Consider the following 114291-nt stretch of genomic DNA (forward strand, 5'->3'; position numbering starts at 1 on the left):
AGGTGTCGACCTTGTTGCCGTCGACGTCGACCAGGCCGATCACCGAGCCGATCGCGTCGGTGAGGTAGTAGTAGCTCCTGCCCCCGGTCGTCATGGAGCTGAGCGTGCCCCCGGGCTCTCGGTTGAAGCCCTTGTCCACACCGGCAGTTGACGTGGCCGACAGACCGAGCGGGCCGTTGTGGAAGAGCGTGTCGCCGAGCTTGATGCGTTCGCTCTGGTCGGTGGAGCCGTACTGGCCCGCGTAGATCTTGTTGTTGACCGTGATCGACGACTCCATGGATCGTTAGCTCAGCGGGACGAGTGAGTGAGGTCCCGCACCAACGTTGGTGCGGGACCTCGGCAAATCATGCGCCGTTAATTCTTGCTGCAGCGACCCGGCTCATCACACCTGCGAGACCGAATAGGACGAAGGCGGTGATCAGGGGAGCGTAAAAGGCGGAGGCCGCAGCGAACAGGCCGGCCCCGATCAACAGAGCTCCTGCGGCGGTCCACCAGCGCACTCCGTTTCCACCGTATCGGCGAAGGAGAAGTAATCCCCCTCCGATGAATACGATGCCTACACAGATCCAGAGTATCTGCAGAGCCAGGTGCATGATGTCTCCTACCAAAGAGTGAATTCGTCGCCGGTGACAGCGCCGTAAGCGCCCCCTGCCAACGTGCCCACTATCAACCCGTGCCCGCCCATCGTTGTGCCGCCGGTAAGGCAACCAGCACCGGCACCTGCGTAACCACCAGCGACTCCGACGACCGCGCCAGCGAAACAACCAACCGCAGCGCCGCCACCGCCACCAGCAGCCCCTCCCTGAACCGCGTCATGGAGCATGGGTTTGAAGTGGCACACGGCGAGGCCAAGGAGGCAGGAAGCGAGCCCCGTGGGGTCGATGCGGTTGACGGGGTCGCCTTCGGCGTACAGGTACGGGTTCTGTTCCTGGCCGGAGGGGTCGGGCTGGGTGAAGCGGCCGATGTTGGCGTCGTAGTAGCGGGCCTGGAGGTGGTAGAGGCCGGTGGGGTCCTGGTAGTTGCCGGCGAAGCGGTAGGGCTGGGCCACCGGTTCGGACGACTGGGCCAGGAGGCGGACGCCGCGGGGGCTGTAGGTGTAGGTGTCGACCTTGTTGCCGTCGACGTCCACCAGGCCGATCACCGAGCCGATCGCGTCGGTGAGGTAGTAGTACGACTTGCCCCCGGTCGCCATGGAGTTGAGCGTGCCCCCGGGCTCCCGGTTGAATCCCATGTCCACGCCCGCCGTGGTCTTGGCCGACAGGCCCAGCGGCCCGTTGTGGAAGAGCATGTCGCCGAGCTTGATGCGTTCGCTCTGGTCGGTGGAGCCGTACTGCCCGTCGTACGTTTTGCCGTTGACGGTGATCGACGACAGCTGTGAGTGGTCGGTCCACTTCTCGCCGGTGCGGATGTAGTCGTCGGTGGAGGCGGCGGCGGTCTCGTTGCCGATGGCGTCGTAGGACCAGGCACCGGTGGTGGAGGACTTGCTGGTGAGCTGCTGGGCGTCGTTGTAGGTGTAGGTGGTGCCGCGCGGGCAGCCGGGGTCGGTGCCCTGGGAGGTGAGGTTGCCGGCGAGGTCGTAGCAGTACTGCCAGGAGTCGGCGATGCTGCCGTTCTTCTCCTCCTTGGCGTAGGAGAAGCGGCCCGCCCCGTCGTAGCTGTACGTCCGCTTCAGTCCGCTGACGTTGTCGGTGGAGGTGCGGATCTTGTTGCCGTCCGTCGTGCCACCGGTGCCGTAGCCGTAGCTGTAGGCGAGGTTGACCAGCGTGCCTTGAGCCGAGGTGGTCTTGATGGTTTCGGGGCGGCTGGACTTGTCGACGGTGACCGTCTGCACGGTGCCGCCTGGGTAAGTGGTGGTGGTGCGGACGTCGTTGTTGTTGTACTTGTACGTCGTCACCCTGCCCTGCGGGTCCTTCAGCTCCTTGAGCTTGTTGACCTCGTTCCAGGTGTAGTCGGTCGTCCCGGCGGGGTCGGAGTAGTAGTCGACGTTGCCTGCCGGGGTGTAGGCGAGCAGGGTCTGCGAGCCGTCCTGGAGGGTGCGGACCGTCTCGCGCTGCAATGGGTCGAAGGCGTACTTGATGGTGCCGGTGGCGTCCGAGCGCTGGGTGAGGTTGCCGTCGCCGTCGTAGGAGTACTCCACCCGAGCCTTGTTGGTGGAGTCGACGGTCTTGATGCGGTCGCGGTTGTCGTAGGTGTAGGTGACCGTGACACCGCGGGCGTCGGTCGCCGACGTGGTGCGGCCCAGCGCGTCGTAGGTGTAGGTGGTCTTGGCCAGGGGCGTCGGCGGGGTGACGGTGTCGAGGTTGCCCTTGGCGTCGTAATGGAAGTCGGTGGTGACCGTCTTCGTGGAGGTCATCTTCGTCTTCTCGGTGCAGCGCTGGCCCTCGAAGCCGCCACACGTCACCGAGGACGGGTTGTAGGTGTAGGAGACGCTGCCGCCGCCGGTACCGGTCTGCGCCACCGACGTCGTGTTGCCGGCCGTGTCGTAGGTGAACTGCGTCTTCTCACCGTCGGGGTTGGTGGAGTCGGAGGGCACGTCGTTGCCGCCGGCGGTGGTCTGCCAGTGGTTGACCGTCTTGCCGCCGGTGGGCAGGGTGACCGTCTCGAGGTTGTTGCGGGTGTTGAAGCCGTAGTCGGTGGCGTTGCCCGGGGTGGTGCCCGAGCCCATCGCGTCGGTGGCGGTGTCGATGTTGTGGTTGGCGTCGAACTTGGTGGACCGCTTGTGGCCGAGCGCGTCGGTCACGTCGGTGACCTGGCCGTCGCCGTCGTGCTCGTACTTCGTGGCGTGCGATTCGGGGTCGGTGGCGGTGGTGGTGCCGGCCGCCGTCGCGGAGTCACTGGTGTACGCATACGTCCAGGTGGGGCCCGTGCTGCCGGAGGCGTTGAACCCCGTGGCCCGCAACATCGAGGTGACGCGGTTGGCGTCGTCGTAGGAGAAGACCGTCACCCGGCCCTCGGCGGTGGTGATCTTGTTGATGCGGCCCCAGTCGTCATAGCCGAAGGTGATCGTCTTGCCTTCGGTGTCGGTGGTGGTGGCCAGGTTGCCGCTCGCGTCCACGCCGTAGGCGGCGGTGCGGCCGGAGTTGTCCTTGGCCTGCCACAGAGTGGCGCTGACCTTGTTCAGGTCGATGAAGCGGCCGGAACGGGATTCGGTGACCTTGAACCCGCCGCCGGTGTTCTGGGTGACCGTGATCGTGCCGTGGTTGCGGTCGGTGACCTTCGTCAGTGTGCCGGCCGCGTTGTAGGTCTCCTTCGCGCCCGACTTCCACTTCGTCAGGGTGTAGGTGCCGTCCGCGTTCTTCTTCAGATCCTCGGAGTAGCCCTTCGGGGTGGCGAAGGAGCCGTCGCTGTTCTTCTTGAAACGGACCGTCGCGCCGGAGGCGCCGTAGAAGACGACCTCGGTGCTGGAGACGGACAGGTAGCGCTCGTACTGCTGCCACCAGCGCTGCGAGACGCGGCCGAACGGGGCGTCCAGCGAGTTGTAGGTGCGGGCCAGTTGCAGGCTCTGGCCGACGCCGGCGATGTCGAAGTCGGTCGCCGTCAGCATCAGGTTGCCGGTCGAGTAGTCGATCTTCGCGGTGAGCGCGTCCGTGATGGCGAAGCTCGTGTAACGGTGCCAAGGCACGTTGCCCTGACCCTCCGGCACCACGTTCAGCACCGACGCGTCCGCGGTTACGCCGGCCGGCTTCGCCGCCTTGCCGGACGCGGCGTTCTTGGCGTGCGCCCGCTGCTCACGCAGCCACGGCACGTACACCTCGTCCGTCGGATTCGTCGACGGCTCGGACTTCACCGGCCGATTGGTGCCAACCTTCACCGCCGGCATCGCGAAGCGAGGGCTGTCCTGCCCCCACGCAGAGACGGGCTTGCCGTCGGCTGCGGTCGCAGTCGCGGCTGGCAGGACGGCCGCGGCCAGCGCGGCCGCGGTCACCGCCGCCATCGTCACGGCCGAGCTCGGTCGTTTCCGGGCACGTCGAAGCGACGTGCCGGAGGCACGCGTGTGCATGCTTCCCCCCGTAGGAAGTCAGATCACGGCAACCCCAGCGGTCACCGGGCCCGCACACGTTGTCACGCAATTCGCACAAAGATCCGTGACGTTCCCACCGAACCCGTTCGCATACGGGGCGGAATCCGCCCCTCCTCTTCGTAGTCGCAATCAGAGGTAAAACATGATCAACTGGTTCGGTTCGGCTCTTCCAGGGGCTATCGGCAGGCTGCAAGACCTGAAGCGAACGGCCGAAAACCTAAGAGCCCTTATCTGCCATCCGACCAGATCAGGAGGGCGGGTGCTCGCGCTGCGGGTCAGGCCGGCCGGTGTAGCCGAGCGCGGTGGCGGCCTGCGCAGCCGTGATGCCGCGCTGCTCCATGACGTCGGCCATCCGCTCCGCACGGCACTGCGTCAGTGCGGCGTTGCGGTGCACGTCCAGGAGTTGCGCGACGCACGCCGGGAGAAGGTCGCGCGGGACCTGGTCCCCGGCCCGCCGGGCGGCCGGTGCCGCCGCCGGGACGGGAACGCGGCGCGGGGATGTAGCCGCGCACGACGTGGCGGGGCCAGTGCTCGATTCCGCCGACGAGCACGATGTGCTCGCTGGGCCGGGGTCTTCTTGCGGCGGTCCCATGCGTGCAGGGGAATGTCGCTCAGTGCGGCAGCCTCCTGACGGTCCAGCAGGTCCTCGTCGTCGTCAACCGTGGGCAGCGCCGGGACGGGGCGTCCGGCGAGTAGGCGTCGACCTGTTCGCCGTCGTAGAGCCGGGTGCGGCCCGCGCTCAGCGGCGCGGGGAAACCTTCGGCCTGCAGGCGGCGTGAACTGAGCAGGGTCGGCACGGTGATGCCCTGCTGCGCGGCGATGTCGGCGAGGGTGCGCACCAGGTGCCAGCGTCCGGCGAGGATCATTGTGGTCCTCCCAATCCGGCGAACACCGGAGGTCGAGAAAGCGGCAGCGCTGCTCGCTGCCGTCAGGGCGTCAGCAGGTGCTAGCTACAGGTCGAATTCCAGCTGCTCGATGTCGGTGAACTCCACGTCCCTTGAGTGGGCTGACCTACGCTCGCACGGAGAGACCGGTCGGCCCTTGCGCAGGTCCTCCGGCTTGGCGGGTTCACTCCGCTCGCCCGGAGAGGACCACAGCATCCTCGTGGCCCTGGACGATGGCCGCGGTTCACCTCCGCTCGCGCGGAGACAAGGATCACGGGGAGCAACCTCCCCTACGCAACGCGATCAGACGGAAGAATCCAGCGTGGGTTGCGAGCACCTGTATTCACGGGGCGTTCCGCTGCTCACTCCCCGTTGCACGATCAAGCGCCTCCATGTGACAACTTCGACAAACATGCTCCTGTCATTGATGGGTACACGCAAAGGCTTGCCGTCGCGAGCAGTCGGTTCCGAGCGGGGCTTTCGGACATGGTTTCGAGACCGCTCTGCGGCGCCCGGGGCCTCCCACGTGCGGTGACGGCGCGGACGTGCCCTGCGTGGCGGGCGTGACGATGGCCCGATGTTGAACTTGCAAGCAACATCACGGCTCCCTAGCGTGGGTCATCCCTCGGTACAGCACGCCCCCCACCGGCCCGTCTCCTGTGACCGGCCGACCGTCCTCACCGAAGGAGCCCCCGCATGACCGGACGCCTCAACAGCGCCCAGCCCTATGTCGTCGGCCTGTTCCGCATCGTCGTCGGCCTGCTCTTCGCCTGCCACGGCGCCGCCTCGCTCTTCGGCGTCCTCGGCGGTGCCGTCGGCACGCACGGCGGCACGCTCGACGCCGGCACCTGGCCCGGCTGGTACGCGGCCCTCATCCAACTGGTCTGCGGCTCCCTCGTGCTGCTCGGCCTCGGCACCCGCCCGGCCGCGCTGCTGGCCTCGGGCTCCATGGCGTACGCCTACTTCGACGTGCACCAGCGCGGCGCCCTGTGGCCCATCGAGAACGGCGGCGAGCCGTCGGCGATGTTCTGCTGGGCCTTCCTGCTGCTGGTGTTCACCGGCTCCGGCGCGTTCGGCCTGGACCGGCTGGTCGCCCGGCGGGCGGTGCGCGAACCCGCGCCGGCGGCCCCGGAGACCACGGAGGCCGCGGTGCCCGCCTGACGACGCGGCGGCCCCACCCGGTGAGGATGCCGTGTCCGACACACGAGGCCCCCGTGAACCTCCTGTCACAGCGCGGGCGTACGCTGTATGGCTGTCACTGGCCGCCCCTGCCGCTCCCTCGCGACACCGCGGCATGTGAGGCCGTACGGGGGAGTCACGGGGAGTCGTCGTGTGGGAAAGTGTGGGGTCGCTGACCGGCAGCCCATGGATCTACGGGCTGATCGCCCTGTCCGTGCTCCTCGACGTCTTCCTGCCGCTGCTGCCCAGCGGAGTCCTGGTGATCACGGCGGCCACGGCCGCGGCGGCGGGGTCCGCCGCCGGGGCCGGAGCCGGGCACGTCGTGCCGAACGACGTGCCCGACGTGCTGGCGATCATCCTGTGCGCCACGACCGCGTCCGTGGCGGGCGACCTGGTCGCCTACCGGCTGGCGTGGCGGGGCGGTGAGCGCCTGGACCGGGCCATCGCCCGCTCCCGCCGGCTCACCACCGCGCAGGAACGTCTCGGCCAGGCGCTGGCGCGGGGCGGCGGGCCGCTGATGGTCCTGGCCCGGTTCGCCCCCGCCGGGCGCTCCGTCGTCTCCCTCATCGCGGGCGCGGCACACCGCCGGGCCCGCGACTTCGTTCCCTGGTCGGTCCTCGCGGGACTGTCCTGGGCGGCGTACAGCGTGGCGCTGGGCTACCTCGGCGCGCACTGGCTCGGGGCGACCTGGCTGGCGACGGGCGTCTCGGTGGTGGCCCTGTTCGCCGCGGGCGGCCTGGCCGCGTTCCTGGTGCGGCGCAGCCCGGCGGCCTGAACGCGCGGGCACCGCGCCCGCCGCCGGAGGTGAACGGTTCGGGCGTCAGGCACGCCGGGCCGGAACCCCCCGCACTTCCAGGTCCCCGAGCAGCTCGGCGGTCGCGTCGGCGACCGCCTGGACCGCGCGGTCGAACGCCTCGCGGTTGTGGGCGGCCGGGGCGCGGAAGCCGGAGACCTTGCGGACGTACTGGAGGGCGGCGGCGCGGATGTCCTCCTCCGTGGCCTCCTCGGGCAGGGCGGGCGGACGGAGCGTCTTGATGCTGCGGCACATGACCCCAGTCTGGCCCGGTCCGGGACGCGGCGACAGCCCGGCTGGCATGATCGTCGGCGGCGGCCACCCGGCAGAGGGGGCCGACCGACGAGAGGAAACCTCATGACGAACGACGAAGCGACCGTGGCCGTCCTCGGCCCCGGCGGCGTCGGCGGACTGCTCGCCGCGCTGCTGGCCCGGGCCGGACACCGGGTGATCTGCCTGGCCGGGCCGGAGACGGCCGGGACGCTGCGCACCGACGGCATCCGGGTGCGCAGCGCGCGGTTCGGCGCGTTCACGGCCCGCGTGGAGGCGGACACGGTGCTGCGGGCCGCACCCGACGCCGTACTGATCGCGGTCAAGCACACCGCGCTGGAGGCCTCCCTGGAGCGCATCCCCTCCCCCGCCCTGGGCGACGCCGTCCTCGTGCCGTTCCTCAACGGCGTCGAGCACCCCGCGCTGCTGCGCGCCCACCACCGCCCCGACCGGGTCGCCCCGGCCGTGATCCGGGTCGAGTCCACCCGCGTCGCCCCGGGCGTCGTCGAGCACACCAGCCCCTTCGCGGAGGTCGACCTGACCGGCGACCCGGTGCCGCGGCCCCGCCTCGACGCGCTCGCCTCCCTGCTCGCGGCGGCCGGCCCCACCACCCGGGTGCTGCCCGACGAGAAGGCCGCGCTGTGGGCGAAGATGGCCTTCCTCGCCCCCTTCGCCCTGCTCACCACGCGCTACGGCCTGCCCCTGGGCGAGGTCCGCGCCCGCCACCGCGACGAGCTGACCGCCCTGGTGACGGAGACGGCCGCCGTCAGCACCGCCGACGGCGCCCCGGCCGACCCGGCCGCGGCCCTCGCCCGCTACGACGGCTTCCCGGCCGCCATGAAGTCGTCCATGCAGCGCGACGCCGAGGCGGGCCGCGCCCTCGAACTGGACGCGATCGGCGGCGCGTTGCTGCGTGCGGCACGACGACACGGGGTCCCGGTACCGGTGGCCGAACGGGTGGTGGCGGAACTCGGGGAGCGCGCGGGGGCGTGACGCCGGGGCCGGCGGGCCTGCGCGGACACCCCTCAGGGTTCGTCCGGGCGCAGGTCCAGGCACCAGTCGTTGGACGTCAGCCAGTGGCCCTTCGGGTACTCGAAGTCGATCTGGCCGAGCAGGGTGAAGCCGGCCCGGCGGCACACGGAGTTGGACGCGGGGTGGTCCACGCTCGGGTAGGCGTGCAGGAAGCGGTGGCCGCCGGCCTCCCGGACCGCCTCCACCAGGGCGCGGGCCGCCACCGCGGCCAAACCGCGCCCCTGGAACTCGGGCAGTACGCCCCAGCCCGTCTCCCACACGGTGCCGTCCTGCCCCTCGTGCTCCCAGTAGCCGATCGAGCCGACCGTCTCGCCGGTGCCGTCGAGCACGACGCGGTACATCCGGCCCGCGTCGAGCGCCAGGTACCGCCGGTGCCGGTCGGCCAGCTTCTCCGGGGACTCCGGTCCGCCCAGGTGCGCCGTCATCTCCGGGGTGTTGGCCCGCTCCAGCAGCCAGAAGTCCCCCGGCGCCCAGGGCTCCAGCCGTACCCGTTCCCCACCGCTGTGCTCCATGGCACCCACCGTAGGCGAGAGGTCCGACAACCGGCCGCGGACGGGGGACGCTCCGCCCGCCACCCGATCGCATGAACCACCGCAAGGAACTCGCGACCCAAATTCGAACAGGCGTAGCATTAGCGCGTGGCTACGACCTATGACTTTCCGAGCGACCTGCGCGCCGGTCAGGAGGAGCTGCATCAGGTCAGGGCCGAGCTGTCGGCCCTGCTGAAGCGGCTGCCCTGGTCGGTGGAGCCCCTGGACGGGTTCAGCGACGACGGCGGCTGGCGGAAGGTGGAGCGCCCCGCCTCCCCGGGCTGGACGGCCGACGAACAGGCCGAGGTGGAGAAGCTCCGCCGCCGCGAGCACGAGCTGGCGGTGTTCGTGACCTGCCACCGCTTCTGGCAGGAGGTCGCGGCCGGGGACCGGGTGGACGCCCGTACGCAGCTCAAGCACGTCCATGAGCTCCATGAGGCCGATGAGGTCCCCGGAGGCGAGCCCGGCGGGGGCGCGTGACGGTCCTGCGCCCCCGCCTCCGGCCGTCCTGCCCCGCCCCGGGTCGGGTGCCGGCCCCGGTCCCGGCGCGGCGGCCGGCTGTCAGTCGAGCACGATCTCGGGCGCGTACATGTCCAGCCACATCGCCAGGTCGAGGGTGCGCTCCAGGCCGCGCCGCTCGGCCTGCGTGCTGACCGGTTCGGCCCGCTCGGCCAGCCCGCGCACCCGGTCGCGGTCGACCAGGTCGAAGACCCGGTGGGAGGGGCGGGCCAGCAGCTCCTTGACGTGGTCCTGGAGGGCGGCGGCGTACTTCGGGTCCTGCGTGGACGGGTACGGGCTCTTGACCCGGTCGTAGACGGACCGCGGCAGCAGGTCCGCGGTGGCCTCGCGCAACAGGCTCTTCTCGCGGCCGTCGAAGGACTTCAGCGCCCACGGCGCGTTGTAGACGTACTCGACGAGCCGGTGGTCGCAGAACGGCACCCGCACCTCCAGGCCGACGGCCATGCTGGCGCGGTCCTTGCGGTCGAGCAGGACCCGCACGAAGCGGGTCAGGTGCAGGTGGCTGATCCGCCGCATCCGGTACTCGAAGTCGCTCTCGCCGCTGAGGCGTTCGATGCCGGCCACCGCCGTGCGGTAGCCGTCGGCGACGTACCCGGTCAGGTCGAGGGAGGCCAGCAGGTCCGGGCGCAGGACCTCGGTGTCCTCCCCGAAGTGGCGGCCCATGCTGACCAGCCAGGGGAAGGCGTCGGCGCGGCGGGCCTCCTCGTCGAAGAACTGCAGGTACCCGCCGAACACCTCGTCGGCGGACTCGCCGGACAGGGCCACGGTGGAGTGCTCGCGGATGGCGCGGAAGAGCAGGTACAGCGAGGCGTCCATGTCGCCGAAGCCCGCGGGCAGGTCACGCGCCCGGATCACCTTGGCCCGCACCTCCGGGTCGGCGAGCGCCTGTGCGTCGAGCACGATGTCCTGGTGGTCGGTGCGCGCGCTGCGGGCCACGTCGTGCACGAAGGGCGTGTCCGGGGTGCCGCGCAGTTCGTCGGCGACGAAGTGGTCGGCCTGGCCGACGAAGTCGACGGCGAAGCTGCGCACCTTCTCGCCGTGCTCGGCGAGCTGCCGCGCGGCCAGCGCGGTCATGGCGGAGGAGTCGAGGCCGCCGGAGAGCAGGGTGCAGCGGGGCACGTCGGCGACGAGCTGGCGGCGCACGATGTCGTCGAGCAGGCCGCGCACGGTGGCGATGGTGGTGGCCCGGTCGTCGGTGTGCGGGCGGGTCTCCAGGCGCCAGTAGGCGTGCGTGCGCAGGCCGCCGCGGTCGACGGTGACGACGGTGCCCGGCTCGACCTCGCGCATGCCGTCCCAGACCGCGTGCCCCGGGGTCTTGATCATGGTGAACAGCTCGCGCAGCCCGTCCGGGCGCACCCGCGCCCGGGCGAGCGGGTTGGCGAGGATCGCCTTGGGCTCGGAGCCGAACAGCACACCGTCGGCGGTCGGCCGGAAGTAGAAGGGCTTGATGCCCATGCGGTCGCGGACCATCACGAGCTTGTCGTGCCGGGCGTCCCAGAGGGCGAACGCGTACATGCCGTTGAGGCGTCCGGCGAGCGCCTCGCCCCATTCGAGGTAGCCGCGCAGCACGACCTCGGTGTCGGAGTCGGTGGCGAACCGGTGCCCGCGGCCGGTGAGTTCGCGGCGCAGCTCGGTGAAGTTGTAGGTCTCGCCGGAGTAGACCAGCGCGACGGTCCCCTCGGGGGTCTCGGCGGTCATCGGCTGGCGTCCGCCGGGCAGGTCGATGATCGCGAGCCTGCGGTGGCCCAGTGCGGCCGGGCCCTGCGTCCAGGTGCCGGTGTCGTCGGGGCCCCGGCAGGCCATCGTGTCGGTCATGGCGTCCAACGAGGCGCGCTCCGCGCCGAGGTCACGGTCGAACGAGACCCAGCCGGTGATGCCGCACATGTCCTGCCCTCCTGTTTCCGGGTGGTGAACTCCCCGCGCGAGCGAGGTTGCTCGGGCGAACCAGTTGTATGAGCCACCTACATGTCGACAGTGCGCCACCGCACGGGGACCGGTCAACGCGGACGCACCCGGGGCCGGCTCGCCACCCCCGCGTTTTCGGCCGCTCTTTACATCCCCCAGACCCTGGCGGCGGCCCGGCCGCGGCGTGCGGTCGTATGCAATCGGCCATCGACAAAGTCTTCGGAAAAAGGGAACGGCCCCCCGGGAAGTTCCGGGGGGCCGTCGCCTGTGTCCTGAGGGTGGGCCTCGCGGGCCGGTGGGCGCGGACGGTTTCGAACCGCCGACATCCTGCTTGTAAGGCAGGCGCTCTACCCCTGAGCTACGCGCCCAGGACGAGTCGACAGCCTACATGGCCCGGGCCGGTGGACCGCAAACCCGTACCGGCGTCCGTGGGCGGCCGGTAGCGGCCCCTTCCGGGGGTTTCCCCCACCCCCGGTCCGGGAGGCCGCCGGATCGTCCCGCGGGCCCGGGATCCCTAGCGTCTGAGACAGACCGGCGGACCGGCGGACCGGCAGGCCGGCAGACACCCGCAGGACCCAGGGGGGACCCACCATGACCCGCACCCGTTTCACGCCCGGCCGCGCCGGCCGCGCCGTCCTCGCCCTCGGCGCCGCCGCGGTGCTGATGGCCACGGCCACCGCCTGCGGGGCCGACGCGGACGACGACCGGCAGCCCGAGCACCGCGCCTTCCCGCTGCACGGCCGCACCCTCACCGTCGACTCCGACGACTCCTCGCTGGAGATCGTGGCCGCCGACGCGCACCCGGCCGGGCGGGTGGAGGTCACCCGCTGGTTCCAGGGGTCCGTCCTGGTCGGCAGCGACCCGAAGGTGACCTGGTCGATGAAGGACGACCGGCTGACGCTGCGCCTGCACTGCTCGGGCGTGGTCGCCGACTGCGCGGCCCGGCACCGCGTGGAGGTGCCCCGCGGGGTGGCCGTACGGGTCGTGGACGGCGACGGCAGCGTACGGGCGCGGGGGTTCCGGGACGCGCTGAGCGTCCGCACCGGGGACGGCTCGGTGCGGGTCACGGACACCACCGGCCCGCTGGAGCTGCGCAGCGGCGACGGCTCGCTGCGTGCCGAGGTCGGCTCCCGCCGGGTCAGCGCCCGCAGCGGCGACGGCTCGGTCCACCTGGAGCTGAGCGCCGTACCGGACCGGGTCGAGTCCACGGCGGGCGACGGCTCGGTGACGCTGGTGCTGCCCCGCGCGACCTACAAGGTGACCGCGTCCAGCGCGGACGGCGGGGTCGACGTGTCCGTGCCGCGCGACGACGCCGCCCGCGCGCACGTGGTGTCCGCCCGTACCGGCGACGGACACATCACGGTGCGCAGCGCGAACTGACCGGCCCGTGTGTTCGTCCCTACCGGGTGGGAGAATGACACCGGGCAGGGCTGATCACGGTACGGGAGAGGGATGTGACGGCGACACCTTCACAGCAGGCCGCGTCGCCGGGGGCGTCCCGCGCCCGCCGTGGCGTGGGCGACACCCTCGCCCTCGCCGTCGCCCTCCCCGTGCTGGCCGCGCTCGCGCTGCCCGCCGCGTTCGCCGGCGGCGGCACCCGGCGCTGGTTCGGCGGCCGGGCCGAGAGCCAGCGGGCCGAGGCGCAGGCCGCGAAGGACGCCGCGGCCACCGCGTTCTACGAGCTGGACACCGCCCAGCGCGACCTGCGCATCTCCATCGAGACGATCAGGGCCGTGGACGACTCGCCGGCGGCCCGGCGCGCGGTGGCCGACTTCGAAGCGCTCGGCCGGCGGATCGACGAGGCCAGCGGGCGGTACATCGCCGCCGTCGACGCCCACGACCTCGACCGGGACGACCTGGAGGCCGGGGCGGCCGCGCAGGCCCGCACCGAGCTGACCCGCGCCAAGGACGAACTCCAGCGCGTCCGGGGCGAACTGGACCGGTACACGGAGGGGCTCGCGCCGCTGCTCGGCAAGGCCGAGACCCAGCTCGCCCGGCTGGCGCCCGCCGTGGAGCGGGCCCGGCAGGCGCTGCGGGCCGCCTCCGACGCGCTGGACGCCGTACGGGCCGCGGGGCTGCGGGCCGACGACCTGGCCGCCCGGCTGGCCGCGCTCGCACCGGAGCTGACCCGGCTGAACCAGGGCGCCGGGCAGCACGGCGTGCCGCAGACCCTGGAGCGGGCCGAGCGGGTGGCGCGGGAGGCCGAGGCGGTCCGCGCGGAGGCGGAGCGGCTGCCGGAGCGGGCCGCCGAGATCGACCACCGGCTGGTGTCGCTGCGCACCCGCGCCCAGGCGCTGACGACCCGCGCCGGGCAGGTGGAGCCCGTGCTCAGCGAGTTGCGGCGGCGGTTCACGGTCGCCTGCTGGCAGGACCTGCAGCACGTGCCCGAGCAGGCCGCCCAGAACGTACGGCAGGCCGAGGCGAAGCTGGCCGAGGCGCGCGCCGCCCGGGACGCCCAGCGCTGGCCGGACGCCACTGCGCTGCTGTCGACGGTACGGGCGCTGCTGAACGCCACCGACGAGTCCGTGTCGGCCGCCGGGGACCGGCTGAGCCGGCTCAACGCCGTGCAGAAGGACCCGCGGGCGGAGATCGAGCGGACCCGGTTCGCGATCCGGGACGCCCAGCGCCTGGCGATGACGGGGCGCACGACGCCCGACCCGCGGCACGCGCGCCCGCTGGACGACGGCGTGGCCCGGCTGGAGCGGGCGATCGGCACGCTGGAGGGCCGCCACCCCGACTACTGGCACTTCCTGACCGAGACGGAGGCCGTCCGGGAGACGGTGGCGCGGGTCGTGGCGCTCATCCGGGAGGAGCGGGGCACCGCGCACTGACCGGTCCCGGGGGTGCGGCACGTGCCGAACGTGCGGCATCTGCGGCTTCTGCGGCGTTTGCCGGGGGCCGCGCGGGGGCGGATGCTGAAGGGGAGGCAGGGCCCGTCGCCGGTGCGCGGCGGGCGCTCGGCTCCCCTGAACGCAAGGAGGCGGAGATGGCCACCCACGCAGTGCGGTCCGGGCCGCGGCAACGCATCCGGTTCAACGACCACCTCCCGGTCGACCACCGGCTGAACCGGGTCTACCGGATCGGCGCCGGACTGATGGGCCTGTTCCTCGTGGCCTTCGGCATCCTCGGCATCCTCGACAAGATCGGCACCTTCGACACCGGCGGCGACCAGGTGCTGGGCCTGAACACCAACGGCGCGCTGAGCTGGCTGTCGGTCGCCGTCGGGCTGCTGCTCTTCGTCGGCATGGTGATCGGCGGGAACTTCGCATCCACGCTGAACATGACGCTCGGCGTGCTGTTCATCCTGAACGGCTTCCTGAACCTCAGCCTGCTGGACACCGACTACAACTTCCTGGCCTTCCAGATCCAGAACTGCCTGTTCAGCTTCGTGGTGGGGCTGCTGCTGATGACGTTCGGGATGTACGGCAGGGTCGGTTCGTCCCTGCCGCACGACAACCCGTACTTCCGGGCCCGCCACCCCGAGCTCGCGACCGACGAGGACCCCGGACGGGAGCGGCGGGAGGAGTACCCGAACCTGAACAGGCCCGAACAGGCCCCCTGATCAGGTGCGGTAGGCGTAGTAGTACGCGGTCGGGTACGACGCGATGAGGCTCGCCACCGACCGGCGGAAGGTGTTGTTCGAGTGGTAGGTCACGTACGGCACGCCGCCGCTCTTGGCCGTGACGATCATCGTGTGGTCCTTGGACCCGTCGCGGTCGAAGTCCATCTGCAGGACGTCGCCGACCTCGAGCTGGTAGACGTTCGCCAGCGGCTTGGTCCGCTTGGAGTTCTGGGCGAACCAGGACCACTCGTTGACGCCGACGAAGGAGTCGGACTGGATGTCGGCCGTGCCGAACCACTTGGTGTAGTCGTACACGTAGCCCGGCACGTGCTTCCAGCCGCCCGCCTTCAGGGACTGGCTGACGAAGTTGGTGCAGTCGCCGCCGGCGCCGTGGCCGTTGAAGTCCGGGTAGTCCTTGTTGTAGACGTTCCAGTACTTCTCGGCGTAGGCCGCCATCGCCTTGTAGTCGTAGGTGGTGCCGGTCTTCGGCACCGCGACCGGGTTGCGGGTGGTCGCCGCGCGCGGGGCGTTCGGCATCGTGTCGCCGTCGTCCGCGGTGGTGGGCGCCTTCACGGCCGGCTTGGACAGCGTGTTGACCGCCAGGCCCGAGTCGGTGTCCTTGACGTCGGTGAGCTGCCAGTTCCCGTGCCGGTCGGCCTTGAAGGTCAGCTCGTGACCGGCCTGGAACCCGGTGGTCCGGGGCTCGTTGCCGCGGGCCTGGGCGTACGTCAGCGTCGTGGTCTCGGTGACGGCGACGGTGGCCCTGCGGCCCTCCACGCGCGTGGCGTTCAGGGTGACGGCGGTGTTCGCCTTGCTGTACTCCTCGCCGAGCGAGGCCAGCTTGTCCTTGCGTCCCTCGAGCGTGTCCCGGGCGCTGTCCTCGGTGCGGGACAGGCCGGACGACAGCTTCACATGACCGGAGAAGCCGGCGGTCAGCGGCTTGTCGCGCTTGCTCTGCGCGCCGTCGACCAGGGCGTCCGTGCGGTCGGTGAAGAACGCGTCGGCCAGCTTCTGGAAGGTGGCCTTGGTCTTCGCGTCCACCGTGGGGTCGTCGACGACCGCGGCGCCCGCGCTCCAGTTGGGCAGCAGCGCCACACCCGCGACGACCGAGGCAGCGGCTGCCGTCAGTATGGTCGCGCGGCGCCGCGTACGGCTCAATTTCCTTGACTTCACTAGAGATTCCCCTCTTACCCCGGCGGAGGGATGCCGGGACCGGAATCCTCGCATGCCCTGTGCGGCCTTTGTGAAGGGGGATGCCGAAGTGGAACCGAGCCCGTTATGGGACCGTCACTGCACCACGCTCGACCAGTCGGGCGACTGGGCCGGGTCGAGGGTGCGCAGCCGCTCCAGGGTGGCCGGCTTCTGCACGTCCATCCAGTCGGCGAGTTCCTTGAAGGACACGCACTTGACGTCCTTCTTGGTGCACACGTTCTTGATGACGTCGTCGACGGCCTTCATGTAGATGCCGCCGTTCCACTCCTCGAAGTGGTTGCCGATGAACAGCGGGGCGCGGCTGCCGTAGTAGACGCGGTTGAAGCCGGCCATGTAGGAGTCGGTGGTCATCTGCTGCCACTGGGCGTACTTGGCCGGGTCGCCGTCGGTCTCGCCCTCGGACTGGTTGTAGAGGAAGTTGAAGTCCATCGACAGGGCCTGGATCTTGCCGTTGTCGTACGGCAGGAGCTGCAGCGGGAAGTCCCACAGGCCGTTCTTCTTGGCCGGCCAGATCTGGAAGTCGCCGGTGGAGGAGGCGTCGTAGCGCCAGCCGTAGCCCTTGGCCGCCTTCAGCAGGTTGGGCTGGCCCTCCAGGCAGGGCGCGCGGCCGCCGGTGACCTCCTTCTTGAAGTCGAAGGGCAGCGGGCCGATGTCGGTGTAGCCGGTGTTGGTCTTCCAGTGCTCCACGAAGTCGTAGAACTGGTCGATCTCGCTCTTCCACTCCTCGACGCTCCAGTCGCCGCCGCCCTTGGCGCCGCAGAAGTGGCCGTTGAAGTGGGTGCCGATCTCGTTGCCCTCCTTCCACGCCTCGCCGAGCTGCTCCAGGGTGGTGCGGATGTGCTCGTCGGTGGGGAAGCTGATCGCCGACGAGCCCTTGGGGTGCTGCGGCGGGGAGTACAGGTCCTTCTTGCTCTTGGGCAGCAGGTAGATGCCCGTGAGGAAGAAGGTCATGTGGGCGTCGTACTCCTCGGCCATCTTCCGGTAGTGGGAGAAGAGCTGGTCGTCGCCCTGCAGGGCGCCGTCCCAGGAGAAGACGACGAACTGGGGCGGCTTCTCGCCCGGCTTGAGCGGCACGGGCTTCAACTGTCCCGTCTGGGGGCCGGTGTACGAGGTGGAGCCGTCACCGAGCACGTGCGTGCGGCCGTCCCACTCGGGCTCCTTGGTCTGCTTCGCGGACGCCTTGTCGTCCTTGGCCGACGCCGTGGGGGCGGTGTTGTCGGAGCGGGTGAGCACCAGGTAGCCGGTGAGCAGGGAGGCCACCACGAGGAAGGCGGCCAGCGACACGAAGCCCGGGCGGGTCGCGGGATGGCGCGCTGCGCGGGCCTTGCGGCGGCGGCCCGACGGGTGTTTCATGTGCGGCTCATTCTCTTGGGGACAGGGGCGGGAGCGGTGCCGTCGGGGTCAGCCGAGCGGACTCATGGCACCTGACCAGATGCCGTAGGGGACGTCACCGGACTTTCCGGCCACGCCCTTCAGCGGCAGGGGTTCGAGGCTCTTGGCGAGGTCGATGCGGTAGACGACGACCGCCGTGGAGACGGCCTTGGCCGTGCCGACGTACCAGGCCGCGGTGTCGTCCGCGGTGGTGCCGGCCTTGCCCGCGACCTGGGCCGTGGCGGAGGCGGCGCCGGGGTGGGCCGTGCGGAAGGCGTCCCGCAGCGCGGAGGAGACCTCCTGGGCCGTTCCGGCGCCGATCGCGCGCCGGGCGGTGGGGAGTTCCAGGGGCACCTTGGTGCCGTTGTGGGTGATCTTGCGGACCGAGTACGGCTCGGTGTGCTTGCCGTCGGCGGCGAACGTGGCGTAGCCGCTGGCCATGCGGATGGCGCTGGGCGTGGAACTGCCCAGGGACAGCGCGGGCACCTGCGCGCCGAGGCTGGAGGACAGCAGCCCGGCGGCCTGGGCGGTGGCCCGCACGTTGGCCAGCCCGGTGTCCATGCCGAGCTGCATGAACGGCGTGTTCACCGACTTGGCGAGCGCCTGGTGCAGGGAGATCTGCCCGTAGGAGGTGCCGCCGTCGTTGTGGGCGGCCACCTTGCGGCCGCTGCGGTCCCAGTACGGGCCCTCGGGCGTGGTCACCGGCACGCCGTCGTCGCCGTCGTACAGCGACTCGCCGGTCACCGGGGTCGCCGGTCCCTCACGGGTCTTGTGCACGCCGTGCTCGAGCCCGGCCGCGTACACGAACGGCAGGAACGCCGAACCCGCGGGGACGGTGGTGGCGTTGGACTCGTTGTAGCCCTGCTTGCGGTGGTCGGGGCCGCCGTAGACGGCGAGGATCCGGCCGTCGGTGGCGACGGACGCGGCGCCGTAGTGGGCGTCGGCGGCGGTCTTCGGGTCGTCGCGCTGCGCCTTCTTGCGGGCCTGGGTGACGGCGTCGGTGAGCTGCGCCTCACGGTTGCGGTCGAAGGTCGTGTAGATCTGGTAGCCGCCGAGGTCGAAGTCCTTGTCGGAGATGTGCCCGGTCTTCTTGGCGTACTGGGTGGCGAGTTCGACCAGGTAGTCGCTCTGCTGGCCGGTGTCGTACAGCGGGTTCTGCTTCAGCGGCTCGGGGAACGTCCTGTACTTCGCCCGCTCGGCCGGGGACAGCTTGCCGATCTTGACCATGCGGTCGAGGATCCAGGACCAGCGCTCCACGGCCCGGTCGTGGTTGGCCTTGCCCAGGGTCGGGTCGAACAGGCCGGCGCCCTTGAGCAGGGAGGCGAGCATGGCGGCCTCGGAGACGTTCAGCTTGCTGACGTCCTTGCCGTAGTACGCCTGGGAGGCGCGCTGGATGCCGTAGGTGCCGCGGCCGAACCAGCTCGTGTTGAGGTAGCCCTCGAGGATCTTGTCCTTGCTCATCTTGTTGTCGAGTTTGAGCGAGATCATCGCCTCGGTGAACTTGCGGCTGACCGTCTGGTCCTGGTTCAGGTAGACGTTCTTGACGTACTGCTGGGTGATGGTCGAGCCGCCCTGGGTGTCGCCCTGGCCGACGGTGCGGAACAGGGCGCGGGTCAGGCCCTTGAAGGAGATGCCGGGGTCGGAGTAGAAGCTCTCGTTCTCGGCGGCGAGGACGGCCCAGCGCACCCCCTCGGGGATGTCCTTCAGCGGCATGGCCTGGCGCTGCACCCAGCCGGTGCGGGCCATGGGCGTGCCGTCGGCCCAGAAGAACACGTTGTCCTGCTGGGTGGCGTAGGAGTTGAGGTTGTCGGGGATGTCGGTGGCCGCGTAGGCGACGACGAGGAAGAAGGTGCTCAGGCCCAGGGAGCCGAGGATCCCGCCGAGCCACTGCCGCCAGGAGGGTATCCAGCGGCGCCAGTCGTCCCGGCCGGGACGGGGGTACTGGGGGCGCAGGCGGCGCAGGTGGGGAGCGAGGAAGGCGACGGCCGGGGCGAGGGCGGCGGAGGCCCGGGCGAGGTGGGGACCGAGGGCGGCGGTGAGGCGTTCGCGGGGGGAGGGCTGGGCGGCCTTGCGGCGGCCGCGCACGGAGCGGGCCGCGTCGGATATCTCGGACTTGTCGGGCTTGTCCGGAGTTCCGGATATGTCCGGCAGGGGGACGCGCAGTTGCATGGTCTCGTCCGGTCGCGGCAGCGACGGGACCTTCAACTGCATGGTGGCGTCCGGTTCCAGGGGAACCTCGTCGTCGCCGCCCCCGTCGTTCTTCCCTCGCCCTGCCTGGGTCACGACTGCGCGCCTCCCTCCGCACTCGTTGTTGCTCGCGCAGGCAGACGTACAGACGTACAAGGGTTTGATGTCAGTTGCCGCAGCGCGGCCGCAAACCCTGAATCCCCTCGACCTCGTGGTCCTCGCGGCTCAATCAAATTACCAGCGCCCTTCGCAAACTCTCCACACAGGAACAGGGCAGAACGCGTCACACCCGCGGTGACGGGCGCCCCACCCGTCTCCCAGTGGCTAGCCTGGGGGCATGCCTCGCTACGAGTACCGCTGCCGTACCTGCGGCGACACGTTCGAACTGTCCCGTCCCATGGCGGAGTCCTCCGCCCCGGCCAACTGCCCGGCCGGCCACGACGACACCGTCAAGCTCCTCTCGACGGTCGCCGTCGGCGGCACGGCGTCCACCCCCCGCCCGAGCGGGGGCGGCGGCGGAGGCGGCTGCTGCGGGGGCGGCTGCTGCGGCTGACGGGGGCAGGGGCCGCAGGCCCCGTGCCCCCCAGGGGCGCGGGGAACTGCGCGACCGGCCACGACGCACGGACAGCCGCCGGACGACCTGACACCCCACCCCGGACCGCGCCCCGTCGCCGTCAGGCAGACGGCCCCCCGCGCACGCTCCGCAGGAACTCCCGGAGGATCCGCTCCCCCGCCGCCACCCCCCGCTCCGGCAGCGCCGTCACCCCCGGCGCCGTCCACTCCGTCTCGGCGAGCTCCCCGTGGCCGGGGCGCCAGCCCCGGTCCACCGCCAGCAGCAGGTCCGCGTCCAGCAGCGAGTCACCCGCGCCCAGCGTCAGCTCCGCCCCGGTGCGCCGCGCGACCTCCCGCACCGCCGCGCTCTTGGTCAGCGGCTTGGGCACGGCGTACACCTTGCGGCCCTGCAACGACACCGTCCAGCCCCGGTTCTCCGCCCAGGCGCCCAGCTCCTTGACCCACTCCTCGGGCAGCAGCTCCCGCTCCACGACCAGGTAGGCGAACAGGTCCTCGGCGACGCGGTGCTTGCGCACCCACAGCGGATCGGCGGTCGCCTCCAGGTGCGCCCGCACCTCGGCGAGCGGCGCGCACTCGTCCGCCAGCCGCGCGAGCACGCCCGCGTGCCAGTCGGCGTCGGTCACGCCGTCGACCAGCAGGTGCCCGCCGTTCGCGCAGATCGCGTACGCCGGGGCCGGCCCGGGGAGGTTGATGCGCAGGTACTGCTTGCGCGTGCGGGTGGTCGTCGGCACGAACACCGCCGCGTCCCCGAGGTCGGTCAGCAGCTGCGCGGCCGTCTCCGTCAGGTAGGACAGCGGACGGCTCTCGTGCACCTCGACGCACAGCAGCCGCGGTGCCCGGGCGTCCGGCATGGTCAGCGCCAGGGCCGCCGCGGAGTAGATGAGCGTACGGTCCAGGTCGCTCGCCACCAGCACCGGCATCAGAGGGCCACCGCCTTGCCGTCGGCGCCGGTCGCCCCGCGCGTGAACCGGGGGTGGATCAGCCCCACACAGGTGTACGGCAGCCCCTCGACCTCCTCGACGGGCACCCCGCGCTGCTCGGCCAGGAGCCGCACGTGCTCCAGGTCGGCGCCCGCCCCGGCCCGGGCCAGGATCTTCCAGGGCACCCGGCGCAGCAGCACCCGAGTGGTCTCGCCGACGCCGGGCTTGACCAGGTTCACGTCGTGGATGCCGTACTCCTCGCTGATCCGCTCGACGGCGGCCCAGCCCTCCCAGGTGGGCGTGCGGTCGCTCGCCAGCAGTTCCTTGACGGCGCCGTCCACCGCGTCGGCGACCTCGTCGAAGCGCGCGGAGACCGCGTCGAGGAAGAGCCCGGAGACGTCGGCGCCGGCCAGCTCCCGGTAGTACTTCGCACCGTGGAAGTCGTCGGGGCCGACCAGGTCGGCGCGCAGCACGGTCCGCGAGATCAGCCCGGACACCGTGGAGTTGAGGCAGGCGGAGGGGATCAGGAAGTCCTCGCGGGTGCCGTAGGTGCGCACGCACGAGCCGGGGTCGGCGAGCACCGCGATCTCCGGGTCGAACCCGCTCGCGCCGCCCGCCGCCTCGAACTCCTGGATCGCGGCGGCCAGTTCGCGGGTGATGGCGCCCTTGCCGGTCCAGCCGTCGACGAACACCACGTCGGCCGGGTCGTGGTGGGCGGCGAGCCAGCGCAGCGCGGTGGCGTCGATGCCGCGTCCGCGCACGATGGACACCGCGTAGTGCGGCACGTCCAGGCCGTGCCGGTACCGGGCCCAGCGGCGCATCAGCACGCCCACCGGGGTGCCGGCGCGGGCCAGGGACACGAGGACCGGGCGCGGCGACCGCTCGGCGATCACCGTCTCGGTGACGACGCCGACGGCGTGCGCGAGGCGGGCCGCGGAGGTCTCCAGGGCGGCGTGGAAGAGCTGCTGGTACTGCTCGGTGGGCTGGTACTCCACCGGCAGGGACTCCGCGTAGTGGGCGCCGCCGCTCTGGATGGCCTCCTCGCGCTCCTCGGTCGGCGCCTCCAGCGTCACGTCCGAGAGGTCCTGCAGCAGCCAGCCGACCTCCTCGGGCGCGTACGAGGAGAAGGCGGGACCGCGGAGGGGTTCGGGCAGCACGGCTGTCCTTTCGGGGAGGTACGGCGGCGCGGGGACGTACGACGGCACGACGGCCCGCAGCACGTGCGGCACGTGCGCGGCGAGGCGGGCGAGCAGTCCGTCGGGGGCGTGCAGGGCGGGGGTGTCGCCGGCCGAGTCGACGACGGCGACCACGGCGTCGAAGCCGCCGCCGGCGACGTTGTAGGCGTAGCGCTCGCCGGGCCCGTCGGCCGGGTCGTCGTGGGCGGGGAAGACCAGCCGGGTGCGGATGGCGTAGCCGGGGTCGTCGACGGCGAGGACGGGCGAGCGGGTCGTGGTGGAGTAGCGGACCTCGGCCGTCACGAGCTGCTCCAGCTCGCGGGCGAGCCGCAGCGGGGCGTACATCAGCTCCTCCGAGCCGAGGACGAGGACGCGCCGGGCGTCGCCGGGTATCGCCTCGGCGAGCTGGGCGGCGAGGGCGGGCAGGGCGCGCTCCAGCCGGGCGCGGTGGTGCGGGGTGAAGCCGTGCCGGCCTCCGTCGGGCAGCCCGCGCGGCCAGCGCAGGTCGACGGCGGTGACACGGGGGCGGCCCGCCTCCGGGCCCGCTGCGGCCGGGGGCTGCGGGGCCGCGGCCGTCTCGTGGCACGCCACGAGGTCCTGCCCCTTCTCCAGCACCCCTTCCGGCAGGCGCACCGTCCCCGAGGCCGCCGCCACGAGGTCCACCCGGGCGCCGATCTCCCGGGCGAGGTCCGCGAGCCGGCCGGCGTCGGCGGGCGAGCGCACGTCGACCAGGGCGACCACCACGTACCGGCGCCGCGGGTACCGGCCGTGCAGTTCGCGGACCGTGTTCAGCACCGTGTTGCCGGTGGAGAACTCGTCGTCGACCAGGACCAGGGGTCCGTCGCCGGCCAGCAGGGCCGGGTCCTCGGGGAGCAGCAGGTGGGACGTGGCGTGCGAGTGGGACTCCTCGAAGCCGCCCGCCCGCGCCACGCCCGGGACCGGACGGCGGGTGGAGTGCAGGTAGGGGGCGCTGCCGAGACCGTCGGCGACGCAGTGGCCGAGCCCGGTCGCGGTCTCCGCGTACCCCAGCACGACGGCGCGGGCCGCCTCCCGCGCGCCGAGCAGCTCGCGCACCCGGCGGCCCAGGGCGAACCCGGAGCCGTAGACCACGGACGGCGACTGCGGGACGTGCTTGCCGAGCACGTTCGACACCAGCAGGTGCGCCCGCTTGGGGTTGCGCCGCAGGGCGAGCCCCAGCAGCTCCGTCAGGCCGGGGTCGCCGACGAGCTCGACCCCGAGCCGCTCGGCGACCCAGGTGCCGGACCAGACCGCGTTGTTCACTGCGTTGTTCATGCGTCCCTAGGGGGTGAGGTGGGGGTTCAGCCGGGTATGCCGGCGGCGAGCAGGTCGACGAAGCTGACGTCCTCGTGCGCGACGCCGAAGACCTCCGCGCGCAGCATGGTCCGCTCCGCCCAGGCGCGGTGCGGCTTCACCTCGTTCATCTTGTTGGTGTACTGCGACCTGAGCACTCCCCCGCCGCCGCGCTCGGGGCGCAGGATGTCGGCCGCGTCGCTGTACTCCTCGTGGCTGACGACGGACAGCGCGTGCACGGCCGGCACGTGGGACGGGTGGATGCACGTCTTGCCCAGCAGTCCGTTGGCGTGGTCGAGCGTGATCTCGCGCAGCAGCCCGTCCATCGCGTGCTCGATCAGTCTCTCGCGCAGCTCCACCGCCTGCCCCTCGAGGAAGGGGCTGTGCCGCAGCATCGGCTTGAACATGCGTTCGGGCACCCGGAAGTACTCCCAGACCGGCCCGGTGACGGTGAACCCGGTGCCGTCGGCCCGCCCCAGCATGTTGACCACGTCGGCGATCACGGAGGCGACGATCTGGACGTCGTAGGCCGTCATGTCGGGCGCCCGGCGCAGGCCGTAGGAGGAGCAGAAGTCGGTGACGCCCAGGCGCAGCGCCAGGACCCGGTCCCGGTACTTGTCCACGGCCCGGAAGATGCCCTCCAGGGTCTCCACGCGCGACTCGCGGTACAGCAGCTCGGGCGACTCCAGCACCGGCATGGCGAACAGCCGGCGTCCGCAGGCGGCCTCGGCGACCGCCAGGGCCTCCAGGAAGGGGATGCCCCGCTCGCCGGTGAACTTGGGGATCACGAACCCGGACAGCAGCCGCGCGGCCGGGCCGAGCCGCCCGACCAGGTCGGGGATCTGCTCGGGGGTACGCACCCGGATGAACAGCAGCGGCAGCTCGACGGCCCCGTCGCCCTCGCCCGCGAACCGGCCGGCGAGGTCGGCGAACTGCCGGACGAGGTTCTCCTCGCCGGCCGGGACGTCCTCGTCGCCGATGGAGTCCTCCAGGCACAGCACCATCGACACCACGCCCTGGGCGCTCTGCTTGACGATGTCGTCGGCGAGCCGGGGCCGGGTGGCGGGGCTGTAGAGGGTGGCGCCCAGGGCCGCGGAGAGCAGCCGGGCCGGCGAGTCCGCGGTGAACGTGCACGGCTCGTGGTGGAAGAGGCGTTGCCGCACCTCAGGGGCGACGTGCCCGAAATGACGCATGGAGCTCCCCGTGGCGCAAGGTAAGCCTGTGGATGTGGTGGACGGGTGGCCGGTAATAGTACGTACCGCGTTGTGTCCGGGGTTCCCGCAGGGCGTGAATTCCCGGTGACGGGACGTCTGCCCCCGGGGAAATCCCCCGCACCCCGCGTTGTCGTGGCCAGGACCGAGAGGGCAGGATGACCGGTATGACGCACGCGATGCTCAAGGGGTCGAACGTCCCGCTCGAAGCCACCACCGTACGGGCGGTGCTGCGCTGGACACCCGGACAGGGCGTCCCGGACGTCGACGCCTCCGCGCTGCTCCTCGGCCCCGACGGCCGTGTGCGGTCCGACGAGGACTTCGTCTTCTACAACCAGCCCCGGCACCCGTCCGGGAAGGTCTGGCGCCTGGGCAAGAAGCGGGTCGCCGAGGGCCTCACCGACACGATCCAGACAGACCTGGCCGGTGTCGAGCCCGCCGTCGGCCAGATTCTCCTCGTCGCCTCGGCGGACGGCGTCACCTTCGACCGCGTACGCGACCTGCGCATCCTGCTGTACGACGCGTCGGCCACGGACGGCGAGCCGCTGGCCCGCTTCGACATCCGCCCGGAGACCGGCGAGGAGACGGCCCTGATCTGCGGGGAGCTGTACCGCCGGGGTGAGGGGTGGAAGTTCCGCGCGCTCGGCGAGGGCTACAGCAACGGCCTGAAGGGCCTGGCCACCGACTTCGGCATCTCGGTGGACGAGTCGGAGGAGGCGGACCGGGCGGCGGACCCGGTGGCGCCGGTGTCCCAGCCGCTGCCCCCGGAGCAGCCCACCCAGCCGGTCCCCGCCCCGCCGCAGCCGCCGTCCCAGCCGGCGTACGGCTACCCGTCGTCGCTGCCAACCCACGGTTACGCCTACCCGGACCACTTCGCGCTGCCGCCGATGGGGCCGCAGTTCGTGGGGCGGTGACGGGACACCGGCCAGAGGGTACGGACGGGGGCTACTTCTCGACCTTCGACTTGTAGCCCCGGCCCCACTGCAGGCCCCAGCCGTACAGCCGGTCCAGTTCCGCCTGGAAGCCGTAGACGAAGCGCACCTCGCGGCGGACGACGAGTTCGTCCTTGACGTTCTCGATCATCACCACGGCGCAGGAGCGGGCCTGCGGGTGCCGTTCGTCCAGCCCGATCTCGATGCGCGGCCCGTTGCTGGGGTACAACGTCACCACGGCGTGCGTGCGGTCGAACGCCGGCGTCTGGTCGTAGATGTACACGAAGACCAGCAGCCGCTTGATGTCCTCGCGGTGGTCGAGGTTGACGTACATCGTCTCGCCGGACGCCGAACCGAACCGGTCGTCGCCGCTGAGCTTCACGTACGGCGGGGCGTTGACGTCGCCGAGGAAGCCGCCGAGCGGCTGGACGACGCCCTTGGTGCCGTCGGCCAGTTCGTACAGGCAGCCCAGGTCCAGGTCGACGTTGACCATGCTCTGGCTGTGGCCCACCACCTCCGGGGGCCGGAGCGCCTTGAACGGGTGGCGCAGCAGGCTCTCGCGCTGCGGCCCGCCGAAGTCCGAGGTGCGCATCCGCCAGGTGAGGTTGACCCGCAGGTTGCCGGTGGCGGCCCCCTGCCGGGTCAGGGACACCTGGTGGTGCCGCTTGGTCAGCTCGATCGCGTTGCTCGCCGCGCTGCCCGAGTCGAAGTCGGCCGCCCGCCCGCTCCAGAACCCGTCGAACAACCCCATTCCCGCCCCCACAGTCATGACGAAGAAACCGGCGGGGCGGCCGGGAGGACTCCTCCTCGACGGCCGCCCCGCTCAGAGCGTTCCTCACCCGGAAGCTGATCACACCCGGGCGTGCTCGCGGTCTCACACCCCGGACGAGACCTCTGCCTTGTCGTCCGAGCCCTCAGCTTTTCCCTCGGCCGCCGCGATGGCCTTGTTGCGGCGTACGGAGGACCAGAAGGACCAGGCGATGAGGACGACGCCGACCAGGCCGGTGATGACCTCGTTGATCTGGTACTGGATGGTGATCATCAGGATCACGGCCAGGGCACCGATCGCGTAGTGGGCGCCGTGCTCCAGGTAGACGTAGTCGTCGAGGGTGCCCTGGCGGACCAGGTACACCGTCAGCGACCGCACGTACATCGCGCCGATGCCGAGGCCCAGCGCCATGAGCACGATGTCGTTGGTGATGGCGAAGGCGCCGATCACGCCGTCGAACGAGAAGGACGCGTCCAGCACTTCCAGGTAGAGGAACATGAAGAACGCGGCCTTGCCGGCGAGGGTGACGGCCGACCCCTGCTTGCCGCTGCGCCGGGCCTCTTCCTCGGCCTCGTGCTCGCGTTCCTCCTCGTCCTCCAGCCGGTCCTCGAAGTAGCCGGACAGACCGCCGACCACCATGTACGTGATCAGGCCGGCGATGCCGGAGATCAGCACGGTCTGCGCCTTGTCGACGTGCGCGCCGCCGTGCTGGTGGGCGTGGGTGGCGAAGGTGAAGGCGGTGATGAGAAGCACGATCAGGGCGATGCAGACCGACAGCATGTCGACCTTGCCGAGCTTGGCCAGCGGCCGCTCGATCCAGCGCAGCCACTGGATGTCGCGGTCCTCGAAGATGAAGTCGAGGAAGATCATCAGCAGGAACATGCCACCGAACGCGGCGATCGCCGGGTGCGCGTCGGTGACGAGCTGCTGGTAGCGGTCCTTGTTGTTCAGTGCGAGGTCGACGGCTTCGATCGGCCCCATCTTGGCGCTGATCGCCACGATGACGACGGGGAAGACCAGCCGCATGCCGAAGACCGCGATGAGCACGCCCACCGTGAGGAAGATCTTCTGCCAGAAGGGGCTCATCTTCTTCAGGATCCCGGCGTTGACCACCGCGTTGTCGAACGACAGCGAGATCTCCAGGATGCAGAGGATGGCCACGATGCCGAAGGCCTCCCACCCCCCGTAGAAGACCGCCGCGACCAGGCCGAGCGCGGTGACCGCGAACGACCAGCCGAAGGTTTTCAGAAGCACTGGCTACCCAATCCGTACGTGTACGGGATTCCCCCGTGCCGCACTCGGCTTTACGAAACGTTGACCCCGAAGTCTAGAGCGATACCCCGAAGGCCTGACGCGTACCCCTGGCCCACGGCTCGGAACTTCCATTCGCCCTGGTAGCGATAGAGCTCGCCGAAGATCATGGCGGTCTCGGTGGACGCGTCCTCGCTCAGGTCGTAGCGCGCGAGCTCCTGGCCGTCGGCCTGGTTGACCACCCGGATGAAGGCGTTGGAGACCTGTCCGAAGGTCTGGCCGCGCTCGTCGGCCATGTGGATGGAGACCGGGAAGACGATCTTGTCGCAGTGGGCCGGCACCCGGGACAGGTCGACCAGGATCGACTCGTCGTCGCCCTCGCCCTCACCGGTGAGGTTGTCACCGGTGTGCTCCACCGAGCCGTCCGGGCTGGTGAGCTGGTTGTAGAACACGAACCACTCGTCGCCGAGCACCCGCCCGCCGTTGCACAGCAGCGCGCTGGCGTCGAGGTCGAACGGGGCCCCGGTGGTGGAGCGCGCGTCCCAGCCGAGCCCGATCATCACCTGTGTGAGGTTCGGCGCGGCCTTGGACAGGGAGACGTTGCCCCCCTTGGCGAGCGTGACGCCCATGATGCTGGTCCTCCCCTGGATGTGCTTCTTCGGTTGTGGTGCACGTCCGGCGCCGACCGTGTGCACGGTACGGCGCCGGACGGGTGAGGACATCGGCTTAGACGTTGACGCCGAAGTCCTGCGCGATGCCGCGCAGGCCCGAGGCGTAGCCCTGGCCGATGGCACGGAACTTCCACTCCGCGCCGTGCCGGTAGAGCTCACCGAAGACCATGGCGGTCTCGGTGGAGGCGTCCTCGCTGAGGTCGTAGCGGGCGATCTCGGCGCCGCCGGCCTGGTTCACCACGCGGATGTAGGCGTTGCGGACCTGGCCGAAGGACTGCTGGCGGTTCTCGGCCTCGTAGATGGAGACCGGGAAGACGATCTTCTCGACGTCCGCCGGGACGCCGGCCAGGTTGACCTTGATGACCTCGTCGTCGCCCTCGCCCTCACCGGTGAGGTTGTCACCGGTGTGCTCGACCGAGCCGTCGGGGCTCTTGAGGTTGTTGAAGAACACGAAGTTCTGGTCGCTGGCGACCTTGCCCGTGTTGTTCAGCAGCAGCGCGCTGGCGTCGAGGTCGAAGTCGGTGCCGGTCGTCGTGCGGGCGTCCCAGCCCAGGCCGACGAGGACCGCGGTCAGGCCCGGGGCCTCCTTGGTCAGCGAAACGTTGCCGCCCTTGCTGAGGCTGACTCCCACGGGGTCCTCCATTGGTGTTCGGGGGCGGGAGCCCCGTCGTGCGTCGGATATCGGATCAACGTGTCGATCCTAGTGACGGGTTCCCACCTGTCGCAGGCCCTGACGCCGAAGAATCACAGGGTGTCGAGCGCCGTGACGTACTCGTTCAGGTCCCGGGCGTCGGGCAGGGCGTTGACGACGGTCCAGCGGACGACGCCCTCCTTGTCGATGACGAAGGTGCCGCGCACCGCGCAGCCCTTGTCCTCGGCGAAGACGCCGTAGGCGCGGGAGACCTCGCCGTGCGGCCAGAAGTCGCTCAGCAGCGGGTACTCCAGGCCCTCCTGCTCGGCGAAGACGCGCAGGGTGTGGATGGAGTCGTTGGAGACGGCGAGCACCTGGGTCTCGCGGTCGGCGAAGCGCGGGAGGTTGTCGCGCACCTCGCACAGCTCGCCGGTGCACACGCCGGTGAAGGCGAAGGGGTAGAAGAGCAGGACGACGTTCTTGCTGCCGTGGAAGTCCGACAGCTTCACGGTCGCGCCGTGGTTGTCCTTGAGCTCGAAGTCGGGGGCCTTGTCGCCGACCTGGATGGCCATCGTCGTGGGATCCCTTTCGTGGGCTGTCCGGGTGAGAACACGCTGGGGGACAGCCTACGGAGCGATCACCCGGGCGCCGCGACCGGACCGCCGCCAAAGGGCCGGGCCGGACCCCGGAAGGTCCGGCCCGGTACGCGGGGAGGCGGGGTCACCGCTTCTTGGCGGCACCCTTCGGCGTCGCCAGCCGGCTGCCGCTCCAGTCCTTGCCGACGCTGACGCTCTTGGACGCCGTCAGGCCCGCGGTCGTCGCGGCCTCCGAGATGTCACTCGGCTCGACGTAGCCCGGACGGCCGGTCTTCGGCGTGAGGAGCAGGATCGCGCCGCCCTCCTCGATGTACGTGGTGGCATCCACCAGCGCATCCGTCAGGTCGCCGTCGTCGTCACGGAACCAGAGCACGACGGCGTCGGCCACGTCGTCGTAGTCCTCGTCCATCAGGTCGCCCTCGATGGCTTCCTCAATGGCCTCGCGGAGCTCCTGGTCGACGTCGTCGTCGTAGCCGATCTCCTGGACCACCTGCCCGGGCTGGAACCCCAGCCTGGCGGCAGGGTTCGTCCGCTCCTCCGCGTGGTCCGCGGTCGCGCTCACGGGTTGCCTCCTGATCATGTTTTGGGAATGTCTCAGCCACGCGCGTGCGCGAAGCATTGGCCGTAGTCCACACGGGCGGGGCGGATCGCGCAAGTACCCGGCGATCCGGACCGCCGAAACGGTGACGATACCGGCCGTCTCGCCCCAACTTCCGGCACCCGCCGCCCACCGAGCGTGACACACCCCACACCTTTCTGCCCTGTTTGCGTGTTTCGGAACCGCCTGCGGGTACCAGCTCCTGGTTACCCCACAGTAGAGATGCCGTTCGGCCGCCCGGAGGTACACGATGGGGGCGGTGCAGGCATACCGGAATGTGGCCCCCAGCGGTGCCCTCTGACAGGTAAGGAACAGCGTGGCTTCCGGATCCGATCGCAATCCGATCATCATTGGCGGCCTTCCGAGTCAGGTTCCTGACTTCGATCCCGAAGAGACCCAGGAGTGGCTCGACTCCCTCGACGCCGCCGTCGACGAACGCGGCCGGGAGCGGGCGCGCTACCTGATGCTCCGGCTGATCGAGCGGGCCCGCGAGAAGCGCGTGGCCGTGCCCGAGATGCGCAGCACGGACTACGTCAACACCATCCCCACCAAGAGCGAGCCGTTCTTCCCCGGCAACGAGGAGATCGAGCGCAAGATCCTCAACGCCACCCGGTGGAACGCGGCCGTGATGGTCTCGCGCGCCCAGCGCCCGGGCATCGGCGTCGGCGGTCACATCGCCACGTTCGCGTCCTCCGCCTCCCTCTACGACGTGGGCTTCAACCACTTCTTCCGGGGCAAGGACGACGGGCTCGGCGGCGACCAGGTCTTCTTCCAGGGCCACGCCTCCCCCGGCATCTACGCGCGCGCGTACCTGCTGGACCGGCTGAGCGAGCAGCACCTGGACGGGTTCCGCCAGGAGAAGTCCAAGGCGCCGTACGCGCTGTCGTCCTACCCGCACCCGCGCTCGATGCCGGACTTCTGGGAGTTCCCGACCGTCTCGATGGGTCTCGGCCCGATCGGCGCGATCTACCAGGCGCGGATGAACCGCTACCTGCACGCGCGCGAGATCGCCGACACCTCGAAGTCGCACGTGTGGGCCTTCCTCGGCGACGGCGAGATGGACGAGCCGGAGTCGCTCGGCCAGCTCTCCATCGCCGCGCGTGAGGGCCTGGACAACCTGACCTTCGTGGTCAACTGCAACCTCCAGCGCCTGGACGGCCCGGTGCGCGGCAACGGCAAGATCATCCAGGAGCTGGAGTCGGTCTTCCGGGGCGCCGGCTGGAACGTGATCAAGCTGATCTGGGACCGCACCTGGGACCCGCTGCTGGCGCAGGACCGGGACGGCATCCTGGTCAACAAGATGAACACCACGCCGGACGGCCAGTTCCAGACGTACGCCACCGAGTCCGGCGGGTACATCCGCGAGCACTTCTTCGGCGACGACCACCGGCTGCGCGCCATGGTCGAGAACATGACCGACGACCAGATCCTGCACCTCGGGCGCGGCGGCCACGACCACCGGAAGATCTTCGCGGCGTTCAAGGCGGCCGTGGAGCACAAGGGCCAGCCGACGGTCATCCTCGCCAAGACGATCAAGGGCTGGACGCTGGGCCCGAACTTCGAGGGCCGCAACGCCACGCACCAGATGAAGAAGCTGACGGTCGACGACCTGAAGCGCTTCCGCGACCGGCTGCACCTGCCGATCTCCGACAAGGAGCTGGAGTCCGGCGCCCCGCCGTACTACCACCCGGGGCGCGACTCCGAGGAGATCCAGTACATGCACGACCGGCGCAGCTCGCTCGGCGGCTACGTGCCGACCCGGGTGGTGCGGGCCAAGCCGCTCCCGCTGCCGGACGACAAGACGTACGCGACCGTGAAGAAGGGCTCGGGCCAGCAGTCCATCGCGACGACCATGGCCTTCGTGCGGCTCCTGAAGGACCTCATGCGGGACAAGGAACTCGGCCGGCGGTTCGTGCTGATCGCGCCGGACGAGTACCGCACGTTCGGCATGGACTCCTTCTTCCCGAGTGCGAAGATCTACAACCCGCTCGGCCAGCAGTACGAGTCGGTGGACCGTGAGCTGCTGCTCGCCTACAAGGAGTCGCCGACCGGCCAGATGCTGCACGACGGCATCTCCGAGGCGGGCTGCACGGCGTCCCTGATCGCGGCCGGCTCCTCGTACGCCACGCACGGCGAGCCGCTGATCCCGGTCTACGTCTTCTACTCGATGTTCGGCTTCCAGCGCACCGGCGACCAGTTCTGGCAGATGGCCGACCAGCTGTCGCGCGGTTTCGTGCTGGGCGCGACCGCGGGCCGCACGACGCTGACCGGCGAGGGCCTGCAGCACGCGGACGGCCACTCCCAGCTCCTGGCCTCCACGAACCCGGGCTGTGTCGCCTACGACCCGGCGTTCGGCTTCGAGATCGCGCACATCGTGCAGGACGGCCTGCGCCGGATGTACGGGGAGACCGCCGACGGCAAGCCGGGCGAGGACGTCTTCTACTACCTCACCGTCTACAACGAGCCCATCCAGCACCCGGCCGAGCCGGCGGACGTGGACGTCGAGGGCATCCTCAAGGGCATCTACCGCTTCAGCGAGGGCACCGCGGGCGAGATCCCGGCGCAGATCATGGCGTCGGGCGTGGCCGTGCCCTGGGCGGTCGAGGCGCAGCGCATCCTCGCCGAGGACTGGAACGTCCGGGCCGACGTGTGGTCGGCGACCTCCTGGAACGAGCTGCGGCGCGAGGCCGTCGAGGTCGAGCGGCACAACCTGCTGCACCCGGAGGAGGAGCAGCGGGTGCCGTACGTGACCCGCAAGCTCAGCATCGCGCAGGGTCCGTTCGTGGCGGTGTCCGACTGGATGCGCTCGGTCCCGGACCAGATCGCCCGCTGGGTGCCGGGCACCTACCAGTCGCTGGGCGCCGACGGCTTCGGCTTCGCCGACACCCGGGGGGCCGCGCGCCGGTTCTTCCACATCGACGCGCAGTCGATCGTGGTCGCGGTGCTCACGGAGCTGGCGCGGGAGGGCAGGCTGGACCGGTCCGTGCTCAAGCAGGCCATCGACCGGTACCAGCTCCTGGACGTCACCGCGGCCGACCCGGGCGCGGCGGGCGGGGACGCGTAGCCGCTCCCGGGCCGGCCGGCCCGACGCCGGTGGCGGGGGCCGGGTCCCCACCACCGGCGCGGCCCCGGCGCCCGTCCCCAGGTCCCTACGATGCCCGCATGGACCGACAGACCGCACAGGCCCGGTGGGAGCAGGCCACCCAGCGCCCGCTGTTCGTGCTGGCGGTGCTCTTCGCCGTCGCCTACGCCGTGCCGATCGTCGACACCTCGGCGGGACACGCGCTCACCCGGGTCTGCACGGTGGTCGAGTGGGTGGTGTGGGGGGCGTTCGCCGTCGACTACCTGACCCGGCTGGGCTTCGCGCCGCGCCGGTGGGACTTCGTCCGGTCGCACTGGGCGGACCTGTGCGCCGTGGTGCTGCCCATGCTGCAGCCGTTGCGGCTGCTGCGGCTGGTGTCGACGCTGATGCTGGTGGGGCGGCGCGCCCGGATGGCGTCGCAGATCCGGCTGACGACGTACGTCGCCGGGGCCGTGGTCGGGCTGCTGATGTTCGGCTCGCTGGCCGTGCTGTCGGTCGAGCGGGACGCGCCGAACGGGAACATCCGCACCCTGGGCGACGCGGTGTGGTGGTCCTTCACCACGATGACGACCGTCGGCTACGGCGACCACGCGCCGACCACCGGCCTGGGTCGCGTCCTCGCCGTGGGGCTGATGCTGTCCGGGATCGCCCTGCTCGGTGTGGTGACCGCGAACATCGCCGCCTGGTTCATCTCCCGCTTCGAGAAGGACGACGTGGAGGAGCGCCGGCAGACCGAGGCGATCGAGGCGCTGACCGAGGAGGTGCGGCGGCTGCGGGCGGAGGTCGCCGCGCTGTCCGCGCCGCTCCGGCCGACGGCCCCGACGGCCCTCGGCCGGGAGGTGCCGGTGTCACAGCAGGCCACCGCCCGGGCCGGCCGCGCCGGCCAGCCAGATGACGGCCAGCAGGGTGTCGATCGCGCCCAGGACCACGGCGACCAGGGCCGGTACGGGGCGGGAGCCCGCCCACGTGCGGCCCATGGCCAGCCAGCCGCAGACGATCGCGGCGAGACCGAGGACGATCCCGAGGGTGAAGAAGCCCGCGACCGCGCAGACGAGCCCGATGATGCCGAGCGTCGCGCGATCCGGCCCGGACCGTGACCCCATCCGGCCACGTGTGCGGGGGTACCCGCGCGTCCCGTGCTGCCCGAAGCCCGTCATCGTCAACTCCCAGAACCGTAGGACCAGTTCACAGAAGCGGGTAACCGCGCGGGCCCGGATCATGCGCCGCCGGGGCCGGGGCGGCGGCGCGCTGTCCCCCTCCGGCAGCGCGCCGCGGCCCGGTCGGGCCCTGCGTTGCGCAGGGCTTGACCCACTGTGACCTGCGGCGCGCGCCGGGAGCGGGCGGACCGGGGCGCTCTCACCCTGATGAGGGAAACGCGTCGACGTCCCGTCAGGTGTGCGGGGCGCCCCGGCCGCCGGCGTCAGAGGTGGCCGACGCCCGCGCCCGCGTCCGCGTTCGCGCCGCGCTTGGTCAGCAGCGCGACGAACACGGCGACGACCGCCACCCCGGCCGCGACGAGCGAGGCGAGGCTCATGCCGGAGATGAAGGTGTCGTGGGCGACGTCGGTGATCTTCGCGGCGACCGCCTCGGGCATGCTCGGCTGCACCGGCGCGACACCGACCTGGACCGCCTCGGACGCCTGGTCGAGCTGGCCCGGCGTCAGCGGGGGCAGGCCCGCGTCCTTCCAGTTGCCCGGCAGGTCGCTGTCCACCTTGGAGGCCATAACGGCGCCCAGCACGGCCGTGCCGAGGCTGCCGCCGATCTGCATGGCCGCCTGCTGCAGGCCGCCGGCCACGCCGGACAGCTCCATCGGCGCGTTGCCGACGATGACCTCGGTGGCGCCGACCATGACCGGGGCGAGGCCCAGGCCCAGCAGGGCGAACCAGAGGGACATCACGGCGCTGCCGGTGCCGGTGTCCAGGGTGGACATGCCGTACATGGCGACCGCGGTGCAGAGCATGCCGCCGGCCAGCGGGACGCGCGGGCCGAGCTTGGTGATCAGCACGCCGGCCAGCGGCGAGCCGACGATCATCATGCCGGTGAGCGGGAGCAGGTGCAGGCCCGCGTCGATGGGGCTCATCCCGTGGACGTTCTGGAGGTAGAACGTCACGAAGAACAGGCCGCCCATGAAGGCGATGGCCATGAGGACCATCAGCACCACGCCCGCCGACAGCGGGACGGAGCGGAACAGCCGCAGCGGGATCAGCGGCTCCTTGACCTTCGTCTCCCAGAAGGCGAAGGCGACGAAGCCGACCAGCGAGACCACGATGAACAGCCAGGTGGTGCCGTCGCCCCAGCCCCAGGTCGGCGCCTTGATCAGGGCCCACACCAGGCAGAACATCGCGCCGGACAGCAGGGCTATGCCCAGCAGGTCGAAGGAGCGCGGGGCGTTCTCGGCGCGGTGGTCGAGCAGGATCAGCACGCCGAGGACCAGCGCGAGAGCGCCGACCGGGACGTTGATGAAGAACACCGACTGCCAGCTCACGTGCTCGACGAGGACGCCGCCGAGGATCGGGCCGCCGGCGGTGGAGGCGCCGATGACCATGCCCCAGATGCCGATGGCCATGTTGAGCTTCTCGGCCGGGAAGGTGGCCCGCAGCAGGCCGAGGGCGGCCGGCATGAGCAGCGCGCCGAACAGGCCCTGGAACACCCGGAACGTGACGACGAGGGCGATGCTGTCGGACAGGCCGATCGCGCCCGAGGCGGCGGCGAAGCCGACCACGCCGATCAGGAAGGTCTGGCGGTGGCCGAAGCGGTCGCCGAGCTTGCCCGCGGTGATCAGGGAGACCGCGAGGGCCAGGAAGTAGGCGTTGGTGATCCACTGGACCTCGGCGAAAGTGGCGCCCAGGTCCTTCGCGATCGCCGGGTTGGCGATGGCCACGATGGTGCCGTCGAGGGCCACCATCATGACCCCTACGGCGACGGTGATCAGCGTGAACCAGGGGTGACCGCGCAGGCCCGCGGAGGGCCCATGGTCCGAACGGCCCGCGGGTGCCTCGTCCCCCGGCCCCTTCGCGTCGACGGTGGTCTGACTAGTCATACCGCGAGGCTAGTGACAGTCGCTGACAATTGACAAACCAATTCACAAGTCGGTTACTGACACATTATGGAAACCCTGCGTGAGCGCAAGAAGCAGCGCACCCGGGAGGCGTTGCTGCGCGCCGCGCTCGAACTGTTCACCACCCGCGGCTACGAGCGGACCACGGTCGACGACATCGCCGAGGCGGTCGGCGTCTCGCAGCGCACCTTCTTCCGCTACTTCGCCGGCAAGGAGGAGGCCGCCTTCGCCGTGCAGGACCTGGTCGAGGAACGGTTCGTGGCGGCCGTGCGGGCGCGCCCGGCCGGCGAGACGCCCCTGGAGGCGCTGCGGCACGCCCTGACGGAGGGCTGGGACACGCTCAGCGAGGCCGTCGAGGACGTCGTACCGGTGGAGCTGTACCTGCGGATGTACCGGCTGGTCGAGTCGACCCCCGCGCTGCTCGCCGCCCACCTGCGCCGCTCGGCCGGGACGGAGGACCGGATCGCGCGGGTGCTCGCCGCGCGGGAGGGGCTGGACGTGGACGCCGACCCGCGGCCGCGCATCGCGGTGGCCGTGTTCGGCGGGGTGATGCGGGTGACCGAGCGGCAGTGGAGCCTCGGCGAGGACTTCAGCCTGGACGCCATCCGGGCGCTGACGACGGCCTACCTCGATCAGGTGGGACCCGCGCTCACGGGTGACTGGCGCCCCGTCTGAGAGGGTGGTCCCCAAACACGTTTATCCAAACGTGATCCCTGTCACTCGGGTCTCCCGAGACCCTCCCGTTCTCCTAGTGTGTCCTCCCAGTGACTTCCTTCGACACCTCCCCGCAGCTCAACGTCTGGCGCGCCCTGCTCGCGCTGGCCGTGGTGTTCGTGATGCTGACGACGAGCGGCTGGACCGCCCTGCGCCACCACCCCACCGCCACCGCCCTGCAGACCTCGCTCGACTCCTGGGAGCACGGCCGGCTGGCGGGCCACGGCCTGCCGGACCCGGGTGCCTCCCCGGGCCGCCTGTCCCGCTTCTTCGCCTCGCTGAGCGACGCCCAGCGCGCCGCGCTCGCCCGGCGCTACCCCCTGGCCGTCGGCAACATGAACGGCGCCCCCGTCACCCTGCGCTACCGGGCCAACCGACTGGCGCTGGCCGAGGCGGTGCGCACCGAGCGGGCCCGGATGCACGACAGCCGCCTCACCCCGGCGGGCCAGCACGAGGCGGGCCGCCGGATGCACCGCTTCGAGGCGATGGGCAGACCCGAGCGGCAGATCCTCGCCTTCGACCCGGAGGGCTCCGGGCGGGTCGCCGAGGTGTTCGGCGACCTCGACCGCGCCCAGCGGATCTCCGTGATCGTCCCCGGCGTCGACACCGACCTGCTCACCTTCCAGCGCACCTCCCGCCGCTGGTCCGCGCCGGTCGGCATGGCCGAGGCGCTGTACGCGGCCGAGCGCGCGGAGAGCCCGGCCACCCGCACCGCCGTGATCGCCTGGGCCGACTACACCTCGCCCGACGGCCTCGGCATCGACTCCGCCACCGGACTGCGTGCCGAGAACGGGGCGGTGCGGCTCAACGCGCTGCTGCGGGCCCTGCCGGGCAGGTCGCCGGCGGCACCGGTTGCGTTGTTCTGCCACAGCTACGGCTCGGTGGTGTGCGGCGTGGCCGCGCACGCGATGCCGCGCCGGGTGGCCGACATCGCCGTGGCGGGCAGCCCGGGGATGCGCGTGGAGAGGGCCGCCCAGCTCCGCACCGGTGCCCGGGTGTGGGCGATGCGGGACCCGGACGACTGGGTGCGCGACGTTCCCTACCTGGAACTGGGCGGGCTCGGGCACGGCGAGGACCCGGTGTCCCGGGCGTTCGGCGCCCGGGTCCTTGCGGCGCAGCAGGCCCGGGGCCACGGCGGTTACTTCGAGCCCGGCACGGACAGCCTGCGCAACTTCGCCCACATCGGCGTTGGCGCGTACTCGTCGGTCGTGTGCGCGCGCGAAGGTGACGCCTGTCGTACGGGTTTGTCCGCCGCCACGCCGGTCGGACGCGCGTAGAAGAGGAGGAATCGCGGCATGCGCGGGGAGGGTGCGAACGGGCGGGTCCCGCTTACGATGAGCCGCATGGGTGACGTACTGGCCGGATTTCATGCCGCCTGGGAGTTCGATTCCGACTCCGTCCTCATCCGCTACGAGCGGGGCCTGCGCGCCCCGAAGCTGTTCTCGGCGCTGCGCGAGCGGCGGGTGCCCTTCGCGGCGCTGGAGCGCGTCACGCTGGAGCAGGGCAAGCGCGGGACCGTGGTGCTGCGGGCGGTGCCCCGGCCCGGTGCCGACCCGCTGACGGAGGCCGCCGACGGGCAGCTGAAGGAGGCGTGCGACCCGTACAAGCTGGTGCTGCCCGGCGACCGCGAGCTGCTCGCGGAGTACTACGCCGACGAGCTGAAGGGGCTGCTGACCGAGTCGGGGCCCACGGACCGGTTCCTGGTCGAGGCGCCCGAGGTGCCGCTGTCGTTCAAGGCGTACGACGGCAAGGCGTCCTTCGACGGGCGCACGGTGCGCTTCCGCTGGTTCTGGACGGGCGCGTCGTCGGCGAAGTGGAAGGCCGGCGACCAGAGCTTCCCGGTGTCCGAGCTGTGCGGGGTGGAGTGGCGGTCGCCGGAGCTGTTCGAGGGGTACCTGCGGCTGCGGCGCAAGGGCGCCGACGAGCGGCCGGGTCCCGCCGATCAGGACCCGGCCGCCGTGGTGTTCGGGCTGGGCTACGGGGTGGTGCACGAGTCGCTGCCGTTCGCCGCGGCCGTGCTCGCCGCCGTGCGCGGGGCGCGCTGAGCGCGCCCCGGTCACTCGCGCCCGGCCGAGGTGAACGACATGTCGGCGTAGCGGTCGCCCGCCACACGGCCGGCGATCGGCTCCAGCAGGGCGAGCTCCTCGTCGCTCAGGACGATCGCCGTGGCCGCCGTGTTCTCCTCCACCCGGCCGGGCCTGCGGGTGCCCGGGATCGGCACCAGCGGCAGGTCGTGGACGCGGGCCTGCTGGTGGACCCAGGCCAGGGCGATCTGGCCGGGCGTGGCGCCGTGGGCGTCGGCGACGGACCGCAGCGGCGCCAGGAGGGCCGCGTTGGCCTCGGCGTTCGCGCCGGTGAACCGGGGCTGCTGGCGGCGGAAGTCGTCGGCGGTGAGGTCCGTGTCGGCGTTGGCGAAGGAGCCGGTGAGGAAGCCCCGGCCGAGCGGCGAGTACGGCACCACGGTCACGCCCAGCTCGCGGGCCGCCGGCACCACCCGGCGCTCGATGTCCCGGCTGAACAGGGACCACTCCGACTGGAGCGCGGCGATCGGGTGGACCGCCTGGGCCGCGCGCAGCTCGTCGGCGGTGACCTCGCTGAGGCCGAGCTGCTTGACCTTGCCCTCGCGGACCAGCTCGGCCATCACGCCGACGGTCTCCTCGATCGGCACGTTCACGTCGCGCCGGTGCATGTAGTAGAGGTCGATGACGTCGACGTCCAGGCGCTTCAGGCTGGCCTCGACGGCTTCGCGGACGTACGGGGCGTCGTTGCGGATGACGCGCCGGGTCGGGTCGTCCGGCGGGATGCTCAGGGCGAACTTGGTGGCGATGACCACCTCGTCGCGGTGGGCCTTGAAGAACGGCGCCAGGAAGCGCTCGTTCTCGCCGGCGCCGTACGCGTCGGCCGTGTCGTACAGGGTGACGCCCAGCTCCAGGGCGCGTTCGAGGGTGGCCCGCGACCGGTCGGCGTCGGAGGGGCCGTACCCGAAGCTCATGCCCATGCAGCCCAGGCCCTGGACGCCGACCTCGGGGCCGCCGTCGCCGAGCCGGGTGGTCGGGATCCTGGAGTCGGTCATCGGGTGGGGGTCCTCTCGGCTTCGTACGGGCGGGTGGCGTCGGAGTAGAAGGTGATCTTGCGGTCGAGCACCGCCAGCGTGTCCTGCAGCTCCGCGATGCGGGCCTGGACGTCGCGCCGGGTGGCCTCCAGCAGGGCGCGCCGGGCGCCGTAGGTGCTGTCGCCCTCGCGCACCAGCTCGGCGTACCGCACCATGTCGGCGACCGGCATGCCGGTCAGCCGCAGCTTCCCGACGAGGTCGAGCCAGTCCAGGTCGCGGTTGGTGTACCGGCGCTGGCCGGTGTGGGAGCGGTCCACGTGGGCCATCAGGCCGATCCGCTCGTACCAGCGCAGGGTGTGCGCGGTGAGGCCGGTGAAGGCGACGACCTCGCTGATCGTGTAGCTGTCCTGCCCGTCGGGGCGGGGGTGCCGCGGGGGCGGGGCGGAGCAGACGTCTGCGGGGCGGGTGGTGTGCTCGAGGGGAACGGGCGTGGTCTGCATCACCGTCATGGCCCCCACGCTAGGGCCTTGGAGTGCACTCCAAGCAAGCGAGGAGGGTGACAATCCCGGAGGTAGGCTCGGCGGCATGTCGCTGACGAGCCTCGCACTGATCGAGAACTGGCCGGTCCCCTCCGCCGCGGCGGGCGTCGTCCGGGCCGACGGGACCGTCCTGGGCACCCACGGCCCGGTGGGACAGCGGTTCCCGCTGGCCTCGGTGACCAAGCCGCTCGCCGCCTACGCCGCCCTCGTCGCGTACGAGGAGGGGGCGGTCGAACTCGACGAGCCGGCCGGGCCCGCCGGGGCGACCGTACGCCACCTGCTCGCCCACACCTCCGGGCTGGCCTTCGACGAGCACCGGGTGACGGCGCCGCCCGGGGAGCGGCGGCTGTACTCCAACGCCGGGTTCGAACAGCTCGGCGACCACATCGCCAAGGCGACGGACATCCCGTTCGCCGAGTACCTGCGCCAGGCCGTGCTGGAGCCGCTGGGGATGACGGCCACCTCGCTGGAGGGCTCGCCCGCCAAGGACGGGGTGTCGACCGTCGAGGACCTGCTGCGCTTCGCCGCCGAGGTGCAGGCGCCGCGGCTGCTGGACCCGCGCACGGTGGCGCAGGCGATGACCGTGCAGTACCCGGGCACCAAGGGCGTGCTGCCGGGCTACGGCCACCAGAACCCCAACGACTGGGGCCTCGGTTTCGAGATCCGCGACGGCAAGGCGCCGCACTGGACGGGGAGTTCGTCCTCGCCGCGGACCTTCGGCCACTTCGGCCAGTCCGGCACGTTCCTGTGGATCGACCCGGACGCCCGGCTGGCCTGCGTGGCCCTGACGGACCGTGCGTTCGGGCCGTGGGCGGTCGAGGCGTGGCCGCCGTTCACCGACGCCGTGCGGGCGGAGGCCCGGGGGTAGGCCGCCGCCGGGGGCGCGGCTCCGATAACCTCCCTGTGCACACGCACACTTGCGCGGCTCGCACGCGTGGATCTCGGGGGAGAGCGATGGCAGTCGGGGGACCGGGCGGGCAGTTCCGTCCGCTGGAGAGCGGCGATCCGGCGTCGGTGGCGAGCTACCGGCTCGCGGCGCGGCTGGGCTCGGGCGGCATGGGCACGGTGTACCTGTCGTACACGCCCGGCGGGCACCCGATCGCGCTGAAGACGATCCGCCCCGAGCTGAGCGAGGACCCCGAGTTCCGCCGCCGGTTCCGCCAGGAGGTCGAGGCCGCCAAGCGGGTGCAGGGCCTGTACACCGCGCCGGTCATCGACTACGACGTGGAGGGCACCCGGCCCTGGCTGGCCACGGCCTACGTGCCCGGCCCCTCGCTGGCCGCGGCGGTCGCCGAGCACGGCCCGCTGCCCGCCCCGTCGGTCCTGCTGCTGCTCGCCGGAATGGCCGAGGCGCTGTCGGTGATCCACGGCGCGGGCATCGTGCACCGCGACCTGAAGCCGTCCAACGTGCTGCTGGCCTCCGACGGCCCGCGTGTGATCGACTTCGGCATCGCCCGCGCCGCCGACGCCACCGCGCTGACCGGCACCGGCGTCTCCGTGGGCACGCCCGCGTTCATGTCGCCGGAGCAGGCCGCCGGCAAGGAGATCACGCCCGCCTCGGACGTCTTCGCGCTCGGCCAGGTCGCCGCCTTCGCGGGGCGCGGACAGGGGGCCTACGGCGACGGCCCCTCGCACGCCGTGCTGTACCGGATCGTCCACGAGGAGCCGGACCTCGAGGGGCTGCCCGAGCAGCTCCGCTTCGTCTCGCAGTGCCTGGCCAAGGACCCGGCCCGGCGGCCCACCCCGGCGCGGATCGTCGAGCTGTGCCAGGAGGCGTCCCCGACGCCGCTGCGCCAGTCCGGCTCGTGGCTGCCGGAGGCCATCGCCGCGGACATCACCCAGCGGGTGTCGGCCTCCGCCGCCCTGGCCGCCGCCCCGAAGCCCGCCCCGGCGGGACCGCCGCCCACCGCGCCGCTCACCCACGTCTCCCCCGCGTCCCCGGCGTCCCCCATGCCCCCGCCGCCCGCGCACGCCGCGCCCACGGCGACCGCCGCGCACGTCCCGTCGACCCCCGCCCCGGGCTACGGGCCGCCGCCCGTGGCACACACCCCCGCCCCGGGCTACGGGCCGCCGACCGGGCCCCGGCCGCCGTTCGGCCCGCCGGCCGGGCACCAGCCGCCCTTCGGGCAGCAGCCCGGCTGGCGTCCCGCGCCGCTGCCGCCGAGGAGGAACCGGGCCGGCAAGTGGATCGGCATCGGCATCGCCGCGGTGGCGGCCTTCGTGTGGCTGAGCAGCTGCGCGTCGGTCCTGCTGGACATCACGGACAAGGCCGACGACGGCGGCACCGGGAGCTCCTCGACCTCCTCCCCGGTCGCGGGGGACAGCGCCAGGCCGCTGCCCGACCCGAAGCCGGTCACGTACAAGGGGATCACCATCCCGGAGGGCTACTACATCCGCTTCGCCGACTCCCCGCCCAAGCCGCTCTACGACGACGTCGGCGCCTCCTACGCCGAGGGCTCCGACCTCTACTACGAGGGCGGCGACTTCGGCGACCCGGCCACGCTGGGCAGCCCCGGCGAGAAGATCGTGCTGCTGAACAACGCCGAGGACGCGTCGCTGAAGACCTGCCGGGAGGACACCCGCTACGCAAAGAGCGTCGCGCTCACCCAGGTGAGCCGCGGCTCGCACCTGTGCGTGCACACGGCTTCCGGGCACATCGCGCTGGTCACCTTCAACGGCACCGCCCCCAAGAGCGACCCCAGCGACTACGTCTCGGTCGACCTGACGATCTGGCGCAACGCGGAAGAGCCCAGCGACGGCTGATCAGGCCGACAGCTCCCACACCAGCACCTCGGCCGGCCCCCGGGACGCGGACAGCTCCCGCCCCTTCTCGTCGGCGGCCCGCACGGCGTCCCCGGGGGCCAGCTCGTGCGGGCCGAGCCGCACGGCGCCGCGCACGACGTGGACGTACAGCCGCGGCGCGTCCGGCAGCGCGGTCCGCTCCCCCGCCACCAGCCGCCGCACGTGCAGCATCGCGCCCGCCTCCGGGACGGCGTAGGGCGTGGCGTCGGCGATGCCGCGCACGATCTCGTACGCCGGGTCGCCGCCCGGGTCCAGCGGGGCCAGCCACATCTGCACGAAGGTCAGCGGGCCCGCGCCGTCGTTGCGCTCGACGTGCCGCACCCCGGCGGCCGCGCTGAGCCGCTGGACGTCGCCGGGCCGCACCAGCGTCTCGTGGCCCCGCGAGTCGCGGTGGGTCAGCTCGCCCTCGACCACCCACGTGACGAGCTCGGTGTGGCTGTGCGGGTGCTCGTCGAAGCCGGCGCCGGGCGCGAGCCGCTCCTCGTTGCAGGCGATCAGGGCACCGAAGCGGAGGTTGTCCGGGTCGTAGTGGGGGCCGAAGGAGAAGGCGTGACGGGTCTCGATCCCGGCCGCCGGGTCGCCGCCCCTGTAGCGCCCGCCGGCGCGCCGCACGTCCATCACGTGCCCCACGGTAGCCCCGTGACCGGTGGGGCGAGGTGCACCGGCACACCCCGGCACGCCACGCCCGCGGACCGATAAGGCAGTCTTGTCCCCGTGCCCGAACCCGAAGCCAGCAAGGCCCCCGCCGCAGCGCACGCCGTCCACCCGCACGCCGCGACCCTGAAGCGGCTGGAGAAGTCCTCCGGTGCCCTAGCCGCGCAGGCCATCGCGCGCATGGACGAGACGTTGCCGTGGTACCGGGCGATGCCCCCGGAGAACCGTTCCTGGATCGGCCTCGTCGCCCAGGCGGGCATCGCCGCCTTCACCGAGTGGTTCCGGCACCCCGACGCCCCGCAGGCGATCTCCACCGACGTCTTCGGCACCGCCCCGCGCGAGCTGACCCGCGCCATCACGCTGCGCCAGACCGTCGAGATGGTGCGCACCACCATCGAGGTCATGGAGTCGGCGATCGACGAGGTCGCCGCGCCCGGCGACGAGTCCGTGCTGCGCGAGGCGCTGCTCGTCTACGCCCGCGAGATCGCCTTCGCCACCGCCCAGGTCTACGCCCAGGCCGCCGAGGCACGCGGTGCCTGGGACGCCCGGCTGGAGTCGCTGGTGGTGAACGCCGTGCTCAGCGGCGAGGCCGACGAGGGCGCCGTCAGCCGGGCCGCCGCCCTCGGCTGGAACGCGCCGGAGCACGTCTGCGTGGTCCTCGGCACCGCCCCGGACGGCGACTCGGAGCTGACCGTGGAGGCGATCCGGCGGGCCGCCCGGCACGCCAAGCTCCAGGTGCTCACCGGGGTGCTGGGGGCCCGGCTCGTGGTCATCGCGGGCGGCAGCGACAACCCGCTGGCGGTGGCGAAGTCGCTGATCGGGCCGTTCGCCGCCGGGCCGGTCGTCGCCGGACCCGTGGTCCCCGACCTGCTGGCCGCGACCCGGTCCGCGCAGGCCGCCGCGGCCGGGCTCAAGGCGTGCTCGGCCTGGCAGGACGCGCCACGCCCGGTGCTGGCCGACGACCTCCTCCCGGAGCGCGCCATGGCCGGAGACCCCGGCGCCCGGCACCAGTTGGTGGAGGAGATCTACAGACCGCTGGAGGAGGCCGGCTCGGCGCTCCTGGAGACACTGTCCGTCTATCTCGAACAGGCGAGCAGTCTGGAGGGCGCGGCGCGGATGCTGTTCGTGCATCCCAACACCGTGCGCTACCGGCTCCGACGTGTGACTGACGTCACCGGTTGGTCGCCGTCCGATGTACGCTCGGCCTTCACGTTGCGCATCGCGCTGATCCTGGGGCGCCTGGCCGACGGTGATCCTCAGACCTAGCTTTTTGTCGGAGGCCCACAAAACCCCTTGCCGTTCTTCGTCCTTGTCCCCACGGGCGGCCGTGCCCGTCCCCAAGAGAGAGTGTGAGAGTGCTCGTACTCGTCGCTCCCGGCCAGGGCGCCCAGACGCCCGGCTTCCTGACTCCCTGGCTCGAACTGCCCGGTGCCGCCGACCGCGTCGCCGCCTGGTCGGACGCCATCGGCCTGGACCTCGCCCACTACGGCACCCAGGCCGACGCGGACGAGATCCGCGACACGGCCGTGGCCCAGCCGCTGCTGGTCGCCGCAGGGATCCTGTCCGCCGCGGCACTGGGTGACATCGCGCCCGGCGCCGTCGCCGGCCACTCCGTCGGCGAGTTCACCGCCGCGTCCTTCGCGGGCGTCCTCGACGACACCGACGCGCTGACCCTGGTCCGCAAGCGCGGTCTGGCCATGGCCGACGCGGCCGCGGTCACCGCGACCGGCATGTCGGCGCTGCTCGGCGGCGACCCGGACACCTCGGTCGCCCACCTGGAGAAGCTGGGCCTGACCCCGGCGAACATCAACGGCGCCGGCCAGATCGTCGCCGCGGGCACGCTGGAGCAGCTCGCCGCGCTCGCCGAGGACAAGCCGGAGGGCGTGCGCAAGGTCGTCCCGCTGAAGGTGGCCGGCGCGTTCCACACGCACCACATGGCCCCGGCGGTCGACACGCTGGCCGAGGCCGCGAAGGCCGTCACGCCGGGCGACCCGAAGGTCACCTACGTGTCCAACAAGGACGGCCTGGCCGTCACCTCCGGCACCGAGGTGCTCGAGCGGCTGGTCGGCCAGGTCGCCAACCCGGTCCGCTGGGACCTGTGCATGGAGACGTTCAAGGAGCTGGGCGTCACCGCGCTGGTCGAGGTGTGCCCCGGCGGCACCCTGACCGGCCTCGCCAAGCGTGCCCTGCCCGGGGTGCAGACCCTGGCGCTGAAGACCCCCGACGACCTCGACACGGCCCGCGCGCTCATCGCCGAGCACGCCTGAGACGCCAAGGAGCCGATTCGAACATGGCGAAGATCAAGGCCAGCAAGGGCGCCCCGTACGCGCGCATCATCGGCGTCGGCGGCTACCGCCCGACGCGGGTCGTGCCCAACGAGGTCATCCTCGAGCGGATCGACAGCTCCGACGAGTGGATCCGCTCCCGCTCGGGCATCACGACCCGGCACTGGGCGAACGACGAGGAGACCGTCGCCGCGATGTCCGTCGAGGCGTCCGGCAAGGCCATCGCGGACGCCGGGATCAGCGCCGAGCAGATCGGCGCGGTGATCGTCTCCACCGTCTCGCACTTCAAGCAGACCCCGGCCGTGGCGACCGAGATCGCCGACAAGCTCGGCACCGCCAAGGCCGCCGCCTTCGACATCTCGGCCGGCTGCGCGGGCTTCGGTTACGGCCTGACCCTCGCCAAGGGCCTGATCGTCGAGGGCTCGGCCGAGTACGTGCTGGTCATCGGCGTGGAGCGGCTGAGCGACCTGACCGACCTGGAGGACCGCGCGACGGCCTTCCTGTTCGGTGACGGCGCGGGCGCGGTCGTGGTCGGCCCGTCCCAGGAGCCGGCGATCGGCCCGACGGTGTGGGGCTCCGAGGGCGACAAGTCGGAGACCATCAAGCAGACCGTCGCCTGGAACGAGTGGCGGGTCGGAGACGTCAGCCAGCTCCCGTTGGACCGGGACGGCAACGTCAAGTTCCCCGCCATCACCCAGGAGGGCCAGGCGGTCTTCCGCTGGGCCGTGTTCGAGATGGCGAAGGTCGCCCAGCAGGCGCTGGACGCGGCCGGCGTCGACCCGGCCGACCTGGACGTCTTCATCCCGCACCAGGCGAACGAGCGGATCATCGACTCGATGGTGAAGACCCTCAAGCTGCCGGAGTCGGTCACGGTCGCCCGTGACGTGCGCACCACGGGCAACACCTCGGCGGCCTCGATCCCGCTCGCGATGGAGCGGCTCCTGGCGACCGGTGAGGCGAGGAGCGGCGACACCGCCCTCGTGATCGGTTTCGGGGCGGGTCTCGTGTACGCCGCGACGGTCGTTACTCTCCCCTAGGCACTCCGTGCCGGATCATGCGTCCGGGACGGGACAGCAACCGGCCTGCCGCTGACGCGGTCAGCGCCACCCCTGAAGAACACCGAAGAACACCAACGAAGGAGCGCCGACATGGCCGCCACTCAGGAAGAGATCGTCGCCGGTCTCGCCGAGATCGTGAACGAGATCGCCGGGATCCCGGTTGAGGACGTCCAGCTGGACAAGTCCTTCACCGACGACCTGGACGTCGACTCGCTGTCCATGGTCGAGGTCGTCGTCGCCGCCGAAGAGCGCTTCGACGTGAAGATCCCGGACGAGGACGTCAAGAACCTCAAGACCGTCGGCGACGCGACCGACTACATCCTCAAGCACCAGGCCTGAGCCACTGCTTGGGCCGGAGCCTTCCGGCCCGCCCCGCCACCCGGCGGTGGCGCCGCTGATCCTCGTAAACGTTGGAGAAAGAATTCCCGTGAGCCCGACCAATCACACCGTGGTCGTCACCGGTATCGGCGCAACCACACCGCTGGGTGGCGACGCAGCCTCTACCTGGGAGGGCCTGGTCGCCGGTCGTTCCGGCGTCAAGCCCCTGGAGCAGGAGTGGGCGGCCGAGCAGGCCGTCAAGATCGCGGCCCCGGTCGCCGTGGAGCCCGGCGAGGTCATCCCGCGGCCGCAGGCCCGCAAGCTGGACCGCTCGGCGCAGTTCGCGCTGATCGCGGCCCAGGAGGCGTGGAAGGACGCCGGGTTCGAGGGCCGCGCCGGTGAGGACGGCTCCGTCGACCCCGACCGGCTCGGCGCCGTCATCGCCTCCGGCATCGGCGGCGTGACCACGCTCCTCGACCAGTACGACGTGCTGAAGGAGAAGGGCGTCCGCCGCGTCTCCCCGCACACCGTGCCGATGCTGATGCCCAACAGCCCCTCCGCCAACGTGGGTCTGCTGGTGGGCGCCCGCGCGGGCGTGCACACGCCGGTCTCGGCGTGCGCGTCGGGCGCGGAGGCCATCGGCTACGCCATCGAGATGATCCGCACCGGCCGCGCCGACGTCGTCGTCGCCGGCGGTACGGAGGCGGCCATCCACCCGCTGCCGATCGCCGCGTTCGGCAACATGATGGCGATGTCCAAGAACAACGACGACCCGCAGGGCGCCTCGCGTCCCTACGACGTCGCCCGCGACGGCTTCGTCCTCGGCGAGGGCGCCGGCGTGGTCGTCCTGGAGTCCGCCGAGCACGCCGCCAAGCGCGGCGCGCGGGTGTACGCCGAGGCGGTCGGGCAGGGCATCTCGGCCGACGCGCACGACATCGTGCAGCCGGAGCCGGAGGGGCGGGGCATCTCGCACGCCCTGCAGAACCTGCTGGACCGCACCGACCTGGACCCGGCCGAGGTCGTGCACGTCAACGCGCACGCGACGTCGACGCCGGCCGGTGACATCGCCGAGCTGAAGGCGCTGCGCAAGGTGTTCGGCGACGACACGGACCACATCGCGGTCTCCGCGACCAAGTCCATGACCGGGCACCTGCTCGGCGGCGCCGGCGGCGTGGAGACGGTCGCGACCGTGCTCGCGCTGTACCACCGGGTGGCTCCGCCGACCATCAACGTGGAGAACATCGACCCCGAGGCCGAGGCCAGCGCGGACATCGTGCGCGGCGAGGCGCGGAAGCTGCCCGTGGAGGGCCGTATCGCCGCGCTGAACGACTCGTTCGGGTTCGGCGGGCACAACGTGGTGCTGGCGTTCCGCACGGTCTGACGGACACCGTCGACGCGAAGCGGCCCGGACTCCTGCTGGAGTCCGGGCCACTTCGCGTCGGTGCTCGGTCCTCGCTCAGACCACCTGGTGCAGCCAGCGGACCGGGGCGCCCTCGCCCGCGTAGCGGAAGGGCTCCAGTTCGTCGTCCCAGGGCTTGCCGAGGAGCTTGGCGATCTCGGCCTCCAGGTCCGTCTCGCCGCGCTGGGAGCGCAGCAGGGCGGCGCGCAGCCGGTCCTCGGGGATGAGGATGTCGCCGTGGATGCCGGTGACGGCGTGGAAGATGCCGAGGTCGGGGGTGCAGCTGTAGCGCTCGCCCTCGGCGGTGGCGCAGGGCTCGGCGGTCACCTCGAAGCGCAGCAGGTGCCAGCCGCGCAGCGCGGACGCCAGTTTGGAGGCGGTGCCGGCCTCGCCCTGCCAGGAGAACTCCGAGCGCCAGGTGCCGGGCGCGGCGGGCTGCCGGATCCAGTCGAGGCTGACGCGCGTGCCGAGCACCCCGGCGACGGCCCACTCGACGTGCGGGCACATCGCGCGCGGCGCGGAGTGCACGTACAGAACTCCACGTGTCGTCACCGGGACCTCCGGGCAGGCGGGTCGTCTTGCAGACGGGCACAGGGGCGGCGGCCGGGCGGCCGCGCTGAGGGCGAGGCTACCGTGCGGCGGCGCAAGGAGTGTGACGTACCGTCGGTCCCGGTGCGGTGAAACGTCCGCCATTCACCCGGCAGGACGCCTGTGCGGGTGCGATGCGCCGTGTCGCGCGGGCTCGTCCGCGCGTCCCGGGAACCCTCGCTCGTTGTGAGGGGTGGGGTGGTGCGCCACCCGCCGGGTGGACGAGCGGACGGCCGGGTGGCCGAGCAGTGAGGGGAACGGCGAGGGATGCGGAAGCGAAGCCGGCGGGTGCGGGCCGCGCTCGCGGTCACGACGGCGGCCGTGCTCGGCGTGGCGGGCTGTGACGCGGTGGGCGGCGACGCGCACGGCACGTCGGGCACCCAGGCGCGCCGGGCGACGCCGACGGCCCCGGTGTGGGACGTGAGCCCGGCCTCGGTCGCCGCGGTCGGCGACTCCATCACGCGCGGCTTCGACGCCTGTACGGTCCTGCAGGACTGTCCGGCGGTGTCGTGGGCGACGGGCAGCGCCCCGGAGGTGAACAGCCTCGCGGTGCGGCTGCTGGGGCGGGCGAGGGCGGCCACGCACAGCTGGAACTACGCGGTGTCGGGGGCCCGGATGGCCGACCTGCCGGGCCAGATGGCGCAGGCGGCGGTGAAGCGGCCCGCGCTGGTGACGGTGATGGCCGGGGCCAACGACGCCTGCCGGGACTCGGCGGACGCGATGACGCCGGTGGCGGACTTCCGGACGGACTTCCAGCAGGCGCTGCGCACGCTGCGGCGGACGGCGCCGAAGGCGCAGGTGTACGTGGCGAGCGTGCCCGACCTGAAGCGGCTGTGGTCCGAGGGGCGCACCAACCCGCTGGGCAAGCAGATCTGGAAGCTGGGGATCTGCCCGTCGATGCTGGGCGACGCGGACGCGCTGGACGCGGCGGCGACCCGGCGGCGCGACACGGTGCAGCGGCGGGTGGAGGACTACAACGCGGTGCTCAGGGAGGTCTGCGCGCAGGACGCCCGGTGCCGGTTCGACGGCGGGGCGGTCTACGCGTACCGGTTCGGCACCGACCAGCTCAGCCACTGGGACTGGTTCCACCCGAGCCGGAACGGCCAGGCGAGGCTCGCGGAGATCGCCTACCGCGAGATCGTCGCCCGGGGCACGTGACTTAGGGTTCCGCTCATGAGCGAACACTTCGGAACACTTTCCGATGGCACTGAGGTCCACCGCTGGACCCTGGAGCGGGCGGGCACCCGGGTGCGGGTGCTGTCGTACGGGGGGATCGTGCAGTCCGTGGAGGTCCCGGACCGGGACGGGCGGACGGCGAACGTGGTGCTGGGGTTCGCGGACCTGGACGGCTACCGGGATCACCCGGAGCCGTTCCTGGGCGCGTTGATCGGCCGGTACGCCAACCGGATCGCGCGGGCCCGCTTCGAGCTGGACGGCGTGCTGTACGCGCTGGAGGCCAACGGCGGCCCCAACTCGCTGCACGGCGGGTCGCACGGGTTCGACAAGCGCGTGTGGGACGTCGAGCCGGTCGAGCACGGGCTGCGGCTGAGCCGGGTCAGCCCGCACGGCGAGGAGGGCTTCCCGGGCCGCCTGGAGGTCACGGCGACGTACACGCTGGACGCGTCGGGGGCGCTGCGGCTGGCGTACGAGGCGGTCACGGACGCGCCGACGGTGGTGAACCTGACCAACCACAGCTACTTCAACCTCGCGGGCAGCGGCACGGCCACCGGGCACGAACTGCGGCTCGCCGCCTCCCGGTACACGCCGGTCGACGACGACCTCATCCCCACCGGCGACCTCGCCCCGGTGGCGGACACCCGCTTCGACTTCCGCACGTCCCGCAAGCTCGGCCCGGGGTACGACCACAACTACGTGCTCGACAAGGGCGTCACGGCGGCCGCCGAGGAGGTGGCCGAGCTGCACGACCCGGCGTCCGGGCGGGTGCTGACGGTGGCGACGACCGAGCCGGGCCTGCAGCTCTACACGGGCGACCACCTGCCCGCCCCGCTCGCGCCGGGCGAGGGCGTGGCCCTGGAGACCCAGCACTTCCCCGACTCCCCGAACCGGCCGGCCTTCCCGAGCACGGTGCTGCGGCCGGGCGAGGTGTACCGCTCGGAGACGGTGTACGGCTTCTCGGCACGCTAGACACCCCGCGGGGCAGCGGGCCTCGGCCGGTCACGGCCGGTGCCGTCCCCGCAACGGAGGAGCCCCGGTCCGGGGTCAGGTCCGGGCCGGGGCTGCTCCTGGGGTGTCAGGTCCCTGGTCAGACGGTAATCCCCGGCGCCGGCCGGCGGTCGGCGATCGAGCGGCCGGCCCGGATTCCGTACGAACCCTTCACAACCGCCCGGACCGGCCCGGCCCCGGACCGCCGCGGCCGTCGCCCGCGAGCAGGCACCATGGCGGGGGCCGCTCCCGTCACGGGATACTTCCGCCGTCCCGCACGCACCCCACTGCGACGGAAGGACCCCTCCCCCCATGGCCCTCATACGCCTTCGCACCGGCGCCCTCGCCGTCGGGCTCACCCTGGCCGCGGCCCTCACGGTCCCGACGTCCACCGCCGCCGCCGGGACCGCCGAGGCCGCCCCCACCGTCGAGGAGCAGCGGCTGGACCGCGCCGTGCCGCGGGAGATCCTGGTGCGGTCCGGATTCGACGCCCTGGCCGAGCGGTTCGCGCGGCGGCTCGCGGACGCCGACTCGCCGGCGCGGGCCCGCCGGGTCGTCACGCAGGAGGGGACGGCGCTGTGGCGGCGGGCCGTGGACCGGGCGCAGGGGCGCGGTCCGGCGGGCGGTGACCTGAGCCGGGACGACGACCGGCCGCTGTACTGGGCGCGGCTGGCCATGACCCGTCAGCTGCGCACCTGGCAACCCGGCTTCGCCCTGTCGGACGCCCGGCGGGCCGCGCTGCTGGACCGGTTGGAGCGCACCTCCCGGGGCCAGAGCGACGTGCGGCTCGGCAGCGGCGGCAAGGGCGTCCGGCGCGTGCTGGTCACCGGGTTCGACCCGTTCACGCTGGATCGCGACATCCGCACCTCCAACCCCTCCGGGGCGGCGGCCCTCGCGCTGGACGGCACGGTGATCCGCACCGCGGCCGGTCCGGCGCGCGTGGAGACGGTGGTGTTCCCGGTGCGCTGGGAGGACTTCACGCGGGGCGCGGTCGAACGGGCGCTGCGCCCGTACCTGCCGCGGGCCGACCTGTTCACCACCGTGAGCCAGGGCCGCGTCGGCCGCTTCGACGTCGAGCGGACCAACGGCGCCTGGCGGGGCGGCTCGCCGGACAACCAGAACACCGGCCGCGCGGAGACCGTCCCGGTCACCGGCCCGGCGTCCCAGCCGCAGTGGACGTCGACGACCCTGCCGTACCGGGCGATCACGGCCGCGGACACGGGCCGTTTCCCGGTGTACGACAACACGAGCGTGACCGAGATCCCCGCCGGGGGCACGGAGGCCGTGGTGCGCCCCGACGGGCCGACCCCGGGGTCGACGGCGCGCGCCGGGGGCGGCGGGAACTACCTCTCCAACGAGATCGCCTACCGGGCGACCCTGCTGCGCGACCGCCTCGGGCTGCACGACCGCCTGCCGGGCGGGCACCTGCACACCCCGGTCCTGCAGTTCGGCACCGGCAACACCGACCCGGCGACCGGCACGGTCACCGACCCGGAGTTCGTCCGCAACCGGCTGGACATCGTCGCCCAGGTCCGCTCGGTGCTGGCGGTGGCGGTGGCCGCCGGTGCGGTCAGGCGGTGACGTCCTGAGCCGTCTGCTCGCCGTCGGTCCCGTCGCCGTCCGCGCGGTCCTCCTCGCCCAGCAGGTCGCGGGCCATCAGCGTGGCGCCCGCGACCGCGCCCGGCATCAGGAACACCGCGACGAACGGCACCACGAACGCCACCGCGAGGGGCGTGCCGAAGCCCCACACCAGGGTCCGGCGGGAGCGCAGCAGGGCGAGCCGGGCCCGCAGTTCGACCCCGCGGCGCTGGAGGGCGACCGCGGTGAGCTCCTCGGTGAGGAAGAACCCGGTGACGAAGAAGCCGATCACCGGCACCACCGTCTGCCCGACGAACGGCACGAACCCGGCGGCGAACAGCAGCACGCCCCACAGCGCGGCCCGCACCACGATCCGCAGGCTGTCCCGCGCCGAGATCCACAGCTCGCGCCAGAGCGGCAGCCCCGACCCGGGCGCGGTCCCGTCGGGCGAGACGTCCCGGTCGACGGCCTCGGACAGGCTCTCGTAGAAGGGCTGGCCGATCAGCAGGGTCACGGCGGTGAAGGTGACGACGGCCAGGAGCAGTCCGAGGGCGAACAGCACGGCGGTCAGCAGGCCGCGGAACAGCCCGGCCCAGGGGCCGGACCAGTGGTCGGCGAACGGCGTCGACCAGGTCACCAGGTCGTCGCCCCACACGCCGAGCGCGAGGAGCGCGCCGACGTAGAGGACCAGCGTGATCAGGCCGGGCAGCAGGCCGAAGCCGTACTGCCTGCCGTGCCGGCCCACCCACTTCTGGCCCCGCAGGAGATAGCGGAAACCCACCCCGAGATCGCGCATGCCGGAACTCTATCCGGCGTCCGATCACCTGTGCGGTCCCGTCGTGCGCCCCCGGGCACGAGGGGCACATCCGTCCCGTCCTACGCCATCCGGGGCAGGGGCGCCACCGACCACCTGCCGCCGCAGTTGAGTCGAAGGGGTGCGCTCCGCCGTACCGATCTCCGGGGTACTGGCTGTGACGCGGAGAACACTGGCACACACGGGTCGTGGGTGAGGAGAGCGGGATGACGACGCAAGCGGTCCAGGGCACGGTCGCCGAGGGGTACGAGGCGGTGCGTGAGGAGTTCGCCGCGTTCGTGGCGACGGAACGGCCGGACTACGAGGGCCAGCTGTGCGCGTACGTGCACGGCCGGCGGGTGGTGGACCTGTGGGCCGGGGAGGAGGCGGGGCCCGACGCGCTGTACGGGGTGTTCTCCTCCACCAAGGGCGCGGCCCACCTGGTGGTGGCGCTCCTGGTGCAGGACGGCACGCTGGAGCTGGACCGCAGAGTGACGTACTACTGGCCGGAGTTCGCGGCGGAGGGCAAGGGGCAGCTCACCCTGCGCGAACTGCTGGCGCACCGGGCGGGCCTGATCGGCACCGACACGGGCTTCTCCCTGGCGGAGCTGGCCGACGACCGCCAGATCGCCGAACGCCTGGCGGACCAGCGGCCGTTCTGGCGTCCGGGCACGGCGTTCGGCTACCACGCGCTGGTGATCGGGGCGTTGACCGGCGAGGTGGTGCGCCGCGCCACGGGCCGCACGCTGCAGGAGGTGTACGAGGAGCGCGTCCGGGCGCCGCACGGGCTGGACTTCCACCTGGGCCTGCCGGCGGTCCACGAGCCGCGGTTCCGCCCGACGCAGCCGATGGAGCCCTCGCCGAAGCAGCAGGCGCTGCTGGACGCGCTGCCGCAGGGCCCGCACACGCTGGCCGCGATCGCCTTCAACCGGCACACCGAGGCCGCGACGGACCTGGAGCTGCTGCCCAACGACCCGGTGGTGCGGGCCAAGGGCCCGGCGTCGGCGGGCGGGGTGGCCTCGGCGCGCGGTCTGGCGGGCCTGTACGCGGCCGCGACGAGCGAGCTGGACGGCAAGGCGCCGCTGCTGAAGGAGGACACGGTCGCGGAGTTCGGGCAGATCCACGCGGCCGGCTACGACCTGGTGGCCCGCGGCCACAAGTCGTACACGCTGGGTTTCCAGGCGACCGCCGACACCTGGTACCCGTTCCTGGGCGCGGGCGCGTTCGGCCACAGCGGCGCGGCCGGCAGCCAGGGTTTCGCCGACCCGCGCAGCGGTCTGGCCTACGGCTACACCCGGCGCCGGTTCGCGTTCCCGGGCGGCGCGGCCCCGGAGAACGGGCGCCTGGTCAGGGCCGTCCACCGGGCGGCCCTGGGCCGGTGACGGCCCGGTGACCGGCGGGGTGGGCCGGGGCGGGTCGGGTGACCGCGCCCCGGCGGCCGTCAGCCGAGGGTGACGGTGATGTTCCCGCGGGTCGCCTTGGAGTACGGGCAGACCTCGTGGGCCTTCTTCACCAGGGCCGCCGCCGTCTCGGCGTCGACGCCCGGGATGTCGGCCGAGATCCGCACGACGAGCCCGAAGCCCTCGTCGTTCCTGCCGATGCCGACCCGCGCGGTGACCGTGGAGCCGGAGACGTCGGCGCCCTCCTGCCGGGCGACGACGACGAGGGCGCCCTGGAAGCAGGCGCTGTAGCCGGCGGCGAAGAGCTGCTCCGGGTTGGTCCCGGCGCCGCTGCCGCCCATCTCGACGGGCGGGTTGACGACGACGTCGAGCTTGCCGTCGTCCGTGGCGACCCGGCCGTCGCGGCCGTTCTCGGCGGTGGCGACGGCGGTGTACAGGACGTCGGACTCGGTGATGGGCATGCGGGTGTCCTTCGCGTCGGTCCGCCGCGACTCGCGCCCACGATCGCCGACGGATTTCGGAAAGAAGTTACCGCATTCCGGAAACGCGAGGGAAGGCCGGGAGCCCTACAGCTTGACGATCATCTTCCCGGTGTTGTCGCCGCGCAGGACACCGAGGAACGCCTCGAGGTTGTTCTCGATGCCCTCGACCACGGTCTCGCGGTACTTGAGCGCCCCGGAGGCCACCCAGGGGCCCACCTCGGCGACGAACCGGGGCTGGAGGTCGTAGTGGTCGCCGACCAGGAAGCCCTCGATCCGGCCCCGCGTCTGGATCAGCCGGGCGAGGTTGCGCGGGCCGGGGGCGGGCTCGGTGTTGTTGTAGACGGAGATCATGCCGCACACGGCGATCCGGCCGCCCTGGTTCAGCGAGCCGATGGCCGCCTCCAGGTGGTCGCCGCCGACGTTGTCGAAGTAGACGTCCACGCCGTCGGGGGCGGCGGCCCGCAGCTGCTCACCCACCGGCCCGCTCTTGTAGTTGAACGCGGCGTCGAAGCCGTACTCCTCGACCAGCAGCTTGACCTTCTCGTCGGAGCCGGCCGAGCCGATGACCCGGGAGGCGCCCTTGAGCTTGGCGATCTGCCCCACCTGGCTGCCGACGGCGCCGGCCGCGCCGGAGACGAAGACCGCGTCGCCCTCCTTGAAGGCGGCGGTGCGCAGCAGGCCGGCGTAGGCGGTCAGGCCGGTCATGCCGAGGACGCCGAGGTAGGCGGACAGGGGCGCGGCGGCCGGGTCGACCTTGACGGCGTTCTCCGCGCGGACGACGGCGTACTCGCGCCAGCCGAGGAAGTGCAGGACGTGGTCGCCGACCGCGATGCCCTCGGCGTTGGAGGCGACGACCTCGCCGACGGCGCCGCCCTGCATGGCCTTGCCGAGCTCGAAGGGGGCGACGTAGGACTTCGCGGCCGACATCCTTCCGCGCATGTACGGGTCCACCGAGAGGTAGGCGTTCCGTACCAGCACCTGACCCTCGCCCGGGGTGGGGACCTCGGCCTCGACCAGGGCGAAGTCCTCGGGCTTCGGCCAGCCGACGGGGCGGCTGAGCAGGTGCCATTCGCGGTTGATCATGGGGGGAGCCCTTCCATTTAGTTCAGTACCTGAAACAACCATGCGACTGAATATTTCAGGATGTCAAGCAAACGGGTACCCTGGTGGACATGGCCACACCCCACCGGACGCGCCGCCCCGACCCCGTGAGCCTGGAGGTCGTCGAGCTGATCGCCGAGGTCGTCGCGCGCTACCACGCGGACTACGAGGAAGCGGCGGCCGGGCACGCCCTCACCGGCGCCCAGGCCAAGCTGCTCGGCCTGCTCTCGCTGGAGCCGCTGCCGATGCGCAAGCTGGCCCACCGGCTCAAGTGCGAGCCGTCCAACGTCACCGGGATCGTCGACCGCCTGGAGGCGCGGGGCCTGGTCGAGCGCCGCCCCGACCCGGCGGACCGGCGCGTCAAGCTCGCCGCCGCCACGGAAGACGGCCGCCGCGTGGCCCGGGAACTGCGCGAGTCCCTGCGCTTCGCCCGCGAGCCGCTGGCGGCCCTGGCCGACGACGAACGCCTCGCCCTGCGGGACCTGTTGAGCCGCATGCTGGAGACGTGAGGCGGGCACGCCCACGCGTCCTCCGCCGCCTTGCGACGCACGGTGCCGGACGCCGCTCCCTGATCCGGCCTGATCGACGAGACATCCCCTAGCTAGCGCCTGCGCCCCTTGACCGCCCAGGCGCGGGCGCCGAGCGTCACCGAGCCGTCGCCGGCCACCGGCAGCCGGGCCGCCAGGGCCTCCCGCACGCGGTCGCGGACGGCGGCCGGGGCGGCGGCGAGGTAGCCGGGGGCCGGGCCCTGGCCCGAGAGGAAGGGCGTCCACAGGTCGTCGAGGCCGGTGAACACCGTGGGCACGACGACCGGACGCGTGGACACGTCCACCAGCCCCGCCTCGGTCCACAGTGCGCCCAGCGTCCCCGGGCGGCAGAGCGGGAAGCGGCGGGACTCGTTCAGGGCCGCCGCGTCCGGGTCCGCCTCCTCGGCCGCCGCCCAGAAGGCGCGCAGGACGTCCATGCCCTCGGCGTAGTCCCAGACGTACGCCGCCACCAGGCCGCCGGGGCGGACGGCGCGGACCGACTCGCGTACCGCGTCGGCCGGTTCGGGCAGGAAGTTGAGGGCGAGGCCGCTGACCGCGACGTCGTGCGAGGCGTCGGGGACCGGCAGGGCCATGGCGTCGGCGACCAGGAACCAGGTGCCGGCGGGCGCCGCGCGGGCCGCGGTGGCCACGAACCCGCCGGAGCGGTCGACGCCGAGCACGGAGCGCGGGGCGCAGCCGGCGGCGGCCCCCTGCGCGAGGACTCCGGTGCCGCAGCCGACGTCCAGCCAGCGCAGCCCCGGCCCGGCGGACAGCCAGTCCAGGAACGCGTCCGCCACCAGGCGGCTCCAGCGGCCCATGTAGCGCTCGTAGGCGTCACCGGCCGCCCAGACGTCGTACCGGCGCTCTCCCCCGGTCATGCGTCCAGGATGGCGCCGTGACGGCCCGTGCGCACCAGCGGCGGCGCCGGGTGCGGCAGCGCTACGTGCACCACCACAGGAACCGGTCGCACGTCTTGGTCGGTGACGGTGACGGCTTCGGGGTGGGTTCCGCGGTGGTCGGCTCGGTGGTGGGGGTGGGGTCGGGGGCGGGGTCCGTGCCCTGGTCCGGGTCCGTGCCGGGGCCGGCCGGGACCGTGCCGGGGGCCGTCGCCGACTGGGGGTCCGGGCTGGTGCTGCCGGACGGGGACGCCGACGCACTGGCCGACGCGGAGGGCGAGGCCGACGCCGAGGCGGAGGCGCTCGGGGAGGCCGAGGTGGTGCCGGTGCCGCGGGGGCCGTCCACGGGGCGGTCCGAGCCGCCCGGGGACGGGCTGTCGCCGTCGGCCAGTTCCGCCGCCTCGCCACCGGCCGCGGCCGGGTCGGACGAGGAGAAGCCCGGTGCGTCGATGCCGAGTTCCGCGAGGCTCAGGCCGCCCGCCGCGAGGACGAACCCGGCGACGATCAGCACCGTGCGGCGGCGGCGCCTGCGGTGGACGGCGGCTTTGCGGTCGCGACGGCTGAGCCGGGCGGACGCGCTCTCGGCCGTCTCCTCCGCCGCGGCGTGCGGGGCGGGTCCGGAGGCGTCCTCAAGCCCGGCCTCCCCGGGTCCCGCGTCCTCGGGGGCGGACCGCTGGTGCGGCACGCGCGGGCCGGGCTCCGGGGCCTCGGCCTGGGCGCCTGTCGGGTGGGCCTGCCCCTCGTGCGTGCGGCCCGTGTACCCCTCGGGCGCCTGCGCGTACGCGTACGTCCGGTCGACGGGGGCGCCGCAGCCCGGGCAGGCGAGGGCGCCGTTCAGGTGCCGTCGGCACGGGTGGCAGTAGTCCATGACGCCGGAAGACTAAGGTCACGGAGGGGGACGTTCCTAGGGCCGCCTGTGAAAGTTGTGTGGGAGAACGGCCGTTCAGGTGCAGGAACGGGTGCGAGCCACCCCCCAAGCCGCAGGCGGCCACCAACCGGACCGAAAGCCGCCGTCGAAGCTGTCGAAACCGTTGTGTGTTCGACCCATTGACACCCCCCGCACACCGTCCTTACTGTCACGCCAGCATTTCGAACGTGTGACGAAATCTCGAACAGTCTGAGGGGCAATCACCGTGCGCATCACCGGAATCAGCACCCACGTGGTGGGAACGCCGTGGCGGAACCTGACCTACGTCCAGGTGCACACCGACGAGGGCATCACGGGGGTCGGTGAGACCCGGATGCTGGGCCACACCGACGCGCTGATCGGCTACCTCCGGGAGGCCCAGGCCAACCACATTGTCGGCTCGGACCCGTTCGCCGTGGAAGACCTCGTGCGCCGGATGAAGTACGGCGACTACGGCCGCGCGGGTGAAATCGTGATGTCCGGCATCGCCGTCGTCGAGATGGCCTGCTGGGACATCAAGGGCAAGGCGCTGGGCGTGCCGGTGTGGCAGCTGCTCGGCGGGAAGGTCCGCGACAAGGTCAAGGCGTACGCCAACGGCTGGTACACCACGGAGCGGACCCCGGAGGCGTACCACAAGGCCGCGCAAGGGGTCATGGAGCGCGGGTACCGGGCACTGAAGATCGACCCGTTCGGCACCGGGCACTTCGAGCTCGACCACGACGAGACGCTGTACGCGGTCTCCCTCATCGAGGCCGTGCGCGACGCCATCGGCCCGGACGCCGAGCTGATGCTGGAGATGCACGGGCGCTTCTCCCCCGCCACCGCCGTGCGGCTGGCCAAGGAGCTGGCCCCGTTCAAGCCGGCGTGGCTGGAGGAGCCGGTGCCGCCGGAGAACCTCAAGGCGCTGGAGAAGGTCGCCGCCAAGGTGGATGTGCCGGTCGCGACCGGTGAGCGCATCCACGACCGGATCGAGTTCCGCGAGCTGTTCGACAGCCAGGCCGTGGACATCATCCAGCCCGACGTGGGCCACCTCGGCGGCATCTGGGAGACGCGCAAGCTGGCCGCCACGGCCGAGACCCACTACATGCTGGTCGCGCCGCACAACGTGGGCGGGTCGGTGCTGACCGCCGCCTCCCTGCAGGTCGGCTTCACCGCGCCGAACTTCAAGATCCTGGAGCACTTCAACGACTTCGCGGACGCGGAGATCAAGAAGGTGGTCAAGGGCGCCCCGCAGGTCGACCCGGAGGACGGCTGCTTCCACCTGTCCGACGCGCCGGGCCTCGGCGTCGAGCTGGACGTCGACGCGGCGGCCGAGTTCCCGCAGCAGCAGGCCCGGTTCGACCTGTGGGCCGAGGGCTGGGAGCAGCGCAAGCCGAAGGCCACCCGGTGAGCACGGCCGTCGTCGTCGAGGCGCCCGGCGCGCACCGGCTCGTCCCGCACGAGCCGCGCCGCCCGGAGCCCGGCGAGGCCCTGGTCCGGGTGCACGCGGTCGGCATCTGCGGCAGCGACCGCGAGGTGTACCAGGGCAACCGGCCCGAGGGGTACGTCCGTTACCCCCTCACCCCCGGCCACGAGTGGTCGGGCACGGTGGAGGCGGTCGGCGCGGGGGTGCCGGGTGCGCTGGTGGGCCGCAAGGTCGTCGGCGAGGGCTTCCGCAACTGCCAGGTCTGCGACCGCTGCCACGCGGGCGAGACCACGCTGTGCACGGACGGGTACGAGGAGACCGGCTTCACCCAGCCGGGGGCGATGGCCGCGACGCTCACCCTGCCGGCCCGGCTGCTGCACGTCCTGCCGGACGACGCGGACCTGACCGCGGCCGCCCTGCTGGAGCCCGCCGCGTGCGTCGCGGCCGCCGCGGTGAAGGCCCGCGCCCTGCCGGGCGAGCGGGTCGGCGTGGTGGGCACGGGCACCCTCGGGATGTTCGCCGTGCAGTTCCTGAAGGCGGGTTCGCCGGCCGAGCTGCTGGTGGTGGGCACGCGCCGGGACCGGGAGGAGCTGTCCCGGCGGTTCGGGGCGAGCGGCTTCCGCACCCGGGACGAGGAGCTGCCGGGCGACCTGGACGTGGTGATCGAGACGGCCGGGTCGGCGTCCGCCGCCCGCACCGCGGCCTCGCTGCTGCGCCGCGGCGGCCGGCTGGTGCTGACCGGCATCCCGGCGCCGGGCGCGGACGGGCTGGACCCGACCGACCTCGTCGTACGGCAGCTCGAGGTGCACACCGTCTTCGGGGCGCCGCCGGACGCCTGGGCGCACACGGTGCGGGTGTTCGGCGCCGGGCTGCTGGATCCGCTGCCGCTGGTCACCCACGAGCTGCCGCTCGCCGGCTTCACCGAGGCGATCGAGCTGGTCGGGTCCGGCGATCCGGCGGTGGGCAAGGTGCTGCTCCGCCCGTAGACGTGCGCCGGCACGGGGGCGACCTGACGGTCTCCGTGCCGGCGTACCCCGAGCCCCCCACGCCTTGAGCCGCGAACTTCGTCCGATATCTCGAACACTAAGGACAGCTTGTGACCGACGCTTCCGTTACGGCAGCCCGCAGGCCCGGCGAGCAGGCGCTCGCCGCGCTCGGCCTGGGCGCGCCCGCCCTCGACCCCGCCGACGCCTCCGCCCACTCCTTCCCCGGAGGCGGCCGCTGGCGCACCGAGATCCCCTCGTGCGAGGGGCCCGAAGCGCTGGCCGTCGTCCTGAAGGAGTCCTCGCGGCTGGACGTGCCGATCCACCGGATCAGCCAGGGCAGCGGGGTGTGGATGCTGACCGACGCCGAGATCACCGAGATGGTCGAGGCGACGGCCGCGCGGGACATCGAGCTCTGCCTGTTCACCGGCCCGCGCGGCACCTGGGACATCGGCGGCTCGGTGCGCAGCGACTCGCGGGGGGCCGGTCTGCGCGCCCGCGGCCACGACGCCGTGGCCGGCTGCGTCGAGGACGCCCTGCGCGCCACCGAACTGGGCGTCAAGTGCCTGCTGGTGGCCGACGAGGGCGTGCTGTGGACGCTGCACCGGGCCCGGGAGACCGGGCTCCTCCCGGCCGACACGACGCTGAAGGTGTCGGCGCTCATCGGGCCGGTGAACCCCGCGAGTTACGCGGTGTACGAGCGGCTGGGCGCCGACTCCGTCAACGTGCCCAGCGACCTGACGCTGGATCACCTCACGGAGATCCGGCGGGTGTCGGCCGCCCCGATGGACATGTACATCGAGGCCCCGGACGACCTGGGCGGCTACGTGCGGATGTACGAGGTCGCCGAGCTGATCCGGCGCGGCGCCCCGCTCTACCTGAAGTTCGGCCTGTCCAAGGCGCCCGGCATCTACCCGTGGGGCACCCACCTGCGGGACGTGACCCTGGACACCGCCCGGGAGCGGGTGCGGCGCGGCCGGCTCGCCCTGGACCTGCTCGCCCGGCACGGCGCGGACGGCGACATGGCGCCGCTCGGCTCCCGCCTGCCAGGGGCTCTGCACCGGTTCCCCACCGCAGGTGCCACGGAATGACCGCTGGGGGCTGCGGGCCGCCCGTGGCCGTCGCGCCCGCGCGGCGGAGCCGCACATCGGCCACAGCCCCGCGCCCCTCGGGGCGCACAGACCGACCTCGCCAAGTATTCCCACGAAGAGAAGAACAGGGACGATGACCATGCGCACTCGCAGAAGCGCCCTCGCCGCCATAGCCGGAGCCGCCTCCCTCGCACTCACCCTGACCGCGTGCGGTCAGAGCGGGGAGGGCGGCAGCAAGGAGGAGAAGGGGTCCGGCAAGGGCGGCACCATCGGCATCGCGATGCCGACGAAGTCCTCCGAGCGCTGGATCGCCGACGGCAACAACGTCGTCAAGAACCTCCAGGCCAAGGGCTACAAGACCAAGCTGGTGTTCGGCGAGGACGACCCCGACCAGCAGGTCTCGCAGATCGAGAACCTGATCACCCAGGGCGTCAAGGCGCTGATCGTCGCCGCCATCGACAACAAGTCGCTGAACAACGTCCTGCAGCAGGCCAAGGACGCGGACATCCCGGTCATCGCCTACGACCGCCTCATCCTCGGCACGCCGAACGTCGACTACTACGCGTCGTTCGACAACGAGAAGGTCGGCGAGCTCCAGGCCAACTACATCGTGGACAAGCTGGGCCTGAAGAGCGGCAAGGGCCCCTTCAACATCGAGCTGTTCGCCGGCTCCAACGACGACAACAACACCAAGTACTTCTTCAACGGCGCGATGACCGTGCTCAAGCCGTACATCGCCGACAAGAAGCTGGTGGTCCGCTCCGGGCAGACGCAGCTCAACCAGGTCACCACCCTGCGCTGGGACGGCGCCACCGCGCAGCGCCGCATGGACGACATCCTCACCAAGTCGTACAAGAGCGAGAAGGTCGACGCGGTGCTCTCGCCGTACGACGGCATCTCCATCGGCATCCTGTCCGCGCTGAAGTCGGACAACTACGGCTCCGCGAACAAACCGCTGCCGGTGGTCACCGGCCAGGACGCCGAACTGGCCTCGGTGAAGTCGATCATCGCGGGTGACCAGACCCAGACCGTCTACAAGGACCTGCGCGAACTGGCCAAGGTGGCCGCGAACATGGTGGACGCGGTGCTCAACGACAAGAAGCCCGAGGTCAACGACACCAAGACCTACGACAACGGCAGCAAGGTCGTCCCGGCCTACCTGCTGGAGCCGGTCAGCGTCGACAAGACGAACTACGAGAAGGTCCTGGTCGGCGGCGGGTTCTACACGGCCGGTCAGCTCAAGTAGCGGACCTGAGCCCAGCAACCGTCGAACCTCACGGATTGGAAGGCACGACCATGGCGGGACCCGTCCTGGAAATGCGCTCGATCGTCAAGACCTTTCCCGGTGTCAAGGCGCTGTCGGACGTCACGCTCGAAGTCCGGCAGGGCGAGGTCCACGCCATCTGCGGGGAGAACGGCGCCGGCAAGTCGACCCTGATGAAGGTGCTGTCCGGCGTCCATCCGCACGGCACCTACGAGGGCGAGATCCTCTTCGAGGGGGAGGTCTGCCGCTTCCGGGACATCCGGGCGAGCGAGCAGCACGGCATCGTGATCATCCACCAGGAGCTCGCCCTGGTGCCGTACCTCTCCCTGGCGGAGAACATCTTCCTCGGCAACGAGCACGCCCGCAGCGGGCTCATCGACTGGAACCGGACCCTGCGGCACGCCTCCGAGCTGCTGCGCCGGGTGGGCCTGGCGGACCACCCGGAGACCCGCGTCGCCGACATCGGCGTGGGCAAGCAGCAGCTGGTGGAGATCGCCAAGGCGCTGTCCAAGAAGGTGAAGCTGCTCATCCTGGACGAGCCGACCGCCGCCCTGAACGACGAGGACAGCGGCAAACTCCTGGACCTCATCCTGGAGCTGAAGAAGCAGGGCATCACCTCGATCATCATCTCCCACAAGCTGAACGAGATCCGCAGGGTCGCCGACTCGGTGACGATCCTGCGCGACGGGCGGACCATCGAGACGCTCGACGTGAAGGCGCCGGAGACGACCGAGGACCGCATCATCAGCGGCATGGTGGGCCGCGACCTGGACCACCGCTTCCCGGAGCGCACCCCGCACCGGGCCGAGGAGGGCGCGGCGCCGGCGCTGGAGATCCGCAACTGGACCGTGCTGCACCCGATCGACCAGCAGCGCAAGGTGGTCGACGACGTGTCGGTCCACGTGCGGCGCGGGGAGATCGTCGGCATCGCGGGCCTGATGGGCGCCGGCCGCACCGAACTCGCCATGAACGTCTTCGGGCGCGCCTACGGCCGGTACGCGGGCGGCACGGTCCTCAAGGACGGCCGGGAGATCCGCACCCGCACGGTGTCCGAGGCGGTCCGGCACGGCATCGCCTACGTCACCGAGGACCGCAAGCACTACGGCCTCAACCTCATCGACACGATCAACCGCAACATCTCGCTGACCGCGCTCGGCAAGGTGGCCCGGCGCGGGATCGTCGACGAGCACGAGGAACGCCAGGTCGCCGAGGGCTACCGCACGTCCATGAACATCAAGGCGCCGACCGTGTTCGAGCCGGTGGGCAAGCTGTCCGGCGGCAACCAGCAGAAGGTCGTCCTCAGCAAGTGGATCTTCGCGGGTCCGGACGTGCTGATCCTGGACGAGCCGACGCGCGGCATCGACGTGGGCGCCAAGTTCGAGATCTACACGGTCATCGACCAACTGGCCGCCCAGGGCAAGGCGGTCGTCTTCATCTCCTCCGAGCTGCCCGAGCTGCTCGGCATGTGCGACCGCATCTACACCATGGCCGCCGGGCGGCTGACCGGCGAGGTCCCGCGGGCCGAGGCCACGCAGGAAGTGCTGATGCGCCAGATGACGAAGGACAAAGAGGTAACGCGATGAGCACCGATGTGACCGACAAGAGCCCGGCCGCCGCGCCGCCGGGCAAGGGCGGCGGCGCGGCGGGCACCGGCCTGCTCCAGCTCGTGCTGGACGGCCTGCGCCGCAACATGCGGCAGTACGGCATGCTGCTCGCGCTCGGCCTGATCGTCGCCGTCTTCGCGGTGTGGACCGACGGCGACCTGCTGCTGCCGCGCAACGTGTCCAACCTGGTCCTGCAGAACAGCTACGTGCTGGTCCTGGCGATCGGCATGATGCTGGTGATCATCGCCGGGCACATCGACCTGTCGGTCGGCTCGGTGACGGCGTTCGTGGGCGCCTTCGCGGCCGTGCTGACCGTCGAGCACCACGTGCCGTGGCCGGTGGCGGTGGTGCTGTGCCTGGCCGCGGGCGCCCTGGCGGGCGCGGCGCAGGGCTTCTTCATCGCCTACCTCGGCATACCGTCGTTCATCGTCACCCTGGCCGGCATGCTGATCTTCCGCGGCTTCACGGAGATCCTGCTGCAGGGCCAGACCCTCGGCCCGTTCCCGGACGGTCTGCAGAAGATCGGCAACGGCTTCCTGCCCGAGGCCGGCCCGAACACCAACTACCACAACATCACGCTGCTGCTGGGCCTCGCGCTGATCGTGTTCGTGGTGGTGCAGGAGTTCCGGGACCGCGGGCGCCAGCAGGAGTTCTCGCTCGAGGTGGTGCCGCGCAACATCTTCCTGCTGAAGCTGGTGGCCATCGTCGCGGCGATCCTCGTGGTGACGATGCTGCTGGCCAGCTACAAGGGCGCGCCGATCGTGCTGCTGGTCCTCGGCGCGCTGGTCGTGGGCTACGGCTACGTGATGCGCAACTCGGTGTTCGGACGGCACATCTACGCGATCGGCGGCAACCTGCCGGCGGCCAAGCTGTCCGGCGTGAAGGACAAGAAGGTCACCTTCTTCGTCTTCCTGAACATGGGCGCGCTCGCGGCCCTGGCGGGTCTGGCGATCGCCGCCCGACTGAACGCGGCCTCTCCGAAGGCGGGCCTGAACTACGAACTCGAGGCCATCGCCTCGGCGTTCATCGGCGGCGCGTCCATGAGCGGCGGTGTGGGCACCGTCCTCGGCGCGATCATCGGCGGGCTCGTCCTCGGCGTGCTGAACAACGGCATGAACCTCCTCAGCGTCGGCACCGACTGGCAGCAGGTGATCAAGGGCTTCGCCCTGCTCGCGGCGGTCGGCTTCGACGTGTGGAACAAGCGCAAGTCCGGTTCGTAAGTCAGCTGGGCCCCACCGGACGGTGGGGCCCCTTCCCTTCCGGGAGCCGCACATGGAACTGAACAGACGCACGGTCATCGCGGGCGCCGCGGCCGCGGGGGTGGCCGCCACCGCGCTCGGCGGCACGGCCCGTGCCGCCGCCGGCAGGGGCCCCGTCAAGGAGCTCTTCGGCACCCTCGCGGACGGCACCAAGGTCCACCGCTGGTCCCTCCACAACGGCGGGACCCGCCTGAAGGTCCTGTCCTACGGCGGGATCGTGCAGTCCCTGGAGATCCCCGACAAGCACGGCCGGTACGCCAACGTCTCCGCGGGTTTCGCCGCCCTGGAGGACTACGTCGCGAGCAGCCCGTACTTCGGCGCGCTGATCGGCCGCTACGGCAACCGGATCGGCAAGGGCCGCTTCACCCTGGACGGCACGGCGTACCAGCTCTCCGTGAACGACGGCGAGAACAGCCTGCACGGCGGGGCCAAGGGCTTCGACAAGCGGGTGTGGGACGTCGAGCCGTTCACCCACGGCTCGGACGTCGGACTGCACCTGTACTACACCAGCGTCGACGGCGAGATGGGCTACCCCGGCACGCTGCGCACGAAGGTCACCTACACGCTGAACCGGCACGGCGACTGGCGCATCGACTACACGGCCACCACCGACAAGGCCACGGTCGTCAACCTCACCAACCACACGTACTGGAACCTCGCGGGCGAGGGCAGCGGCAGCATCGAGGACCACGAACTGACCATCGCCGCCTCCCGCTTCACGCCGACCGACGCGGGCCTGATCCCCACCGGCGAGCTGGCCAGGGTCGCCGGCACGCCCTTCGACTTCCGCCGGGCCAAGCCCATCGGGCGGGACATCCGGGCCGGCCACGAGCAGCAGGTGCTGGCCAAGGGCTACGACCACAACTGGGTGCTGGACAAGGGCATCACGGCCACACCGGTGCACGTGGCGACGCTGCGCGACCCGCGCTCCGGCCGCACCCTGAGGATCGCCACCGACCAGCCGGGGCTGCAGTTCTACTCCGGCAACTTCCTCGACGGCACCCTGACCGGGACCAGCGGGCGCACCTACCGGCAGGGCGACGCGCTCTGCCTGGAGACGCAGCACTTCCCGGACTCGCCGAACCGGCCGTCGTTCCCGTCGACCGTGCTGCGGCCGGGACAGACGTACCGGACGTCGACGGTGCACACCTTCGGCCGCTGACCGCGCGCCGCCCTCCCGCGGGTTGAACACGGCTTCCCCCGCGTCCGTATGGAAGGGCGGCCCGCGCTCCCCCGCGCGGGCCGCCCACACACGACGGACCCGGCCGTCCCCACCGGGCCCGCCTCATACGGAGGTTCGATGGCCGACAACGTCACCTCGTTGTTCCGCAGCGCGGCGGCGCACAGCCCGTCGATGGCGGCGCTGACCCGCGAGGGCGGCGACGGAGCCGGCCCGGTGGACTTCTGCATCCCCTGCAACCCGTACTTCCCCACCCCGGCGATGTTCGAGGAGATGGCCGCGCGGCTGCGGGACATCGTCACGTACTACCCGAGCAGCGCCGACACCATCACGGCCGAGCTGTGCACCCTGCTGCAACTGCCGCCGCAGGCCGTGGCGATGGGCAACGGCTCGACCGAACTGATCACCTGGATCGACCACCTGCTGGTCCGGGAGTCCCTCGCGGTCCCGGTGCCCACGTTCGGCCGCTGGACCGACCAGCCGATGGAGACCGGCAAGCGCGTCGACATGTTCCCGCTGCAGGAGTCCAGCGGCTTCGCCCTGGACCTCGCGGCGTACGCCGAGTTCATCCGGGCCCGCGGGACGCGCGTCGCGGTGGTCTGCAACCCGAACAACCCCGACGGCGGCTTCCTGCACCGGCACGCGCTCGTGCAGTTCATGGACGCGATGGCCGACCTGGACCTCGTCGTGATCGACGAGTCGTTCCTGGAGTTCGCGGACGCGGAGGCCGAGCCGAGCGTCGTGCAGGAGGCGATGCTGCGGCCCAACGTGATCGTGCTGCGCAGCCTCGGCAAGAACTTCGGCCTGCACGGCATCCGCTTCGGCTACCTGGTCGCGAACCCGGCGCTGGCCGGTCGGGTCCGCTCCATGCTGCCCAAGTGGAACCTCAACTCCTTCGCCGAGCACGTGGTGTTCATGCTGCGGGAGCACGGCGGGGAGTACGCGCAGAGCCTCCAGCAGGTGCGGCGGGACCGGCTGGACATGGCCTCGCAGCTGTCGGCGCTGCCGGGGCTGACCGTGTACCCCTCGCAGGGCAACTTCCTCTTCGTACGGCTGCCCGTCGGGGCCGAGGGGACGGTCGTGCGGGACCGGCTGCTGACCGAACACCGCATTCTGGTGCGGGAGTGCGGCAACAAGATCGGTTCGTCCAGCCGCTTCCTGCGGCTCGTGGTGCGCCCCCAGGTGGACGTGCGTCGCCTGGTGTCCGGCCTGGAACAGGTGCTCTACGGGACCAGGAGGGGAGCCGCCGTGCCCGAGCCGGGCACCGGGACCAGCTACAGCTCGGGCACGGCGGCGGTGGACCGGCTGGTGGGCGCGACGAACGGGGCGGGGGTGCGGGGGCTGGCGGCACAGGCGCTGTCCACGCCGGCGCCGGCTCCGATGCCCGCCGCCGCGTCGAACGGAGCGGGCGTGCCGATGCCGGCGCCGGCCGCTGCGCAGGCCTACCCGCAGCCGGTGGCGGCAGCGGTACCGGTACCGGTACCCGCCCAGATACCGGCCCCCGCCCCGCCCCCGGTACCGGCTCCTGCCCCGGCTGCGATGCCGCAGCCGGTCGCGGCGCCCGTGCCACCGATGGCCCCGATGGCCCCGGCCGCCGCGATGCCGGGCCCCACCCCGCCCGGCGTCCCGGCACGAGGCGGCCTCACGGCGGCCCAGGTCCGCGGCACGAACGGCCTCACTCCCGCCCCGGCGACGGGCTGGCCGAACGCGGGCGCCTGGCCGGCGGCGGCGGGCTGACGGCTCAGCGGGCGGGGATCATGGACGCGTGAAGAGGTGGACGAAGAAGACGGGGCCGGCCGGGCAGCCGGAGTCCGGTCCCCTGCCCGAGCTGTCGGCGTACCGACGGGCCCTGCGGGACCGGCTGCTCGCGGCCCCCGTGGTGCCCGCGCCCGAACCCTGGCGGCCCGTCTTCGCGCACACCCACGGCGCCGCCGTCGGCGGCCTGCTCGGGATCGGCTTCGCGACGCATCCCGACAGCGGCCGTGACCTGGTGATGGTGGTCTCCTCCGCCGGTCACGGCCTCTTCGACGCGGTCACCGGGGACCGGATCGCCAGGGAACGCGACCCCGACCCCGAGGACAGCACCCCCGACGCGGTGGCCGACCTGTCCTGCCCGGGGCTCGGGCCGGTCGCCGGGAGCCGGGTGCGGATCGCCGGGCTGTTCGGCGGGGGGCTGCACACCACCACCGGGGACGGCTGGACCCTGGAGGTCGTCACCCCAGCCTGGCCGCACGAGCGCGTCCTGCTGTCCCGCGACGGCGGACTGCCCCACGCCGGTCCGCACGGGGAACAGTGGTGGCACGTCCACCACTGCTCGTACTCCACGCTCCGCGCGGCGGGCTTCTCACCCTCGGGACGGACCCTCGCCGTGGCGACGAGCAGCGACCTCGTCCTGTGGACGCGCGGACCGGACGACGGGGCCGGTCCGCCGCGGCCCGCGCAGCCACTATCCTGAACGCCGGTGCCACCGAGGCCCCGCACACCTGTCGAAGGACTGAAGCCTATGTTCCCGGCGTCCCGCAGCGGTCGCCGTCGGCTCTGAGGAGCCACGTCCGTTCCCTCACGGCGGCCGCGTCCCGCATCCCTGCGCGACCTTCCCATCCACGTGAGGACTTCCGTCACCATGGACATCGACGTCCAGAGCTTCGCCGTCGCCAACCTGCGCCGCCGCCCCGAGGCGGTCGAGGTGGGCGGATTCGTCGTGGGGTTCGATCCCTCGACCACCAGCCCCTACGTCAACTACGCCTCGCCGCTGCCCGGCGCCACGCCCACCGCCGCCGACGTCTCGGCGCTGGTCCGGACGTTCCACGAGCGGGGCCTCACCCCGCGCCTGGAGTTCGCCCCGAACGGGGCCCCGGACGCCGAAGGGCCCCTGCGGGCGGCCGGGTTCACGACCGAGGCCGTGCACGCGTACCTGGTGTGCACGCCCGCCACGCTGAGCGTCCCGGAGTCCGGTCCGACGCCCGAGACGCCGGACACGGACGCCGAGTACGCGGCGATCGACGCGGCCCTGTCGGAAGCCTTCGGCGGCGAGTTCCCGCAGTCGCCTGAGGGCGCGGCGCGGCTGCGGCGCCTCCAGGACGGCGGCGGTGAGGTGCGCTTCGTGCGCGCCCCCGACGGCGACTGCGCGGGCGCGGCGACGTGCTCCGCGCCCGCCGTGGGCACCTCTGAACTGGCAGGTGTGGGCACCCGGCCCGCCCACCGCGGGCGAGGCGTGGCGGCCGCCGTCACCGCCGCGCTGACCGGCGCGATGTTCGACCGGGGCAACCGCTCGGTCTGGCTGGAGTACGGGGGCGAGGGCTCCCGCCGGGTGTACGAGCGGGTCGGCTTCCGGCCGGCCGGGACACGCCTGTACCTGTCCCTGGCGCCTTCCCCCCACGGGATCTGACCGGTCGTCACCTCGACCGGCTGATGTCCCGGACAGGGACCCGTCACACAGGCCGCGCCCGGCTCCCACGAGCGGGCGCGGCCGTCGTGCGTGCCCGTCACGTGCGCGGCGGGCACTCCTTCCACGCCAGGTGGTACACCGTGCTGATGTCCCCGTCCGTCGAGTCCATCGTCATGAAGCTGACCTTGCCCGGCGACTGGCTGCCCGCCGTCACCCGCAGTTCGGTGTTGATGTTGAAGTTGCGCTGCACCCCGCAGGGGGCCCACACGAGCTGGGCCCAGTCGGTGATGTCCGTGGCCTGCCAGTTGTCGTTGAGGGCGCCGGTGAAGGTGTGGCTCTTGTACGCCGTCTGCGACGAGCCCTGGAAGTAGTACGAGGCCCGCTGCAGGCCGGTCGCGCCGGGCTGGAGTGCGGCGAAGCCGCGGTAGTCGGCGCTGGCGACGGCGTAGGTGAAGCCCTGGGGGACGTGCACGACCAGGTTGAGCTGGCAGTTGCGGCGGAAGGCGGTGGGGTCGGAGGTGCCGCCGGCCTGCGCGAGGTAGTCGCTGTAGGTGACGGTGAAGGCGGTGTTGTCCTCGGAGACGGCGACGGCGGTGGTGCCGGCGGGACAGCCGGAGCCGTTCACCGTGGCGAGGTTGATGACGATCTTGTCCGGGGGCGGGTCGTCGAACACCGGCGACGACGGGTTCGCCGGTGTCAGGGCCGTGGCGAGCAGGGCGGCGGTCGCGCCGCTCAGCAGGAGTCCGGCAGGCATGGCCCCTCCTGGGGGGGGGTGGGGGGTGGACCTCTCGCCCGGCGGCCTGTGGAGGACGTGTGCGCTTCCTGTGGAGGCCGGGGCGTTGGCATCGTAGGAAGCGCCCCGCGACCCGGTCAGGGGGAACTCAAGCCATTCGCTTCACGCCTTTCACATCCCGACTCCGTTGAAAGCGAAGTGAGTCGGGGTCACACAGCCCGCGCGTGCGTCAGGGGTTCTCCCAGGCCGCCGGCTCCGCCGCCAGGGCGCGGACCGGCTCCGGGAGGGCGTCCGCCGCGATGTCGGCGACGGTGACGCCCTCCAGGATGCGGCGGACGTTGGCGCGCAGCGCGATCCACAGCGGGAGCAGCGGCTCGGCCGAGCCGGCGTAGGACAGGCCGGTGGGGCGGACCCCGCGCACGGACACGATGGGCCCATCGACGGCGCGGATGACGTCGGCGACCGTGATCGCGTCGGCGGCCCGGGCCAGCCGGTAGCCGCCCCCGCCGCCGCGCCGGCTGTCGACCACGCCGGCGCGGCGCAGGTCGCCGAGGATGCCCTCGAGGAACTTGTGCGGGATGTCCTGCGCGGCGGCGATCGACTCCGCCTTCACCGGGTCGCCGCCGCCCTGCCGTACGGCGAGCTCCAGTACCGCCCGCACCGCGTAGTCCGCCCGTGCCGAGATCCTCATGGGCCCATTGTGGGGCAGCGGCGCGCACCCTCCGCGTCAGGCCAGCCGGATCACGTTCCAGGACAGGGGTTCCAGGGTCGCGGTGAGCGTCCCGCCGGTCACCGTCGTGCCCGTCACCTCGTGCGGGACGACCCGTCCGGGCTCGGTGAGCGTGTTGCGGGCGTCCGGGTCGGCGTCGGCGAGCGCGCTGTGCCCGACGACCCGGGTGACCCCGAGGCGGCCGAGGGCGACCTCCAGCGGCAGGGGCGCCGTACGGTCGCGGTTGACCGCGAACACGGTCACCGAGCCGTCCTCGGCCCGCACGGCCGTGGCGTGCAGCAGGTCGGTCGCGCCGTACTTGCGCGTCTCGTACGTCGGGGAGTCCACCCGCACGTCCAGGACCTGGCCGCGGCCGTGGCGGGCCGCCTGGGCGAAGGGGAAGAACGTCGTCTGGCGCCAGGCGGGGCCGCCGGGCTCGGTCATGATCGGCGCGATGACGTTGACGAGCTGGGCGAGGCAGGCCACCGCGACCCGGTCGGCGTGCCGGAGCAGGGCGATCAGCAGCGACCCGAGGACGACCGCGTCGGTCACGCTGTACCGGTCCTCCAGCAGCCGGGGCGCCTCGGGCCAGTCGTCCCCCGCGCGCTCCTGGGACCGCGCCACCCAGTCGGGCAGGTACCAGACGTTCCACTCGTCGAAGGACAGGGTGATCCTCTTCTTCGACTTCAGCCGCGCGCCCACGTGGTCGGCGGTCGCGACGACGCGGTCGATGAAGGACTCCATGTCGACGGCGGAGGCGAGGAAGGAGTCCACGTCGCCGTCCTCGGGCCAGTAGTAGGCGTGCAGGGAGATGTGGTCGACGAGGTCGTACGTCTCCTCCAGGACCGTCGCCTCCCACGCGGCGAAGGTCGGCATGGCCTGGCTGGAGGAGCCGCAGACGACCAGCTCGACGCCGGGGTCGAGCTGGCGCATCGCGCGGGCGGTCTCGGCGGCGAGGCGGCCGTACTCCCGCGCCGTCTTGTGGCCGGTCTGCCAGGGGCCGTCCATCTCGTTGCCGAGGCACCACAGCCGGATGCCGTAGGGGTCCTTGTCGCCGTGGGCGGTCCGCAGGTCCGACAGGGCGGTGCCGCCGGGATGGTTGGCGTACTCCTGGAGCTGGAGCGCCTCGGCCACCCCGCGGGTGCCGAGGTTGAGGGCCATCATCGGCTCGGCCTCGGGCCCCAGCTCGCGCAGGAAGCCGATGTACTCGGCCAGGCCGAAGCGGTTGGTCTCGGTGGAGTGCCAGGCGAGGTCCAGGCGGCGCGGGCGGGACGCGACGGGTCCGACGGAGTCCTCCCAGCGGTGGCCGGAGACGAAGTTGCCGCCCGGGTAGCGGATCGTGGTGACGCCCAGCTCGCGCACCAGGTCCAGGACGTCCCGGCGCAGGCCCCGGTCGTCGGCGGTGGGGTGGTCCGGTTCGAAGATGCCGGTGTAGACGCAGCGGCCGAGGTGTTCGACGAAGGACCCGAAGAGGCGGGGGCCTGCCGTGCCGACGGTGAAGGCGGGGTCGAGGGTGAAGCGGGCGGGGTGACGGCTCATGGGGACCTTCCGGGGAACGGGGGCGCGGCCCGCGGTGCGGTGACCGTCTCCCTCTCCTGACTGTTCGACATGTCGGATCACGCTCGTGGCTTCGAACGGGAAGGTAGATTCGTGACGCGTGGGCGTCAATGGTTTCCGCAGGACTCCCGGAAGCGTCCCGGAAGCGCGTGCCGTCGTCGCCTTCTGCGAACTCGCCTGACGTGGACACCTCCGGACGCGTAATCTCGAACGAGCTGCCAGGGCCGGCGGACGGAGGGGCCCGATGATGTACGTCCTCCCGACCGCGGTCCTTCTCGCGGCGCTCGTCATCAAGCTGCCCACGATCGTCCGGCTGTGGCAGGACCCGCTGCTGCGGGCCGTCGGCGGGCTGCTGCTGCTCGCCTGCGCGGTCTTCGTCTTCGTCACCCCGGCCACGATCCGCTGGACCAACCGCGTCACCGGCGTGCCCAACTTCTCGGCGCCGCTGGTCTATTCGCTGCTCACCGCGTTCAGCGGCTCGGGCCTGCTGCTCATCCTCGCCTGGCGGGACGGGCTGTCCGCGCGCTCGGCCGCCACCCGCCGCGCCATGCGCCGGGTCGTGTGGGGCTACGCGGCCGTCGTCGTGGCGCTGTGGGTGCTCTTCGCCCTCGCCGACGCCTCCGTGGAGCGCGTGCGCGACCTGGACACCTACTACGCCATCACGCCGTTCCTGCGCGAGATGATCCTGCTCTACCTGCTCGCGCACACCGTCGCCGTGCTCGTCACGTGCCGGCTGGTGTGGAACTGGGTCCGCGCCGACGGCCTCGACGCCTGGCTGCGCTGGGGGCTCACCTCGCTGGGCGCCGGGTACGGGCTCAACCTGTGCTTCGACGCTTGCAAGTTCACCGCCGTGGGGGCCCGGCTGACCGGCCACGACCTGGACTGGCTCAGCACCCGCGCGGCACCGCCCGCCGCCTGTCTGTCCGCCGTGCTCATCGCGGTCGGCTTCATCCTGCCGCACGCCGGCCAGTACCTGCACGAGCGCTGGCTGCTGCGCCGCGCCCACCGGCACCTGCGGCCGCTGTACGTGCTGATGAGGTCCGCCGGCGGTGAGCGCGCGCCGCTGCTGCTGCGGGCCTCCGCCGAACTGCGGCTGACCCGCCGGGAGACGTACATCCGCGACGCGCTGCTGCCGCTCGCCCGGCGCCTGGACGAGGAGCTGCACGCCCGCGCGTACGACGCGGCCCACGCGCTCGGCCATCCCCCGGACCGCGCGCGGGCGTTGGCCGCCGCGGTGGCCGTCCTGGAGGTGGTCGCCGCCGGGGACCGCAGGCCCGCGCCCGGCACCGGACCGGACCGCGACACCACCGCCCTGCTGCGGGAGATCGGCCCGATCTCCCGGGCGCTGCGCGACACCGACGCGCTCGCGGCGGTACGGGCACGGGCGACCGGACGCGCGGGCGCGGGGCGCGGGGGCGGGCGCGGGATGCGCGCCCTGAGCGGACGCCGGCGCAAGGGAGTCGAGCCGCCGGCGCCCGAACGGACCGCGGGCGGGCGCCCGGTGAGCGAGGGGTCCGCCCGGGAACGTTCGGGACACGAGCGATCGGGGCGTGAGTACCATGCGAACGGTGCGTAGGAAGAGGGAGATGCGGCGGCTGGCGGACGTCCTCGTCGAGCCCTTGCGGGGGCCGGTCCCCGACGATCCCGAGGCCCTGTTCGACGCGCTCGTGGCCTCCGTGAGCCGGTGGCGCGGGCGTCCCGTCGTCGTGCGCCGCGAGGTCTTCCCGCCGCACACCGCCAGCGGCCTGTGGCTGGAGGGCGACAGCCACGACGTGGTCGTCGTCGACCGGCGCGCCGCCGCCTGGCACCAGGTCGTCATCTTCTGCCACGAGGTCTGGCACATGCACCGGCGGGAGTCGGCCCCCGCCCCGGCGCCCGGACCCGCGTCCGCGGGCCGGCTGGTGCCCGCCGCCGCCCGCACCGGCTTCGACCTCGCCGAGGAGCAGGAGGCGGACCGCTTCGGCATGCTGATGGGCCAGCGGCTGCGCGACTGGCTCGACGCACCGCCCGAGCCCGGCCCCGGCGGGCCGGGCGACGGCACCGCGGACCTCGCCCGCCGCATCGGCGCGGCCCTCAACTACCGCGGGACACGCAGATGAACGGCCTGATCAACTACCTCAGCTGCGGACTGCTGTGGCTCGGCCTGATCGTGCGGGCCCCCGACCTGGTGCGCCACCGGCACGACCCCTACCTGCGGGCCATCTGCGCCGTCCTGGGCCTGGCCGGCGCGTGCTTCTTCCTCGGCGCCCCGCCGACCGTCGGCGCCGTCAACCACCTCAGCGGCACGCCCAACCTGGCCGCGCCCCTGACGTACGCGTCGATCACCGCGTACAGCGCGGCCTCCCAGGTGCTCATCGTCTACTGGCGCGGCGGCCCCCACGTGCACCGCGTCACCCGGCGCTGGATCGTGACCTACGCGTTCGTGCTGCTGGGCATCGCGGTGACGTTCGGGCTGGGCGACACACCCGTGGAGCGGCGCACCGACTTCGACACCTACTACGCGACCACGCCGTTCGTCGCCGAGATGATCGTGCTGTACCTGGTCGGGCACCTCGCCGCGGTCGCCGTCACCACCGTCTCCGCGCTGCGCTGGGCCCGCCAGGTCGACGGCTGGCTGCGCGCGGGCCTGGTCACGCTCGGCGTCGGCACCCTGTGCAACGCCGGGTACAGCGTCTCCAAGCTGGTGGCGGTGGTGGCCCGTTGGTGCGGCCGGGACTGGTCGGCCCTCGGCACGACCATCTCGCCGGTGGCCGCGGGCCTGGGCGCCTTCGTCACCGTGACCGGCGTGCTGATCCCGCTCGCCGGACCCCGGGCCGCCGCCTGCGTGCGCGCCCTGCGGACCTACGGCCGCCTGGAGCCCCTGGAGCGCGAACTGGACGAGCTGCTCACCCGGCGCGCGCTGCGGCTGCCCCGCCCGCGCTGGGCGTCGCCGGGCACCCGGCTGGTGTGGCGCCGGACCAGCATCCACAACGCGCTCGGCCACCTCGACCCGCTCTTCGACCGGACCCTGTACGACCGCACCCACGAGGCCGTGCTGCGCGAGACCGGTGACCCGGAGCGGGCCGAGGCGACGGCCTGGGCGGCGGTCGTGGCGGCCGCGGTGCGCGAGGAGCGGGACCGGGCCGCCGGACCGGACCGCCCGGTGCCCGCCCCCGACGTCACCGACCTGCTCCAGGACCGCAGTCCCGACCCGGACCTGTTGGTCCGGGTCGCCGCCGCCCTGACCACCTCGCCGCACGTCACCGCCGCCCGGCTCGCCCCCCGGGGCACGGCGGCGTCGGGCACGGCGTGAGCGGGGGCGCCCGATGAGTCTCGTCGTCTACCTCGCGGCCCTGGTGCTGGCGCTCGCCTGGCTGCTGCTGTTCCGCCGGCCCGGCCCCGGGCGGCGCGACCCGCTGGCCGTGTCGACCTGCGCGGCCGTCGCGCTCGGCGCGCTGGTCTTCGCGTGCGCCGCCCCGCCCACGCTGTCCGCCGTCAACCGCCTCACCGGCATCCCCAACTTCGGCGCCCCCCTGACGTACGGCGTGATGTCGGCCTACAGCTGCTCGCTGGTCATCCTGCTCATCAACTGGCGCGGCGGGTCCCGCGGGGTGGTCCGGCGGCGGGTGGGGCGGGCCGTCGCCGCCTACGCGGCGCTGATCGTCGCCATCGTCGTGCTGTTCGCGCTCGCCGACGCGGACACCGAGCGGCTGACCGACCTCGACACCTATTACGCCGGTACGCCCGGCATGCGCGAGATGATCGTGCTGTACCTGCTCGGGCACAGCGCGGCCACGCTCGTGATGAGCGTGATGTGCCGCCGCTGGGCCCGCGAGGTCACCGGGCTGCTGCGCACCGGGCTGCGGCTCATCATGGCCGGGGTGCTGCTGGACGTGGTGGGCTTCCAGCTCACCAAGTACACGGCGGTGGCCGCCCGCTGGACCGGCCACGACCTGGACGTGCTGTCCACCGTGGTCGCGCCGCCGCTGGCCTCGCTCGCCGCGCTGCTGTGCGCCGCCGGCTACGTCCTGCCCCGGCTGGTGCCCCTGGTCGCCGCCCACTGGCACAGCATCGGCGACTACCGCGTGCTGGGCGTGCTGTGGGACGGCGTACGGTTCGCCTCGACCGCGCCCCGGCAGCCGCGCACCTGGTGGCGGCCACCCCGGGCGCGGCTGCACTGGCGCGAGGTGTCCATCCACGACGCCCTGCTGGCGCTCGCGCCGTACTTCGACGACCGGGTGCGCGAACGCGCCCTGGCCGCCGCGCTGGAGGAGGGCCGGGACGCCCACGGGGCCCGGGTCGCCGCCGAGGCCGCGATGGTCGCCGACGCGGCGCGGCGGGCCGCCGGCGGGGCCGCGCCCGCGGACCCGCCCAGCGGGTACCGGCTGCACGCCACCGAGGTGTCGGGCACCGGCGGACTCGTCCAACTGGCACGGGAGTTCGCCCGATCGCCCCTTGTCACGGGCGCTTGTGAAGGTACGGTGAGGGCCACCCCCCGCTGACACCGCCGACACCTAGGAGTCCCATGCCCCGCAGAGCTGTCGTCATCGGTGCCGGGCTGGCCGGCATGCTGGCCGCCGCCGCGCTGGCCGGTGCGGCGGACGAGGTGGTCGTGCTGGACGGCGACGCGCTGCCCGACGGGCCGGACCACCGCAAGGGGCTCCCCCAGGGCCGGCACGCGCACATCCTCATGGCCGGGGGGCTCACCGCCATGGAGGAACTGGTGCCCGGGGCGGGCGTGCGCAAGCGGCTGCTGGCGGCCGGCGCCCATGAACTCTCCCTGGGCCGGGACATGGTGGCGCTCACGCCGGAGGGCTGGTTCCGCCGCTGGCGGCACGAGGGGCCCGCCGTGCTCGCCTGCACCCGCGCGCTCCTCGACTGGACGGTGCGGGACGCCGTGGTGACGCAGGCGCCGGTCCGGGTGGACGTGCGGCCCGGCACCCGGGTGACGGGGCTGCTCGGCGGGGCGGGCCGGGTGACGGGGGTGCGCTTCCACGACGGCGGGGGCAGCGGGGACGGCGGCGACGGCGGCACCGACCGGGAGCTGAGCGCGGACTTCGTGGTCGACGCGAGCGGCCGGGGATCGCGGGTGACGCACTGGCTGGCCGCCCTCGGGGTGACCGGCGTGCGCGAACGCACCGTGGACACCGGGCTGGTGAACGCCACGCGCCTGTACCGGGCGCCGGAGGGGGCCGGGCGGTTCCCGGTGACGATGGTGCAGGCGGACCCGTACGCCGGGCGGCCCGGGCGCAGCGGGATGATCCTGCCCGTCGAGGACGGGCGGTGGATGGTGAGCCTGGCCGGGACGCGCGGCGCGGAGCCGCCGGACGACGCGGACGGTTTCCTGCGCTACGCCATGGAGTTGGCCGACCCGCTCGTCGGGCGGTTCATCGCGCGGGCCGAGCCGCTGACGGACGTGCGGATCAGCCGCAGCACCCACAACCACCGGCGGTACCTGGAGAAGGTGCGGGACTGGCCCGAGGGCCTGGTGGTGCTGGGCGACGCGCTGGCGACGTACAACCCGGCCTACGGACAGGGGATGTCGGTGGCGGCGCTCGGGGCGCGGCTGCTGGCGGAGGAGGTACGGCGGGCCGGCGGCGGGCTCGGTTCCGCCGGCCTGGCGGCGCGGGTGCAGCGGGGGGTCGTGCCGTGGGTGGACGCCGCGTGGCTGGCGGCGGTGGGCCAGGACGTGTGGTACCCGCAGACCCGCGGGGCGCGGCCGACGCCGGTCGACCGGCTGGTCACGGGGTACTCCCGGCGGCTGACGAAGGCGTCGACCGGGGCCTACGGGGCCGCGGCGGCGCTGTGGGAGGTGACCAGCCTGCTGGCCCCGCCGGCGCGGCTGTTCGCCCCGGGCACGCTGCTGTCGGTCGCCCTGGGACCCTTGCTGCCGCCGCTGGCCGGGGCCCCGCTGACGGCGGCCGAACGGTCGCTGCTGGCCCCCTGAGCCCAGGGGGCCGGCGGCTGCCTCACCCGGCGAACGGCGTCGGCACCTGCCCCTTGCCCGCCCCCGGCACCACCAGCAGCGAGCCCGCCAGGGGGTGGGGGGCGGTCAGGCCCACCCTGGCCGTCGTGAGGTAGAGGTCGGTCAGGTCCGGGCCGCCGAAGGCGCACGCCGTCACCCGCGGGGTGGGCAGCTCGATCACCTGGTCCAGCTCACCGGCCGGGGTGTAGCGCCGCACCGCGCCCCCGTCCCACAGGGCCACCCAGACGCAGCCCTCGGCGTCCACCGTGAGCCCGTCCGGGAAGCCCGCGCCCTCCTCGATCTCCACCAGGGGCCGCCGGTCACGCACCCGGCCGCCGCCGTCGGCGTCGGCGTCGTAGGTGAAGACGTCCACCCGGCGTGTGGGCGAGTCGATGTAGTACATGAGGCGCCCGTCCGGGCTCCACCCGGTGCCGTTGCTCACCGTCACGTCGTCGAGGACCGTCTCCACGGAGCCGTCCCCGGTGAACCGGGACAGCGAACCCCCGCCCGGCGCCTCGTCGTAGCGCATGGTGCCCGCCCACAGCGAGCCGTCGGGCGCGACCGCCGCGTCGTTCGCCCGGCGCCCCGGCACCGGCTCGTGGTGCAGCCAGCGGAACGTCCCGTCGGGGTCCAGCAGGCCCACGCCGTCCCGCAGGTTGAGCACCAGGCCCCCGCCCGCCCGCGGCTTGACCGCGCCCACGTGCTGGCCGGTGGCGCGCACGCCGCGCCGCCCCGTGGCGGGGTCGAAGGTGTGGACGCGCGAGCCGAGGATGTCCAGCCACAGCAGCCGTCCCGCGGCCGGGTCCCAGGTGGGCCCCTCCCCGAGCGTCGCCGACGCCCGGACGGCGACCTCGAAGCGCGGCGGCGTCATGCCACGCTCCGGTGGCCGAGCCGCTCGGACAGCTCGGCGGCGCCCTTGGCCGCGAGCTGCTCCAGCTCGTCGAGGCGGTCGTCGCTCCACCGGATCATCGGCACGGAGATCGACAGCGCGGCGACGACCTGCCCGGTGCGGTCCCGCACCGGCGCGGCGACACAACTCACGTCCGGGTTGGATTCACGGCTCTCCACGGCGATCCCGCGCTGCCGGATCCCCGCCAGGGTCTCCCGCAGCGCGCCCGGGTCGGTGATGCTGTTGGGGGTCATGGCGACGAGTTCGGCGTCGTCGGGGATGCGCGCGGCGAGCTCCGGCTCGGGGAGGGAGGCCAGGAGCATCTTGCCGACGGACGTGCAGTGCGCGGGGAGCCGGCGGCCGGCCGCCGACACCATCCGCACGGCGTGCGTGGAGTCGACCTTGGCGATGTAGATGACGTCGGTGCCCTCCAGGATCGCCACGTGGACCGTCTCGTCGCAGGTCTCGGCGACCGAGCGGGCCACCTGCTGGCCCTCGGCGGCGAGGTCGAGCTGCTCGGCGTAGCGGCTGCCGAGCTGGTACGGGCGGACCCCGAGCCGGTAGCGTCCCGGCTGGCCGGGCACCTGGACGATGTAGGACCGGGCGGCGAGCGTGGTGACCAGCTCGTGCACGGTGGTGCGCGGCAACTGGAGCCTGCGCACGATGTCGGGGGCGGAGAGCGTCCCGTCCCCGTCGAGGAACAGCTCCAGGATGTCCAGAGCCCGGGTCACGGCAGGTACGAGGCGTCCCACGGCCGGCCCCCTCCCTTGTGGTCGACGACGACTGCGTTCGAGATTTCAACTGGCGATCGGGATGACGAACACAGGCTAGTCACAAGGGGTCGGAGCGGGCAATGGGCGCGGACGGTGGGCCACGATGGGGGACATGCCGTCCGAGAAGCGCCCCGCCGGCCCGTTCACGCCCCTGCACTTCCAGCTCGTGCTGCTGCGCCGCATGGCCGACCACAACCCGGACCTGGTCGAGGACGCCCGCCGTGAACTGGGCGTGACGCTCCTCGAGATGCGCGAGGCCAACAAGCGGTGGCAGGCGATGCTCCGCTCCCCCCGCCCCCGCCCCGCCGCCTCCCGGTACCGCTCGGTCCTCGGGACCCCCGAGTCGACGCGGGCCCGCCGCATCGGTGACCTCGACTGCGAGGCGTGGCAGTGGCCCCTCCCCCTCTGGCCCGACCTGCGCTTCGAGGTGCTGGTGGGCGAGCGGGGCGCGGTCTGGACCGAGTGGCTGGTCCGCGCGCCCGGCGCGCCGTCGCCCGCCCTGCGCACCCTGGACGACCTCACGCCCTGGTCCTGCACGATCGACGAGGCCGCCCGCGCCTTCGCCCCGGCCCGCCCCCTGCAGGGCACCGCCCCCACCCGCTGGGGCCTCGCCTTCACCGCGCCGGACGGCGGGGGCGTCCCCCGGGCGGTGACCGCGGAGTTCACCTGGGGCCTGCTCCAGCGCACGGCGACGACCGGCACACCGGGGCAGACGCCCTCCGTCTGATCTCTCCCCTCGCGTCCGCCGCGGGCGCCGTCGACCGGCACACCGGCGCCGGCGCCCTTCGCCTGACGTCTCCCCGCGTCCGCCTCAGGCGCTGCCCGCGGCCGCGAGGACCGCCTCCACCACCCGCGGCACCGAGCCCGGGTGCAGCCCCAGGAACAGATTGGGCTCGACCAGCTCCAGCTCCATCAGGCGGGGCGTGCCGTCCTCGCCGTCGACCAGGTCGACCCGGGCGTACAGCAGGCCGGAGGGGTCGGGGACGGCGGCCAGGGCCCGTTCCGCCACGGCGAGTTCGGCGGGCGTCGGCTCCCACGGCTGCAGGTCGGGGTGGGGCACCTTGTCGGCGTCGTAGGGGGCGCCGGGGGCCAGGACGGCGCCCTTGCGGCTGGCGTGCAGCAGACGGCCGCCGAAGAACTGCAGGGCCCGCTCGCCGCCGGTCTCGATGCCGCGGACGTACGGCTGGAGCATCGCCGTGAAGCCCTCGGCGTGCAGGTGCTGCAGGTGGCGTACGGCCCTGGCGTGGTCGTCGGGCGTGTAGCGCGCGGCGAAGCGGGCGCCGGCGCCGGAGGTCGGTTTGATCACGTAGTCGTGGCCGTCGGGCAGGTCGGCCGGGTCGCCGGGGGCCAGGTAGCGGGTGGGGACCGTGGGGACTCCGGCCGCGGCCAGCTCGCCGAGGTAGCGCTTGTCGGTGTTCCAGCGCACGACGCCCAGCGGGTTGAGCAGCCTGGTGAGCCCGGCGCAGCGCTCCAGCCAGGCCGAGAACTCCGCCGCCCGCCAGCTGTAGTCCCAGGTGGAGCGCAGGACGGCGAGGTCGAGACCGGCCCAGTCGGCGTCCGGGTCGTCCCAGGCGACGGCCCGGGTGTCGGCACCGGCCGCGGTCAGCGCGTCGACCAGGACGGGCAGGTCGGTGTCCCGGCTGGGCCGCGGCCCGGGGTCGTAGGTGACGAGCGCGATACGGGGCACGGCGGGGACCTCCTCGGACGGCTGTGCGACAGCCGCAGGCTAACCGGCGCCCCGGGAACCGGGACGACCGCCTTGACCTTCCCCTTCGGTGAAGCCCCAGCATCGACGCCAGGCCGACGACGAGGACGCACCGGACGGTCGGCGCGACGACCACGCACACGCACACACGAACGGGGGTGGGCCGGGCATGACGACCCTGCTCACGATCGGGGCCTTCGCGAAGGCGACCCGGCTCTCGCCGAAGGCCCTGCGCCTGTACGACGAGCTGGACCTGCTGCCGCCCGCCCGGGTCGACCCGGACACCGGCTACCGCTACTACGCGGCCGAGCAGCTCGACCGCGCCCGGCTGGTGGCGTGGCTGCGCCGGCTCGGCATGCCGCTGGCCCGGATCCGCGAGGTGTGCGCGCTCGACGCGGCGTCCGCCGCCCGGGAGGTACGCGCGTACTGGGCCCGGGTCGAGGCCGAGACGGCCGTACGCCGGGACCTGGCCGCCTTCCTCGTCGACCACCTGTCGGCCCCGCCGTCCACCGAGGAGGACACCGTCATGCTGCACCTGCGCTACGCCGCCCACTCCGACCGGGGCCTGGTACGGCCCGCCAACCAGGACGCCGCCTACGCCGGTGCCCGGCTGCTGGCCGTCGCCGACGGCTTCGGACCGCGGGGCGGCCCCGCGAGCAGCGCCGCCGTGCAGGCGCTGCGGGTCCTCGACTCCGAGGAGGTGGCCGCGGGGAACGTGCTGGGCCTGCTGGAGGACGCGGTGCGCGGCGCGGGCGAGGCCGTGCGCGGTGTGGCCGGGGACACGGACGAGACCGGCACCACGCTGACCGCGCTGCTGTGGACGGGCTCCCGGCTGGCCCTGGCGCACATCGGGGACACGCGCGCGTACGTGCGGCGCGCGGGCAGCCTGTTCCGCATCACCCACGACCACACGGTGGTCCAGTCGCTGCTGGACGAGGGGCGCCTGACCCCGGAGGAGGCCGGCGTCCACCCGCAGCGCTCCCTGCTGCTCAAGGCCCTCTCCGGCGCCGGCGCGCCCGCCCCCGACGTCCGGCTGCACGACGCGGTCGCCGGTGACCGCTTCCTGCTCTGCTCGGACGGGCTGTCGGGCGTGGTCCCGGACGCGGTGGTGGACCGGCTGCTGGTCGCGGCCGACGACCCGGCGCAGGCCGTACGGTCGCTGGTCGGGGCGGCCCGGGACGCCGGCGCGCCGGACAACGTCACGTGCGTGGTGGCGGACGTGGTGGACCCGGGGGCGTGAGCCGCGCCGGAGGCGAGGGCCGGGCCGGACGCGGGCGGCCGCGCGCCGGCGGGGCGTCGACGTGACGGGTGTCAAACGGCCCGGCGGTCCGACGGGCCCCGCGGTGGGGTAGGAACGGGATGTCGTTGGCGTCCGGCGCTAGGAGTGTCCCGCGTGTCCTCTCTCTTCCCCGCCCTGACCGGCGCACCGGGTGACCGGGTCGCCCTTCGCTTCGGTGAGCGGTCTCTGACGTATGCCGAACTCGCGGCGGCGGCCGGCGCCGTGGGCGGACGGATCGGCGGGGCCCGGCGGGTCGCCGTGTGGGCGACGCCGTCGGTGGAGACCGCCGTCGCCGTGGTCGGGGTGCTGCTCGCCGGGGCGGCCGCCGTGCCGCTCAACCCGAAGTCCGGTGAGAAGGAGCTGGGGCACATCGTGTCCGACAGCGCGCCGGGCCTGGTGCTGGCGGCCGCCGGGGACCGGTTGCCGGGCGCGCTGGCCGGGCTCGAACGGGTCGACGTCGACCCGGCGGCCCGGGGGCCGCTGCCGGGGACCCCGGACGGCTCCGGGGCGGGCGACGGGGACCCGGTGCGGGCCGCCGGGGCGGGCGGCGGGCGCTCCGCGCCGGTCGCGGAGGCGGGCGACGAGGATCCCGCGCTGGTCGTCTACACCTCCGGGACCACCGGGCCGCCCAAGGGGGCCGTGCTGCCGCGCCGGGCCCTCGCCCACACCCTGGACGCCCTCGCCGACGCCTGGCAGTGGACGGGGTCGGACGTGCTGGTGCACGGGCTGCCGCTGTTCCACGTGCACGGCCTGGTCCTCGGCGTGCTGGGCCCGCTGCGGCGCGGCGGCGGTGTGCGGCACCTCGGCCGGTTCTCCCCCGAGGGCGTGGCCCGGGAGCTGGAGGACGGCGCCACCATGCTCTTCGGCGTGCCGACGATGTACCACCGCCTCGCCGAGGCGCTGCCCGGCGACCCGGCCCTGGCCGCCGCGCTGGGCCGGGCGCGGCTGCTGGTGTCGGGGTCGGCGGCGCTGCCCGTGCACGACCACGAGCGGATCGCGGCCGCCACCGGACGGCGCGTCATCGAGCGGTACGGCATGACCGAGACGCTGATGAACACGGCCGTGCGGGCGGACGGCGAGGCGCGTCCGGGCACCGTCGGGCTGCCGCTGCCGGGCGTGGAGCTGCGGCTCGTGGAGGAGGACGGCTCGCCGGTCGCCGCGTACGACGGGGAGAGCGTCGGGGAGATCCAGGTGCGCGGGCCGAACCTGTTCACCGAGTACCTCAACCGGCCCGAGGCGACCGCGGCCGCGTTCACCGCCGACGGCTGGTTCCGCACCGGGGACATGGCGGTGCGCGACCCGGACGGCTCCGTGCGGATCGTCGGCCGCAAGGCCACCGACCTGATCAAGAGCGGCGGGTACAAGATCGGCGCCGGAGAGATCGAGAACGCGCTGCTGGAGCACCCCGGGGTCAGGGAGGCCGCCGTCACCGGGGAACCGGACGCCGACCTGGGCGAGCGGATCGTCGCCTGGATCGTCCCGGCCGACCCCGCCGACCCGCCCGGCGCCGACGCGCTGGCCGACCACGTGGCCGCCCGCCTCGCCCCGCACAAGCGTCCCCGCACCGTCCGCTATCTCGACGCCCTGCCCCGCAACGACATGGGCAAGATCATGAAGCGGGCCCTGACCGCGTGACCGCCGCCCGCCCCACCGCCCGGGAACTCCTCGCCCTGGTCACCGACGCGTCCACCTTCACCGAACTGCCCCACCCGGCCCGCGAGCCGGCCCCCGACGGGCCCCTCGGCTGGCCCGGCTACGACGCGGCGCGCGCCCGCGCCACGGACCGCACCGGCGAGTCCGAGTCGGTCGTCTGCGGCACCGCGGAGATCGAGGGGACCCGGGCCGTGCTCATCGCCTTCGAGTTCGGGTTCCTCGGCGGCTCGCTCGGCCGAGCCACCGGAGACCGGCTGGAGTCGGCCCACCGCTACGCCCGCGCCCACCGCCTCCCCGTCGTCCCGCTGGTCGCCACCGGCGGCAGCCGGATGCAGGAGGGCATGCTCGCGCTGACCCAGCTCCAGCGCGTCGCACGGCAATCGGCGCTCACCCGGGAGGCCGGGCTGGCGCAGGTCGCGGTGGTGCGGGACCCGACGACCGGCGGCGGCTGGGCCACGCTGGGCGCGGGCGCCGACGTGGTGCTCGCGCTGCCGGGCGCCCAGGTGGGCTTCGCGGGCTCGCGGGTGCGGCCGCCGGACGCCGACCCGGCCGCGTACACCGCCGAGGCGCAGGTCGCGGCGGGTTCGGCCGACGCCGTCGTACCGCCCGGGGAGCTGCGCGGCACGCTCGGCCTGTGGCTGCGGCTGCTGACCGGCCGGTCCGACGCCCCGGCGCCGGTGCCCGGACCGCTGGGCGCGACGGACCCGCCGGCCACCGGCTGGGAGGCCGTGCTGCGCGCCCGCGACCCGCGGCGCCCGCGCGCCGGGCGCTACCTGGACGCCTGCTTCACCCGGCGGGCCGAGATCCGCGGCGACCGCTGCGGCGGCGCCGACCCCGAGGGGATGCTGTGCGGATTCGGCGTCAGCGCCCGCGACGGGCGGACCGTCGCCTACGCCGCCCAGACCGGCGCGGCCACCCGCCCGGCCGGCTACCGCACGGCGACCCGGCTGATCCGCCTCGCCGACCGGCTGGGCATCCCGGTGCTGACCCTGGTGGACACCCCGGGCGCCGCGAACGACGCCGAGGCGGAGCGGCAGGGCGTGGGCCCCGCGATCGCCGAACTGTTCGGCGCGGTGGCCGGCACCCGGATCCCGGTGACCACGCTGGTCGTCGGCGAGGGCGGCTCCGGCGGCGCCCTCGCGCTGGCCGCGCCGGGCCGCACCTGGGCCGCCCCGGACAGCTACTTCTCCGTCATCGCGCCGGAGTCGGCCGCCGCCATCCTGAAGCGGCCCGCGGACCAGGTCCCGGCGACGGCCGACCACCTGCGCCTGCGCCCGCAGGACCTGGTGGAACTGGGAGTGGTGCGCGCGGGGGAGGACGACACCGACGACACCGACCACAGCGACCACACCGACGACGCGGACACCGACCGGCCGTAGGGCCCGGCGCCGGATGCCCGGCCTGGGGCGGCCGTGAGCGGCGGGCGGGCCCCCGCCGGCTCACCGCACCCCGATCGCCCGCACCAGCGTCTGGGTCACGGACCCGCCCCGGTCGTCATGGGCCGACGCCCGCAGGGACACCGACGCCGCGCCGCGCGGCACGGCGAGCGTCCCGTGCCAGGTGCCCGCGCCGCCGGTCAGCGGGACCGGCCGCCAGGTCGCCCCGTCGTCGTAGGACACCGCGAGGGTGCCGCCGCCGGGGGTGCCGGTGCCGGCCGCGCCCGCGACGTACCGCGCGCCGAGGCCGACCGGGACGCGGCTGCCACCCCGGACGTCGCCGGCCAGGTCGGTGTCCACGGCGAAGGACAGGTTGATCAGCGGCAGGTACGTCCAGTGGTCCTCGGGTGTGGCGGCGGAGCGCACGGTCCACTCGGCGTGGCCCTGACTCGCCCGGGACCAGCGGCCGGCGTCGAGCGCGGTGTCCGTGACGACGGTGTAGGTGCGGGCGTCGGCGGGCGCGTCCTGGACGGTGACGCCGCTGCCCCGGCGCCGGTCGACCAGGGCGCCGTCGAGGAGGACCGAGGTGGTCTGGGTCATACCGCTCTCCTCGCTCCACGCGTCGCCGGACCCGGTGTGATCGGGCCCGGAGTCGCCCCAGCCGGGCACGTCGAACCGCAGGGTGTTCCCGGAGCGCTGCTGGCCCCGGCCGAGCCCGGTGCCCAGCCAGGGGTGCCACACCGGCCGGAACCAGTTGAGCACCGGGTGGCTGCCGCCCCGGTAGGCGACCGGCCCCGACCGCTCCTCCAGCGCGCCGTCCCCCGCGGTGACCGACTCGTGCCAGAGCTGGCCGGGCCCGGTGGACACGTGGTCCGTGCGCAGGGCGGGCAGGCCGACCCGCTCCAGGAACCCGATGCCGAGGGGGAAGGCGTCGGTCAGGGAGTAGCGGAACTCGCCGCCGCTGCGCGGGCCGGGGGCGTGGAACCGGACGTCCACGGTGGCGAGTTCGCGGGCGGGGGGCGTGTAGGTGAGGTCGCGGTCCGGGACCGCGCCGGCGTGGCCCTCCGACAGGTCGTACACCCAGGGCGTGTCGGGGGTGCCGGTCAGGACGGCCGTGGGCCGGGCGCGCAGCCGGGCCGCGTCGGCCGTGTCGAGCGTGGCGACCGGGAACGGCCGGTCGCCCCCGTCGTCCGTGCCCCACCAGGCGGTCAGCCGGCCGGGCACGTCGTCGGTGACGAACAGCGCGGCCACGCCCGCCTCCTGGGCCGCCTGCGCGAGGGCGACGGGGTCGGCGCCGTCGGCGAGCCGCACGAGCACCGCCTCGCCCGCGGCACCCGCGAGCGCCCCCGGGGCGGGGCCGGGCCACTCCCCCGCGTCGGCCAGCGGCAGGGTGCGGTGCCCGGCCGGCCGCGCCCCGCCGGGCTGGACGACCGCCTCCCGGACGCCGGTGACCCGCAGCGCGGGCGCGCCGAGCCGCCACACCGTGCGGTACTCGAAGCGGCCCCGGGTGACCCGGTCGGTGGGCGCGGCGAAGACGCTGTCGTACGCCACCGGCACCTGGACCGCGCCGGACAGGTCGGTGCCGTCGGCGCTGCGGTCGTACTCCATGAGCAGTTGCCGGGTCTCGGTGCGCCGGCCGACGTCGGCCCGCACCTCGCGCAACCGGCTCCCGTCCAGGGTCACTTCGCGGTCCCGGTCGAGGACGACCTCGGGCGCGGCGAGGAAGCCGAGGCCGAGGGAGTCGGCGCCGTGGCCGCCGCGCACGTCGAGGAAAGAGGTCAGGCTGTACGTGCCCGGCGGCAGCCGCAGCGTGAGGGTGCCGGTGTCGCCGACGTGCTCGGGGGTGGCGTCCGCGCCCCGGGCGAGGCGCTGGACGGTGAGGTCGGCGGCCGCGGGGGTGCCGTCACGGTCCTTGACGTGCACGGTGAGCGTGTACCGCTCGTCCTCCTCGACCAGGCCGAACGCGGTGTGCGCGAGCGGGGTGCCGGTGGCGTCGGCGGCCTCGACGCGCCCGCTGGTGAGGCCGGCCGGGGCGCGGGTGGCGTCGCCGGTGACGGTCGTGGACGCGGTGCCGTGGGCGGGCACGGTGAGCGTGGTGTCGGCGAGGGTGACGACGCCCTCGGGGGCGCCGGTGACCGACAGCCGCACCACGGTGTCGGTGCCGGAGGAGTTGGCGTAGGTGAGGGTCCGGGTGACCGGCCGGTCGGTGGCGGGGGGCCAGCGGTGGAAGCCCAGGTCGGCGCTGCCGGTGGCGGTGACGCGGGCGCCGATCGCGTCCGGCACGCTCACCCGGCCCGCGCCCGCCGTGTAGGCGGGGGCGTCCAGCCGTGCGGAGGTGGACATCAGGGCGTCCTTGAGCCGGGTGCCGGTCCAGTCGGGGTGCTGCTCGGCGAGGAGCGCGGCCACGCCCGCGACGTGCGGGGTGGCCATCGACGTACCGCTCAGGGTGGTGTAGTAGCCGCTGCCGGCGGTGAGTCGGGAGCGGGCGGCGAGGATGTCGACGCCCGGGGCGGACAGGTCCGGCTTGAGGGCGTGGTCGCCGTGGCGGGGGCCGGCACTGGTGAAGGAGGCGGGCCGGTCGGCGGAGTCGACGGCGCCGACCGTCAGGGCCGCGTCGGCGGCGCCGGGCGAGCCGATGGACGAGGGCGTGCCGGTGTTGCCCGCGGCGACGACGAACAGCGCGCCGGTCTCGGCGGACAGCGTGTCCAGCGCGCGGGCCATCGGGTCGGTGCCGTCGCTGGGTTCGGTGGTGCCGAGGCTCATGGAGACGACGTCGGCGTGCACCTCGCGGGCCGCCCACTCCATGCCCGCGATGATCTGCGACTCGCTGCCCGAGCCCTGGTCGCCGAGCACCTTGCCGACGGCGAGGGTCGCGCCGGGCGCGACACCCTTCTCCCGGCCGTCGGAGGCGGCCCCGCTGCCGCCGGCCGTCGAGGCGACGTGCGTGCCGTGGCCGTTGCGGTCGGCGGCCGGCTCCCCCTCCTCCCCCTCGACGAAGTTCCGGCTGACCGCCACCCGGTCCGCCAGGTCGGGGTGGTCCGGGTCCACGCCGGTGTCGAGGACGGCGACGGTGACGCCCTTGCCGGTCAGGCCCGCCTCCCAGGCCGCTGCCGTCCCGATGCGGGCGTTGCTTTCGGCCATGTCGGCGGTGACGCGCCCGTCCAGCCAGACCGCGCCGACACCGCTGCCGTGCCGGGTGAACTCGCCCCAGAAGTCCCGCCCCTTGGCCGCCTCCACGGCGATCCCGCGGATGCTGGGCAGGGTCCGGGTGCGCTCGGCCGACCGCGGGGTGAGGGCCCGCGCGCCCGGGGCGCGGGTGAGGATCAGCGGCAGCTCCCCGGTGGCGGAGTCGCCGAGTCCCTGGCGCAGCAGCGCGCTGACGTCGAACAGCCGCCGGTCGAGCGTCCCGGCCCGCAGGTACGGCCGGGCCTCGTCCGGCACGACGGTGATCTCGCCGTCGTCCGACTGGGTGCGCACGGCCCCGGTGGCGCCCCGGGGGCGCTCCACGGTGACCGTCCGGTGCCCGCCGGCGAGGTCGGTGACGGTGACCTCGTCCCCGGTGACCAGGGTGACCGTACGGGCGGTGCCGGCGGCCGGGGCGGCGGGGGTGTCCGCGGCGCGGGCGGGGCCGGCCACCGGGAGCACCGCGGCCACCAGCCCGGCCGACAGGAGGGCGGCCGCCGTGCCTCTGACGGGTCGTCGTCTGCTCATCCACGCCTCTTCCGCCGTCGTGAGTCGTGCTGCCCGACGAGTGTCACGGGACCTGTGCGGCAACGGAGTTGGTGCGGACGCGGCGAGAAGGCGACGTGGCGGGTTCCCGCCAGTGCGGGGGCGGTGCCGGACGGGGCGGGAGGACAACCGTGAGCACCGTCCGTAACAATGAGGGCGCACAGAGCCGCAGTACCGACGGGGGCACGATGGCAGCACTGGTGGAGTTCACGACCGCGGACGGCGTCGCGGTCGCCGTGGAGGCGGCCGAGCCGCCCCGGCCCGGGTCCCGGCTGGTCGCCCGGGACAACGGCGTCGTCCAGGCGTCCCGCACCTTCGAGGGTGCGCTGGAGGGGGTCCGCGCCGCCGCCGAGTCGGCCCTGCGGGTCTTCCGCGACGGCTCGCTGCGCCCGGACGGCGTGGAGATCGAGTTCGGGGTGAAGCTGTCGGCGGAGACGGGCGCGATCATCGCCAAGGGCACGGCGGAGGGCCACCTGGTGGTGAAGCTGAGCTGGAGCCCGGCGACGGCGGGGCCGGCCCCGGCTGGCGCGGCGGCCGTCCCCGCGCCCGCCCCCGAGAGCACCCCCACCGTCTGACGTGCGGCCGCTGAGGAGTGCCGCGTGGCACGCCCGGATCGAACGCGTCGGCGGCACGGTGGCCGGGGCGGGTTTCCTCGTCGCCCCGCGCACCGTGCTGACCTGCGCGCACGTCGTGCACGACCTCCCCGCCGGTGAACTCGCCGTGTCCTTCGCCGCGTTCCCCGGCCGCCCCGCCGTGCCGGCCCGGCGCGTCGCCGGCGGCGGCTGGGACGCCGGCACCGCCGCCGACCTCGGCGACCTCGCCGTCCTGGAGCTGGCGGAGGACGCGCCGAGCGCCCCGGCCGCCCTGGCCCCCGCCGACACGGCGTACGGCACACCGCCGCGCAAGCTCGTCGTGTACGGCTTCCCGGACGGCTTCGACGAGGGCACGCTCGCCGAGTACCGCGTCACCGCACCCCAGTTGATCAGCGGCGAGTGGCTCCAGCTCGAGGCCTGGCAGCTCGGCGGCCAGCCGCTCGCCCCCGGCTTCAGCGGCGCCGCCGTCACCCTCGTCGACACCGGTGAGGTGGTCGGCATGGTCACCGCCGACGCCGGCGCCCAGGGCGTGCGCACCGGGCGGATGATGCCGACCGAGGTGATGGCCCGGCACTGGCCCGCGCTGGAGGGCCTGGTCCCCACCTCCGACCACCACGGCGCCGACCGGGCGCGGCTGCGCGGGCTGGTCGAGCGGGCGGAGCGCACCGGCCTGGACTGCGACCCCGTACGGCTGTACCGGGCGGCGGCCGGGGAGCTGGCGCCGGAGCCGCCCGAGGAGGGCTTCGACTCGCTGTGGTCGGCGGCGCTGTTCGTGCTGTGCGAACTGGACGGGCCGGACGCGGCGGCGACCGTCGCCCGGTTCGCGGACCTGGTCGAGGAGCAGTTCTCCGCGCCCGTGGAGCGGCCCGGGAGCCCCGAGTGGTCGCCCATCCTGGTCGACCTCCGGCACAGCGGCGCGGGCGACGACCTGGTGCGCGTGGAGGTGTCGGCGTACAGCGGCGGGCGCCGGCACCCGGTGGACTCGGGGACGGTGCCGCGCTCCCGGCTGCCCGGCTACGTGCAGGACCGCATCGACGCGGCGTTCCGGTACCTGACCCCCGGCTGCGACGAGCTGATCGCGTTCGCGCTGCCGCGCGACTGGCTCGACCTGCCCGTGGACCGCTGGCACCCGGGTCCCGACGACGAGACCCCGCTCGGCTGCAAGCACCCGCTGGTCGTCACCGACCAGGCGCGCCGCAGGGCCGGCACCCGGCACGTCCTCACCCGCGCCTGGAACCGGCTCGACTCGCTGCCCGGCGCGCGGATGCACCGGGTGGAGTGCACGGAGCGGGAGGCGGCCGGTCGGCTGCGGCTGGAGCTGCTGCGGGCCGACGGCTGCCTGGTGGGGTTCGCCGCGGCGCCCTCGGCCGCCCGCGCCCACTTCACCACCTCGCTCACCGCGCCCGCCCCGCTGGTGGCCTGGTCGCGCCGCGGCTGCCCGGGCGGGCCCGACCGGCAGCCCTGCACGGGAGGCGAGGGCTGCCCGGGCAAGGTGTTCCTGGACGAGCTGGACGCCGGCCTGGCCGGCCGCCCGCCCGCGGAACTCCCGCGCCGCGTCTGGGAACTGCGCCTGGAGGCCGACGCCGAGGACGGCCACTGGGCGCGCGACCTCCAACTGCTGTGGGACGACCCCCGGATCTTCCCCGACCCACCCGCCACGGGCCCGGCGCACGCCCGCTCACCCGTGGCCTGAACGGCCGCCCGCCGTGGCCGACTCACCCCCCCACCCTCCTGCACACCCGCCCGCACCCCACCGTCGGAGACCGAGAACCGCCATGCCGCACTGGTCCGTCTACACCGGCAGCAGCGAACCGCACGACGGCATCGACCGGCTGCCCGCCCCGCCGCCCTGGCGGGCGTTCGACGGCACGCCCGTGCTGCCCCCGCCCCGGGACGCCGACGACGAGGCGGCCGTCTCCCCCGACCGCGTGCACCGCGCCCGCACCTACGTCGCCACCCCGGAGGCGGTCCAGCTCGTCAACGCGGCCCTGGTGCTGCGCCGCCCGCTGCTGGTCACCGGCCCGCCCGGCACCGGCAAGTCCTCGCTGGCCTACGCCGTGGCCCGCGAGCTGCGGCTCGGCCCGGTGCTGCGCTGGAACATCACCAGCCGCAGCACCCTCGCCGACGGCCTCTACCAGTACGACCCGCTGTCCCGCCTGTACGCGGCCCGCCAGGCGTCCCTCGGTGGTGACGCGGCGGGCGAGACCGGGGTGGAGGACCACCTGCGCCTCGGCCCGCTGGGCACCGCGCTGCTGCCGTACGGGCGTCCCCGGGTGCTGCTCGTCGACGAGATCGACAAGAGCGACCTCGACCTGCCCAACGACCTGCTGAACGTGCTGGAGGAGGGGCAGTACGAGATCCCCGAGCTGATGCGCGCCGCGCGGCGGACCGGCGAGGATCACGCAGGGACCGGCGAGGAGGCCGTCGAGGTGCTGGCCGACGGCACCGGCACCCCCGTACCGGTCCGGCGCGGCCGGGTCCGCTGCCGGGCGTTCCCGTTCGTCGTGCTGACCAGCAACGGCGAGCGCGAGTTCCCGCCCGCCTTCCTGCGCCGCTGCGTCCGGCTCGCGCTGCGCCGCCCGGACGGCGAGCGGCTCGCCGAGATCGTGCGCGCCCACCTCGGCACGGCCACCGGCGGGGCGGGCCCGCTCATCGACCGGTTCGTGGAACGCGCCAAGGACGGCGAACTGGCCACCGACCAGCTCCTGAACGCCCTTTACCTGACCGGCGTCGCGGGCCTGGACGCCCCCTCGCGCGACGCCCTGGCGGAACAGCTGATGCCCTACCTGAGCGCCCCGGCGGACGGCGATGGCCTCTGAGGGGTCCGACGAACCGGCCGCCGTGGCCCGGCTGGCGGCGCTGCTGACCGCCGCCGCCGGCACGGCACCGACCCCGCGCGAGATCGCGGAAGTGCTGTGGCTGGCCGGCCGGTCGGCGGAGGAGGAGGGAGGTCCCCCGCACCCCGGCCCACCGCGGCAGGCCGCCGAACCGGTCCCGTACGTCCCCGACGGGCCGGCCCCCGGCCTCCCTCCCCCGGCCGTGCGGCAGGCCCCGCCCGCCCCCCGGGTCCCCCTGCACCTCCCGGCCCCGGACGCCCGCCCGGACACCGGGCAGGGACCGGCCACCCGTCCCGCGGCCGGCGGGCCGTCCCTGCTCGCCCCCGCGCCGCCGATGCTGCACCGTCCGCTCGCCCTGCAGCGCGCGCTGCGTCCGCTGAAGCGGCGGGTGCCTGCGGCCCGGACCCGGGAGCTGGACGAGCGGGCCACCGCCGACCGCATCGCCCGGCTCGGCGCCCACCCGGACGTGTGGCTGCCGGTGCTGCGCCCGGCGCACGAGCGCTGGCTGCGGCTGAACCTGGTGCACGACACCGGCCCGACCATGCCCGTCTGGCGGCCGCTGGTGCGCGAACTGCACACCGTGCTCGCCCAGTCGGGCGTCTTCCGCACGGTCACCCTGCACCCGGCCGGCCCCGACGGGCGGGCCCCCCACGTCCCGGTCCCGGCGGACGGCCGTACCGTCACGCTGGTCGTCAGCGACTGCACGGGCCCGCAGTGGCGCCCCGGCGAGGCGGGCGCCCGCTGGTACGCGACCCTGCGCCACTGGGCGGCGCACGTGCCGCTGGCCGTCGTCCAGCCGCTGCCGGAGCACCTGTGGGCCACGACCGCGCTGCCCGCCGAGCCGGGGCTGCTGTCGGCGCGGGCCGCGGCGGCCCCGACGGCCACCCTGGCGTTCACCCCGTACGACCCGGGCGCCCACGACGACGGACCCGGCTGCGCGCCCCGTCCGCCGGGGTCCCTGGCGCTGCCGGTGCTGGAGCCGGGCGCGCCCTGGCTGGCCAACTGGGCGTCGCTGCTGGCCGGTCCGGGCGGTGCCCGGCTGCCGGGCGCGGTCGCCTGGCTGGCCCCCGCCCCGCCGGAGCCCGCCGCGCCGGCCGGCGGACCCGGCCCGTCCTCCCCGCAGGACCTGGTGCTGCACTTCCGCGCCACGGCCTCGCCGGAGGCGTTCCGGCTGGCGGGCCACCTGGCGCTGGCCGTGCCCTCGGTGCCGGTGATGCGGCTCGTGCAGCGGGCCGTGGAGCGCGACCCGCGTCCGCAGCACCTGGCCGAGGTGGTCCTCAGCGGCATGCTCACGGCCACGCCCGGCAGCCCCGGCCACTACGCCTTCCGCCCGGGTGTGCGCGAGGTGCTGCTGCGCACGCTGCCCCGCACCGTCCGCGCTCGCACCCGCGCCTTCCTCGCCCGGGTGGGCGGCCTCATCGACGAACGCGCGGGCCTCGCGGCGGGCGAGTTCCGCACCCGCACGACCACCGCGGACACCCCGGCCCCCGCCGACGCCCCCGCCACCGCCCCGCCGGGCGAGCCGTTCGCCACGGTGACCGAGGAGACGGTGCGGCGGCTGGGCGGGACGGACGGGAGCGGGACCGGGACCGACGCCGAGGTCGAGACGGCGACCGGGGCCGGGCCCGCCCTCCCCGACGGCCCCGCGGCCGACGGCGTCCCCCCGCCCGCCCGCGACACCCCGGACGCGGACTCCCCCGTGGGCCTGGTCGGCGGCCGCTACCGCCTCCTGGGGCCACGCGGGCACGGGCGGCGGGTGCAGGAGGCCCTGGACACCCGGACGGGCGAGCGCGTGGTCGTCCACCTCTACCCGCCGCAGCCCGCCGGGGCGGAGCGGTTCCTGCGCGAGGCGCGGGTCCTCGCCGGGATCGACAGCCCGCACCTGATCCGGGTCCTGGACCACGGCCTGCACGACCCGCACCCCGGGTCGCCGGGCCCGGCCACCCCCTACCTGGTCGCCCGGTTCGAGCACGGCGTGACCGTCGCGGAACTGGTCGCGGGCAGCGGCCCCGGGGTGTCGCTGCCGGTGTTCGCCCGGCTGGTGTGCGACGGCACGGCGGGGCTGGCGGCGCTGCACGCGCACGGCCTGGTGCGCGGACAGCCCGGCTGGGACGGGCTGCTGCTGCGGCCCGACGGCACCCTGCTGTTCAGCCGGTACGCGCTGGGCGAGCAGTCGGAGGGCCTCGACGCCCGCGGTGACCGGGAGGCGTTCGCCCGCCGGCTCGCGGAGCTGGCCGCCCGGGTGCCGGACGTGCCGCCCGGCCTGCGACCGCTGCTGGAGGAGATCCGCGGCGGACACGTGCCGCCCACCGCGACGGACCGGCTGGCCGGCGTCAAGGACTCCGCCGACCTGCGCGTGCGGCTGTTCGGCCCGCCCCGGCTCGACCGCGGCGGCCGTCCCCTGGAGCTGCCCGGCCCCGAGGCGCAGGCCCTGCTGAGCATGCTGGTCCTGGCCCGGGGCGGCCGTCTGGCCCGCACTCGGCTGGCGGAGGGCCTGGGGGACCGGCCGGACCCGGACGGCCCGGACTCACGCGTCGACGCCCCGGCCCGCGAGCTGGCCCGGGTCCTCGGGCCGGGCACGGTGGCCGCCACCCGCGACGGGTACGCCCTGCACCTGGCGGGCGCCTGGGTCGACGTCTTCGCGGCCGAGGCGGAACTCGACCGCGCCGAGCACGGTCACGGCGCCCGGCCGGCGCACCCGCTGTCCGAGGAGGAGGTGGCCGGCTTCTTCGCGGAGGAGCCCCTGCACGGCGTCCCGGGCCCCGCGGCCGAGGCGGCGCGGACCCGGCTGCGCGAGGTGCTCCGGCACCTCGACGACCTGTACGGCGCCCGCACCCTGTCCTTCACGGCGGGCCCGGACCTCACCGGCCGGCCCGAGACCCGCATCACCCTCGAGTACGCCGTCCACCAGGTCCTCTCCCGGGGCGGTCTCGGCCCCGGGCAGTACGCGGTGCACGTCCGCGCCGACGGCTACACCGTCCGGGCGGCGCCCGGCACCGCGCTGCTGCCGGTGCTGATGGCGGTGCTGCGCTGGCTCCCGGGCCACTGGGCGACCCTGCGCGAACCACCGCCGCTGCGGGTGGCGTTCGGCCGGGCCCGACCCGCCGTGGCCGGCGCCGCACCCGTCGTGGTCGTCGTACCGCCCGCCCTCTACGGCGAGTTCACCGCCAGCTCCGCCGCCGCGGGCCCGCACCGCTTCCACCCGCTGTACGAGGGGACCCGGCCGGCCGCCTGGTACTGGCCGGGCGCCGAGCACCGCGACCTGGTGAGCGGGCCGCACGTCACCCCGGACCTCGGCCGGCTGGGTGTCCCCGCGCCGGGACGCGCCGCCGTCGTCCACACCCGCCCCGGCGGCCCGCTGGCCCTGCTAGACCCGGCCGCCCCCTACGGCGGTGGCCCGCCGCTGCCGGTGACGTACTACGAGGTCGACCTGACCCCGCAGCGCGCCGCGCGCCGGCTGGCCCTGCCCGGGTCCGGCAAGGGCGGCTTCACGGCCGCCGTGGAGCTGACGTGGCGGGTCGCCGATCCGGTCGCCTTCGTCCGCGGGGGAACCGCGGAGGTGGCGGAGCGGCTGTTCGCGCACCTCGTGGAGCGGGCGCCGCTGATCACCCGCCGGTATCCGCCGCGCCGGGCGGTCGGCGCCCAGCGCGCGCTCGGCGCCGAGCTGGGCGACTGGCCGGTGCCCGGCCTGGCGGTGAGCTGCGCGGTCACGCTGGCCCCGGAGTACGCCCCGCCGCCCGAGGTGCCGGCCCCGGCGCCCGCGCCGCGCACGCCCGGCGACCTCCTGGCCGGGACCCGTACGGTGCTGCTCGGCTTCGACGGGCCGCTGGTGCGGCTGTTCACCGCGCCCCGGGCCCGGGAGGCGGCGCTGGAGCTGCTCGCGCTGGCCGCCGAACACCGCGCGCCCGAGGACGCGCTGACGGGCCGTCCCCTGGCGGTCGCCGCGGCGCGCGAGTCGCTGGTGGACCCGCTGGACGTGCTGCGGGTGTTCGCCCGCGACCCGGTGGGCCCGCTGCTGCGGAGCCGGCTGGACGAGCTGGAGCTGCGCGCGGTCGCCGACGCGCCCACCACGCACCGCTCCGTCGCCCTGGTCCGCACCCTGCACGCGGCCGGCCTCCGGGTCGGGGTCGTCACAGACGTCTGCGAGGCCGCCGTCCGCCACCACCTGGAGCGCCACCGGCTGCCCCTCACCGGGCTGCACGGCCGCAGCGAGGACCTGACGCGGCTGATGCCGCACCCCGACGGCCTGGTGCGCGCCCTCACCGGGCAGGACGCCCCGGCGCTGCTGGTGGGTTCGACGCTGGCCGAACTGGGCGCCGCCCAGCGGCTCGGGATCCGCTTCGTCGGGCTGGCCCGCAACCGGACGGTCGAGCAGGCGCTGCGCGCGGCCGGCTGCGAGAGCACCGTGCCGTCGCTGACGCCGTTGCTGGAGGCGGCCCGCGGCCTCTGACGGGCCGTCGGACCGGGCGGGCGGCACAACCGCCCGTTCAGCGGTGCCCCGCCCAGCCCATCTGAAAGGGCGGCCCCGGCCCGCTCCCCCGACGATGCGAAGGAGGCCGACCGCCCGGCGGCCCACGCACCGCGTCTCGGGAGGACCCCGCCAATGACCGCCAGTCTGGAGCAGCTGCGCCGCTGTCACTTCGCCGTCGACCTGGGCGCGGCGCGGACGCGGGTGTACGTCAAGGGCGCCGGGCTCGTCGTCGACCAGCCCTCCGCCGCGGCCGTCAACACCCGTACCGGTGCGCTGATCGCGGTCGGGGAACTGGCCGAGAAGATGACCGGGCGCACACCCCACTACATCCGGGTGGTACGGCCCGTGTCCGGCGGCACGGTCGTCGACATCGAGATGGCCCAGCGCATGCTGCGTCACCTGCTGGGCGACCGGATGCGCCGTCAGCTCCGCCGCAAGCCGCGGCTGCGGGCCGCCGCCTGCACCCCGCACGACGCCGACCCGCTGGCCCAGCGGGCGGCCATCGAGACCCTGGTCGGGCTCGGCGCGCGGCGCGTGGAGCTGGTCGACACGCTCATCGCCGCCGCCGTGGGCTGCGGGCTGCCCGTGGAGCGGCCCGAAGCCACCATGATCATGGTGTGCGGGGCGGCCGCGACCCAGGTGGCGGTGCTGTCCCTGGGGTCGATCGTCACCGCCGAGCGCGTCCCGGTCGGCGGCGAGGCCGTGGACCACGCGATCGTGCAGCACCTGCGCCACGAGCACGAGCTGATGCTGCCCAGCCAGTCCGTGCGGCCGCTGCAGATCGCCCTGTCGGGCAACGGCCTGACCCCGCACGGGCCGGCGTCCACGGAGATCCACGGGCGGGACGTCGCCACCGGTCTCGCCCGTTCGGTGCGGATCGACACCGCCGCCGTGCGGGACGCCATCCAGACCCCGCTGACGGCCGTCCTGGACGGCATCGGCAAGGTGCTGCGGGACTGCCCGCCGGACCTGGTGGCCGACCTCGCGGACCGCGGGATCACCATGGTGGGCGGGTCGGCGCTGCTGCCGGGCTTCGACCAGATGCTGCGCCGGGCCACGGGCATGCCGGTGCACATCGCCGAGCGGCCCGACGTGTGTGCCGCGCAGGGCCTGGGCGCCATGCTGGAGGGGAAGATCCAGCCGCTCGCGCTGAACCCGATGGGGTCCTGAGCGCCGGGGGCGCAGGGGGCGGTCAGCGGGCGAAGTAGGCCCGTACGGTCGTCCCCCGGTCGCCCGTGTGCAGGCGGACCAGGTCGGCGACCAGGTTGACCAGCAGCAGGCCCCGCCCGCCGAGCTGGTCGCGCCGCGGGGGGCGGCGGCCGGCGAGCGGGTCGTCGATGCGGCCGCGGTCGCGCACCTCGCACACCACGCGCCCGTCCTCGGCCCACACCCGCAGCTCCCCGCTGCCGCCGCCGTGCAGCACGCTGTTGGTGCTCAGCTCGGAGGCGGCCAGGGCGAAGTCGCCGAGCCGGGTGCCGGTCAGGCCGAGCCGCCGGCCCTCCTCCGTCGCGTGCTGCCGTGCCGTCGGCAGGCACGCCGCGTCGAAGTGCCGGGCGGGCACCCGCGGCGCGGCGGGCAGCGGCAGGTTGTAGGAGGCGACGACGCCGTCGGGGTCGTAGGCCTCGCTGGGCCGCTCCTCGGCGGAGCCGGCCGGGATGACCACGGGGTGGGTGGCGTGGGCGTCGGTGAGCGTGCGGTCGTCCAGGCGGCTCTCGTCGTAGGGGCACAGGATGCTCACCTCGCGGCCGGTGAACGCGGCGTTGATCAGCGCCTCGTGCTGGGCGCACGCCGGGTACTCGGTGGCGCTGCGGCCGGCCCAGATCGGCTCGCCGATGATCCGCACGCGCCGGCCGGAGGGCTGGGCGTCGGCGAAGGCGCGCAGCACCCCGGGGATGATCCGGCCGGGGTTGCGGCCCGCCTCCTGCATGTCGAGCAGCAGCACGGCGTCCGCGGCGGGGCCGAGGCCCTCGCGGATCAGCCGCAGGTTCGCGGCGGGCACGGCGACGGCGACGGGGTCCCCGGCGGTGAGGCCGGCCTCCAGGAAGGGCAGCGTCCCGGCCAGGTACTCCTGCTCGTCGCGGTAGAACAGCGCGGGATGCACGAAGGGATCAGTGGTGGTCGCGCTCATGTCCTCGGCACCTCCCTCTCCGGCGCACCCGCTCTCCGGCCTGGCTGCCCACGTTCCCCCTCCGGATACCCCGCTTCCGTCCCGGGGAGCACCGAAGTCCACCGCTCGGCTCACGATCGGCTACCCGAGGCGCTGCGGCTCATGCCCCGCCCGGGGTGTGACCGGCCGGGCGGCGGGCAGGCGCACGTCGAGCGGACGGGTCGGCCGTACCGATGGTAAGGCCGGACGGGCGACGGGCGGACGGGCGGGCCCGCGCGGCGGCGCCCACCCGGCTCGGCGGACCGGCGGGCCGCGACACGACCGGGGGCCGGACACGGACGGGACGGTGGCATGAGGGCGGCGGCAGGGGCGCGGCGGGCGGCGGACGGGGTGCCCCTGGTCGTCGAGGGCCGGACGGACGCCGGTCACGCGCTGCTCACGGCGCGGGGCGAGCTGGTCGACGGCTGCGCGTCCGTGCTGGCCCGGGAGCTGGACGCCCTGCCGCCGGACACCCGCCGGGTCGAGGTGGACGTGTCCGGGGTGGCGTTCATGGACACGGCGGGCCTGCAGTTCCTCGAGGTCCTGGAGGCGTACGGGCGCCGTACGGCGCTGCCGGTGGCGACCCGTGACTGGCGGGGCCAGCCGCGCCGCGTCCTGGAGCTGGCGGGCCTGGACCCCGCCGACCCGCTGCGCCCGGTGCCCCGCCCGCGGGTGCCCCGCCCGCAGACCGGGCCGCCCGCCTCACCCGTGGCGCTGGAGCGGGCCGAGCGGCTGCGGGAGCTGCACGAGGAGGTCGAGCAGCTGCGCCGGGCGATGGCCTCCCGGCCGGTGATCGACCAGGCCCGCGGGATGCTGATGGCCGCCCACTCCTGCACCCCCGACCAGGCGTGGAGCATCCTGCGCGAGACCTCCCAGCTCTCCAACACCAAGCTGCGCACGGTGGCGGAGGCGGTCGCCACCAGCGCGACCGGTACGCTCCCGCCCGTGGAGGTACGTGCGGCCCTGCGCACGGCGATCGCCCGTCACACGGGCTGACGTGCCCCGCGTCCGGTGGCCCGCGCGCCATGCCGAAGCGGGGGGGCCGTGAAAAAATCGGACCGGCACTCGACGAAGAGGGATGTCCGTGAGCAACGAGCTCCAGCACGACCACCCCGATCACCCTGGTCACCCCGCTCACCCCGACCACACCGGTTACGGGACCCTGCGGCCGGACCGCACGGGGCAGGCCGAGGCGTTCGACGCCATCGGCAGCCGGTACGACGAGGCCTTCCCGCACAAGGAGGGGCAGGTCGCGGCCACCGACTGGCTCGTCGGGGCCCTGGCGGCCGGGTCCCGCGTCCTGGACCTCGGCTGCGGCACCGGCCTGCCGACCGCGCGCCGGCTCGCCGAGGGCGGCCTGGACGTGGTGGGCGTCGACCTGTCGGCCCGGATGGTCGCGCTCGCCCGCGAGCACGTGCCCGAGGCGTCCTTCCACCAGGCGGACCTCGCCGACCTGCGCCCCGGCGGCCCGCTCGACCTCGGCCGCTTCGACGCGGTGACGGCCTTCTTCTCCCTGCTGATGCTGCCCCGCGCGGAGATCCCCCTCGCGCTGCGCACGATCCACCACCTGCTCGTGCCGGGCGGCCGGCTCGCCCTGTCGATGGTGGAGGCCGACGTGGACGGGTTCGCGATCCCGTTCCTCGGCAGCACCATCCGCGTCTCCGGCTACCTCCGCGACGACCTGCGCGAGGTGGTCGACGGCGCCGGCTTCGACGTCGTCGACGAGACCTCGTACACCTACGCCCCGTCCAGCGCGGACGTGCCGCCCGAGGTGCAGATCTTCCTGCGGTGCACGCGGCGCGGGTGAGGCGGCAGTCGTGACACAGCAGCCCGCGGGCGGCCCGCGCCCGGCCGTGGAGGCGCCCACCGGCCGGCTGCGCTACCTGGACGCGGCCACCCGGCGGATCGCCCGGGGCATGGACCTCGACGAGACGCTCGAGGAGCTGTGCCGGGCCGCCGTGCCGGAGTTCGCCGACGCGGCCTTCGTCCACCTGTGCGACCCGCTGCCGGTCGGCGACGAGCCCTCCGGTCCGGCCCCCGTGCTGCGGCTGCGTGCGGCGGCCCCGCCCGCCGGCGCCCCCGGGAGCGTGGTGGACCTCGACCCGGACGGGCCGCTGTCGGCGCTGCTGCGGGCCGGGCGGCCGGTGCCCGGCGACGCCCCGGGGGTCGCGGCCGCCGCGGCCGGTCTGCTGGGGCCGGTCCCGCCGGGCAGCCGCCTGGTCGTGGCCCCGCTGCACGGCCGGACCCATGTCATGGGCAGCGTCACCCTGCTGCGCGGCGCCGACCGGCCGCCCTTCACCGACGACGACCTGCTGGTCGCCTCCCAGCTCGCCACGCACACCGCGCTCGGCATCGACAAGGCGGTGCTCTACGCGCGCGAGGCGTCGGTGGCGGCCGCGCTGCAGCGCACGATGCTCCCGTCGTCCCTGCCCGAGCCGACCGGGGTGCGGCTGGCCAGCCGCTACCTGCCCGCCTCGCGGACGGCCCAGGTCGGCGGCGACTGGTACGACGCGATCCCGCTGCCCGGCAACCGGGTCGCCCTGGTCATCGGCGACGTCATGGGCCACTCGCTGACCTCGGCCGCGATCATGGGCCAGCTCCGCACCATCGTGCAGACCCTGGCGGGCCTGGACCTGCCCCCGGACGAGGTGCTGCACCACCTCGACGAGCAGGCCGAACGGCTCGGCAGCCTGCACATGGCGACCTGCCTGTACGCCCTGTACGACCCCGTCCTGCACCGGCTGCTGGTGGCCAACGCCGGCCATCCCCCGCCGCTGCTGGTGCACCCGGACGGCCGCGCGGTGGTCCTCGGCATCCCGCCGGGCTCACCGGTCGGCGTCGGCGGCGGCGTCTTCGAGAGCACGGAGATGCACGCGCCCGCGGGGTCCACCCTGCTCCTCTACACGGACGGCCTGGTGGAGTCCCGCGAGTGGGACGTGCTGACCGGTGTCGAACGGCTCAGGAGCCGCCTGGCGGGAGCGCCCCGGTCGGCGCCGGCCTCGCTGGAGGCGCTGTGCGACGAGGCACTCGGCACCGCGGGCAGCGGCGACCGGGACGACGACATCGCGCTGCTCGCCGCCCGCTTCGAGGGCGTCCAGCCGGAGACCGTGGCCCAGTGGTACCTCGCCCCGCACCCGCGCACCGCCCGCCAGGCCCGCACACTGACCCGCAGGACCCTGCTGCGCTGGGGCCTGGACGCCCTGGTCGACACCGCCGAGCTGCTGGTCAGCGAGGTGGTCGCGAACGCCGTACGGGTCGCCTCGCGGCCGGTCACCCTGCGGCTGCTGCGCGGCGAGGTGCTGCGCGTGGAGGTCGCCGACGACTCGACGCAGGTGCCGAGGATGCGCCACGCCCGCCTCCACGACGAAGGCGGGCGCGGTCTGTTCCTCGTCGACCAGCTCGCCCTCGGCTGGGGCGCGACGAGGGTGAGCACGGGCAAGGTGGTGTGGTTCGAACTGCGCCTGTCCGGCGAGCCGCTCTAGCCGTCGTTCTCCGGGGAGGGCAGGGAGGCGCCCGGGACGTCGACGGGGGCGTAGACGCGGTGGTCGCCGGGGTAGGGCTCGGTCCAGTCGTGGGTCTGGTACCAGGTGTAGCGGTTCATCTGCTCCGCGTTGGCGTAGTCGGGCACCGCGTGCGGGCCGGTCAGGCGCTGGTGGGAGGCCCAGGTGCGCCACTGCGCGGCGAGCGCGCGCCGGGCCGGCGGGACCGCGGCGGACGTCGGTGCGGCGGCCGCCGCGGTGTCCTGGGGCGCGGGGGTGTCCGGCCCGCAGGCGGGCTGCGGGTTCACGCCGAGGGTGAGGGACGTGCGGTTGGGCACGGCGGTGAACGGCGTGGCGTCCGGGGTGCGGCGGAACGCGCCGTACATCGGGGTGGCCGCGCTGTCCTTCTGGTTCATCGGGCGGATGCCGAGGATCTGCTCGACGGTGCGGATCATCGTGATCTGCGAGTAGTAGCGGTGGTCGACGCCGCCGTGCGCGGCCCAGGGGCTGATGACCTGGACGGGCGCGCGGTGGCCGTCGACGTGGTCGAGGCCGTTCTGGGAGTCGTCCTCGACGACGAAGATCGCCGAGTCCTTCCAGTACGGGCTGTGCGAGATGGTGTCGACCATGCGGCCGACGGCGAGGTCGTTGTCGGCGACCTCGGCGGCGGCGTTCGCGGGGCCGCCGGTGTGGTCGTTGGAGAACCAGAACATGTTCAGGGCCGCCGGGCCGTTCTTCGCGAAGTCCTGCTCCCAGATCTGCTCCTTGTAGACGTCCGGGACGTCCAGGTCGAACATCGGGAAGCCCTGGACGGAGACCTCGTTGAGCGAGGGGATCGCGGAGCCGGTGCGGATGGGGTACTGGGTGGGCGCGCCGGTCGACCGCATGGTCCGGGCGTCGCAGTACAGGTTCTGCCAGGTGGCGCCCGCCGGCTTGGTCTCCAGCGACTGGAACTCGCCGAAGTCCTTGACCGACCTGCCCACCGCCTGGGCCCCGGTCCACAGGAACCCGGTCCGCTGGTGGCCGAGGGCGTCGTTCTCGGTGTCGTAGCTGCGCTGGTACTCGCCCGCCGAGGACTCGGTGTACTCCGGGTTGTCCGACTGCATCAGCCAGTTGTGGCCCTCGGCGGAGTTGGTGCCGACGTCGTAGAAGTTGTCGTAGAGCCCGAACTGCCGGGCCAGGGCGTGCTGGTTGGGGGTGACGTTCGCGCCGAAGGTCGTGAGCGCCGGGTCGCCGTCGCCGCGGGGGTCGTCGCCGAGGACCTGGTCGTAGGTGCGGTTCTCCTTGACGAGCAGGAAGACGTGCTTGATCGTCGAGGGGTCGCCGAGCCGCGCCGGGACCGGCACCGGCCGGGCGTGGCCCGCGCGCTCGGCCGTGCGCACCGAGCCGGGCGTCCAGCCGTTCTGGCGGAACACCGTGGCGGTCTGCGCCCGTACGACGCTGTCGTCCGGCAGCGTGAACCGGGTCAGGCTGGACGTCGTGTCGTGGGTGCCGTGACCGGCGGCGGCGGTGGGGCGGCGGGCGTCGATGCCGCGGGTGTTCGAGACGACGACCTGCCCGCCGACGGTGGCGAGCTGCGCGGGGAAGTAGTCGGTGGGCAGCAGGCCGACGTACCGCGCGGGCTCCTGCGCGGACTTGTAGCGGTAGACCGCGACGGCGTTCGCGCGGCCCAGGGTCACCAGCAGGCGGCCGTCGGCGGTGAGCGCGACCGCGTTCGGCTCGTAGCCGACCGACGCCTCGGGCCACGGCTGGGTGGCGATGGTCTGGACGACCTTGCCGCGGCGGGTGTCGATGACCGAGACGTCGTTGTCCGCGGTGTCGGTGACGAACACCGCGCCCTTCGCCGCGTACACCGCGGTCGGGTGCAGGCCGACGTCGAGGGTGCCGACGGGGGCGGCCGGGTCCGCCGGGTCGATGACGCTGACGGTGCCGGTGGTGGTGGCGCCCGTGTCCGGGTCGGCGGGCACCTGGGTGCCGTAGGAGTTGATGGTGGTGTCGCCGGCCCTCGCCGGGCGCCCGCCCTCGTTGCTGACGTACAGCCGGCCGCCGGCGAGGGCGATGCCGCGCGGGGCGTTGCCGACGGCCCAGCTGTGCAGAACGGCCCCGGTCGCCGCGTCGAGGGCGACGACCCGGTTCTGGCCGTTGACCGCCGCGTAGACGGTGGAGCCGTCGGGCGAGAAGACCGCCCCCGCGACCAGTGCGTGCCGGGAGCCGTCTGCCGGGACCGGGACGCTCACCGGGTCGGACAGGGTGCCGTCGGCGGCCACGGTGAACCGGGTGTAGCCGTCGGTCTGGCCGAGCCACAGCCGGGTGCCGTCGGGCGAGTAGACGGGGCCCTCCTGGCCGACGGCGGCGCTCTTGATGCGCAGGTCGTCCGCCGCGTTGGTGCCGATCTTCTGTTTCACCTGCCCGGTCGCCGCGTCGAGGACGACCAGGGCGGCGTCGCCGTCGGCGAGGGAGGCGGCGAGGCGGGTGCCGTCGGGGCTCACCGCGGAGGACATGATCTTGCCGTCGTCCAGGACCGTGCGGGTGCCGTAGGGCTTCAGGTACTGGTCGGCCGAGACGACCTGCCCGCGCGCGGTCCGCTCCCCGACCTGCCGGGTGCCGAAGCCGTACGTCGAGGCGAGGGCGGTGCCCGTGACGCCGAGGGCGACCGCGATGCCCGCCGTCACCAGCACGCCCCGGCGCGCGACCGGCCTGCCGAACAGGCTGATCCGCTCCCGCTGCCGGGTGCGGCGCTGACGGGTTACCTGCATGGGGCTGTCCCTTCGGAGGAGGGGTGGGGAGCAGCTCGACGGTGCCGTCGAACTGCCAGAGGGGGTTCGGGGCGTCCCCGAGCGGGGTGCGCACCAGGAAGTAGCCGTTGACCTCCTTGGGCCCGTCGCCGTCGGCGACGTACCGCCCGTCGGGGGCGACGTCGAGCTGGTAGACGGCCTGCCCGGTGAGCCGCACGCCCGGCAGGTGCCAGGAGACGACGCACCGCCAGTCGTTGCCCGGCCCCTGCGGGGCGAGCCGCCCGGCGCCCTTCGTGCACGCCGCCGTGACGGCGAGCTGTTCCTCGGTGACGGCGGGCCGGTGCAGTTGGTCGGTCTGCAGCCGGTACAGGTGCGCGAACGCGGTGGCGACCGAGCGCTGCACCTTCTCCTGGCCGATCCCGGACCCCGGGGAGGGCGTGGTGCCGGCGATCACCGCGACCGTGACGGCGAGCAGCCCGGCGAGGGGCAGCAGCCCGACGGTGAGCGCCCGGCGGCCGGAGCCGTCGTGCGCCGGGGCGGTGAAGTCCCGCCGCAGGAAGAGCAGCAGGGCGAGCGCGGTGGCGAGCACGGCCCACACCAGGCCGACGGCGACGCCGATGAGGAGCGGGCGGAGCTGGGCGGGGTCGGTGAACAGGCCGTTCCAGGACAGGAAGGCGTACCCGGGCAGGGCGAGCCGTACGGCGACGGGCAGCGGCAGCATCTGGGCGACCTGCAGGGCGAGCGCCACGAGTGCGGGCAGCAGCAGGCCCGTCGGGGACCGCCCGAGCGCGACCGAGCCGAGCAGTCCGATCGCGGCCAGCGCCAGGGTCGGGGCGAGGGCGCAGGTCCAGGCGAGCAGGACGCGCAGGGCGGCTTCGCCGGGGGTCAGCAGGTGGCCGTCGAGGCCGACCAGCGGCCGGTTCCCGACCGCGAGGAGCCCGCCGGCCGCGCTGGAGCAGGCCAGCCCGGCCACGAGCAGCAGCACGACGGTGAGGCCGGCCAGCGCCTTGGCGGCGAAGATCCGCCGGGGTGAGCGGACGGCCACCAGCAGGTGGCGCCAGGTGCCGAGCCGGTCCTCGCAGGCGAACACGTCACCGGTGACCACCGAGGTCAGCAGGGGCAGCGCCCAGGTGCCGGCGAAGCCGAGCATCACCAGCGGCCCGGCCCAGCCGGTGGCGTGCATCCAGCGGCCGAAGAGGGTGTCGGTGGGCAGCGTGCTCTGCTCGCCCACCCCGGCGACGAACAGCGCGGGCGCGATCCAGCAGGCCGGCACGAGCACCCGGATCCGCCACTGGGACACCAGTTTGACCAGCTCGAAGCGGTAGACACGGGCCACGGGGACCCGGCGGGCGGCCGGGACGCCGCCGGTGTCCTCGCCGAGGTCGTCCGGGCGGTCGACGGCGGTCGCGGTCATCGGCGGGCCTCCTGCCGCTCGGTGAGGGCGAGGAAGGCCGCCTCCAGCGGTGAGACGACCGGGGTGAGCTCACGGACGGCGACGCCCGCGTGGACGAGCGACGCGACGAGGGTGTCGAGGGCGGGCACGGGCGCGCGCACCACGAGCCGGCCCGTGTCGCCGGCCACCTCCACCCCGGCGGTCGAGGCGGCGAGGCGGCGGGCGGCCGGCGGGTCGGAGGTGACGAGCCGGTAGTCGAGCGCGCCGTGCGCGGCGGCCAGCTCGCCGACCGGCCCGGAGAACACCGCCCGCCCGCCGGAAAGGACGGTGACCTCGGAGCACAGGGCTTCCAGGTCGGCCATGCGGTGGCTGGAGAGCACCACGGCGGTCCCCTCGGCGGCGAGCCGGGTGAGGACGCCGTGGACGTGCCGCCGGCCGGCCGGGTCGAGCCCGTTGGACGGCTCGTCGAGCACCAGCAGCCGGGGCCGGGCGAGCAGCGCGGCGGCCAGACCCAGCCGTTGGCGCATGCCGAGGGAGAAGCCGCGGGTGCGGTCGTCGGCGACGTCGGTGAGTCCGACCTGGTCCAGCGCGTCGTCGACACGCGCCGCGCGCGGGCCCTCGCCGTGCAACGCCGCGAGCGCGGCGAGGTTCTGGCGGGCGGTCAGCGCGGGGTACAGCCCGGGCCCGTCCACGAAACCGGCGACCCCGTCGGGTGCGGCGAGCACCCGCCCGACGGGCACGCCCAGGATCTCCAGGGTGCCGCTGTCGGCGACGGCCAGGCCCAGCAGCAGGCCCAGCAGGGTGGTCTTGCCCGCGCCGTTGGGCCCGACGAGGCCGTGGATGCGCCCCCGGGTCACCTCCAGGCCGACGCCGTCGAGCGCGACGACGTCACCGAAACACTTGCCGATCCCGTGCGCCCGGACGGCGAGGAGTGTGCCCATGAGCCCCTTCTTTCGCACCAGTGAAGGAACTTAGGCGCGTCACACGCCCCGCACAGGGAAGCCCGCCTGAACACGCACGGAACGGATCGTCAAGGCATGGGCAAGTGGGGGGGGCGCCCGCCGGGCGGCCGGGCCGCGGACCGCCGGGGGAAATTCCTCGGGTGGCGCTGTCGATCCGTCGGCGTCCCGTTCGACACCCTGGTGACGGACGCCTCGCCGGACCAGGGGGCGACAGGACCTGATGAGGGATCAAGGGATCACATGGCACAGCTGCTGCGCGTACAGAACTTCACCGTCTCCCGCGACGGCGTCGCCGCGGGCGAGGACCAGAGCCTGGAGCGGCCCTTCGGCACCCGGATCGACCCGCGGGAGCTCTTCGCCTGGGCCGGCGCCACGGCGAGCTGGCCCAACCGCACCGAGCCCGGCGGCAGCCGCGGCCTGGACGACTACTTCACCCGGGACTTCAGCCACAACATCGGCGCCGAGATCATGGGCCGCAACAAGTTCGGCCCCCAGCGCGGCCCGTGGCAGGACTTCGAGTGGCAGGGCTGGTGGGGCGAGGAGCCGCCCTTCCACACGCCGGTGTTCGTGCTGACCCACCACGAGCGCCCCTCGATCACGCTCTCCGACACCACGTTCCACTTCGTGGACGCCGACCCCGCCACGGTGCTCGCGCGGGCCCGGGAGGCCGCCGGGGGCAAGGACGTGCGCCTGGGCGGCGGGGTGAGCACGATCCGCGAGTTCCTCGACGCCGACCTCGTCGACGCGCTGCACGTGGTGGTCGCCCCGGTGGAGGTCGGCTCGGGACTGCGCCTGTGGGACTCCCCCGACGACCTGCGCGACCGCTTCCACCTGGAGGTCGTGCCGAGCCCGAGCGGGGTGACGCACCACTTGTTCTGGCGCCGGTGACCGGCGCGCCCGCTGAGACGTTTCCGCGGGCGAAGGGCGCGCACAGTGGGGCGGGTGGGACTCGAACCCACGGCCGACGGATTATGAGTCCGCTGCTCTAACCGGCTGAGCTACCGCCCCATAGCGGCGTGTCGCGTACATGTGTGCGCGTCGTCTGCCGCAGCATAGCCGCTCATACGATCTCCTGCTTCGGATGGTCGGCTTCCGTGCACCCCCGCGACCTGCCGTCATGTCCCTGAGGACCACGCCGCCGGGCGTCCGGTTCCCAGGGACATGAAAAAGGACCCCGACGGGGTCCTCGTTCAGCATGCTCCCCCGACTGGACTCGAACCAGTAACCTGCCGGTTAACAGCCGGCTGCTCTGCCAATTGAGCTACGGAGGACCGAGCTCCCCCGACTGGACTCGAACCAGTAACCTGCCGGTTAACAGCCGGCTGCTCTGCCAATTGAGCTACGGAGGAATGCCTCGTTGCATCGAACGTGCCGTCCTGGGTATCCGCCAGGGGGCGCCCGCTCGCTGCGACACATACATTAGCGCAAGCAGGGGGGTGCTTAGCCAATCGGTACCCCCGGCACCGATGCCGCACCGCCGACCGACACGAGGGAAGGGTGGCCGTCATGCGCTACCGGCTGATGTTCCTCTCCGGGCTCGCCCTGGGTTACGTGCTGGGCACGAGGGCCGGACGCGAACGCTACGAGCAGCTGAAGAAGTCCGCGCGCCGGCTCTCCGAGAACCCCGCCGTCCGCAACACCGCCGAGACGGCGGCCCAGCAGGGCCGCCAGTACGCCGGCAAGGCCTACCACGCCGTGAGCGACAAGCTCGGCGACCGGGTCCCCGACTCGGTCACCCAGCGGGTCCGCTCGCTGCGTGAGCGGAACGGCTCCGCCCCCGCCGACGACTGGGGCACCAGCACCACCTGAGGCCCTCCCGGGGCCGTCCTCAGGGGCGCGGGAACCGTGCGGTCGCACGGTGTCCGCGCCCCTGTGCCGTGCCCGGCCCGACCCGGCGCGGCGATGCGGCAGAATTTTGGCCATGGGGATAGTCGCCGGGCTGGACAGTTCGCCCGATTTCACTCGCATCGTCGTCTGCGACACCGACACGGGTGCCGTGCTCAGGCAGGGCTACGCGCCGCACCCGGTCGACGGTCCGGCGGGCGGCGGCCGGCCGAGCGACGTCGACCCGCAGGCCTGGCTGCTGTCCCTCGGTGAGGCCGCCGGCGGCGGTCTGCTGGAGGGCGTGCAGGCCATCGGCGTGTCCGCGCAGCAGAACGCCGTCGTGCCGCTGGACGCGCAGGGCAACACCGTGCGCCCCGCGCTGGTCGGCGGGGACAAGCGGGCCCAGGTCGCGGCCGCCGACCTGGTGGACTCCCTCGGGGGCCGGGAGGCGTGGGCGCAGGCGGTCGGGTCCGTGCCGCAGGCCGCGCAGCCGGTGACCAAGCTGCGCTGGCTCGCCAAGAACGAGCCGGACGCCGCCCTGCGCACGGCCGTGCTGCTGCAGGCCCACGACTGGCTGGTGTGGCAGCTCCTGGGCCGGCCGGTGCGCCGGACCACCGACCGGGGCGGCGCCTCGGGCACCGGGTACTGGTCGGCCGCGACCGGCGGCTACCGCCCCGACCTCGTCGAGCTGGCGCTCGGCCACCAGGTGGCGCTGCCCGAGGTGATCGGGCCGTCGGAGGCGGCCGGTACGACGCCGGAGGGGCTGCTGATCTCCGCCGGCACCGGCGAGACCATGGCGGCCGCGCTGGGCCTCGGGCTGGGCACCGGGGACGCCGTGGTGTCCCTGGGCGCCTCCGGGTCGGTGATGGCCGTGCACCCCGAGGCCCTGACGGACGGCACCGGGACGATCACCGCGCTGGCCGACGCGACCGGCATGCACCTGCCCGTCGTCACCACCCTGAACGCTGTACGGACCCTGCGCGGCGCGGCCGAGCTGCTGGGGCTGCCCGACCTGGAGAGCCTGTCGGACCTGGCGATGAAGTCGACGCCGGGCTCGCACGGGCTGGTGCTGCTGCCCTACCTGGAGGGCGAGCGCACCCCGAACCTGCCGCACACCGCCGGGACGCTGGCCGGGCTGCGGCGCGAGTCGATGAAGCCCGAGCACCTGGCGCGGGCCGCGTTCGAGGGCATGCTGTGCGGGCTCGCCGACGCGCTGGACGTGCTGCGCGGGCGGGGCGTGGAGGTGCGGCGGGTCTTCCTGCTGGGCGCGGCGGCCGAGCTGCCCGCGGTGCAGGCGGCGGCGCCGGCGCTGTTCGGGGCGCAGGTCGTCGTGCCGCAGCCCGCGGACTACGCGGCGATCGGTGCCGCCCGGCAGGCGGCCTGGGCGCTGGGGGTCACCCAGGGCACGCTCGACCCGCGGACGCCGCCGGCCTGGCAGGGCGCGGCGGCGCAGGTGCTGGAGCCGGGCGAGGAGCTGGCGGTCGGGCAGGCGGTGCGGCAGCAGTTCGTGTCGGTGCGCGAACAGACACACCCGGGGGCGTTCCGCTCGTAGCGGACGCGGCGGGGCTGCGCTGACGGGTTAATCGGTTGAGGTAACACGGGTGGAGTGCCCGACGATAGGTGCCAAGGGCAAGCGACCGCCCCTTTCGCCGACTCCGAGAGACCAGCGTGCTCATACGACTCCTGCGGACCTGTCTCAGGCCCTACAAGAAACCCATCACCCTGCTGGTGCTGCTGCAGTTCCTGCAGACCTGCGCCACCCTCTACCTGCCCACGCTGAACGCGGACATCATCGACGACGGCGTCGTGAAGGGCGACACCGGCTACATCC

Annotated in this window: 94 protein-coding genes, 4 tRNA genes and 4 pseudogenes (1 of these 102 only partly in view); 57 read left to right on the top strand and 45 right to left on the bottom strand. The window is 73.6% G+C overall.

What is annotated here, in order from left to right:
- The 4 genes and pseudogenes from E4U92_RS02730 to E4U92_RS02740 form a co-directional block, all read right to left on the bottom strand.
- A pseudogene (locus E4U92_RS02730) lies at positions 1-280 on the bottom strand (hypothetical protein); the annotation flags it as partial.
- A gap of 321 nt (positions 281-601) precedes the next feature.
- Positions 602-3934, bottom strand: coding sequence for an RHS repeat-associated core domain-containing protein (locus E4U92_RS02735; protein ID WP_137298621.1), 3333 nt, complete (start codon positions 3932-3934; stop codon positions 602-604).
- A gap of 334 nt (positions 3935-4268) precedes the next feature.
- Positions 4269-4415 carry a hypothetical protein gene (locus E4U92_RS35775; RefSeq protein WP_168725019.1) on the bottom strand — a complete coding sequence of 49 codons (147 nt, stop codon included), beginning with the start codon at positions 4413-4415 and terminating at the stop codon, positions 4269-4271.
- A gap of 217 nt (positions 4416-4632) precedes the next feature.
- Positions 4633-4887, bottom strand: coding sequence for a hypothetical protein (locus E4U92_RS02740; protein WP_137298622.1), 255 nt, complete (start codon positions 4885-4887; stop codon positions 4633-4635).
- Positions 4888-5601: 714 nt separating this feature from the next.
- On the opposite strand from E4U92_RS02740, the gene E4U92_RS02745 reads away from it, so the two are divergent.
- Both E4U92_RS02745 and E4U92_RS02750 read left to right on the top strand, forming a co-directional pair.
- Complete coding sequence (locus E4U92_RS02745; protein ID WP_137298623.1) at positions 5602-6066, top strand: DoxX family protein; 465 nt, start codon at positions 5602-5604, stop codon at positions 6064-6066.
- 169 nt (positions 6067-6235) lie between these two features.
- Positions 6236-6859 carry a DedA family protein gene (locus tag E4U92_RS02750; RefSeq protein WP_137298624.1) on the top strand — a complete coding sequence of 208 codons (624 nt, stop codon included), beginning with the start codon at positions 6236-6238 and terminating at the stop codon, positions 6857-6859.
- A 45-nt stretch (positions 6860-6904) separates the two neighbouring features.
- On the opposite strand, the gene E4U92_RS02755 is transcribed toward E4U92_RS02750, so the two are convergent.
- On the bottom strand, positions 6905-7132 hold the full coding sequence (locus E4U92_RS02755) for a DUF2277 domain-containing protein (RefSeq protein WP_137298625.1): 228 nt from the start codon (positions 7130-7132) through the stop codon (positions 6905-6907).
- A 102-nt stretch (positions 7133-7234) separates the two neighbouring features.
- Between E4U92_RS02755 and E4U92_RS02760 the strand changes: the two genes are divergently transcribed.
- Complete coding sequence (locus E4U92_RS02760) at positions 7235-8140, top strand: ketopantoate reductase family protein (RefSeq protein ID WP_137298626.1); 906 nt, start codon at positions 7235-7237, stop codon at positions 8138-8140.
- A 32-nt stretch (positions 8141-8172) separates the two neighbouring features.
- Here the strand turns inward: E4U92_RS02760 and E4U92_RS02765 are convergent, their stop codons facing one another.
- Positions 8173-8691 carry a GNAT family N-acetyltransferase gene (locus E4U92_RS02765; RefSeq protein ID WP_229862248.1) on the bottom strand — a complete coding sequence of 173 codons (519 nt, stop codon included), beginning with the start codon at positions 8689-8691 and terminating at the stop codon, positions 8173-8175.
- Between the two features lie 126 nt (positions 8692-8817).
- On the opposite strand from E4U92_RS02765, the gene E4U92_RS02770 reads away from it, so the two are divergent.
- Complete coding sequence (locus E4U92_RS02770) at positions 8818-9189, top strand: hypothetical protein (RefSeq protein ID WP_137298628.1); 372 nt, start codon at positions 8818-8820, stop codon at positions 9187-9189.
- An 81-nt stretch (positions 9190-9270) separates the two neighbouring features.
- Here the strand turns inward: E4U92_RS02770 and asnB are convergent, their stop codons facing one another.
- Positions 9271-11112: an asparagine synthase (glutamine-hydrolyzing) gene (gene asnB / locus E4U92_RS02775; RefSeq protein WP_137298629.1), complete on the bottom strand. Its 1842-nt coding sequence runs from the start codon at positions 11110-11112 to the stop codon at positions 9271-9273.
- 317 nt (positions 11113-11429) lie between these two features.
- Positions 11430-11501: transfer RNA gene (locus tag E4U92_RS02780), tRNA-Val, on the bottom strand.
- 223 nt (positions 11502-11724) lie between these two features.
- On the opposite strand from E4U92_RS02780, the gene E4U92_RS02785 reads away from it, so the two are divergent.
- The 3 genes from E4U92_RS02785 (at position 11725) to E4U92_RS02795 (ending at position 14695) form a co-directional block, all read left to right on the top strand.
- Positions 11725-12513 (top strand): DUF4097 family beta strand repeat-containing protein, encoded by a 789-nt coding sequence (locus E4U92_RS02785; protein WP_137298630.1) that lies wholly within the window; start codon positions 11725-11727, stop codon positions 12511-12513.
- A 74-nt stretch (positions 12514-12587) separates the two neighbouring features.
- Complete coding sequence (locus E4U92_RS02790; RefSeq protein ID WP_137298631.1) at positions 12588-13964, top strand: hypothetical protein; 1377 nt, start codon at positions 12588-12590, stop codon at positions 13962-13964.
- 155 nt (positions 13965-14119) lie between these two features.
- Entirely contained in the window at positions 14120-14695 is a 576-nt protein-coding gene (locus E4U92_RS02795; RefSeq protein ID WP_137298632.1) for a DUF4383 domain-containing protein, read from the top strand.
- On the opposite strand, the gene E4U92_RS02800 is transcribed toward E4U92_RS02795, so the two are convergent.
- From E4U92_RS02800 to E4U92_RS02810, 3 genes are all read right to left on the bottom strand, one after another.
- Positions 14696-15868, bottom strand: coding sequence for an amidase domain-containing protein (locus tag E4U92_RS02800; protein WP_168725020.1), 1173 nt, complete (start codon positions 15866-15868; stop codon positions 14696-14698).
- A 114-nt stretch (positions 15869-15982) separates the two neighbouring features.
- The gene (locus tag E4U92_RS02805) at positions 15983-17260 is read right to left on the bottom strand and encodes a polysaccharide deacetylase family protein (RefSeq protein ID WP_137298634.1); all 1278 of its coding nucleotides are present in this window, start codon (positions 17258-17260) and stop codon (positions 15983-15985) included.
- A 48-nt stretch (positions 17261-17308) separates the two neighbouring features.
- Positions 17309-19489 (bottom strand): transglycosylase domain-containing protein, encoded by a 2181-nt coding sequence (locus tag E4U92_RS02810; RefSeq protein WP_174863678.1) that lies wholly within the window; start codon positions 19487-19489, stop codon positions 17309-17311.
- Positions 19490-19802: 313 nt separating this feature from the next.
- Between E4U92_RS02810 and E4U92_RS02815 the strand changes: the two genes are divergently transcribed.
- Positions 19803-20018, top strand: coding sequence for an FmdB family zinc ribbon protein (locus tag E4U92_RS02815; protein ID WP_137298635.1), 216 nt, complete (start codon positions 19803-19805; stop codon positions 20016-20018).
- A gap of 121 nt (positions 20019-20139) precedes the next feature.
- On the opposite strand, the gene E4U92_RS02820 is transcribed toward E4U92_RS02815, so the two are convergent.
- From E4U92_RS02820 to E4U92_RS02830, 3 genes are read right to left on the bottom strand one after another with little or no spacing between them, the layout of a single operon-like run.
- Entirely contained in the window at positions 20140-20958 is an 819-nt protein-coding gene (locus tag E4U92_RS02820) for an HAD family hydrolase (RefSeq protein ID WP_137298636.1), read from the bottom strand.
- Positions 20958-23426, bottom strand: coding sequence for a phosphoribosyltransferase (locus tag E4U92_RS02825; RefSeq protein WP_137298637.1), 2469 nt, complete (start codon positions 23424-23426; stop codon positions 20958-20960). The genes E4U92_RS02820 and E4U92_RS02825 overlap by 1 nt, the downstream gene beginning before the upstream one ends.
- Positions 23427-23452: 26 nt before the next feature.
- Positions 23453-24637: an HpcH/HpaI aldolase/citrate lyase family protein gene (locus E4U92_RS02830; RefSeq protein WP_137298638.1), complete on the bottom strand. Its 1185-nt coding sequence runs from the start codon at positions 24635-24637 to the stop codon at positions 23453-23455.
- Between the two features lie 185 nt (positions 24638-24822).
- On the opposite strand from E4U92_RS02830, the gene E4U92_RS02835 reads away from it, so the two are divergent.
- Complete coding sequence (locus E4U92_RS02835; RefSeq protein WP_137298639.1) at positions 24823-25569, top strand: TerD family protein; 747 nt, start codon at positions 24823-24825, stop codon at positions 25567-25569.
- A 31-nt stretch (positions 25570-25600) separates the two neighbouring features.
- Here the strand turns inward: E4U92_RS02835 and E4U92_RS02840 are convergent, their stop codons facing one another.
- From E4U92_RS02840 to E4U92_RS02865, 6 genes are all read right to left on the bottom strand, one after another.
- Complete coding sequence (locus E4U92_RS02840; RefSeq protein ID WP_137298640.1) at positions 25601-26338, bottom strand: TerD family protein; 738 nt, start codon at positions 26336-26338, stop codon at positions 25601-25603.
- Between the two features lie 123 nt (positions 26339-26461).
- Complete coding sequence (locus E4U92_RS02845; RefSeq protein ID WP_137298641.1) at positions 26462-27610, bottom strand: DUF475 domain-containing protein; 1149 nt, start codon at positions 27608-27610, stop codon at positions 26462-26464.
- 50 nt (positions 27611-27660) lie between these two features.
- Positions 27661-28236 carry a TerD family protein gene (locus tag E4U92_RS02850; protein WP_067231246.1) on the bottom strand — a complete coding sequence of 192 codons (576 nt, stop codon included), beginning with the start codon at positions 28234-28236 and terminating at the stop codon, positions 27661-27663.
- Positions 28237-28333: 97 nt separating this feature from the next.
- Positions 28334-28909, bottom strand: a complete 576-nt coding sequence (locus E4U92_RS02855) for a TerD family protein (RefSeq protein ID WP_137298642.1) — start codon at positions 28907-28909, stop codon at positions 28334-28336.
- A 113-nt stretch (positions 28910-29022) separates the two neighbouring features.
- Positions 29023-29481: a peroxiredoxin gene (locus tag E4U92_RS02860; protein ID WP_137298643.1), complete on the bottom strand. Its 459-nt coding sequence runs from the start codon at positions 29479-29481 to the stop codon at positions 29023-29025.
- Positions 29482-29629: 148 nt separating this feature from the next.
- Entirely contained in the window at positions 29630-30067 is a 438-nt protein-coding gene (locus tag E4U92_RS02865) for a DUF3052 domain-containing protein (RefSeq protein ID WP_168374711.1), read from the bottom strand.
- A 352-nt stretch (positions 30068-30419) separates the two neighbouring features.
- Between E4U92_RS02865 and aceE the strand changes: the two genes are divergently transcribed.
- Together aceE and E4U92_RS02875 are read left to right on the top strand one after the other, a co-directional pair.
- Complete coding sequence (gene aceE / locus E4U92_RS02870; RefSeq protein ID WP_137298645.1) at positions 30420-33167, top strand: pyruvate dehydrogenase (acetyl-transferring), homodimeric type; 2748 nt, start codon at positions 30420-30422, stop codon at positions 33165-33167.
- A 98-nt stretch (positions 33168-33265) separates the two neighbouring features.
- Positions 33266-33979, top strand: a pseudogene (locus E4U92_RS02875) (potassium channel family protein); the annotation flags it as partial.
- 54 nt (positions 33980-34033) lie between these two features.
- Here E4U92_RS02875 and E4U92_RS36450 read toward each other — a convergent pair.
- Positions 34034-34342: a small hydrophobic protein gene (locus tag E4U92_RS36450; RefSeq protein ID WP_229862329.1), complete on the bottom strand. Its 309-nt coding sequence runs from the start codon at positions 34340-34342 to the stop codon at positions 34034-34036.
- A gap of 263 nt (positions 34343-34605) precedes the next feature.
- Positions 34606-36225, bottom strand: a complete 1620-nt coding sequence (locus E4U92_RS02880) for an MFS transporter (protein ID WP_137298647.1) — start codon at positions 36223-36225, stop codon at positions 34606-34608.
- A 66-nt stretch (positions 36226-36291) separates the two neighbouring features.
- Here E4U92_RS02880 and E4U92_RS02885 point away from each other — a divergent pair, with 66 nt between their 5' ends.
- The 3 genes and pseudogenes from E4U92_RS02885 to E4U92_RS02895 all read left to right on the top strand — a co-directional run.
- Positions 36292-36918 carry a TetR family transcriptional regulator gene (locus tag E4U92_RS02885; RefSeq protein WP_137298648.1) on the top strand — a complete coding sequence of 209 codons (627 nt, stop codon included), beginning with the start codon at positions 36292-36294 and terminating at the stop codon, positions 36916-36918.
- Between the two features lie 89 nt (positions 36919-37007).
- Positions 37008-38234, top strand: a complete 1227-nt coding sequence (locus E4U92_RS02890; RefSeq protein WP_137298649.1) for an alpha/beta hydrolase — start codon at positions 37008-37010, stop codon at positions 38232-38234.
- Between the two features lie 57 nt (positions 38235-38291).
- A pseudogene (locus E4U92_RS02895) lies at positions 38292-38990 on the top strand (DUF4429 domain-containing protein); the annotation flags it as partial.
- Positions 38991-39013: 23 nt separating this feature from the next.
- Here the strand turns inward: E4U92_RS02895 and E4U92_RS02900 are convergent.
- Both E4U92_RS02900 and E4U92_RS02905 read right to left on the bottom strand, forming a co-directional pair.
- The gene (locus tag E4U92_RS02900; RefSeq protein WP_137298651.1) at positions 39014-40030 is read right to left on the bottom strand and encodes an aldo/keto reductase; all 1017 of its coding nucleotides are present in this window, start codon (positions 40028-40030) and stop codon (positions 39014-39016) included.
- Positions 40027-40518 carry a MerR family transcriptional regulator gene (locus E4U92_RS02905; RefSeq protein WP_137298652.1) on the bottom strand — a complete coding sequence of 164 codons (492 nt, stop codon included), beginning with the start codon at positions 40516-40518 and terminating at the stop codon, positions 40027-40029. Before E4U92_RS02905 ends, E4U92_RS02900 begins: the two co-directional genes overlap by 4 nt.
- Before the next feature lie 76 nt (positions 40519-40594).
- On the opposite strand from E4U92_RS02905, the gene E4U92_RS02910 reads away from it, so the two are divergent.
- Both E4U92_RS02910 and E4U92_RS02915 read left to right on the top strand, forming a co-directional pair.
- Complete coding sequence (locus E4U92_RS02910; protein WP_137298653.1) at positions 40595-41416, top strand: serine hydrolase domain-containing protein; 822 nt, start codon at positions 40595-40597, stop codon at positions 41414-41416.
- Between the two features lie 86 nt (positions 41417-41502).
- The gene (locus E4U92_RS02915; RefSeq protein ID WP_137298654.1) at positions 41503-43311 is read left to right on the top strand and encodes a serine/threonine-protein kinase; all 1809 of its coding nucleotides are present in this window, start codon (positions 41503-41505) and stop codon (positions 43309-43311) included.
- On the opposite strand, the gene E4U92_RS02920 is transcribed toward E4U92_RS02915, so the two are convergent.
- Positions 43312-43968 (bottom strand): pirin family protein, encoded by a 657-nt coding sequence (locus E4U92_RS02920; protein WP_137298719.1) that lies wholly within the window; start codon positions 43966-43968, stop codon positions 43312-43314.
- Positions 43969-44064: 96 nt separating this feature from the next.
- Here E4U92_RS02920 and fasR point away from each other — a divergent pair, with 96 nt between their 5' ends.
- From fasR to fabF, 5 genes are all read left to right on the top strand, one after another.
- Positions 44065-45270, top strand: coding sequence for a fatty acid biosynthesis transcriptional regulator FasR (fasR, locus tag E4U92_RS02925; RefSeq protein WP_137298655.1), 1206 nt, complete (start codon positions 44065-44067; stop codon positions 45268-45270).
- A gap of 89 nt (positions 45271-45359) precedes the next feature.
- Positions 45360-46271, top strand: coding sequence for an ACP S-malonyltransferase (locus E4U92_RS02930; RefSeq protein ID WP_137298656.1), 912 nt, complete (start codon positions 45360-45362; stop codon positions 46269-46271).
- 23 nt (positions 46272-46294) lie between these two features.
- A complete protein-coding gene (locus E4U92_RS02935) occupies positions 46295-47326 on the top strand; it encodes a ketoacyl-ACP synthase III (protein ID WP_137298657.1) in 1032 nt (343 codons plus the stop codon).
- A gap of 111 nt (positions 47327-47437) precedes the next feature.
- Positions 47438-47686, top strand: a complete 249-nt coding sequence (locus E4U92_RS02940; RefSeq protein ID WP_030341284.1) for an acyl carrier protein — start codon at positions 47438-47440, stop codon at positions 47684-47686.
- 88 nt (positions 47687-47774) lie between these two features.
- Positions 47775-49046 carry a beta-ketoacyl-ACP synthase II gene (gene fabF, locus E4U92_RS02945; RefSeq protein WP_067231204.1) on the top strand — a complete coding sequence of 424 codons (1272 nt, stop codon included), beginning with the start codon at positions 47775-47777 and terminating at the stop codon, positions 49044-49046.
- Between the two features lie 75 nt (positions 49047-49121).
- Here the strand turns inward: fabF and E4U92_RS02950 are convergent, their stop codons facing one another.
- The gene (locus E4U92_RS02950) at positions 49122-49616 is read right to left on the bottom strand and encodes a DUF3145 domain-containing protein (protein WP_137298658.1); all 495 of its coding nucleotides are present in this window, start codon (positions 49614-49616) and stop codon (positions 49122-49124) included.
- A gap of 303 nt (positions 49617-49919) precedes the next feature.
- Between E4U92_RS02950 and E4U92_RS02955 the strand changes: the two genes are divergently transcribed.
- From E4U92_RS02955 to E4U92_RS02965, 3 genes are all read left to right on the top strand, one after another.
- Positions 49920-50810, top strand: coding sequence for an SGNH/GDSL hydrolase family protein (locus E4U92_RS02955; protein WP_137298659.1), 891 nt, complete (start codon positions 49920-49922; stop codon positions 50808-50810).
- Positions 50811-50825: 15 nt separating this feature from the next.
- On the top strand, positions 50826-51797 hold the full coding sequence (locus E4U92_RS02960) for an aldose epimerase family protein (RefSeq protein WP_137298660.1): 972 nt from the start codon (positions 50826-50828) through the stop codon (positions 51795-51797).
- Positions 51798-52127: 330 nt separating this feature from the next.
- On the top strand, positions 52128-53396 hold the full coding sequence (locus tag E4U92_RS02965; RefSeq protein ID WP_174863660.1) for a pyroglutamyl-peptidase I: 1269 nt from the start codon (positions 52128-52130) through the stop codon (positions 53394-53396).
- Here E4U92_RS02965 and E4U92_RS02970 read toward each other — a convergent pair.
- Complete coding sequence (locus E4U92_RS02970; RefSeq protein ID WP_137298661.1) at positions 53386-54189, bottom strand: EI24 domain-containing protein; 804 nt, start codon at positions 54187-54189, stop codon at positions 53386-53388. The genes E4U92_RS02965 and E4U92_RS02970 overlap by 11 nt on opposite strands.
- Positions 54190-54413: 224 nt before the next feature.
- Between E4U92_RS02970 and E4U92_RS02975 the strand changes: the two genes are divergently transcribed.
- On the top strand, positions 54414-55568 hold the full coding sequence (locus E4U92_RS02975) for a serine hydrolase domain-containing protein (RefSeq protein ID WP_137298662.1): 1155 nt from the start codon (positions 54414-54416) through the stop codon (positions 55566-55568).
- A 59-nt stretch (positions 55569-55627) separates the two neighbouring features.
- Here the strand turns inward: E4U92_RS02975 and E4U92_RS02980 are convergent, their stop codons facing one another.
- Positions 55628-56047 carry an organic hydroperoxide resistance protein gene (locus E4U92_RS02980; RefSeq protein ID WP_137298663.1) on the bottom strand — a complete coding sequence of 140 codons (420 nt, stop codon included), beginning with the start codon at positions 56045-56047 and terminating at the stop codon, positions 55628-55630.
- A 105-nt stretch (positions 56048-56152) separates the two neighbouring features.
- Positions 56153-57151, bottom strand: a complete 999-nt coding sequence (locus tag E4U92_RS02985; RefSeq protein ID WP_137298664.1) for an NADP-dependent oxidoreductase — start codon at positions 57149-57151, stop codon at positions 56153-56155.
- Positions 57152-57240: 89 nt separating this feature from the next.
- Between E4U92_RS02985 and E4U92_RS02990 the strand changes: the two genes are divergently transcribed.
- Positions 57241-57678 (top strand): MarR family winged helix-turn-helix transcriptional regulator, encoded by a 438-nt coding sequence (locus E4U92_RS02990; RefSeq protein WP_137298665.1) that lies wholly within the window; start codon positions 57241-57243, stop codon positions 57676-57678.
- 92 nt (positions 57679-57770) lie between these two features.
- On the opposite strand, the gene E4U92_RS02995 is transcribed toward E4U92_RS02990, so the two are convergent.
- Together E4U92_RS02995 and E4U92_RS03000 are read right to left on the bottom strand one after the other, a co-directional pair.
- Entirely contained in the window at positions 57771-58574 is an 804-nt protein-coding gene (locus E4U92_RS02995; protein WP_137298666.1) for a class I SAM-dependent methyltransferase, read from the bottom strand.
- A 61-nt stretch (positions 58575-58635) separates the two neighbouring features.
- Positions 58636-59460, bottom strand: a complete 825-nt coding sequence (locus E4U92_RS03000; RefSeq protein WP_137298667.1) for an SCO2400 family protein — start codon at positions 59458-59460, stop codon at positions 58636-58638.
- Between the two features lie 265 nt (positions 59461-59725).
- Between E4U92_RS03000 and E4U92_RS03005 the strand changes: the two genes are divergently transcribed.
- The 10 genes from E4U92_RS03005 (at position 59726) to E4U92_RS03050 (ending at position 71673) form a co-directional block, all read left to right on the top strand.
- Positions 59726-60889, top strand: coding sequence for a mandelate racemase/muconate lactonizing enzyme family protein (locus E4U92_RS03005; protein WP_137298668.1), 1164 nt, complete (start codon positions 59726-59728; stop codon positions 60887-60889).
- Positions 60886-61890: a zinc-dependent alcohol dehydrogenase gene (locus tag E4U92_RS03010; protein WP_137298669.1), complete on the top strand. Its 1005-nt coding sequence runs from the start codon at positions 60886-60888 to the stop codon at positions 61888-61890. The genes E4U92_RS03005 and E4U92_RS03010 overlap by 4 nt, the downstream gene beginning before the upstream one ends.
- 110 nt (positions 61891-62000) lie before the next feature.
- On the top strand, positions 62001-62978 hold the full coding sequence (locus tag E4U92_RS03015; protein WP_137298670.1) for a hypothetical protein: 978 nt from the start codon (positions 62001-62003) through the stop codon (positions 62976-62978).
- Between the two features lie 139 nt (positions 62979-63117).
- Positions 63118-64224, top strand: coding sequence for a multiple monosaccharide ABC transporter substrate-binding protein (gene chvE, locus E4U92_RS03020; RefSeq protein WP_137298671.1), 1107 nt, complete (start codon positions 63118-63120; stop codon positions 64222-64224).
- A gap of 50 nt (positions 64225-64274) precedes the next feature.
- Positions 64275-65825: a multiple monosaccharide ABC transporter ATP-binding protein gene (mmsA, locus tag E4U92_RS03025; RefSeq protein ID WP_137298672.1), complete on the top strand. Its 1551-nt coding sequence runs from the start codon at positions 64275-64277 to the stop codon at positions 65823-65825.
- The gene (mmsB, locus tag E4U92_RS03030) at positions 65822-67066 is read left to right on the top strand and encodes a multiple monosaccharide ABC transporter permease (RefSeq protein ID WP_137298673.1); all 1245 of its coding nucleotides are present in this window, start codon (positions 65822-65824) and stop codon (positions 67064-67066) included. Before mmsA ends, mmsB begins: the two co-directional genes overlap by 4 nt.
- A 52-nt stretch (positions 67067-67118) precedes the next feature.
- Complete coding sequence (locus tag E4U92_RS03035; protein WP_137298674.1) at positions 67119-68267, top strand: aldose epimerase family protein; 1149 nt, start codon at positions 67119-67121, stop codon at positions 68265-68267.
- 138 nt (positions 68268-68405) lie between these two features.
- Positions 68406-70022 (top strand): pyridoxal phosphate-dependent aminotransferase, encoded by a 1617-nt coding sequence (locus tag E4U92_RS03040; RefSeq protein WP_137298675.1) that lies wholly within the window; start codon positions 68406-68408, stop codon positions 70020-70022.
- Between the two features lie 82 nt (positions 70023-70104).
- On the top strand, positions 70105-70740 hold the full coding sequence (locus E4U92_RS03045) for a hypothetical protein (RefSeq protein ID WP_137298721.1): 636 nt from the start codon (positions 70105-70107) through the stop codon (positions 70738-70740).
- 168 nt (positions 70741-70908) lie between these two features.
- Positions 70909-71673 (top strand): GNAT family N-acetyltransferase, encoded by a 765-nt coding sequence (locus tag E4U92_RS03050; protein WP_137298676.1) that lies wholly within the window; start codon positions 70909-70911, stop codon positions 71671-71673.
- Between the two features lie 97 nt (positions 71674-71770).
- Here the strand turns inward: E4U92_RS03050 and E4U92_RS03055 are convergent, their stop codons facing one another.
- The 3 genes from E4U92_RS03055 to arfA form a co-directional block, all read right to left on the bottom strand.
- Entirely contained in the window at positions 71771-72427 is a 657-nt protein-coding gene (locus E4U92_RS03055; RefSeq protein ID WP_137298677.1) for a DUF4360 domain-containing protein, read from the bottom strand.
- A gap of 208 nt (positions 72428-72635) precedes the next feature.
- Entirely contained in the window at positions 72636-73097 is a 462-nt protein-coding gene (locus E4U92_RS03060) for an RrF2 family transcriptional regulator (RefSeq protein ID WP_137298678.1), read from the bottom strand.
- Between the two features lie 36 nt (positions 73098-73133).
- Positions 73134-74654, bottom strand: coding sequence for an arabinosylfuranosidase ArfA (gene arfA / locus E4U92_RS03065; protein WP_137298679.1), 1521 nt, complete (start codon positions 74652-74654; stop codon positions 73134-73136).
- A gap of 262 nt (positions 74655-74916) precedes the next feature.
- Between arfA and E4U92_RS03070 the strand changes: the two genes are divergently transcribed.
- Genes E4U92_RS03070 through E4U92_RS03090 form a run of 5 tightly spaced genes read left to right on the top strand, consistent with a single transcriptional unit; the run spans position 74917 to position 80598 of the window.
- Positions 74917-76248 carry an MAB_1171c family putative transporter gene (locus E4U92_RS03070; protein ID WP_229862251.1) on the top strand — a complete coding sequence of 444 codons (1332 nt, stop codon included), beginning with the start codon at positions 74917-74919 and terminating at the stop codon, positions 76246-76248.
- Positions 76241-76771, top strand: a complete 531-nt coding sequence (locus E4U92_RS03075; RefSeq protein WP_229862256.1) for a toxin — start codon at positions 76241-76243, stop codon at positions 76769-76771. Before E4U92_RS03070 ends, E4U92_RS03075 begins: the two co-directional genes overlap by 8 nt.
- Positions 76768-77964, top strand: coding sequence for an MAB_1171c family putative transporter (locus tag E4U92_RS03080; RefSeq protein WP_137298680.1), 1197 nt, complete (start codon positions 76768-76770; stop codon positions 77962-77964). The genes E4U92_RS03075 and E4U92_RS03080 overlap by 4 nt, the downstream gene beginning before the upstream one ends.
- 13 nt (positions 77965-77977) lie before the next feature.
- Positions 77978-79153: an MAB_1171c family putative transporter gene (locus tag E4U92_RS03085; protein WP_137298681.1), complete on the top strand. Its 1176-nt coding sequence runs from the start codon at positions 77978-77980 to the stop codon at positions 79151-79153.
- A gap of 23 nt (positions 79154-79176) precedes the next feature.
- Positions 79177-80598, top strand: coding sequence for an NAD(P)/FAD-dependent oxidoreductase (locus E4U92_RS03090; RefSeq protein WP_137298682.1), 1422 nt, complete (start codon positions 79177-79179; stop codon positions 80596-80598).
- A gap of 22 nt (positions 80599-80620) precedes the next feature.
- Here the strand turns inward: E4U92_RS03090 and E4U92_RS03095 are convergent, their stop codons facing one another.
- Positions 80621-81487, bottom strand: coding sequence for an SMP-30/gluconolactonase/LRE family protein (locus tag E4U92_RS03095; protein WP_137298683.1), 867 nt, complete (start codon positions 81485-81487; stop codon positions 80621-80623).
- Positions 81484-82257, bottom strand: coding sequence for an IclR family transcriptional regulator (locus E4U92_RS03100; protein ID WP_137298684.1), 774 nt, complete (start codon positions 82255-82257; stop codon positions 81484-81486). Before E4U92_RS03100 ends, E4U92_RS03095 begins: the two co-directional genes overlap by 4 nt.
- 124 nt (positions 82258-82381) lie before the next feature.
- On the opposite strand from E4U92_RS03100, the gene E4U92_RS03105 reads away from it, so the two are divergent.
- Positions 82382-83005, top strand: coding sequence for a hypothetical protein (locus E4U92_RS03105; protein WP_137298685.1), 624 nt, complete (start codon positions 82382-82384; stop codon positions 83003-83005).
- Positions 83006-83089: 84 nt separating this feature from the next.
- Here the strand turns inward: E4U92_RS03105 and E4U92_RS03110 are convergent, their stop codons facing one another.
- Positions 83090-83965 (bottom strand): ATP-grasp domain-containing protein, encoded by an 876-nt coding sequence (locus E4U92_RS03110; RefSeq protein WP_137298686.1) that lies wholly within the window; start codon positions 83963-83965, stop codon positions 83090-83092.
- Between the two features lie 187 nt (positions 83966-84152).
- Between E4U92_RS03110 and E4U92_RS03115 the strand changes: the two genes are divergently transcribed.
- The 3 genes from E4U92_RS03115 to E4U92_RS03125 all read left to right on the top strand — a co-directional run bounded on the left by E4U92_RS03115 (position 84153) and on the right by E4U92_RS03125 (position 88294).
- Positions 84153-85223: a MerR family transcriptional regulator gene (locus E4U92_RS03115; RefSeq protein WP_137298687.1), complete on the top strand. Its 1071-nt coding sequence runs from the start codon at positions 84153-84155 to the stop codon at positions 85221-85223.
- Between the two features lie 153 nt (positions 85224-85376).
- Positions 85377-86897: an acyl-CoA synthetase gene (locus E4U92_RS03120; protein WP_137298688.1), complete on the top strand. Its 1521-nt coding sequence runs from the start codon at positions 85377-85379 to the stop codon at positions 86895-86897.
- Positions 86894-88294 carry a carboxyl transferase domain-containing protein gene (locus E4U92_RS03125; RefSeq protein WP_137298689.1) on the top strand — a complete coding sequence of 467 codons (1401 nt, stop codon included), beginning with the start codon at positions 86894-86896 and terminating at the stop codon, positions 88292-88294. The genes E4U92_RS03120 and E4U92_RS03125 overlap by 4 nt, the downstream gene beginning before the upstream one ends.
- A 60-nt stretch (positions 88295-88354) precedes the next feature.
- On the opposite strand, the gene E4U92_RS03130 is transcribed toward E4U92_RS03125, so the two are convergent.
- A complete protein-coding gene (locus tag E4U92_RS03130; RefSeq protein WP_137298690.1) occupies positions 88355-92002 on the bottom strand; it encodes a S8 family serine peptidase in 3648 nt (1215 codons plus the stop codon).
- Between the two features lie 206 nt (positions 92003-92208).
- On the opposite strand from E4U92_RS03130, the gene E4U92_RS03135 reads away from it, so the two are divergent.
- The 5 genes from E4U92_RS03135 (at position 92209) to E4U92_RS03155 (ending at position 101091) form a co-directional block, all read left to right on the top strand.
- Positions 92209-92595 carry a CU044_2847 family protein gene (locus E4U92_RS03135; RefSeq protein ID WP_137298691.1) on the top strand — a complete coding sequence of 129 codons (387 nt, stop codon included), beginning with the start codon at positions 92209-92211 and terminating at the stop codon, positions 92593-92595.
- 10 nt (positions 92596-92605) lie between these two features.
- On the top strand, positions 92606-94306 hold the full coding sequence (locus E4U92_RS03140; RefSeq protein WP_137298723.1) for a VMAP-C domain-containing protein: 1701 nt from the start codon (positions 92606-92608) through the stop codon (positions 94304-94306).
- 82 nt (positions 94307-94388) lie between these two features.
- Positions 94389-95432, top strand: a complete 1044-nt coding sequence (locus E4U92_RS03145; protein WP_137298692.1) for an AAA family ATPase — start codon at positions 94389-94391, stop codon at positions 95430-95432.
- Positions 95422-99900, top strand: coding sequence for an SAV_2336 N-terminal domain-related protein (locus tag E4U92_RS36215; RefSeq protein WP_174863664.1), 4479 nt, complete (start codon positions 95422-95424; stop codon positions 99898-99900). The genes E4U92_RS03145 and E4U92_RS36215 overlap by 11 nt, the downstream gene beginning before the upstream one ends.
- Before the next feature lie 153 nt (positions 99901-100053).
- On the top strand, positions 100054-101091 hold the full coding sequence (locus E4U92_RS03155; protein WP_067231117.1) for a rod shape-determining protein: 1038 nt from the start codon (positions 100054-100056) through the stop codon (positions 101089-101091).
- 22 nt (positions 101092-101113) lie between these two features.
- On the opposite strand, the gene E4U92_RS03160 is transcribed toward E4U92_RS03155, so the two are convergent.
- Positions 101114-102049, bottom strand: a complete 936-nt coding sequence (locus tag E4U92_RS03160; RefSeq protein ID WP_137298693.1) for an anti-sigma factor RsbA family regulatory protein — start codon at positions 102047-102049, stop codon at positions 101114-101116.
- A 330-nt stretch (positions 102050-102379) separates the two neighbouring features.
- On the opposite strand from E4U92_RS03160, the gene E4U92_RS03165 reads away from it, so the two are divergent.
- From E4U92_RS03165 to E4U92_RS03175, 3 genes are all read left to right on the top strand, one after another.
- Positions 102380-103063 carry an ANTAR domain-containing protein gene (locus E4U92_RS03165; RefSeq protein WP_137298694.1) on the top strand — a complete coding sequence of 228 codons (684 nt, stop codon included), beginning with the start codon at positions 102380-102382 and terminating at the stop codon, positions 103061-103063.
- Positions 103064-103229: 166 nt separating this feature from the next.
- Positions 103230-103874 (top strand): class I SAM-dependent DNA methyltransferase, encoded by a 645-nt coding sequence (locus E4U92_RS03170; RefSeq protein ID WP_229862332.1) that lies wholly within the window; start codon positions 103230-103232, stop codon positions 103872-103874.
- A 10-nt stretch (positions 103875-103884) separates the two neighbouring features.
- Complete coding sequence (locus E4U92_RS03175; RefSeq protein ID WP_422070789.1) at positions 103885-105549, top strand: SpoIIE family protein phosphatase; 1665 nt, start codon at positions 103885-103887, stop codon at positions 105547-105549.
- Here the strand turns inward: E4U92_RS03175 and E4U92_RS03180 are convergent.
- The 3 genes and pseudogenes from E4U92_RS03180 to E4U92_RS03190 all read right to left on the bottom strand — a co-directional run bounded on the left by E4U92_RS03180 (position 105546) and on the right by E4U92_RS03190 (position 110615).
- Positions 105546-108302, bottom strand: coding sequence for a bifunctional YncE/alkaline phosphatase family protein (locus E4U92_RS03180; RefSeq protein WP_137298696.1), 2757 nt, complete (start codon positions 108300-108302; stop codon positions 105546-105548). The two genes, E4U92_RS03175 and E4U92_RS03180, sit on opposite strands and share 4 nt — an antisense overlap.
- Positions 108303-108318: 16 nt before the next feature.
- Positions 108319-109695: pseudogene (locus E4U92_RS36455) on the bottom strand (ABC transporter permease); the annotation flags it as partial.
- Positions 109692-110615 carry an ABC transporter ATP-binding protein gene (locus E4U92_RS03190; RefSeq protein ID WP_137298697.1) on the bottom strand — a complete coding sequence of 308 codons (924 nt, stop codon included), beginning with the start codon at positions 110613-110615 and terminating at the stop codon, positions 109692-109694. The pseudogene E4U92_RS36455 and the gene E4U92_RS03190, both read right to left, overlap by 4 nt.
- 261 nt (positions 110616-110876) lie before the next feature.
- On the opposite strand from E4U92_RS03190, the gene E4U92_RS03195 reads away from it, so the two are divergent.
- Positions 110877-111524, top strand: a complete 648-nt coding sequence (locus E4U92_RS03195) for a dihydrofolate reductase family protein (protein WP_137298698.1) — start codon at positions 110877-110879, stop codon at positions 111522-111524.
- Positions 111525-111570: 46 nt separating this feature from the next.
- On the opposite strand, the gene E4U92_RS03200 is transcribed toward E4U92_RS03195, so the two are convergent.
- The 3 genes from E4U92_RS03200 to E4U92_RS03210 form a co-directional block, all read right to left on the bottom strand.
- Positions 111571-111644, bottom strand: a tRNA-Ile gene (locus tag E4U92_RS03200).
- Positions 111645-111834: 190 nt separating this feature from the next.
- A tRNA-Asn gene (locus E4U92_RS03205) sits at positions 111835-111907 on the bottom strand.
- A gap of 5 nt (positions 111908-111912) precedes the next feature.
- Positions 111913-111985, bottom strand: a tRNA-Asn gene (locus E4U92_RS03210).
- A gap of 157 nt (positions 111986-112142) precedes the next feature.
- Here E4U92_RS03210 and E4U92_RS03215 point away from each other — a divergent pair.
- The 3 genes from E4U92_RS03215 to E4U92_RS03225 form a co-directional block, all read left to right on the top strand.
- A complete protein-coding gene (locus E4U92_RS03215; RefSeq protein ID WP_067232565.1) occupies positions 112143-112445 on the top strand; it encodes a hypothetical protein in 303 nt (100 codons plus the stop codon).
- A 112-nt stretch (positions 112446-112557) separates the two neighbouring features.
- Entirely contained in the window at positions 112558-114012 is a 1455-nt protein-coding gene (locus E4U92_RS03220; protein WP_137298699.1) for a xylulokinase, read from the top strand.
- Positions 114013-114128: 116 nt separating this feature from the next.
- Positions 114129-114291, top strand: the start of a protein-coding gene (locus E4U92_RS03225; RefSeq protein WP_137298700.1) for an ABC transporter ATP-binding protein. Its footprint extends 1571 nt past the window's final position; the window shows 163 of its 1734 coding nt (coding positions 1-163); it begins with the start codon at positions 114129-114131; the stop codon falls past the right edge of the window.

Origin of the sequence: Streptomyces galbus, from assembly GCF_005280195.1 — a bacterium.
Taxonomy (GTDB): Bacteria; Actinomycetota; Actinomycetes; order Streptomycetales; family Streptomycetaceae; genus Streptomyces; species Streptomyces galbus.

Bases quoted from the DNA above. Each gene is read 5' to 3' on its own strand.
- E4U92_RS02735 (WP_137298621.1), bottom strand. From the start codon at position 3,934: ATGGCGGCGGTGACCGCGGCCGCGCTGGCCGCGGCCGTCCTGCCAGCC.
- E4U92_RS02740 (WP_137298622.1), bottom strand. From the start codon at position 4,887: ATGATCCTCGCCGGACGCTGGCACCTGGTGCGCACCCTCGCCGACATC.
- E4U92_RS02745 (WP_137298623.1), top strand. From the start codon at position 5,602: ATGACCGGACGCCTCAACAGCGCCCAGCCCTATGTCGTCGGCCTGTTC.
- E4U92_RS02755 (WP_137298625.1), bottom strand. From the start codon at position 7,132: ATGTGCCGCAGCATCAAGACGCTCCGTCCGCCCGCCCTGCCCGAGGAG.
- E4U92_RS02760 (WP_137298626.1), top strand. From the start codon at position 7,235: ATGACGAACGACGAAGCGACCGTGGCCGTCCTCGGCCCCGGCGGCGTC.
- E4U92_RS02765 (WP_229862248.1), bottom strand. From the start codon at position 8,691: ATGGAGCACAGCGGTGGGGAACGGGTACGGCTGGAGCCCTGGGCGCCG.
- asnB (WP_137298629.1), bottom strand. From the start codon at position 11,112: ATGTGCGGCATCACCGGCTGGGTCTCGTTCGACCGTGACCTCGGCGCG.
- E4U92_RS02785 (WP_137298630.1), top strand. From the start codon at position 11,725: ATGACCCGCACCCGTTTCACGCCCGGCCGCGCCGGCCGCGCCGTCCTC.
- E4U92_RS02795 (WP_137298632.1), top strand. From the start codon at position 14,120: ATGGCCACCCACGCAGTGCGGTCCGGGCCGCGGCAACGCATCCGGTTC.
- E4U92_RS02805 (WP_137298634.1), bottom strand. From the start codon at position 17,260: ATGAAACACCCGTCGGGCCGCCGCCGCAAGGCCCGCGCAGCGCGCCAT.
- E4U92_RS02810 (WP_174863678.1), bottom strand. From the start codon at position 19,489: ATGCAGTTGAAGGTCCCGTCGCTGCCGCGACCGGACGAGACCATGCAA.
- E4U92_RS02815 (WP_137298635.1), top strand. From the start codon at position 19,803: ATGCCTCGCTACGAGTACCGCTGCCGTACCTGCGGCGACACGTTCGAA.
- E4U92_RS02820 (WP_137298636.1), bottom strand. From the start codon at position 20,958: ATGCCGGTGCTGGTGGCGAGCGACCTGGACCGTACGCTCATCTACTCC.
- E4U92_RS02825 (WP_137298637.1), bottom strand. From the start codon at position 23,426: ATGAACAACGCAGTGAACAACGCGGTCTGGTCCGGCACCTGGGTCGCC.
- E4U92_RS02830 (WP_137298638.1), bottom strand. From the start codon at position 24,637: ATGCGTCATTTCGGGCACGTCGCCCCTGAGGTGCGGCAACGCCTCTTC.
- E4U92_RS02835 (WP_137298639.1), top strand. From the start codon at position 24,823: ATGACGCACGCGATGCTCAAGGGGTCGAACGTCCCGCTCGAAGCCACC.
- E4U92_RS02840 (WP_137298640.1), bottom strand. From the start codon at position 26,338: ATGGGGTTGTTCGACGGGTTCTGGAGCGGGCGGGCGGCCGACTTCGAC.
- E4U92_RS02850 (WP_067231246.1), bottom strand. From the start codon at position 28,236: ATGGGCGTCACGCTCGCCAAGGGGGGCAACGTCTCCCTGTCCAAGGCC.
- E4U92_RS02860 (WP_137298643.1), bottom strand. From the start codon at position 29,481: ATGGCCATCCAGGTCGGCGACAAGGCCCCCGACTTCGAGCTCAAGGAC.
- E4U92_RS36450 (WP_229862329.1), bottom strand. From the start codon at position 34,342: ATGACGGGCTTCGGGCAGCACGGGACGCGCGGGTACCCCCGCACACGT.
- E4U92_RS02880 (WP_137298647.1), bottom strand. From the start codon at position 36,225: ATGACTAGTCAGACCACCGTCGACGCGAAGGGGCCGGGGGACGAGGCA.
- E4U92_RS02885 (WP_137298648.1), top strand. From the start codon at position 36,292: ATGGAAACCCTGCGTGAGCGCAAGAAGCAGCGCACCCGGGAGGCGTTG.
- E4U92_RS02900 (WP_137298651.1), bottom strand. From the start codon at position 40,030: ATGACCGACTCCAGGATCCCGACCACCCGGCTCGGCGACGGCGGCCCC.
- E4U92_RS02905 (WP_137298652.1), bottom strand. From the start codon at position 40,518: ATGACGGTGATGCAGACCACGCCCGTTCCCCTCGAGCACACCACCCGC.
- E4U92_RS02910 (WP_137298653.1), top strand. From the start codon at position 40,595: ATGTCGCTGACGAGCCTCGCACTGATCGAGAACTGGCCGGTCCCCTCC.
- E4U92_RS02915 (WP_137298654.1), top strand. From the start codon at position 41,503: ATGGCAGTCGGGGGACCGGGCGGGCAGTTCCGTCCGCTGGAGAGCGGC.
- E4U92_RS02920 (WP_137298719.1), bottom strand. From the start codon at position 43,968: ATGGACGTGCGGCGCGCCGGCGGGCGCTACAGGGGCGGCGACCCGGCG.
- E4U92_RS02935 (WP_137298657.1), top strand. From the start codon at position 46,295: ATGGCGAAGATCAAGGCCAGCAAGGGCGCCCCGTACGCGCGCATCATC.
- E4U92_RS02940 (WP_030341284.1), top strand. From the start codon at position 47,438: ATGGCCGCCACTCAGGAAGAGATCGTCGCCGGTCTCGCCGAGATCGTG.
- E4U92_RS02955 (WP_137298659.1), top strand. From the start codon at position 49,920: ATGCGGAAGCGAAGCCGGCGGGTGCGGGCCGCGCTCGCGGTCACGACG.
- E4U92_RS02960 (WP_137298660.1), top strand. From the start codon at position 50,826: ATGAGCGAACACTTCGGAACACTTTCCGATGGCACTGAGGTCCACCGC.
- E4U92_RS02965 (WP_174863660.1), top strand. From the start codon at position 52,128: ATGGCCCTCATACGCCTTCGCACCGGCGCCCTCGCCGTCGGGCTCACC.
- E4U92_RS02970 (WP_137298661.1), bottom strand. From the start codon at position 54,189: ATGCGCGATCTCGGGGTGGGTTTCCGCTATCTCCTGCGGGGCCAGAAG.
- E4U92_RS02975 (WP_137298662.1), top strand. From the start codon at position 54,414: ATGACGACGCAAGCGGTCCAGGGCACGGTCGCCGAGGGGTACGAGGCG.
- E4U92_RS02980 (WP_137298663.1), bottom strand. From the start codon at position 56,047: ATGCCCATCACCGAGTCCGACGTCCTGTACACCGCCGTCGCCACCGCC.
- E4U92_RS02985 (WP_137298664.1), bottom strand. From the start codon at position 57,151: ATGATCAACCGCGAATGGCACCTGCTCAGCCGCCCCGTCGGCTGGCCG.
- E4U92_RS02990 (WP_137298665.1), top strand. From the start codon at position 57,241: ATGGCCACACCCCACCGGACGCGCCGCCCCGACCCCGTGAGCCTGGAG.
- E4U92_RS02995 (WP_137298666.1), bottom strand. From the start codon at position 58,574: ATGACCGGGGGAGAGCGCCGGTACGACGTCTGGGCGGCCGGTGACGCC.
- E4U92_RS03000 (WP_137298667.1), bottom strand. From the start codon at position 59,460: ATGGACTACTGCCACCCGTGCCGACGGCACCTGAACGGCGCCCTCGCC.
- chvE (WP_137298671.1), top strand. From the start codon at position 63,118: ATGCGCACTCGCAGAAGCGCCCTCGCCGCCATAGCCGGAGCCGCCTCC.
- mmsA (WP_137298672.1), top strand. From the start codon at position 64,275: ATGGCGGGACCCGTCCTGGAAATGCGCTCGATCGTCAAGACCTTTCCC.
- mmsB (WP_137298673.1), top strand. From the start codon at position 65,822: ATGAGCACCGATGTGACCGACAAGAGCCCGGCCGCCGCGCCGCCGGGC.
- E4U92_RS03035 (WP_137298674.1), top strand. From the start codon at position 67,119: ATGGAACTGAACAGACGCACGGTCATCGCGGGCGCCGCGGCCGCGGGG.
- E4U92_RS03040 (WP_137298675.1), top strand. From the start codon at position 68,406: ATGGCCGACAACGTCACCTCGTTGTTCCGCAGCGCGGCGGCGCACAGC.
- E4U92_RS03050 (WP_137298676.1), top strand. From the start codon at position 70,909: ATGGACATCGACGTCCAGAGCTTCGCCGTCGCCAACCTGCGCCGCCGC.
- E4U92_RS03055 (WP_137298677.1), bottom strand. From the start codon at position 72,427: ATGCCTGCCGGACTCCTGCTGAGCGGCGCGACCGCCGCCCTGCTCGCC.
- E4U92_RS03060 (WP_137298678.1), bottom strand. From the start codon at position 73,097: ATGAGGATCTCGGCACGGGCGGACTACGCGGTGCGGGCGGTACTGGAG.
- arfA (WP_137298679.1), bottom strand. From the start codon at position 74,654: ATGAGCCGTCACCCCGCCCGCTTCACCCTCGACCCCGCCTTCACCGTC.
- E4U92_RS03070 (WP_229862251.1), top strand. From the start codon at position 74,917: ATGATGTACGTCCTCCCGACCGCGGTCCTTCTCGCGGCGCTCGTCATC.
- E4U92_RS03080 (WP_137298680.1), top strand. From the start codon at position 76,768: ATGAACGGCCTGATCAACTACCTCAGCTGCGGACTGCTGTGGCTCGGC.
- E4U92_RS03085 (WP_137298681.1), top strand. From the start codon at position 77,978: ATGAGTCTCGTCGTCTACCTCGCGGCCCTGGTGCTGGCGCTCGCCTGG.
- E4U92_RS03090 (WP_137298682.1), top strand. From the start codon at position 79,177: ATGCCCCGCAGAGCTGTCGTCATCGGTGCCGGGCTGGCCGGCATGCTG.
- E4U92_RS03095 (WP_137298683.1), bottom strand. From the start codon at position 81,487: ATGACGCCGCCGCGCTTCGAGGTCGCCGTCCGGGCGTCGGCGACGCTC.
- E4U92_RS03105 (WP_137298685.1), top strand. From the start codon at position 82,382: ATGGGGGACATGCCGTCCGAGAAGCGCCCCGCCGGCCCGTTCACGCCC.
- E4U92_RS03115 (WP_137298687.1), top strand. From the start codon at position 84,153: ATGACGACCCTGCTCACGATCGGGGCCTTCGCGAAGGCGACCCGGCTC.
- E4U92_RS03130 (WP_137298690.1), bottom strand. From the start codon at position 92,002: ATGAGCAGACGACGACCCGTCAGAGGCACGGCGGCCGCCCTCCTGTCG.
- E4U92_RS03135 (WP_137298691.1), top strand. From the start codon at position 92,209: ATGGCAGCACTGGTGGAGTTCACGACCGCGGACGGCGTCGCGGTCGCC.
- E4U92_RS03145 (WP_137298692.1), top strand. From the start codon at position 94,389: ATGCCGCACTGGTCCGTCTACACCGGCAGCAGCGAACCGCACGACGGC.
- E4U92_RS36215 (WP_174863664.1), top strand. From the start codon at position 95,422: ATGGCCTCTGAGGGGTCCGACGAACCGGCCGCCGTGGCCCGGCTGGCG.
- E4U92_RS03155 (WP_067231117.1), top strand. From the start codon at position 100,054: ATGACCGCCAGTCTGGAGCAGCTGCGCCGCTGTCACTTCGCCGTCGAC.
- E4U92_RS03160 (WP_137298693.1), bottom strand. From the start codon at position 102,049: ATGAGCGCGACCACCACTGATCCCTTCGTGCATCCCGCGCTGTTCTAC.
- E4U92_RS03165 (WP_137298694.1), top strand. From the start codon at position 102,380: ATGAGGGCGGCGGCAGGGGCGCGGCGGGCGGCGGACGGGGTGCCCCTG.
- E4U92_RS03180 (WP_137298696.1), bottom strand. From the start codon at position 108,302: ATGCAGGTAACCCGTCAGCGCCGCACCCGGCAGCGGGAGCGGATCAGC.
- E4U92_RS03190 (WP_137298697.1), bottom strand. From the start codon at position 110,615: ATGGGCACACTCCTCGCCGTCCGGGCGCACGGGATCGGCAAGTGTTTC.
- E4U92_RS03195 (WP_137298698.1), top strand. From the start codon at position 110,877: ATGGCACAGCTGCTGCGCGTACAGAACTTCACCGTCTCCCGCGACGGC.
- E4U92_RS03215 (WP_067232565.1), top strand. From the start codon at position 112,143: ATGCGCTACCGGCTGATGTTCCTCTCCGGGCTCGCCCTGGGTTACGTG.
- E4U92_RS03220 (WP_137298699.1), top strand. From the start codon at position 112,558: ATGGGGATAGTCGCCGGGCTGGACAGTTCGCCCGATTTCACTCGCATC.